The 113,845-nt window shown below is 63.0% G+C and carries 105 protein-coding genes and 2 pseudogenes (1 of these 107 running past the window's edge); 60 read left to right on the top strand and 47 right to left on the bottom strand.

Annotation, left to right across the window (positions count from 1 at the left end; genetic code table 11):
* Positions 1-85 precede the first annotated feature (85 nt).
* Positions 86-424, top strand: coding sequence for a c-type cytochrome (locus ACYPXD_RS07580; protein WP_459709275.1), 339 nt, complete (start codon positions 86-88; stop codon positions 422-424).
* 45 nt (positions 425-469) lie between these two features.
* On the opposite strand, the gene ACYPXD_RS07585 is transcribed toward ACYPXD_RS07580, so the two are convergent.
* The 3 genes from ACYPXD_RS07585 to ACYPXD_RS07595 all read right to left on the bottom strand — a co-directional run bounded on the left by ACYPXD_RS07585 (position 470) and on the right by ACYPXD_RS07595 (position 3,117).
* On the bottom strand, positions 470-1,006 hold the full coding sequence (locus tag ACYPXD_RS07585; RefSeq protein WP_459709277.1) for a DUF2486 family protein: 537 nt from the start codon (positions 1,004-1,006) through the stop codon (positions 470-472).
* 172 nt (positions 1,007-1,178) lie between these two features.
* Positions 1,179-1,595, bottom strand: coding sequence for a DNA polymerase III subunit chi (locus tag ACYPXD_RS07590; RefSeq protein ID WP_459709279.1), 417 nt, complete (start codon positions 1,593-1,595; stop codon positions 1,179-1,181).
* Positions 1,596-1,605: 10 nt separating this feature from the next.
* Positions 1,606-3,117, bottom strand: coding sequence for a leucyl aminopeptidase (locus ACYPXD_RS07595; protein ID WP_459709281.1), 1,512 nt, complete (start codon positions 3,115-3,117; stop codon positions 1,606-1,608).
* A 134-nt stretch (positions 3,118-3,251) separates the two neighbouring features.
* Between ACYPXD_RS07595 and lptF the strand changes: the two genes are divergently transcribed.
* From lptF to ACYPXD_RS07610, 3 genes are all read left to right on the top strand, one after another.
* On the top strand, positions 3,252-4,376 hold the full coding sequence (gene lptF, locus ACYPXD_RS07600; protein ID WP_459709284.1) for an LPS export ABC transporter permease LptF: 1,125 nt from the start codon (positions 3,252-3,254) through the stop codon (positions 4,374-4,376).
* Between the two features lie 3 nt (positions 4,377-4,379).
* Positions 4,380-5,528: an LPS export ABC transporter permease LptG gene (lptG, locus tag ACYPXD_RS07605; RefSeq protein ID WP_459709286.1), complete on the top strand. Its 1,149-nt coding sequence runs from the start codon at positions 4,380-4,382 to the stop codon at positions 5,526-5,528.
* A gap of 62 nt (positions 5,529-5,590) precedes the next feature.
* Entirely contained in the window at positions 5,591-5,974 is a 384-nt protein-coding gene (locus ACYPXD_RS07610; protein ID WP_459709288.1) for a sirohydrochlorin chelatase, read from the top strand.
* Between the two features lie 18 nt (positions 5,975-5,992).
* Here the strand turns inward: ACYPXD_RS07610 and ACYPXD_RS07615 are convergent, their stop codons facing one another.
* A complete protein-coding gene (locus tag ACYPXD_RS07615) occupies positions 5,993-7,744 on the bottom strand; it encodes an NAD(P)-binding domain-containing protein (protein ID WP_459709290.1) in 1,752 nt (583 codons plus the stop codon).
* Positions 7,745-7,868: 124 nt separating this feature from the next.
* Complete coding sequence (locus ACYPXD_RS07620; RefSeq protein WP_459709292.1) at positions 7,869-8,846, bottom strand: AraC family transcriptional regulator; 978 nt, start codon at positions 8,844-8,846, stop codon at positions 7,869-7,871.
* A 68-nt stretch (positions 8,847-8,914) separates the two neighbouring features.
* Here ACYPXD_RS07620 and ACYPXD_RS07625 point away from each other — a divergent pair, with 68 nt between their 5' ends.
* Entirely contained in the window at positions 8,915-9,220 is a 306-nt protein-coding gene (locus ACYPXD_RS07625; RefSeq protein ID WP_459709294.1) for a carboxymuconolactone decarboxylase family protein, read from the top strand.
* Positions 9,221-9,347: 127 nt separating this feature from the next.
* On the opposite strand, the gene cobA is transcribed toward ACYPXD_RS07625, so the two are convergent.
* The 6 genes from cobA to ACYPXD_RS07655 all read right to left on the bottom strand — a co-directional run bounded on the left by cobA (position 9,348) and on the right by ACYPXD_RS07655 (position 15,725).
* Complete coding sequence (gene cobA, locus ACYPXD_RS07630; protein ID WP_459709296.1) at positions 9,348-10,136, bottom strand: uroporphyrinogen-III C-methyltransferase; 789 nt, start codon at positions 10,134-10,136, stop codon at positions 9,348-9,350.
* A gap of 139 nt (positions 10,137-10,275) precedes the next feature.
* Complete coding sequence (locus ACYPXD_RS07635; RefSeq protein WP_459709300.1) at positions 10,276-11,589, bottom strand: sulfate adenylyltransferase subunit 1; 1,314 nt, start codon at positions 11,587-11,589, stop codon at positions 10,276-10,278.
* Between the two features lie 20 nt (positions 11,590-11,609).
* Complete coding sequence (gene cysD / locus ACYPXD_RS07640) at positions 11,610-12,572, bottom strand: sulfate adenylyltransferase subunit CysD (RefSeq protein ID WP_459709303.1); 963 nt, start codon at positions 12,570-12,572, stop codon at positions 11,610-11,612.
* Positions 12,573-12,689: 117 nt separating this feature from the next.
* Positions 12,690-13,430: a phosphoadenylyl-sulfate reductase gene (locus ACYPXD_RS07645; protein ID WP_459709305.1), complete on the bottom strand. Its 741-nt coding sequence runs from the start codon at positions 13,428-13,430 to the stop codon at positions 12,690-12,692.
* A complete protein-coding gene (locus tag ACYPXD_RS07650; RefSeq protein ID WP_459709307.1) occupies positions 13,427-13,987 on the bottom strand; it encodes a DUF934 domain-containing protein in 561 nt (186 codons plus the stop codon). Before ACYPXD_RS07650 ends, ACYPXD_RS07645 begins: the two co-directional genes overlap by 4 nt.
* A 58-nt stretch (positions 13,988-14,045) precedes the next feature.
* The gene (locus tag ACYPXD_RS07655) at positions 14,046-15,725 is read right to left on the bottom strand and encodes a nitrite/sulfite reductase (RefSeq protein ID WP_459709311.1); all 1,680 of its coding nucleotides are present in this window, start codon (positions 15,723-15,725) and stop codon (positions 14,046-14,048) included.
* A gap of 234 nt (positions 15,726-15,959) precedes the next feature.
* On the opposite strand from ACYPXD_RS07655, the gene ACYPXD_RS07660 reads away from it, so the two are divergent.
* The 3 genes from ACYPXD_RS07660 (at position 15,960) to ACYPXD_RS07670 (ending at position 18,447) form a co-directional block, all read left to right on the top strand.
* Positions 15,960-16,901, top strand: coding sequence for a CysB family HTH-type transcriptional regulator (locus ACYPXD_RS07660; protein WP_459709314.1), 942 nt, complete (start codon positions 15,960-15,962; stop codon positions 16,899-16,901).
* A 69-nt stretch (positions 16,902-16,970) separates the two neighbouring features.
* Positions 16,971-18,131, top strand: a complete 1,161-nt coding sequence (locus ACYPXD_RS07665; protein WP_459709316.1) for an ABC transporter substrate-binding protein — start codon at positions 16,971-16,973, stop codon at positions 18,129-18,131.
* A gap of 58 nt (positions 18,132-18,189) precedes the next feature.
* Entirely contained in the window at positions 18,190-18,447 is a 258-nt protein-coding gene (locus tag ACYPXD_RS07670) for a hypothetical protein (protein ID WP_459709318.1), read from the top strand.
* Between the two features lie 45 nt (positions 18,448-18,492).
* Here the strand turns inward: ACYPXD_RS07670 and ACYPXD_RS07675 are convergent, their stop codons facing one another.
* From ACYPXD_RS07675 to ACYPXD_RS07705, 7 genes are all read right to left on the bottom strand, one after another.
* Positions 18,493-19,632 carry a Gfo/Idh/MocA family protein gene (locus tag ACYPXD_RS07675; protein ID WP_459709321.1) on the bottom strand — a complete coding sequence of 380 codons (1,140 nt, stop codon included), beginning with the start codon at positions 19,630-19,632 and terminating at the stop codon, positions 18,493-18,495.
* A 41-nt stretch (positions 19,633-19,673) separates the two neighbouring features.
* Positions 19,674-20,726, bottom strand: coding sequence for a sugar phosphate isomerase/epimerase family protein (locus ACYPXD_RS07680; protein WP_459709323.1), 1,053 nt, complete (start codon positions 20,724-20,726; stop codon positions 19,674-19,676).
* Positions 20,727-20,796: 70 nt separating this feature from the next.
* The gene (locus ACYPXD_RS07685) at positions 20,797-21,762 is read right to left on the bottom strand and encodes a substrate-binding domain-containing protein (RefSeq protein WP_459709326.1); all 966 of its coding nucleotides are present in this window, start codon (positions 21,760-21,762) and stop codon (positions 20,797-20,799) included.
* A 171-nt stretch (positions 21,763-21,933) separates the two neighbouring features.
* Positions 21,934-22,950: an ABC transporter permease gene (locus tag ACYPXD_RS07690; RefSeq protein WP_459709328.1), complete on the bottom strand. Its 1,017-nt coding sequence runs from the start codon at positions 22,948-22,950 to the stop codon at positions 21,934-21,936.
* Positions 22,931-24,418 carry a sugar ABC transporter ATP-binding protein gene (locus ACYPXD_RS07695; RefSeq protein ID WP_459709330.1) on the bottom strand — a complete coding sequence of 496 codons (1,488 nt, stop codon included), beginning with the start codon at positions 24,416-24,418 and terminating at the stop codon, positions 22,931-22,933. Before ACYPXD_RS07695 ends, ACYPXD_RS07690 begins: the two co-directional genes overlap by 20 nt.
* Before the next feature lie 25 nt (positions 24,419-24,443).
* Positions 24,444-25,484: a LacI family DNA-binding transcriptional regulator gene (locus ACYPXD_RS07700; protein ID WP_459709558.1), complete on the bottom strand. Its 1,041-nt coding sequence runs from the start codon at positions 25,482-25,484 to the stop codon at positions 24,444-24,446.
* Positions 25,485-25,766: 282 nt separating this feature from the next.
* Positions 25,767-26,321, bottom strand: a complete 555-nt coding sequence (locus tag ACYPXD_RS07705; RefSeq protein WP_459709332.1) for a hypothetical protein — start codon at positions 26,319-26,321, stop codon at positions 25,767-25,769.
* Between the two features lie 259 nt (positions 26,322-26,580).
* On the opposite strand from ACYPXD_RS07705, the gene ACYPXD_RS07710 reads away from it, so the two are divergent.
* From ACYPXD_RS07710 to ACYPXD_RS07725, 4 genes are all read left to right on the top strand, one after another.
* Positions 26,581-27,234, top strand: a complete 654-nt coding sequence (locus tag ACYPXD_RS07710; protein WP_459709335.1) for a protein-L-isoaspartate O-methyltransferase family protein — start codon at positions 26,581-26,583, stop codon at positions 27,232-27,234.
* Between the two features lie 71 nt (positions 27,235-27,305).
* The gene (locus ACYPXD_RS07715) at positions 27,306-27,629 is read left to right on the top strand and encodes a rhodanese-like domain-containing protein (RefSeq protein WP_459709337.1); all 324 of its coding nucleotides are present in this window, start codon (positions 27,306-27,308) and stop codon (positions 27,627-27,629) included.
* A 1,315-nt stretch (positions 27,630-28,944) separates the two neighbouring features.
* On the top strand, positions 28,945-29,907 hold the full coding sequence (locus ACYPXD_RS07720) for a thiamine pyrophosphate-dependent dehydrogenase E1 component subunit alpha (protein ID WP_459709339.1): 963 nt from the start codon (positions 28,945-28,947) through the stop codon (positions 29,905-29,907).
* A gap of 11 nt (positions 29,908-29,918) precedes the next feature.
* A complete protein-coding gene (locus tag ACYPXD_RS07725; protein WP_459709342.1) occupies positions 29,919-30,917 on the top strand; it encodes an alpha-ketoacid dehydrogenase subunit beta in 999 nt (332 codons plus the stop codon).
* A gap of 586 nt (positions 30,918-31,503) precedes the next feature.
* Here ACYPXD_RS07725 and ACYPXD_RS07730 read toward each other — a convergent pair.
* Positions 31,504-32,460 (bottom strand): IS110 family RNA-guided transposase, encoded by a 957-nt coding sequence (locus tag ACYPXD_RS07730; protein WP_459709344.1) that lies wholly within the window; start codon positions 32,458-32,460, stop codon positions 31,504-31,506.
* Positions 32,461-32,689: 229 nt separating this feature from the next.
* On the opposite strand from ACYPXD_RS07730, the pseudogene ACYPXD_RS07735 reads away from it, so the two are divergent.
* Positions 32,690-33,714: pseudogene (locus ACYPXD_RS07735) on the top strand (IS110 family RNA-guided transposase).
* Between the two features lie 371 nt (positions 33,715-34,085).
* Here ACYPXD_RS07735 and ACYPXD_RS07740 read toward each other — a convergent pair.
* Positions 34,086-35,216, bottom strand: coding sequence for a sensor histidine kinase (locus ACYPXD_RS07740; protein WP_459709346.1), 1,131 nt, complete (start codon positions 35,214-35,216; stop codon positions 34,086-34,088).
* Positions 35,217-35,581: 365 nt separating this feature from the next.
* Here ACYPXD_RS07740 and ACYPXD_RS07745 point away from each other — a divergent pair, with 365 nt between their 5' ends.
* From ACYPXD_RS07745 to ACYPXD_RS07755, 3 genes are all read left to right on the top strand, one after another.
* A complete protein-coding gene (locus ACYPXD_RS07745) occupies positions 35,582-35,782 on the top strand; it encodes a response regulator (protein ID WP_459709348.1) in 201 nt (66 codons plus the stop codon).
* 220 nt (positions 35,783-36,002) lie between these two features.
* Positions 36,003-36,494: an alpha/beta fold hydrolase gene (locus ACYPXD_RS07750; RefSeq protein WP_459709351.1), complete on the top strand. Its 492-nt coding sequence runs from the start codon at positions 36,003-36,005 to the stop codon at positions 36,492-36,494.
* A gap of 90 nt (positions 36,495-36,584) precedes the next feature.
* Positions 36,585-36,920 carry an alpha/beta fold hydrolase gene (locus ACYPXD_RS07755; RefSeq protein WP_459709355.1) on the top strand — a complete coding sequence of 112 codons (336 nt, stop codon included), beginning with the start codon at positions 36,585-36,587 and terminating at the stop codon, positions 36,918-36,920.
* 93 nt (positions 36,921-37,013) lie between these two features.
* Here the strand turns inward: ACYPXD_RS07755 and ACYPXD_RS07760 are convergent, their stop codons facing one another.
* Positions 37,014-37,472 (bottom strand): hypothetical protein, encoded by a 459-nt coding sequence (locus tag ACYPXD_RS07760; RefSeq protein ID WP_459709357.1) that lies wholly within the window; start codon positions 37,470-37,472, stop codon positions 37,014-37,016.
* A gap of 876 nt (positions 37,473-38,348) precedes the next feature.
* On the opposite strand from ACYPXD_RS07760, the gene ACYPXD_RS07765 reads away from it, so the two are divergent.
* Both ACYPXD_RS07765 and ACYPXD_RS07770 read left to right on the top strand, forming a co-directional pair.
* Complete coding sequence (locus ACYPXD_RS07765; RefSeq protein WP_459709359.1) at positions 38,349-38,603, top strand: hypothetical protein; 255 nt, start codon at positions 38,349-38,351, stop codon at positions 38,601-38,603.
* 532 nt (positions 38,604-39,135) lie between these two features.
* Positions 39,136-41,652: a hybrid sensor histidine kinase/response regulator gene (locus ACYPXD_RS07770; protein ID WP_459709362.1), complete on the top strand. Its 2,517-nt coding sequence runs from the start codon at positions 39,136-39,138 to the stop codon at positions 41,650-41,652.
* Between the two features lie 79 nt (positions 41,653-41,731).
* Here ACYPXD_RS07770 and ACYPXD_RS07775 read toward each other — a convergent pair whose 3' ends face one another.
* The 5 genes from ACYPXD_RS07775 to ACYPXD_RS07795 all read right to left on the bottom strand — a co-directional run bounded on the left by ACYPXD_RS07775 (position 41,732) and on the right by ACYPXD_RS07795 (position 44,729).
* Positions 41,732-42,070 carry a hypothetical protein gene (locus tag ACYPXD_RS07775; protein WP_459709365.1) on the bottom strand — a complete coding sequence of 113 codons (339 nt, stop codon included), beginning with the start codon at positions 42,068-42,070 and terminating at the stop codon, positions 41,732-41,734.
* A gap of 911 nt (positions 42,071-42,981) precedes the next feature.
* Positions 42,982-43,314: an H-NS histone family protein gene (locus ACYPXD_RS07780; protein ID WP_459709561.1), complete on the bottom strand. Its 333-nt coding sequence runs from the start codon at positions 43,312-43,314 to the stop codon at positions 42,982-42,984.
* 119 nt (positions 43,315-43,433) lie between these two features.
* Entirely contained in the window at positions 43,434-44,009 is a 576-nt protein-coding gene (locus ACYPXD_RS07785; protein ID WP_459709367.1) for a hypothetical protein, read from the bottom strand.
* Between the two features lie 95 nt (positions 44,010-44,104).
* A complete protein-coding gene (locus ACYPXD_RS07790; RefSeq protein ID WP_459709369.1) occupies positions 44,105-44,332 on the bottom strand; it encodes a hypothetical protein in 228 nt (75 codons plus the stop codon).
* 193 nt (positions 44,333-44,525) lie between these two features.
* On the bottom strand, positions 44,526-44,729 hold the full coding sequence (locus ACYPXD_RS07795) for a cold-shock protein (protein ID WP_007584087.1): 204 nt from the start codon (positions 44,727-44,729) through the stop codon (positions 44,526-44,528).
* A 413-nt stretch (positions 44,730-45,142) separates the two neighbouring features.
* On the opposite strand from ACYPXD_RS07795, the gene ACYPXD_RS07800 reads away from it, so the two are divergent.
* Positions 45,143-45,559: a hypothetical protein gene (locus tag ACYPXD_RS07800; RefSeq protein WP_459709372.1), complete on the top strand. Its 417-nt coding sequence runs from the start codon at positions 45,143-45,145 to the stop codon at positions 45,557-45,559.
* A gap of 454 nt (positions 45,560-46,013) precedes the next feature.
* On the opposite strand, the gene ACYPXD_RS07805 is transcribed toward ACYPXD_RS07800, so the two are convergent.
* Both ACYPXD_RS07805 and ACYPXD_RS07810 read right to left on the bottom strand, forming a co-directional pair.
* Positions 46,014-46,115, bottom strand: a complete 102-nt coding sequence (locus ACYPXD_RS07805; RefSeq protein ID WP_459709563.1) for a four-helix bundle copper-binding protein — start codon at positions 46,113-46,115, stop codon at positions 46,014-46,016.
* Between the two features lie 87 nt (positions 46,116-46,202).
* Positions 46,203-47,339 (bottom strand): glutathione-independent formaldehyde dehydrogenase, encoded by a 1,137-nt coding sequence (locus ACYPXD_RS07810; RefSeq protein ID WP_459709374.1) that lies wholly within the window; start codon positions 47,337-47,339, stop codon positions 46,203-46,205.
* A 189-nt stretch (positions 47,340-47,528) separates the two neighbouring features.
* Between ACYPXD_RS07810 and ACYPXD_RS07815 the strand changes: the two genes are divergently transcribed.
* Positions 47,529-48,296 carry a cupin domain-containing protein gene (locus ACYPXD_RS07815; RefSeq protein WP_459709376.1) on the top strand — a complete coding sequence of 256 codons (768 nt, stop codon included), beginning with the start codon at positions 47,529-47,531 and terminating at the stop codon, positions 48,294-48,296.
* Positions 48,293-49,186: an SDR family NAD(P)-dependent oxidoreductase gene (locus tag ACYPXD_RS07820; RefSeq protein WP_459709379.1), complete on the top strand. Its 894-nt coding sequence runs from the start codon at positions 48,293-48,295 to the stop codon at positions 49,184-49,186. The genes ACYPXD_RS07815 and ACYPXD_RS07820 overlap by 4 nt, the downstream gene beginning before the upstream one ends.
* A 26-nt stretch (positions 49,187-49,212) precedes the next feature.
* Here the strand turns inward: ACYPXD_RS07820 and ACYPXD_RS07825 are convergent, their stop codons facing one another.
* The 3 genes from ACYPXD_RS07825 to ACYPXD_RS07835 all read right to left on the bottom strand — a co-directional run bounded on the left by ACYPXD_RS07825 (position 49,213) and on the right by ACYPXD_RS07835 (position 53,507).
* Complete coding sequence (locus tag ACYPXD_RS07825; RefSeq protein ID WP_459709381.1) at positions 49,213-50,463, bottom strand: phophatidylserine decarboxylase associated domain-containing protein; 1,251 nt, start codon at positions 50,461-50,463, stop codon at positions 49,213-49,215.
* Between the two features lie 125 nt (positions 50,464-50,588).
* Entirely contained in the window at positions 50,589-51,620 is a 1,032-nt protein-coding gene (locus ACYPXD_RS07830; RefSeq protein WP_459709566.1) for a flavodoxin family protein, read from the bottom strand.
* 678 nt (positions 51,621-52,298) lie between these two features.
* Positions 52,299-53,507, bottom strand: coding sequence for a zinc-dependent alcohol dehydrogenase (locus tag ACYPXD_RS07835; protein ID WP_459709383.1), 1,209 nt, complete (start codon positions 53,505-53,507; stop codon positions 52,299-52,301).
* A 196-nt stretch (positions 53,508-53,703) separates the two neighbouring features.
* On the opposite strand from ACYPXD_RS07835, the gene ACYPXD_RS07840 reads away from it, so the two are divergent.
* Entirely contained in the window at positions 53,704-54,630 is a 927-nt protein-coding gene (locus ACYPXD_RS07840; protein WP_459709385.1) for a glycosyltransferase family 2 protein, read from the top strand.
* Here ACYPXD_RS07840 and ACYPXD_RS07845 read toward each other — a convergent pair.
* On the bottom strand, positions 54,563-57,394 hold the full coding sequence (locus tag ACYPXD_RS07845) for an ATP-binding cassette domain-containing protein (protein WP_459709387.1): 2,832 nt from the start codon (positions 57,392-57,394) through the stop codon (positions 54,563-54,565). The two genes, ACYPXD_RS07840 and ACYPXD_RS07845, sit on opposite strands and share 68 nt — an antisense overlap.
* A 371-nt stretch (positions 57,395-57,765) precedes the next feature.
* Here ACYPXD_RS07845 and ACYPXD_RS07850 point away from each other — a divergent pair, with 371 nt between their 5' ends.
* The 8 genes from ACYPXD_RS07850 (at position 57,766) to ACYPXD_RS07885 (ending at position 67,051) form a co-directional block, all read left to right on the top strand.
* Positions 57,766-59,064, top strand: coding sequence for a glycosyltransferase (locus tag ACYPXD_RS07850; protein ID WP_459709390.1), 1,299 nt, complete (start codon positions 57,766-57,768; stop codon positions 59,062-59,064).
* Between the two features lie 138 nt (positions 59,065-59,202).
* Positions 59,203-59,868 (top strand): D-glycero-alpha-D-manno-heptose-1,7-bisphosphate 7-phosphatase, encoded by a 666-nt coding sequence (locus tag ACYPXD_RS07855; protein ID WP_459709392.1) that lies wholly within the window; start codon positions 59,203-59,205, stop codon positions 59,866-59,868.
* The gene (locus tag ACYPXD_RS07860) at positions 59,865-61,067 is read left to right on the top strand and encodes a glycosyltransferase family 9 protein (protein WP_459709394.1); all 1,203 of its coding nucleotides are present in this window, start codon (positions 59,865-59,867) and stop codon (positions 61,065-61,067) included. Before ACYPXD_RS07855 ends, ACYPXD_RS07860 begins: the two co-directional genes overlap by 4 nt.
* A 55-nt stretch (positions 61,068-61,122) precedes the next feature.
* Entirely contained in the window at positions 61,123-62,877 is a 1,755-nt protein-coding gene (locus ACYPXD_RS07865) for a carbamoyltransferase family protein (RefSeq protein WP_459709396.1), read from the top strand.
* A complete protein-coding gene (locus ACYPXD_RS07870; protein ID WP_459709398.1) occupies positions 62,874-63,899 on the top strand; it encodes a glycosyltransferase family 2 protein in 1,026 nt (341 codons plus the stop codon). Before ACYPXD_RS07865 ends, ACYPXD_RS07870 begins: the two co-directional genes overlap by 4 nt.
* The gene (locus ACYPXD_RS07875; RefSeq protein WP_459709400.1) at positions 63,896-65,044 is read left to right on the top strand and encodes a glycosyltransferase family 9 protein; all 1,149 of its coding nucleotides are present in this window, start codon (positions 63,896-63,898) and stop codon (positions 65,042-65,044) included. Before ACYPXD_RS07870 ends, ACYPXD_RS07875 begins: the two co-directional genes overlap by 4 nt.
* Positions 65,034-65,987, top strand: a complete 954-nt coding sequence (locus ACYPXD_RS07880) for a glycosyltransferase (protein WP_459709403.1) — start codon at positions 65,034-65,036, stop codon at positions 65,985-65,987. The genes ACYPXD_RS07875 and ACYPXD_RS07880 overlap by 11 nt, the downstream gene beginning before the upstream one ends.
* Positions 65,988-66,028: 41 nt before the next feature.
* A complete protein-coding gene (locus ACYPXD_RS07885; RefSeq protein ID WP_459709406.1) occupies positions 66,029-67,051 on the top strand; it encodes a UDP-glucuronic acid decarboxylase family protein in 1,023 nt (340 codons plus the stop codon).
* A gap of 57 nt (positions 67,052-67,108) precedes the next feature.
* On the opposite strand, the gene ACYPXD_RS07890 is transcribed toward ACYPXD_RS07885, so the two are convergent.
* Positions 67,109-67,399: a hypothetical protein gene (locus tag ACYPXD_RS07890; protein WP_459709408.1), complete on the bottom strand. Its 291-nt coding sequence runs from the start codon at positions 67,397-67,399 to the stop codon at positions 67,109-67,111.
* A 488-nt stretch (positions 67,400-67,887) separates the two neighbouring features.
* Positions 67,888-68,508: a YhjD/YihY/BrkB family envelope integrity protein gene (locus ACYPXD_RS07895; RefSeq protein WP_459709568.1), complete on the bottom strand. Its 621-nt coding sequence runs from the start codon at positions 68,506-68,508 to the stop codon at positions 67,888-67,890.
* 64 nt (positions 68,509-68,572) lie between these two features.
* Between ACYPXD_RS07895 and ACYPXD_RS07900 the strand changes: the two are divergent.
* A pseudogene (locus ACYPXD_RS07900) lies at positions 68,573-69,195 on the top strand (GlxA family transcriptional regulator); the annotation flags it as partial.
* Positions 69,196-69,410: 215 nt separating this feature from the next.
* Here ACYPXD_RS07900 and aptA read toward each other — a convergent pair.
* Positions 69,411-70,739 (bottom strand): omega-aminotransferase AptA, encoded by a 1,329-nt coding sequence (gene aptA / locus ACYPXD_RS07905; protein WP_459709410.1) that lies wholly within the window; start codon positions 70,737-70,739, stop codon positions 69,411-69,413.
* 503 nt (positions 70,740-71,242) lie between these two features.
* On the opposite strand from aptA, the gene urtA reads away from it, so the two are divergent.
* The 13 genes from urtA (at position 71,243) to ACYPXD_RS07970 (ending at position 84,064) form a co-directional block, all read left to right on the top strand.
* Complete coding sequence (urtA, locus tag ACYPXD_RS07910; protein WP_459709412.1) at positions 71,243-72,541, top strand: urea ABC transporter substrate-binding protein; 1,299 nt, start codon at positions 71,243-71,245, stop codon at positions 72,539-72,541.
* A gap of 135 nt (positions 72,542-72,676) precedes the next feature.
* Positions 72,677-74,338: an urea ABC transporter permease subunit UrtB gene (urtB, locus tag ACYPXD_RS07915; protein WP_459709414.1), complete on the top strand. Its 1,662-nt coding sequence runs from the start codon at positions 72,677-72,679 to the stop codon at positions 74,336-74,338.
* A 4-nt stretch (positions 74,339-74,342) separates the two neighbouring features.
* Positions 74,343-75,536: an urea ABC transporter permease subunit UrtC gene (gene urtC, locus ACYPXD_RS07920; RefSeq protein ID WP_459709416.1), complete on the top strand. Its 1,194-nt coding sequence runs from the start codon at positions 74,343-74,345 to the stop codon at positions 75,534-75,536.
* Between the two features lie 20 nt (positions 75,537-75,556).
* Positions 75,557-76,405, top strand: coding sequence for an urea ABC transporter ATP-binding protein UrtD (gene urtD, locus ACYPXD_RS07925; protein WP_459709418.1), 849 nt, complete (start codon positions 75,557-75,559; stop codon positions 76,403-76,405).
* Positions 76,406-76,423: 18 nt separating this feature from the next.
* Positions 76,424-77,116, top strand: coding sequence for an urea ABC transporter ATP-binding subunit UrtE (gene urtE / locus ACYPXD_RS07930; protein ID WP_459709422.1), 693 nt, complete (start codon positions 76,424-76,426; stop codon positions 77,114-77,116).
* A gap of 17 nt (positions 77,117-77,133) precedes the next feature.
* The gene (locus ACYPXD_RS07935; protein WP_459709425.1) at positions 77,134-78,024 is read left to right on the top strand and encodes an urease accessory protein UreD; all 891 of its coding nucleotides are present in this window, start codon (positions 77,134-77,136) and stop codon (positions 78,022-78,024) included.
* A 187-nt stretch (positions 78,025-78,211) separates the two neighbouring features.
* On the top strand, positions 78,212-78,514 hold the full coding sequence (gene ureA / locus ACYPXD_RS07940) for an urease subunit gamma (RefSeq protein ID WP_075156485.1): 303 nt from the start codon (positions 78,212-78,214) through the stop codon (positions 78,512-78,514).
* A 19-nt stretch (positions 78,515-78,533) separates the two neighbouring features.
* A complete protein-coding gene (locus tag ACYPXD_RS07945; protein ID WP_459709427.1) occupies positions 78,534-78,887 on the top strand; it encodes an urease subunit beta in 354 nt (117 codons plus the stop codon).
* Positions 78,888-78,936: 49 nt separating this feature from the next.
* Complete coding sequence (gene ureC / locus ACYPXD_RS07950) at positions 78,937-80,643, top strand: urease subunit alpha (RefSeq protein ID WP_459709430.1); 1,707 nt, start codon at positions 78,937-78,939, stop codon at positions 80,641-80,643.
* 5 nt (positions 80,644-80,648) lie between these two features.
* Entirely contained in the window at positions 80,649-81,329 is a 681-nt protein-coding gene (gene ureE, locus ACYPXD_RS07955; protein ID WP_459709433.1) for an urease accessory protein UreE, read from the top strand.
* Complete coding sequence (locus ACYPXD_RS07960; protein ID WP_459709435.1) at positions 81,316-81,996, top strand: urease accessory protein UreF; 681 nt, start codon at positions 81,316-81,318, stop codon at positions 81,994-81,996. Before ureE ends, ACYPXD_RS07960 begins: the two co-directional genes overlap by 14 nt.
* 35 nt (positions 81,997-82,031) lie before the next feature.
* Positions 82,032-82,667: an urease accessory protein UreG gene (ureG, locus tag ACYPXD_RS07965; protein ID WP_459709436.1), complete on the top strand. Its 636-nt coding sequence runs from the start codon at positions 82,032-82,034 to the stop codon at positions 82,665-82,667.
* A gap of 149 nt (positions 82,668-82,816) precedes the next feature.
* Entirely contained in the window at positions 82,817-84,064 is a 1,248-nt protein-coding gene (locus ACYPXD_RS07970; RefSeq protein WP_459709438.1) for a glycosyltransferase, read from the top strand.
* 112 nt (positions 84,065-84,176) lie between these two features.
* Here ACYPXD_RS07970 and waaA read toward each other — a convergent pair whose 3' ends face one another.
* The 4 genes from waaA to ACYPXD_RS07990 form a co-directional block, all read right to left on the bottom strand.
* Complete coding sequence (gene waaA, locus ACYPXD_RS07975) at positions 84,177-85,505, bottom strand: lipid IV(A) 3-deoxy-D-manno-octulosonic acid transferase (RefSeq protein WP_459709440.1); 1,329 nt, start codon at positions 85,503-85,505, stop codon at positions 84,177-84,179.
* Positions 85,506-85,571: 66 nt separating this feature from the next.
* Positions 85,572-86,456 carry a Kdo hydroxylase family protein gene (locus ACYPXD_RS07980; RefSeq protein ID WP_459709442.1) on the bottom strand — a complete coding sequence of 295 codons (885 nt, stop codon included), beginning with the start codon at positions 86,454-86,456 and terminating at the stop codon, positions 85,572-85,574.
* Positions 86,457-86,563: 107 nt separating this feature from the next.
* The gene (gene waaC, locus ACYPXD_RS07985) at positions 86,564-87,583 is read right to left on the bottom strand and encodes a lipopolysaccharide heptosyltransferase I (RefSeq protein WP_459709444.1); all 1,020 of its coding nucleotides are present in this window, start codon (positions 87,581-87,583) and stop codon (positions 86,564-86,566) included.
* A gap of 167 nt (positions 87,584-87,750) precedes the next feature.
* Positions 87,751-89,145 (bottom strand): phosphomannomutase/phosphoglucomutase, encoded by a 1,395-nt coding sequence (locus tag ACYPXD_RS07990; protein ID WP_459709447.1) that lies wholly within the window; start codon positions 89,143-89,145, stop codon positions 87,751-87,753.
* A 227-nt stretch (positions 89,146-89,372) separates the two neighbouring features.
* Between ACYPXD_RS07990 and ACYPXD_RS07995 the strand changes: the two genes are divergently transcribed.
* The 4 genes from ACYPXD_RS07995 (at position 89,373) to galE (ending at position 93,728) form a co-directional block, all read left to right on the top strand.
* Positions 89,373-90,647 carry an oligosaccharide flippase family protein gene (locus ACYPXD_RS07995; protein ID WP_459709449.1) on the top strand — a complete coding sequence of 425 codons (1,275 nt, stop codon included), beginning with the start codon at positions 89,373-89,375 and terminating at the stop codon, positions 90,645-90,647.
* A 131-nt stretch (positions 90,648-90,778) separates the two neighbouring features.
* Positions 90,779-91,540 carry a glycosyltransferase gene (locus ACYPXD_RS08000; protein ID WP_459709570.1) on the top strand — a complete coding sequence of 254 codons (762 nt, stop codon included), beginning with the start codon at positions 90,779-90,781 and terminating at the stop codon, positions 91,538-91,540.
* Entirely contained in the window at positions 91,537-92,694 is a 1,158-nt protein-coding gene (locus ACYPXD_RS08005; protein ID WP_459709451.1) for a glycosyltransferase family 4 protein, read from the top strand. The genes ACYPXD_RS08000 and ACYPXD_RS08005 overlap by 4 nt, the downstream gene beginning before the upstream one ends.
* Positions 92,695-92,705: 11 nt before the next feature.
* Complete coding sequence (gene galE, locus ACYPXD_RS08010) at positions 92,706-93,728, top strand: UDP-glucose 4-epimerase GalE (RefSeq protein ID WP_459709453.1); 1,023 nt, start codon at positions 92,706-92,708, stop codon at positions 93,726-93,728.
* Positions 93,729-93,817: 89 nt separating this feature from the next.
* Here the strand turns inward: galE and ACYPXD_RS08015 are convergent, their stop codons facing one another.
* Entirely contained in the window at positions 93,818-95,140 is a 1,323-nt protein-coding gene (locus tag ACYPXD_RS08015; protein WP_459709455.1) for an acyl-CoA dehydrogenase family protein, read from the bottom strand.
* A 291-nt stretch (positions 95,141-95,431) separates the two neighbouring features.
* On the opposite strand from ACYPXD_RS08015, the gene ACYPXD_RS08020 reads away from it, so the two are divergent.
* From ACYPXD_RS08020 to ACYPXD_RS08045, 6 genes are all read left to right on the top strand, one after another.
* Positions 95,432-95,932, top strand: a complete 501-nt coding sequence (locus ACYPXD_RS08020) for a DUF2165 family protein (protein WP_459709458.1) — start codon at positions 95,432-95,434, stop codon at positions 95,930-95,932.
* A 538-nt stretch (positions 95,933-96,470) separates the two neighbouring features.
* Positions 96,471-96,797: an ArsR/SmtB family transcription factor gene (locus tag ACYPXD_RS08025; protein WP_459709460.1), complete on the top strand. Its 327-nt coding sequence runs from the start codon at positions 96,471-96,473 to the stop codon at positions 96,795-96,797.
* A gap of 305 nt (positions 96,798-97,102) precedes the next feature.
* Complete coding sequence (locus tag ACYPXD_RS08030; protein ID WP_459709462.1) at positions 97,103-98,491, top strand: cytochrome ubiquinol oxidase subunit I; 1,389 nt, start codon at positions 97,103-97,105, stop codon at positions 98,489-98,491.
* 91 nt (positions 98,492-98,582) lie between these two features.
* Entirely contained in the window at positions 98,583-99,581 is a 999-nt protein-coding gene (gene cydB / locus ACYPXD_RS08035; RefSeq protein WP_459709464.1) for a cytochrome d ubiquinol oxidase subunit II, read from the top strand.
* Between the two features lie 77 nt (positions 99,582-99,658).
* Positions 99,659-99,934 carry a hypothetical protein gene (locus ACYPXD_RS08040; RefSeq protein WP_459709466.1) on the top strand — a complete coding sequence of 92 codons (276 nt, stop codon included), beginning with the start codon at positions 99,659-99,661 and terminating at the stop codon, positions 99,932-99,934.
* 133 nt (positions 99,935-100,067) lie between these two features.
* Positions 100,068-102,386 carry an FdhF/YdeP family oxidoreductase gene (locus tag ACYPXD_RS08045; RefSeq protein WP_459709468.1) on the top strand — a complete coding sequence of 773 codons (2,319 nt, stop codon included), beginning with the start codon at positions 100,068-100,070 and terminating at the stop codon, positions 102,384-102,386.
* A 66-nt stretch (positions 102,387-102,452) separates the two neighbouring features.
* Here the strand turns inward: ACYPXD_RS08045 and ACYPXD_RS08050 are convergent, their stop codons facing one another.
* The 4 genes from ACYPXD_RS08050 to ACYPXD_RS08065 form a co-directional block, all read right to left on the bottom strand.
* Entirely contained in the window at positions 102,453-103,358 is a 906-nt protein-coding gene (locus tag ACYPXD_RS08050) for an AEC family transporter (protein ID WP_459709470.1), read from the bottom strand.
* Positions 103,355-104,140 (bottom strand): HAD family hydrolase, encoded by a 786-nt coding sequence (locus ACYPXD_RS08055; RefSeq protein ID WP_459709472.1) that lies wholly within the window; start codon positions 104,138-104,140, stop codon positions 103,355-103,357. Before ACYPXD_RS08055 ends, ACYPXD_RS08050 begins: the two co-directional genes overlap by 4 nt.
* Entirely contained in the window at positions 104,133-105,266 is a 1,134-nt protein-coding gene (locus ACYPXD_RS08060; RefSeq protein ID WP_459709474.1) for an FAD-dependent oxidoreductase, read from the bottom strand. The genes ACYPXD_RS08055 and ACYPXD_RS08060 overlap by 8 nt, the downstream gene beginning before the upstream one ends.
* A 316-nt stretch (positions 105,267-105,582) precedes the next feature.
* Positions 105,583-106,014: an HPF/RaiA family ribosome-associated protein gene (locus tag ACYPXD_RS08065; protein WP_459709477.1), complete on the bottom strand. Its 432-nt coding sequence runs from the start codon at positions 106,012-106,014 to the stop codon at positions 105,583-105,585.
* 223 nt (positions 106,015-106,237) lie between these two features.
* Between ACYPXD_RS08065 and ACYPXD_RS08070 the strand changes: the two genes are divergently transcribed.
* The 5 genes from ACYPXD_RS08070 (at position 106,238) to ACYPXD_RS08090 (ending at position 110,332) form a co-directional block, all read left to right on the top strand.
* Positions 106,238-106,522, top strand: coding sequence for a DUF3563 family protein (locus ACYPXD_RS08070; protein WP_459709479.1), 285 nt, complete (start codon positions 106,238-106,240; stop codon positions 106,520-106,522).
* Between the two features lie 80 nt (positions 106,523-106,602).
* The gene (locus ACYPXD_RS08075) at positions 106,603-106,902 is read left to right on the top strand and encodes a hypothetical protein (RefSeq protein WP_459709482.1); all 300 of its coding nucleotides are present in this window, start codon (positions 106,603-106,605) and stop codon (positions 106,900-106,902) included.
* Positions 106,903-106,923: 21 nt separating this feature from the next.
* Positions 106,924-107,241 carry a LysR family transcriptional regulator gene (locus ACYPXD_RS08080; protein WP_459709485.1) on the top strand — a complete coding sequence of 106 codons (318 nt, stop codon included), beginning with the start codon at positions 106,924-106,926 and terminating at the stop codon, positions 107,239-107,241.
* Between the two features lie 345 nt (positions 107,242-107,586).
* Positions 107,587-109,482: an ATP-binding protein gene (locus tag ACYPXD_RS08085; RefSeq protein WP_459709488.1), complete on the top strand. Its 1,896-nt coding sequence runs from the start codon at positions 107,587-107,589 to the stop codon at positions 109,480-109,482.
* Between the two features lie 172 nt (positions 109,483-109,654).
* Positions 109,655-110,332 (top strand): response regulator transcription factor, encoded by a 678-nt coding sequence (locus tag ACYPXD_RS08090; protein WP_459709490.1) that lies wholly within the window; start codon positions 109,655-109,657, stop codon positions 110,330-110,332.
* A 34-nt stretch (positions 110,333-110,366) separates the two neighbouring features.
* Here the strand turns inward: ACYPXD_RS08090 and ACYPXD_RS08095 are convergent, their stop codons facing one another.
* From ACYPXD_RS08095 to ACYPXD_RS08105, 3 genes are all read right to left on the bottom strand, one after another.
* Positions 110,367-110,738 (bottom strand): response regulator transcription factor, encoded by a 372-nt coding sequence (locus tag ACYPXD_RS08095; protein ID WP_459709493.1) that lies wholly within the window; start codon positions 110,736-110,738, stop codon positions 110,367-110,369.
* A 454-nt stretch (positions 110,739-111,192) separates the two neighbouring features.
* On the bottom strand, positions 111,193-111,543 hold the full coding sequence (locus ACYPXD_RS08100; protein WP_459709495.1) for a BON domain-containing protein: 351 nt from the start codon (positions 111,541-111,543) through the stop codon (positions 111,193-111,195).
* A 113-nt stretch (positions 111,544-111,656) separates the two neighbouring features.
* Positions 111,657-112,136 carry a DUF3331 domain-containing protein gene (locus ACYPXD_RS08105; RefSeq protein ID WP_459709498.1) on the bottom strand — a complete coding sequence of 160 codons (480 nt, stop codon included), beginning with the start codon at positions 112,134-112,136 and terminating at the stop codon, positions 111,657-111,659.
* 1,382 nt (positions 112,137-113,518) lie between these two features.
* Here ACYPXD_RS08105 and ACYPXD_RS08110 point away from each other — a divergent pair.
* Positions 113,519-113,845 carry the 5' portion of an integrase domain-containing protein gene (locus ACYPXD_RS08110; protein ID WP_459709500.1) on the top strand. The gene runs 750 nt beyond the window's last position, so only the first 327 of its 1,077 coding nucleotides appear in the window; its start codon is at positions 113,519-113,521; its stop codon lies off the right edge, out of view.

Genomic DNA, 113,845 nt, shown 5'->3' on the forward strand with positions numbered 1-113,845 from the left:
TATAATGCGCCCACCCGGTACGAGCAAAACGATACACACATGTGCGCGCGCACCACGCCGCGCACCGTCACCGGCGGAGACCAGCATGAAATCGAAGTCGTATGCGGCAATGGGGTTGGCAGGCGCACTGGCTTTCGTTCTGATGGGACCGGCCGCCGCGCGCGCGGAAGCGCCGGCGGGCCTCGTGCTCGCGCAACAGGAAAACTGCCTGAGTTGCCATGCGGTCAAGCGGCACGTTCTCGGGCCTTCGTTCGACGATATCGCCGAACGCTATTCGACGCGCAGCGATGCGCGCCAGTACCTGGCCCGCAAGATTCTGGAAGGCAGCGCCGGCGTCTGGGGCGCCGTGCCGATGCCGGCCAATACGCAGGTCACGCCCGACGAAGCGGCGCAGCTGGCGAGCTGGATTCTGACGCTCAAGTAATTCGAATGCGCGTCGGGCGAGCAGCGCAGGCGCGTGAGCGGGCGCTCAGGCTGAGCCTTCGCCGCGCTGCTTCAACTCTTCGCGAATCGCGTCGCGAATCCAGACCGACACTTCCGTTTCCAGCAGCATCGCCACTTCGCGCGTGACCTGGCCCACGAGCCACGTGTTGTGCTCCTGGATCGCATCGCGGCAGCGCGCTTCGATCAGCGTGCGCCCTTCTCCGGTCAGGAAGCTTGCGAAGCGGCCGCGCAGCCGTTCGGCGAGCAGGTTCGCGTCGTAGTCGGGCATCGCAGGCGCGGCCGGCGCAGGCGCGGTTGACTGCGCAGTTGTCTGATCCAACGCTGCGGATTGCGCGTGAGTCTGCTGTTGAGCCTGCGCCTGAGAGGCAGCGGCAGCCGGCTGCGACGCGGCATGCGGCGGCGTAGCGCGCTCCGCGGCCGGGGGCCGGGCAAACGCCGGCTCGTCCGGCAAGATGTCGACGAGCTCCGGCACATCGCGACCCTGCGCAGGGTCGCCGTGCACGATCACGTCGCTCAGGACGGGAATGGCGTCGGCAGAAGACGACTCGTTCGATTGGGACATAGGTGCACTCCGTCAATAAGTCGGACGAACCGATGAGCCAGAACCAGGCCCGGCGGGATGAAGACCACAACGGCCTGTTATTCAGGACTAGGGATCGGCATGCAAGTTCCGCCCGTCTCGCGAGGACGCAACTTGCGGACCCGCCGGCTGCCGGCGGCTGACTGACTGCCGGTTAGCTGCCCTGCTTGTAGTTGTTCAGCGCATAACCGCGATCGCGGTAGAACCGGTAGCGTTCGCGCCCTGCGGCGAGTTCGTCGGGCGCATTGCCGACCACTTCGAGCAGCCGCTCAAAGCGGGCGAACTGCGCGGGAACCGCCGCGCCGAGGTTCAGCAGGATCTGGTGATGCGGCACGTCGTCGAGATTCGCGGCCAGCACGACCGGCGTATCGGCGGCGAGCGCCGCGCCTGCCATGCAGTGCGGCACGAAATCGAGCGGCGAGAAGGTCCACAACTGCTCGTCGAACGCGCGCAGGCGCGGCGGCTCGGCCAGCACGACGAGCGGCTGGCCGGCCTGATACGCCTTGCGCGCAAGGCGGCACGCGTACAGCAGCGAGTCGCCGACGTTCGAATGGAAATCGATGCGCGTCATGCCTGCGACGTTATTGTGCAGCGCGATCGATCAGGAATTGCGACAGCAGCGGCACCGGACGGCCTGTCGCGCCCTTCGCCGCGCCGCTCTTCCACGCGGTGCCGGCGATATCGAGGTGCGCCCACGGATACGCTTCGGTGAAGCGCGCGAGGAAGCACGCCGCCGTGACGCTGCCGGCCGGACGCCCGCCGATGTTCGCGACATCGGCGAAGTTCGACTTCAGCAGATCCTGGTACTCGTCGTCGAGCGGCATGCGCCATGCGGGGTCCGCCGCTTCCTTCGCCGCATCGAGCAGTTCGCCGGCAAGCGCGTCGTCCCTCGCGAAGAGGCCCGAGTTGTGATGGCCGAGCGCGATGATGCACGCGCCCGTCAGCGTCGCGATATCGATCACCGCGGCCGGCTTGAAGCGCTCGGCGTAGGTCAGCGCGTCGGCGAGAATCAGGCGCCCTTCGGCGTCCGTATTCAGAATCTCGATCGTGGTGCCCGACATGCTCGTGACGACGTCGCCCGGCTTGGTCGCCGTGCCCGACGGCATGTTTTCGCAGGTCGGGATAATGCCGACCACGTTGAGCTTCAGGCCCATTTCGGCGACCGCGCGCAGCGTGCCGAGCACCGAGCCCGCACCGCACATGTCGTACTTCATTTCGTCCATCGCGTCGCCCGGCTTCAGCGAGATGCCGCCGGTATCGAACGTGATGCCCTTGCCGACGAGCACGATGGGCGCCGCCTTCGCCGCGCCGCCGTGATACTGCAGCACGATGAACTGCGGCGGCTCGACCGAACCTTTCGCGACCGACAGCAGCGAGCCCATCTTCAGCGCTTCCATCTGCTTCTGGCCGAGCACGTCGACTTTCAGTTTCCAGTCCTTCGCAAGCTTCTTCGCGGTGTTCGCGAGATAGGTCGGTGTGCAGACGTTGCCCGGCAGATTGCCGAGGTCACGCGTCAGGTCCATGCCGTTCGCGAGCGCCGCGCCTTGCCTGGCAGCGAGCTTCGCGAGTTTCTCGTCGGCCGGATCGACGGTGAACACGATGCGCTTCAACGCGCGCGCCGTGGTATCGGGTTTGCTCTTCATCTGCGTGAAGCGGTAGGTCAGTTCGCGCAGTGCGAGGATGGCCGCGCGCACGGCCCAGTCCGACGTGCGCTCCTTGATCGGCGCCTGGGCGAGCGTGAACGTGACCTGCACGATCTTCGTGCCGAGAATCGCGCGCCATGCGGCGCGCACCGCGTCGCCATAGGCCTTCTGCGTGAACGCATCCTGTTTGCCGAGGCCGACGAGCAGCACGCGCGATGCGCCAATGCCGGAGACTTCATGCAGGAACAGCGTGCTGCCGTTCTTGCCGTCCATATCGCCCGCCTTGATGATGCGGGTGAGCAGCCCCTTGGTGGCCGTGTCGATTTCGAGCGCCGCACCGGACAAGGTTTGCGACTCGAACACGCCAATCACGATGCAATCTGATTTTCCCGTCAGGAACCCCTGGGTCGAGCCTTTGCTCCAATCACAGGCTTTTATGCTAAAGTCCATCGCGCTTGTCCTCGGATAAAATCTGGGCTTAGGATGAAAGCCGCAATTATCCGCTATTTTTCCTGTGGCCGTCGCTTTGGAGGCAGGTACTACGCCTACGGTGCCCCGGCAAGCGCGCCCTCCCATCTTCAACCATGATCTTTGAACGCTCCCTCCAGCGCGAACTTGCTTATACGGCTGGCGCCGTGTTCATGGTTCTGCTCACGCTCGTGCTGACGACGATGATGATCCGCATCGTCGGCTTCGCGGCGTCCGGCGAAATCGATCCGCGCGACGTGCTCGTGCTGATCGGCCTGACCGTGATCGGTTACCTCGCAATCATGCTGGTCGCAACGCTGTTCGTGTCGATCCTGTTCGTGCTGACGCGCTGGTACCGCGATTCGGAAATGGTCGTGTGGCTATCGTCGGGCGTGAGTCTCACGCAGTTCATCAAGCCGGTCGGCGTGTTCGCCACGCCGATCATCATCCTGATCGCGTTCTTCGTGTTCGTCGGCTGGCCATGGTCGAACCAGCAGAACAAGCTGATCCGCGCGCGCTTCCAGCAGCGCGACGAAGTCTCGCTGCTGGCGCCCGGGCAGTTCCGCGAATCGACGGTGAGCCACCGCGTGTTCTTCATCGAGAAGATGTCGCCGGACCAGTCGCACGTCGAGAACGTCTTCGTGACGAGCACCGAGAACGGCAAGGTCAATGTGGTCGTGTCGAAGTTCGGCCATACCGAAACGCAAAAGAACGGTGACCGTTTCGTCGTGCTCGAAAACGGCCGGCGCTACGACGGCGAGCCGGGTCACCCGGATTTCCGCATCATGGAATTCGAGCGCTACGGCATCAAGATCCAGAGCCAGCCCGTGATCACCACGCCGACCGCAACCGGCACGCCGACACTCGAACTGCTGCGCAACCCGACGCGCGACAATCTCGCCGAATTCGCGTGGCGCGCGGGACTGCCGCTGATTGCCATCAACCTGATGCTGCTCGCGATTCCACTTGCGTACCAGAACCCGCGCCGCAGCCGCACGATCAACCTCGTGATGGCCGTGCTGATCTATCTGACCTATTCGAACGTGCTGAACGTCGTGCAGTCGTGGATCCAGCAGGGAAAGATGTCGTTCCCGGTCGGGCTGGCCGGATTGCACATCGTGGTCGCGGCCATTGTCGTGTTTATTTTCTGGCTGCGTGTGCGCAACCGGCCGCTGTTTTCACGCGCGAAATTCGGTCGGCGCTCCGACGTCGCGCGCTCGTCGCAGTCGCAAGGAGCCTGACCGATGCGGATCTATGAGCGGTATTTCGCGCGTCAGGTTTATCTGTCGTTCGTTTTTATTCTGTTCGCGTTTTCAGGGCTGTTTTTCTTTTTCGACCTGATCAACGAACTCAATTCGGTTGGACGCGGCAACTACAACTTCAGTTATGCGGTGCTGCGCGTGGCGCTGCAAACGCCGTCGCGCTTCTACGAAATCATTCCGGTCGCGGCGCTGATCAGCGCGATCTATGTGTTCGCGCAAATGGCCGCGAACTCGGAATACACCATTTTCCGCGTGTCCGGGCTCGCGACGAATCAGGCGCTGCGCTCGCTGCTGAAAATCGGCATCCCGCTCGTGCTGCTCACCTATCTGATCGGCGAAGTCATCGGACCTTATACGGACCAGTTGTCCGAGCGTGTGCGACTCGAGGCGCTGGGCTCGTCGGTGTCGAGCAATTTTCAATCGGGCGTCTGGGTCAAGGACACGCTGACCGCGCGCGCCGACGGCGAGCAGGTCACGCGTTTCGTGAACGTCGGCGAACTGAGGCCCGACGCGACGATCAGCAATGTGCGCATCTACGAATTCGACTCGAAGTTCCGGCTCTCGAATGTGCGGATTGCGAAGTCGGGCGTCTATCAGCCGCCGGGCCACTGGAAGCTGACCGACGTCACCGACACCGAGCTGATCGACGTGGTGCCGCCGGGCGTTACGCCGACCGACGCGCTCAATCCCGTCTATCGCGCGAAGCAGATCACGCTGCCCGAGTACTCGCTGCGCTCGGAGCTGACGCCGAATATTCTGTCGGTGCTGCTGGTGTCGCCCGACCGGATGTCGATGTTCAATCTGTTCCGCTACATCCAGCATTTGACGGAAAACCATCAGGACACGCAGCGCTATGAAATCGCGCTGTGGCGCAAGCTGCTGTATCCGTTCGCGGTGTTCGTCATGCTGGTGCTGTCGCTGCCGTTCGCGTATCTGCATACGCGCGCGGGCGTGGTCGGCGTGAAGGTATTCGGCGGGATCATGCTCGGCATGAGCTTCCAGCTGTTCAATACGCTGTTCTCGCACATCGGCAATCTGAACACGTGGCCCGCGCCGTTGACGGCGGCGACACCGGGGCTCGTTTATCTGGTGCTGGGGCTGGTTGGGTTGAAGTGGGTTGACCGGCACTAGCGTATGCGCGGACGGCGCGGTGGGTCGCGGTCGGTGCTGTCGGCCCGTACGGGAGAAATGGAATGGCAACTGCCGAGACAGCCAATACCGGCATCGTTCTCTTCGCCCATGGCGCGCGCGATGCGCGCTGGGCGGAACCGTTCGAGCGGCTCGCCGACAAGTTGCGCAGCTTGCGCGGCAATGCGCCTGTTGCGCTGGCCTTTCTTGAGTTGATGCAACCCGATTTACCGACCGCCGTCGCGCAGCAGGTGGCGGGCGGCTGTACCGCCGTGACGGTCGTGCCCGTGTTCTTCGGCCAAGGCGGCCATATTCGCCAGGACCTGCCCGTTATTGTCGAGCAGTGCCGGGCGGCGCATCCGGACATCGAGATTCGCTGCGCGACGCCCGTCGGCGAGGACGACGCGGTCATCGAAGCGATCGCGCAATATTGCTTGCGCCAGGTCTAGTGGTCCAGGCGGGCGACATCAAACGACCCGCACCGGCAGACCTTCATACCGCGCCTTCAACTGCAACGCCAGATACCGCGAATACACACGTCCCATCTGGAAATTGCCTGCATGAATCCACAGCCCCGGCTGCCGCGTCGGTTTCCACAGGTTGCGCAGTTCGCCCTCCCATGGGCCTTCGTCTCCTTCGAGCCCTGAACCATACCCGAACACGGGCCCTACCCGCTCCGCAACTTCGGGCGAGACGAGTTTCGCCATGCGCTCGTTCATCGGCCGGTAACCGGTCGCATAAACGATAGCGTCCGCATCGAGTCGCGAGCCGTCGCTCAGCACGATGCCATCGCGCTCGATGCGCGTCGCTTCGACGCCGGACTTCACCTTGATACTGCCGTTCGCGATCAGTTCCGACGCACCGGTATCGATGTAAAAACCGCCGCCTCGGCGCAAGGCCTTCCCGACAAGGCCCGTGCCGTCCGGACCGGCATCGACCTTGAACCCCGCCGCGGCAAGCCGTGCATAGAACGCGCTGTCTTCCTGCGCGAACTTCTCCATCATCGGACCGAACACCGCCGGCAACATCCGCATCGGCAATGCCGCCCGCTGCAGATCGGCGCGCTCCACGTCAATGCCGCGCGCGAGCGCCTCCTCCGAATAGAGCGGACGCAACATCTCGAGCAAGCGTTGCTGGCGAAGCACGTGCGTCGACGAGCGCTGGATCATCGTCACCTCCGCGCCATGACGGAACAGGTCTTCGCAGATATCGTGAGCCGAGTTGTTCGAACCGAACACGACCACCTTGCGGCCGCGAAATCCGGCGCCGCCGGAATGCGCGCTCGAATGACATTGTTCGCCGGCAAACGTGTCGGCACCGGCAATCGACGGAATGGACGGATCGCCGTTCAGGCCCGTCGCAAGCACGAGATGGGCGGGCCGCAGCGTCGTTTCGCGTCCGTTGCGCACGACGCGCACCTGCCACTGGCCGCTCGATGCATCGTATTGCGCGCCCGCGCATTCGGCGTTGTGCCAGATGTCGAGTTCCATGATCCGCGCGTAGGACTCGAGCCAGTCGCCGACCCTGTCCTTGGGCGGAAAAATCGGCCAATGGTCCGGATAGTTCAAGTAAGGCAGCGCGTTCCACCACACCGGATCGTGCAGATGCAGCGACGCGTAGCGCGACCGCCAGCTGTCGCCGGTACGCGCATGGCGATCGATAATCAGCGTCGGTACGCGAAGCAGCCTGAGCCTTGCCGCGAGTCCCAGGCCGCAATGGCCGCCGCCGACGATCAGCACATACGGCTCTCGCGCCTCGCCCGCTCCGGCGACGGCCTGCGGCGCCCGCTCGCCGTCCTCGCCCTGTGGTTCAAGGCCCGACACGCGCCGCTGACGCGTCGGCTCCTCGAAGCCCTTCAACTCGCGCAGCGCGGTCAGCAGCGTCAGGCAGCGGCCTTGCGCATCGAGCCGCAGATAGCCGTCGCAACGGCCGAGCGCCGTCTCGAACGATATGAAGCCGTCGGTCGCATCGGGCCGCACCGGTTCCGCAACGGTCCACGCGGACGGTCGAATCGATGCGAGGGTCGCATCGAACATCACGCGAATCGCGTCGCGCCCTTCCATCGTGCGGATGTCCCACGTGAACGCGACCAGATCGCGCCAGAAGCAGGTGTCGCCGAACAGCGCGACGACATCGTCCGTCCGGTTAGCGGCGAGCGCCCGCGAAAATGCGTCGAGCCACGCAGCGAGCGGTGCGCGCCCGGAAAGTTGCTGGGTCATTCGATCGAATCTCCGTCTATGTCAGTTCAGCCAGCCTGCCGCGACGACGCCGCCGCCCGGCACGCGCTGGAGAGAACGCGCGATGCCAAGCGTGTATTCCGCACGTTCTGGAAGCACGAACAGGCTATTTGACGAACCGGTTGGCCGATCGCGACTGAAGCCTGAATCGCGTCGGATCGACGTGGTACATGTGCTGAAACGCGACTGAAAAATTGCTGCGACTCGACAGTCCGACCGCTCGCGCGATTTCGGGAACCGGTAAGGTGGTGGTCGCTAGCAATTCCGCCGCCTTGCGCAAGCGCACGATTTTCAGCATGGCCATTGGCGACTGATCGAATGCTTTCGCAAACTGCGCGGCAAACGCCGATCGGCTCATGCTGGCGACCTCCGCAAGACGCTCGACCGACAGCGGGCTCGCATAGCGTTCGAACATCGTCTGCAGCGCCGCCGCGAGTCGCGCGTCGGCAAGCCCGGCAGCCCACGGAAACTGCACGCCGCCATGGCCGATATGGCGCCTGAGCGCCATCACCAGACATTGCTTGAGCAGCGCTTCGACGAGCACACGCGAACCGGGCCCGGGACGCGCCGATTCCGCAAGCAGCATCACGAACTGATCGCGCAGCCCCGCGCCTGCGTCGAAGCGGGTCACCAGAGGACGGCTCAACGCCCTGAACGGATCGGCCGCAAAGCGGCCATCGACGTTCAGTTCGCCGCAAGCGGTCACGACACCCTGCGCGCCGTCGCCCACCTTGACCGTCGGCGCCGTCTCGCGCGCGAGGCCGCCGCCGACGCGCGCGCGGCTCACCCGGCGCGTGGCCGTCCGGCTTCGCGCATCGATCCGGTAAGCAAGACCCGCCGGCAACAGCACGAAACTGTGCGCATCGAGCGCCAACGATTCCGCATCGTCCATGACCAGCGTGGCATTGCCCGCGAGGCAGTAATGCAGGCTCGCTGTGCTGCACGCATCGAAGCTCACGCCCCAGCCTTTGCGCACATCGCACAGCGAGAAGTTCGCGACGCCAAGATCGAGCGCGGCGAGCAGATGGTCGAGCGCATGCTCGCCCGATGAAGACAATTCGATCACTGGACGATTTGGAACCATAACGAGACCACTTCGAACCCGACCATCACTACCATGATGTGCATCAACCCTTTTTCGAGGAGACTGTGATGTTCGACATGAAGAATCTTACCCGACTCAAGAAGCTGGACGAAAAAGCACCGGACGTGATGAAAACGTTCTGGGCATTCGACAAGGCCGCGTTCGCGCCGGGCGCGTTAAGCGAGCAGACGAAGCAGATTATCGCAGTGGCCGTCGCGCTCACGACACAGTGCCCTTATTGCATCGAACTGCATACGACCGCGGCGCGCAAGGCCGGTGCAACCGACGAGCAGTTGGCGGAAGCGGCAATGGTTGCCGCGGCGATGCGCGCGGGCGCCGCCGTCACGCATTCGACGCATCTGTTCAAGGACTGACCGCGCCGCGCGCAAAGCATGCGCGTGAAGAAGGCAATAAAAAAAGGCGCGAATTGCTCGCGCCTTTCTGCATGTGGGGTTCACCGCCGACACACTGACGCCCCGGCCGGCCCGAAGCGAACACGACTTACGCCACTCTGCGAACTCCGTTCTGCTCGCCGTCTGCATCCGCCTCAGCGGTTGCCTCATCGACCGTGGCCGCCGCGCGCTGCCGCTCGGCAAACGCATCGCCGATCATCAGCAGGCTCGGCTGCGCCGCATCGAGCCATTGCTGCGCGTCGCCGGCCGCGAGGCCTTCGAGCGTCAACGTCAGCGTCCGCTCGCGCGGCGTGCTGCAGGCTTCGACGATCGCCACCGGCGTTGCCGGCGCGCGTCCCGCGTCGATCAGCTGTTGCGCGATTTCAGGCGCGCTGTCGCGGCCCATGTAGAACACGAGCGAATCCGCATTCACCTGCTCGCGAATTGCTTCGGTGTCGGCCGCGCGGCTGTGCGTCGCCAGCGCCACGCTACGCGATACGCCGCGCAGCGTCAGCGAACGCTGCAGCGCGGCCGCGCTCGCGAGCGCCGCGGTGATGCCCGGCACCACCTCGTATTCGATGCCGGCCGCTTCGAGCGCGCGCATTTCCTCGTCGGCGCGGCCGAACAGCATCGGATCGCCGCCCTTTAGCCGCACCACGACGTCATGCTCGCGCGCCGCATCGACAATCTGCTTGTTGATAAAGTGCTGCGCGGTCGAGCGCTTGCCGCAGCGCTTGCCGACCGCGATCTTGCGCGCACGCGGCGCATGCTCGAGCATTTCCGGCTCGATCAGCGCATCGTGCAGCACGACATCGGCGATGCCCAGCAGCCGTGCGCCGCGCACCGTAATCAGGTCCGCCGCGCCAGGCCCTGCACCGATCAGATACACCTTACCCATTTGCTCCCGCTCCGTTCGTCCCATTTGCCCTGAAATGCGGCCTGAAATGCGCCGTGAAATCCGCTCGCTACACATGCACCACCGATCATGCACTGCCGATGCACCGCTCGCGCTATTTCACGTTTGAAGGCGCGAGCCCTCAAGCAGAAAACGCACGAATCATGCCCGCGGCGACCGTATGATGCGTCGCCTCATCGATCAGCACGAATGCGCCCGTGGCCGGATTCGTATCATACCCGTCGGCGACCAGCGGCTTTTGCAACGTCAGCGACACGCGGCCGATGTCGTTCATCGTCAGGTTCTGCCGGTCGGTCGCATGCGACAGCGTATGCACGTCGAGCACCTGACTGATCGCGCCGATGCGCGCAAATACCGTGTTGGTGGTCTGCTTGAGCAGATACTTGCGCTGCGTCGACAGCGGCGCGTCGTCGAACCAGCACAGGTCTGCCTCGAGCTTCTTCGCCGGCTGCGGCTGGTCGCCCGCGAGCACGAACGTATCGCCGCGCGAGACGTCGACATCCTGCTCGAGGCGAATCGTCACGGTCTGGCCCGCGAACGCGCGGTCGACTTGCGCCGTGCCGCCGGGCACCGGCGCGATGATCTCCGCAACCGTCGCCTCACGATTGGCCGGCAGCACGACGATCGCATCGCCGACCTTCACTTCGCCCGACTCGACGCGGCCCATATAGCCGCGGAAGTCGTCGGCCTGGCTGCCGTCCTGGCGCGCCACCCACTGCACCGGAAAACGCAGCGCCGCGTGATCGGCGGTTTCGACCGGCAAGGCTTCGAGCAGGTCGAGCAGCGGTTCGCCCGCATACCACGGCATGCGCTCGCTCGCGCTTACGATGTTGTCGCCCTTCAGCGCCGATACCGGCACGAAGCGCACATTCGCCAACCCGAGCTGGCGCGCCAGTTCGACATACGCGTCGCGAATCTCGTTGAAGCGCGTTTCGCTGAACTCGACGAGGTCCATCTTGTTGATCGCGACGATCACGTGCTGCAAGCCGAGCAGCTTGACGATCGCGCTATGGCGCTTGGTTTGCGGCAGCAGTTGCGTCGCGCCGTTCTCGAACGTGACGCGCGTCGCATCGACCAGAATGATCGCCGCATGCGCGGTCGATGCGCCGGTCACCATATTGCGCGTGTACTGCTCGTGCCCCGGCGTATCGGCGATGATGAACTTGCGCTTGGCGGTGGCGAAATAGCGGTAGGCGACGTCGATCGTGATGCCCTGCTCGCGTTCGGCTTCGAGGCCGTCGGTCAGCAGCGAAAGATCGATCTCGTCGCCAACCGTGCGCTTGTTCTTCGCGCGCGACAGCGCCGACAGCTGGTCGGACAGCACCGCCTTGCTGTCGTACAGCAGGCGGCCGATCAGCGTGCTCTTGCCGTCGTCGACACTGCCCGCCGTGATGAAACGCAGCACGCCGAGGTCTTGCGGTTGATGAATGCTCATGACTGTCTACCTCGTGTGCCTCAGAAATAACCTTGTTTCTTGCGCTGTTCCATTGCCGCTTCGGACGTCTGATCGTCCATCCGCGTGGCGCCGCGTTCCGTGATCTCGGTCACCGCCGTTTCCGCGATGATCTTGTCGACCGTGTCCGCGTCGCTTGCGACAGGGCACGTGCAGCTGATGTCGCCGACCGTACGGAAACGCACGAGCGCCTGTTCGCTCGTCTCGCCCTCGCGCATCGGCGTGAGCGGCGTGACCGGCACGAGCAGGCCGTTGCGGCGCACGATTTCGCGGGTATGCGCGTAGTAGATGGACGGCAGTTCGAGCTGCTCGCGCGCGATGTATTGCCACACATCGAGCTCGGTCCAGTTCGAGATCGGGAACACGCGCAGGTGCTCGCCCGCGTGCAGACGCGCGTTATACAGGCTCCACAGTTCGGGGCGCTGCGCCTTCGGATCCCATTGGCCGAACTCGTCGCGGAACGAGAAGATCCGCTCTTTCGCACGGGCCTTCTCTTCGTCGCGGCGCGCGCCGCCGATCATCGCGGTATAGCCGTACTGCTCGATCGTTTCGAGCAGCGTGACCGCCTGCACGGCGTTGCGCGAATCGGTCTCGCGACGCAAACGCACCGTACCGCGCCGGATCGAATCTTCGACATGGCCGACCACGAGTTCCGCGCCGATTTCCTTCGCGCGGCGATCGCGAAAGTCGATCACTTCCTCGTAGTTGTGGCCGGTATCGATATGCACGAGCGGGAACGGCAGCTTCGTCTGACGGTTCGGGCCGAGGCCGAATGCCTTCAGCGCGAGATGCAGCACCACCACCGAGTCCTTGCCGCCGGAAAACAGCAGCGCGGGCTTGCTGCATTCTGCGACGAGCTCGCGCAGGATATGGATCGACTCGGCCTCGAGCCAGTCGAGATGGTCCATCCGGTTACCCGTGTTCGTAAGCGGTGCGGTCACAGTGGATTCGAGCGTCGTGCTCATGGTTCGGGTCCTTCTTTGATTCATTCGGGCGAGCCGCGTTGCCGGCTCGCGATATCGAAAAGGCTGCTGATGCGTTCGGGGTGGCCTCTTACGCCTGGGGCGCCGATGCGGCGCGCGTCACGCGGATGCGTTTGCGGGGCTCACCGCGATCGGAATGGTCGTGATGTGCAGCCCGCATTCCTTAGTATCGCGCGATTCCCACCACCAGCGCCCGGCCCGGCTGTCCTCGCCCGGCCGGACGGCCCGCGTACAGGGCTCGCAGCCGATGCTCGGATAACCGCGCGCGTGCAGCGGGTTGACCGGCACGTCGAACGCCTTGAGGTACGCCCAGACGTCGGCTTCCGTCCAATCGGCAAGCGGATTGAACTTGGCGATCTGGCGGGCGGCGTCATGCTCTTCCTCGTGCAGTTCCGCGCGCGTCACCGACTGCTCGCGGCGCTGGCCCGTCACCCACGCGCTCACGCCCGCGAGCGCGCGATTCAGCGGCTCGACCTTGCGGATTTCACAGCAGCGCTTGCGCAGGTCGATGCTCTCGTAGAACGCATTCAGGCCATGCGCAGCGACATATTCGTCGACCGCGGCCGTCTGCGGGTGGTACTGCTCGATGTCATAGCCGTAGCGCTCGCGCACGCGGTCGAACATGCCGAGCGTTTCGGCATGCAGCCTGCCTGTATTCAAACTGAATATGCCGATTTTCACGCCGCGCGAAAGAATCGCATGCGTGAGCAGCATGTCTTCCGCGGCGAGGCTGCTCGCGAACTTCACGTTCGCGTGGCGCGCCGCGATCGAATCGAGCAGCGCATCGAGCCGCTCGATCTTCGCGGCCAGCTCCGGCGCGACGTTTTGCACTTCGCTCATGCGGAAACCTTTTGCGCGGCAGCGGCCTGGGCCGCCTTATCGGCTTGCCGGCGGCGGAACAGCGGACGCGGTTCGTCGAACGCACCCTGGTACTGCACCGTGAACTCGGTGAATGCCTTCAGCGCGTCGTTGATGTCCTTGTCGGCGCGCACCGCATACGCGTCGAACCCGCAGCGCTCGTAAAAGCGCAACTGGTCGCGTAGCACGTCGCCGATCGCGCGAATCTCGCCGCTGTAGCCATAACGCTCGCGCAGCAGACGCGCGATGCTGTAGCCGCGGCCGTCGCGGAACACGGGGAAATCGACTGCAATCAGCGCGATCCTGTCGAAATCGCCGGCGATGTCGGCCGGTTCGCTGTCACCGGCGAGCCATACGCCGATGCCGGCGGCGCCGCGCGCGGCCGTCAATGCATCGCGCGCGCTTTGCCACAACGCGAGCGGCACGATGACCTTGCCGGCCGGCAACGCGTCCACCGCGGGCAGCGTGCCGTCTTCAGCGGCGCGCACCACCGTCCAGTCATCGCTCACAACCTTGCGGTTCTTGATAATCGAAGCCATCTGCAAATTCCTTATCTGGCAACTGAGCAGGCAACTGACCTGCCCACTGAGAGCCGGGTTACGCGTGAGCGGGTTGGCGCGATGCGTACACGCGTTCCTTGAACGGCGCGATGCCGATGCGGTTGTACGTGTCGATAAAGCGCTCGCCGTCGAGGCGCTGTTCGATGAACGTATCGATCACTTTCGCGACCACGTCCGGCATTTCCTCGGCCGAGAACGACGGGCCGATCACGCGGCCCAGATGCGCGCCGGTCGCACCGGTGCCCTGCTCGCCGCCTAGCGACACCTGGTACCACTCGGAACCGTCCTTGTCGACGCCGAGCACGCCGATATTGCCGACGTGATGGTGGCCGCACGAGTTCATGCAGCCCGAAATGTTCAGCGACAGTTCGCCGAGATCGTAGACGAAGTCCATATCGTCGAAGCGCTGCTGGATCGCCTTCGCAATCGGGATCGACTTCGCATTCGCGAGCGAGCAGAAATCGCCGCCCGGGCACGCGATGATGTCGGTCAGAAGGCCGATGTTCGGCGTCGCGAAACCGAGCGTCTTCGCCTGTTCCCACAGCGCGTACAGATCGCGCTTCTTTACGTTCGCGAGAATCAGGTTCTGTTCGTGCGACACGCGGATTTCACCGAGCGAATACTGGTCGGCGAGATCGGCGACCGCGTCCATCTGCGCGTCGGTGGCATCGCCGGGCGCCACGCCGTGCGGCTTCAGCGAGAGCGTGACGGCCGCATAGCCCGACACGCGATGCGGACGCACGCTGCGCTCGACCCAGCGCGCAAACGCGCGGCTTTCGAGCAGATGCTTCTCGAAGCTCGGGTCCGTACCCGGCAGCTTGTCGTATTGCGGCGGCGCGAAGTATTGCGACACGCGCTCGAGTTCCGCTTGCGTCAGCGTCGACGGGCCGTCCTTCAGGTGCTGCCACTCTTCCTCGACCTGTTGCGCGAACTTCTCCGGCGACAGCGCCTTTACGAGAATCTTGATGCGCGCCTTGTACAGGTTGTCGCGGCGGCCGTAGCGGTTGTACACGCGCAGCACGGCTTCGCAATACGTGAGCAGATGCTGCCACGGCAGGTTTTCGCGGATGATCGCGCCGATGATCGGCGTACGGCCCAGGCCGCCGCCCGCGAGAATGCTCGCGACGACTTCGCCGTCGGCATTCTTCGACAGATAGACGCCCAGGTCGTGAATCTGCACGGCCGCGCGATCTTCCTTCGAACCGGAGACGGCGATCTTGAACTTGCGCGGCAGCCACGCGAATTCAGGGTGGAACGTCGACCACTGGCGCAGGATTTCAGCCCACGGACGCGGGTCGATCTGCTCGTCGGGCGCGATGCCCGCGAACTGGTCGGCAGTGATGTTGCGGATGCAGTTGCCCGACGTCTGGATGCCGTGCATCTGCACCGACGCGAGCTTGCGCAGAATTTCCGGCGTTTCCTCGAGCTCGACCCAGTTGAACTGGATGTTCGTGCGTGTCGAGAAGTGGCCGTAGCCGCGGTCGTGTTCGCGTGCGATCGTCGCGAGCATGCGCATCTGGTCGCTGCGCAGATTGCCGTATGGAATCGCGATGCGGTGCATATACGCGTGGCGCTGCATGTACAGGCCATTCTGCAGACGCAACGGGCGGAACTCTTCTTCGCTCAATTCGCCCGACAGCCGGCGGCGAACCTGGTCGGCGTACTGCGCGACGCGTTCGTCAACGATGGTCTGGTCGTACTGATCGTATTGATACATTCGGGGACCCCAGTTTGTTTGTCTCAACCCACGCGGCGTTCCGGTTACGCCGCGCGATGGACATCGCTGTCCGTCCTGTTAGCTGAGCAAGTCGGGTGCATGACATAAGACCCGCTTCTGATTTGCTAATGACGAAAAGAGATAACCATATTGGAAAAGTTGGAGAAATCGTAATAAACTCCCTTAATATCTCAAACGACTAAAAAATTCTGTTGATATGCGGAGAGGTTATATATGAACCTGCACCAGTTCCGCTTCGTCCGGGAAGCCGTCCGCCAGAACTTCAACCTCACCGAAGCGGCCAAGGCGCTGTATACGAGTCAGCCGGGCGTCTCGAAGGCGATCATCGAGCTCGAGGACGAACTGGGTGTCGAAATCTTCACGCGGCACGGCAAGCGGGTGCGGTCGCTGACGGAGCCGGGGCGCATCATTCTGGCGTCGATCGAGCGGATCTTGCAGGAAGTCGAAAGCCTGAAACGGATCGGCAAGGACTACGCCGCGCAGGATCAGGGCAACCTCGTGATCGCCGCGACGCACACCCAGGCGCGCTACTCGCTGCCTGCCGCGATCGCGGAATTCAAGAAGCGCTACCCGAAAGTTCACCTTTCAATTCTGCAAGGCAGCCCAAGCCAGGTCGCCGAGATGGTGATTCACGACCAGGCGGACGTCGCGATCGCGACCGAGGGGCTGTCGAACTATAAGGAACTGGTCACGCTGCCGTGCTTCACCTGGCACCACGTCGCGGTGATGCAGGACGACCATCCGCTGCTCGAGCGCAAGCAGCTGTCGCTCGACGATCTGTCGCAATACCCGCTCATTACCTACGAAAACGCGTTTGCCGGCCGCACGAAGATCAACGACGCGTTCCGGCTGCGCGGCCTGCATCCGGACATCGTGCTCGAGGCGATCGACGCGGACGTGATCAAGACTTACGTCGAACTCGGTTTGGGCGTCGGCATCATGGCCGATATCGCGTTCAACGCCGAGCGCGACCGGCACCTGCGCGCGATGCCGGTCGGGCACCTGTTCGGCAGCAACGTCACGCGCGTCGGGCTCAAGCAAGGCGCGTACTTGCGCAGTTACGTCTATACATTGGTCGAACTGCTGTCGCCGAGCATGAACCGCAAGCTGATCGAGCAGGCCTTGAAGGGCGAAAGCGAAACCTACGAGCTTTGACGGACGGTCGCGCAGGCGCTCTGCCGTTCGCACTTTCCGCCCCTTTCGCCTTTTGCCACGGAGTTTTGCATGACGTCATATAAGAAGACCCTGCGCGGGCTCGCCGCGCTCGGCGCATGGATGCTCGTCGCCGCCGCGCACGCGGACCTGAAGGTCGGCATCGACCTGTCGACGACGGGCCCCGCGGCTGCGATCGGCATCACGAGTAAAAACGCCATCCTGATGTGGCCGAAGACGATCGCCGGCCAGCCCGCGCAGACCATCATTCTCGACGACGGCTCCGACCCGGGCGCCGCGGTTCGCAATATCCGCAAGCTCATCAACGAAGACCACGTCGACGTGATCGTCGGTCCGAACGTGACGCCGGCCGCGCTCGCCGCACTCGACCCGGTCGCGGAAAGCCAGACGCCGATGATCGCGCTGATCGGCTCGGCGGCCGTCGTCGAACCGCAGGAAGGCAAGCGCGTCTGGGCGTTCAAGATGGCGCAGACCGACAGTGCGATGGCCGATGTGATGACGCGCTATATGGCGAACCACAACGTGAAGACGGTCGGCTTTATCGGCTTCGCGGACAGCTACGGCGACAGCTGGCTCAGCGAGTTCACGAAGTTCGCGGCGTTGCGGCACATCCAGGTGGTCGCCACCGAGCGCTTCAATCGCACCGATACGAGCGTGACCGGCCAGGTGCTGAAGCTGATCGCGGCAAAACCCGACGCGGTGCTGATCGCGGGCGCCGGCACGCCAAGCGTGCTGCCGCAGCGTACGCTCGTCGAGCGCGGCTACAAGGGCGCCATTTATCAGACGCATGGCATCGCGACGCCGGCGTTCATCAAGCTCGGCGGCAAGGACGTCGAAGGGACGCTGTTCCCGACGCAGCCGGTGGTCGTGGCGCGCACGCTGCCCGCCGACCATCCGGCGAAGCGGGCCGCGCTCGCGTTCGTCAAAGACTACGAAGTGCAGTACGGGCCGAACACGGTTACGCAGTTCGCCGGCGATGCGGCGGGCGTCTATCCGCGGCTGCAGGATGCCGTCGCGCGGGCGCTGAAAACCGCGCAGCCCGGCACACCCGCGTTTCGCGTCGCGCTGCGCGAAGCGCTCGAACAGGCGCATGAGCTCGTGGTGCCGAACGGCGTCGTCAATACGAGCGCGAAAGATCACGTCGGACTCGATCAGCGCGCGAGCGTGATGGGGACGATCAAGGGCGGGCAGTTTGTCTACCTGAGTCAGTGACGCTGTTGTTAAAGTAGACGTCTTTCGTCGCCCTCTTCGCGTTCAGCGTCTCCACACCATGCGCACTACCCGAGCCATCCACGCCGTCGAGCGGCTGAAGACCCGCAGCGGCAACGCCCGCTATGCGGCCATCGCGCTGCAAGGCGGCCTGTTCTACCTTGTCGACCGGTCGGGCGGCACCGATCAGAAAATGTCCGAGCCCTTGCCGCTCGACGACTTCGTCAAATTTGTCGACGAATTCGGTCCGAAAAAACCGCGCAAGGTCAGCAAGCTCGATCTCGCGTTCGAAGAGCAGATCAGGAAGAGCAAAAGCTGACGCGCGTGTTGCGCAGGCGGCAGGCGGCGAGCGGCGAGCGGCAGATCAGATCTCGCGCCACTGGCCGCCGGCCGCGCTGCTGGCGAGCACCGCATCGATAAACCGCAACCCTTCGACACCGTCGTCGACCGTCGTCAGAAGGCGGCTTTCCGGCGGCAGCGGCTGACCGGCATCGAGCGCTTCGATCTGCTGGGCGGCGTCCTTATACAACTGCGCGAACGCTTCGAGATACCCTTCCGGATGCCCCGCCGGCACGCGCGTCGCGTTCGCGGCCGCGTCGCCTTTCACGCGCCCGCGCGTGATTCGCTGCCTCGCGCCGCCCAGCGGCGTGAACCAAAGCTCGTTCGGCTGTTCCTGTTCGAACGCAAGGCTCGCCTTCGTGCCGTACACGCGCAGCCGCAGCCCGTTTTCCTCGCCGCTCGCGACCTGGCTCGCCCATAGCATCCCGCGCGCGCCGTTCGCATAACGCAACATCGCCTGCACGTGATCGTCGAGGCGGCGCCCCGGCACGAACGTGTGCACCTCCGCCGCCAGCGCCTGCGGCAGCATGCCGCTGATAAACCCCGCAAGGTGATACGCGTGCGTGCCGATATCGCCGAGGCACCCGGCCGGCCCCGACAGCTTCGGATCGGTGCGCCACGCGGCCTGCTTGTTCGTGCCGCTCTGTTCGAGCGGCTCGGCGAGCCAGTCCTGCGCATATTCGACCTGCACGACGCGAATCTCGCCGAGCTCGCCCGCTTCGATCATCTCGCGCGCGTGCCGCACCATCGGGTAGCCCGAATACGTATGCGTGAGCGCAAAGAGCCGCTGCCTGTCATGCGCGAGCCGCGCCAGTGCCTCGCCTTCGGCAAGCGATACCGCCAGCGGCTTGTCGCAAATCACATGGATACCGGCTTCGAGAAACGCCGTCGCCACCGGCGCATGCAGATGGTTCGGCGTGACGATCGCGACCGCGTCGATGCCGTCGTCGCGCGCGCTTTCCGCACGCGCCATATCGCGCCAGTCCGCATAGCTGCGCGCGATATTGGCCTCGTCGGCGCTCGCCTGCGCGCGCTTCGGGTCCGACGAAAGCGCGCCCGCGACCACTTCGAAGCGGTCGTCGAGACGCGCGGCGATCCGGTGCACGGCGCCGATAAATGCGCCCTGCCCGCCGCCGACCATGCCCAGTCTCAGTCTTCTTGCCATCGCGTCCTGCTCCTCAGGTTTTCGTTGCGAGTGCAACCCGATCACTCGATACCCAGCACGCGCTGCAACTGCGCACGGTCGACGCCGCTTCCCGCGAAGTCGTCGAACGAGCGCTCGGCCACGCGGATGATGTGCCGCCGGATAAACTCCGCGCCTTCGCGCGCGCCGTCGTGCGGATGCTTCAACGCGCACTCCCATTCGAGCACGGCCCAGCCCGGGTAATCGTACTGCGCCATCTTCGAGAAGATCGCGCCGAAATCGACCTGCCCGTCGCCAAGCGAGCGGAAGCGCCCCGCCCGCTCGACCCAGTCGCTGTAGCCGCCATACACGCCCTGGCGCCCGGTCGGACGAAACTCGGCGTCCTTCACATGGAACGCCTTGATCCGTTCGTGATAGATATCGATGAACTCGAGGTAGTCGAGCTGCTGCAGCACGTAGTGGCTCGGATCGAACAGGATATTCGCGCGCGGATGATCATTCAGCGTCGCGAGAAAGCGCTCGAACGTGACGCCGTCGTGCAGGTCCTCGCCCGGATGCAGTTCGTAGCAGACGTCGACGCCCGCTTCGTCGAACGCATCGAGAATCGGCTTCCAGCGGCGCGCGAGTTCGTCGAAGGCCGTTTCGATCAGGCCCGCCGGACGCTGCGGCCACGGATAGATATACGGCCATGCGAGCGCGCCGGAAAACGTCACATGCGTGTTCAGGCCGAGGCGTTGCGACGCTTTCGCCGCAAGCTTCAGTTGTGCGATCGCCCATTCGGTACGCGCCTGCGGATTACCGCGCACATGCGGCGCGGCGAAGCCGTCGAACAGCACGTCGTAAGCGGGGTGCACGGCGACGAGCTGGCCTTGCAGATGGGTGGCGAGCTCCGTCACGGTCACACCGGCGTCGGCGGCGACGCCAAGCCAATCGTCGCACCAGGTCTGACTCGCGGCCGCCTGTTCGAGATCGATCAGTTGCGCTGCGACCGGCACCTGAATGCCTTTGAAACCGAGTCCCGCCGCCCATTGGGCGAGATGCGCGAAATTGTCGAACGGCGGGTCATCGCCCAGGAACTGCGCGAGGTAGATCGCCGGTCCTTTGATGGTCTTCACATGCGCCTCCGTCAATAGTCGAACACATGCGGCGCAGCATGTCGTATGCCGCGCCGCGCGCTCGCGTCGTTCAGAACGGCGAGTCCGGGAAGTAGAACTGCTGCGCGTTTTCTTTCGTGATCAGCACCGACGGAATGATCGTCGTCGCCGGCAGCTTGTCGCCTTTCAAACGCGCTTCGGCCGTCAGCTTGATCGCGTCGTAGATAAACTTCGGCGAGTACGACACGTCGGCCTTGATCATCGGCGCGCCATCCATCACGTTCTTCACCATGCCTTTCGAGCCCGCGCCGCCGAACACGATCTTGATGTCGGTGCGTTTGGCCTGATCGATCGCCTTGAGCACGCCGACGGCCATGTCGTCGTCGGACGCCCACACCGCGTCGATATGCTTGAAGCGCGTCAGGTAGTCCTGCATCACCTTGAACGCGTCGTCGCGATTCCAGTTCGCGTACTTCGCATCGAGAATCTTGATGTTCGGATACTGTTTGATCACCGATGTGAACGCGGTCCAGCGCTCGTTGTCGAGCGTCGTCGGAATGCCGCGCAGCGCGACGATATCGCCCTTGCCGTCGAGCGCCTTGGCCAGATACTCGGCCGGAATCTTGCCGAACGCGGTGTTGTCGCCGGCGACGTACGCGTCCTGCGCGCTCGTGTCGGTCAGTCCGCGGTCGACCACCGTCACGTACACGCCTTTCTTCTTCACCTGCGCAACCGGTTGCGTCAACGACGCAGACTCCTGCGGGAAAATCACGAGCGCGTTGATCTTGTTCACCGTGACGAGATCCTGCAACTGGTTCGCCTGTTCAGGCGCACTCGCCGCGGTCTTCACGATGATCTTCAGCCCGGGGTGCTCTTTCTCGAGGTCCGTTTTCGCCTTGTTGGCCCACCAGACGATGCCGCCCGTAAACCCGTGGTCCGCCGTCGGAATCGACACACCCAGCGTAACCGGGTCGGCGGCGCGCGCGGCGCCCGTCGTGATCCCCAGCATCGTAAGCGCCAGCATGCCGGCACCGACCGCTCGTATGACGTGTTTCATGATGTTTGTCTCCTTTGTGCGGGCGCGCTCGTGGTTGCGCCCGGATTTCATTGTCGAACGACCGAAACGACTGAAACGACTGAAACGAACCGCAGTGACTCAACTCGCCACGCCCACCCGGCCTACCCGGCCGGCTCCCTTGCGTGATGCCGCTTCCCCTCCACAAACCGCTTAACGCCGCCCGCGCTGCAGGAACGCGACGACGATAATCACGACGCCCTGCACCGCCGCGTTCAGATACACGCTGATGATGCTGGTCAGATTCAGGATGTTCGCGATGACCGACAGCAGGATCGCGCCGATCACCGTGCCGATCACGCGGCCCTCGCCGCCCTTGAGCGCGGTGCCGCCGACCACCACCGCGGCGATCGCTTCGAGTTCCCATAGCAGGCCGGTGGTCGGCGTCGCCGAACCGAGCCGCGGCACATACAGCACCGTCGCCACGCCGACGCACACGCCAAGCAGCATGTACGTGACGATCTTCACCGTATCGACGCGAATCGCCGCATAGCGCGCGACCTGTTCGTTCGAACCGATCGCCTGCACATGGCGGCCGAACGCGGTGCGGTTGAGGATCAGCGCGCCGCCCGCCGCGACGACCAGAAACACCCAGATCGGCACCGGCACGCCGAGCAGACTCGCGTAGTACACAGGCCCGTACAGGTCGGACAGATTGTTATCGAGCGTCAGCGCGCCGCCATCGGCGAGCCAGGTGAGCACCGCGCGAAAAATCCCTAACGTGCCGAGCGTGACGATAAACGGCTCGATACGCCCTTTCGTGATCAGGAGGCCATGCGCGCAGCCGAACAGCGCGCCGAGCACGAGCGCGCAGACAATGCCGATCGCCACGATTGCAAGCGGAGGCAGCGTATGCGCCGACGCGCTGCCGGCCAGTCCGTTCATGAGCCAGATCATGACGCCCGCGATCAGCGCGGCCATCGAACCGACCGACAGATCGATGCCGCCCGAGATGATCACGAAGGTCATGCCGACCGCGATGATGCCGATAAACGATGTGCGCGTCAGCACGTTCATCATGTTGTCGACGGTCGCGAAATCGCGGTTCAACAGCGTTCCCGCGATGCACAGCGCGATCAGACCCGCGAGCGGACCGAAGCCGTACAGCACGTGCGCGACGCGCAGGGCGCGCGGCGTCGGCGCGGAAGTGTCAGTGGGTGCCGGTCGCATGAGCGATCAACTCCTCTTCGGTCAGATGGTCGAGGCCGAGCGTCGCTTGCAAATGGCCCGCGCGCATTACCGCGACACGATGGCACAGGCCGATCAGCTCGATCAGTTCGGACGAGATCACGATCACCGCGCGCCCTTCCGATGCGAGCCGGTGAATCAGGAAATAGATATCGCGTTTCGCGCCGATATCGACACCGCGTGTCGGCTCGTCGAGCACGATCACGTCGGGGTTCGGCTGCAGAAACTTGGCGAGCGCGAGCTTCTGCTGATTGCCGCCCGACAGCATGCGTGCGCGGCTATTGAGGTCGCCCGTGCGGATGCCGAATTCGCGCACCGCTTCGGTCAGCGCGGCGCGGCCCGCTTTGACGTCGAGCAGCGGATGCGTGTAGCGCTCGAGCGTCATCAGCGTCAGGTTGTCCTGCAGGCTCAGGTCCACATGCAGGCCTTTGCCCTTGCGGTCTTCGCTCAGATACGTAAGGCCGTGCCGCATCGCCTCGCGCGGGCTCTTGAGCTCCGCGCGGCGGCCGGCGATCTCGATGCGGCCCGCGCTGCGCTTGCGCAAGCCGATGATCGCCTCGAACGCTTCGGTCCGGCCCGCACCGACCAGCCCCGCAAAACCGAATACTTCGCCCGCGCGCACCTCGAAACTGAGATCGCCCACCCAATCGGGCACGCTCAGCCCTTCGACGCGCAGTGCGACGCGCGCCTGCGCCGCGACGGGCGTCTTGTCCGGGAACATATCGGACAGCTCGCGGCCGACCATCAGGTTCGCCATCTGCTGCCGCGCGAGCGCAGCCGTTTCGCTGCGCGCGACGAAGCGGCCGTCGCGCATCACGATCACTTCATCGGTGATGCGCTCGACTTCGTCGAGCTTGTGCGAGATATAGACGATCGTCACGCCGTCCGCTTTCAGCTTCGCCATCAGCGCGAACAGACGCTCGGTTTCGGACGGCGTGAGCGTTGCGGTCGGCTCGTCCATGATCAGAAGACGCGCGCGCCGCGACAGCGCTTTCGCGATCTCGACCATCTGCTTTTCCGCGACGATCAGATCGCGGACCTTCGTATCCGGATGCTTCGCGAGCCCGACCTGCGCGAGATAGCGCTTTGCGTCGGCGCGCATCGCGGCGTCGTCGAGCAGCAGGCCGCGACGCCTCTCGTGGCCGAGATACATGTTTTGCGCGATCGTCAGATGCTCGGCGAGATTGAACTCCTGGTGTATCAGCACGATGCCCGCCGCCTCCGCCGCGCGCGAGCCGTCGAACTGCCGCGGCGCGCCGTCGACGAGCACCGCGCCCGAGGTCGCGCGCTCGTAGCCGGCGAGTATTTTCATCAGCGTCGACTTGCCCGCGCCGTTCTCGCCGAGCAGCCCGTAGATGCGCCCCGGGGCTAGCTCGAAGCTCACGCCGTGCAGCACGCGCACGGGGCCGAAGTCTTTGCGGACATCGTCGAAGCGGACGGCGAGACTCATCTCGATGGCACTCCTCACGCGCGCATCATGCGCTGCCGCGCACGACGAGCCGATGCGGCAGCAGCACGCCCGGCACAATCGCATTGCGATTCGCGAGACGCTGTAACAGCAGCCGCGCGGCCGTTTCGCCGAGCTCGCGCATCGGCTGCGAAATCGTGGTCAGCGGGGGATCGGTTTGCGCAGCCAGCGAGATATCGTCGAAGCCGACTACCGCGACGTCGTCGGGCACACGCTTGCCGACCTTGCGCAAGCCGTTGATGACCCCGATCGCGAGCGTGTCCGACACCGTGAAGATCGCGGTCGGCGGATCGGGCTGCGCCATCAGGATCGCGGCGGCGGAGGCACCCGCTTCGTAGTCGAGGCTATCCAGATGAATGCGCCAGCGCGGATCGGGAACGAGGCCCGCGTTATGCATCGCGTCCATATAGCCGCGCTCGCGCTGCTGCGCATACAGGTAGCCGTCGCCCGAGTTGATCAGCGCGATGCGCGTGTGGCCGCGCGACAGCAGATGCAGCACCGCGTCGCCGGCCGCGCGGTAGTTGTCGATGCCGACATACGGCACACCGACGTCCGCGTCGAACTCGCAGCACGCGACCCACGGCAGCGTGGTCATCTCTTCGGATAGCGCCTGCTGCGCGGCCGCCGGGTCGAGGCAGATCGCGCCGTCCGCGCGGCGCCGCCGCAGCATGTCGAAGTAGCTGCGCTCGCGGCCCGGGTCCGCGCCCGTATCGCACAGCAACATGAAATAGCCATGCTGGCGCGCGACGCTATCGATGCCGCGCACGATTTCCGCGTAAAACGGATTGCCGAAGTTAGGCACCATCGTCAACAATAAGCGGCTTTCGGCGGTGCGCAGGTTGCGCGCGAGTTCGTTGACGCGATAGCCGCTCTGCTCGATTGCCGCGAGCACGCGCTCGCGCGTCTCGGCGCGCACGTTCGAATGGCCGTTCAGCACGCGCGACACGGTTGCGACCGACACCCCCGCCTGCTCGGCGACGTCGTCGATCGAGATGTCCTTCGGCACACTGAACGAGGCGCGCGCGCGGCTTGCCGCAGGCGTTGACATGGCCTTCGGCCTGGGCTTCTGCACGGACGCCGGCCCGGCGGACGGCCTCGAGGGCAAGCCCGCAGCCGAGCCGTCGTCGGGCTCGCTCGGGTCGTGCGGCGACGGTCTGGACACGAAATAGGTCTCCTGGCGATGTAATCGATTACATTCTATCCATATATTCTTGTTCGAGCAGTGCCAAACCGCAAGGACGACGGTGTAGGGATTTATACCGAGCGTGGCGCGATGTGGACGCCTGGCGGACGGGCCAGGCGCCGCGGCACCCCCGAGACCCAACGCTGCTCATTTGGCGGCATCGGCGGCTGACGGCGCGGGCGCGTCGCCCGGTGGGGCCGTGAAGCGCACTTCCGGATGGCGGCTAGCCTTCGTCCGCTTGTCACGCTCGGCGAGTTCAAACTGAACGCGCGCTTCGTAGTCGCGCGCCTGTTGGACCGGCATATTGGCCGTCGCGGCGCCCCACTCGCCGCCCATGCGGTCGACTGGCGTGTACGGCGCGGCATCTGGCCCGGGCGCCGTCGCGCGCGGGATTACCGTAACGGGCGATTTCGCTCCGTTGCGCGGGCCAGGCGTCGACGTCCAGGTGAAATCGATCGTTGGAGTGATCGCGCGCAAACGCGATTCGTATTCGCGCTGAGCCTGCTTCGAACCATCGAAGCCGAGATTGTTTTGGACATTGCCGAATTGCCGCGACGATTGCCCGGAATGAGCGACACCGGACGCTGGCAGCACGCTGATCGACGGACTTGCGCCAAGGTCGTCCGCCGAGCGGGCGACGAGCGGCATCGCAGCGGTGAGCACAAGCGAGAGAACGAGGGTGGGCCGTACGCGTGGTGTCATGGTCGCAATCTGGAAAGTTCATGAAATGGGGTCACGAGAACGTAAGCTTTCGATGCCAACGGCGTAATCGGACAATTCCGACTTGCTTCTCATCGACGCTTTGGCAGCCCTTGCGCAATCGCACGGACTTGAGCCGTACTGCCCGCTGCGTGCGGCGCCGATGCCTGGTTTGATACAATCGCAGGGTTCTCCCGTAGCGGTCCGCGCGTGGCGCGCGGCCTTCGCCGGCATTCCAACCACACACGCAGAACGAACCATCATGAATATCGAGCAAGCGCGCTTCAACATGATCGAACAGCAGATTCGCCCCTGGGAAGTGCTCGACCAGGACGTGTTGAACCTGCTGTCAATCGTCAAGCGTGAGAACTTCGTCCCCGCCGCGTACCGCGAACTGGCTTTCGCCGATCTGGAAATTCCGCTGCCCGCCGGCCAGCACATGCTGGCGCCGCGCGTCGAAGCGCGCGTGCTGCAGGAACTGGCCGTAAAGAAGCATGAGAGCGTGCTCGAAATCGGCGCCGGCTCCGGCTATATGGCCGCGCTGCTCGCGCATCGCAGCCAGCACGTGCTGACCGTCGAGATCGAACCGGAACTGGCCGAGCTTGCGAAGGCGAACCTCGCCGCGAACGGCGTGCTCAACGCCGAAGTCGTGACTGGCGACGCCGCGCGCGGCTGGTCCGCGGCGGCGCCGTACGACGTGATCTGCGTGTCGGGGGGCCTGCCGGTTCTGCCGCAGGAGATGCTCGAACATCTGAAGGTGGGCGGGCGCCTCGCGGCCTTCGTCGGCTCGTTACCGGTCATGAAGGCGCAAATCATCACGCGTATCGACGAAAAGCAGTTCCGCGTCGCCGATGTGTTCGAGACGTACGTCGAGCCGCTCGCAAACGCGATGCAGCCGCCGCGCTTCAAGTTCTAAACGGCGGCCGGCTTGCCGGTCCGTCCGCACCCGGTCCGTACCCGTTGTAGTTGAACCCACAGGATTCATCGATGCAAAACCTGTCTGCCCCTGCGCTTGCCGAATGGCTCGCCGATCAATCGCGCCCTGCGCCCGTGGTGCTCGACGTGCGCGAACCGTGGGAAATCGAAACGGCAAAGATCGCCGGCAGCGTGTCGATCCCGATGCGCGAGATTCCGGCGCGCAGCGAAGAACTCGATGACGAAGCGCCCGTCGTCTGCGTCTGTCATCACGGTGCGCGCAGCGCGCAGGTCGCGATGTTCCTCGAATCGCGCGGCCATACGAATGTGTTCAATCTGCAAGGCGGCATCGATGCATGGTCGCGGCAGGTGGATCCGTCGGTTCCGACTTATTGAACTGACGGGCTCGTGGATGGGCGAGAAGCGCCGGCGTTGAGCCGGCGTTTTTTTGCTCTTCGTGTTTTGCGTCCGGCTTTGGGCATGCTCCTTTCCGCGTTACGCCGCGCATGCGCTCGCCATGCATCGTCTGATGCCCTTTTCGCGCATCGATTCTGAAATTTCATCAGCCATCCTGATTTGTTCGTCTGGCACCATGCGTCGACCGTTTTTCGGGTATGAACTGTGACCCGACGTTCGTCGCAATTTTCAGTCGAACCCACCCATTCAAATCGGCTCTGACAGCCAATTAGCTGAGGACATCGAGAATGCGTACGATGTCGACCATCCGCACCTTGCACCGGCGAGCAGCTACGTATCGAGCTCCATCTGGACGCGAAGGTCGCGACGTGGCTACGTTGCAAACGTCCCGATTACACGACACGGCTGGAAAATGCTGCGCGCGACGCTGATGACGCGCGCTATACCAAGCGTCAGATAGAAAGGACTTTTCCTGACGATGACCAGACTACAACGTCAAAAAAGCGGCTCCGCCGGCGGGGGGGAGCCGCGGGACGAAATAGATGCGCTCGCATCTTGCGATCCCATTTCAAGTAGTAGTACTGTATTGTTCCGCGGGCAAGGTTTGAGATCGATATTGTTCACGGTGCGCTGCCCTTCCCTTCCCCGCAGCATCGGACGGACGCCGCGATAACACTGGTTATCGTGCTGGACGAATGACCGCTTCCGGGCGACATGACCATCGCCTGGCGGACCCGTTGCGGCCGCTCGACCCAGCGGGATATATAGGGCAGCTTTCAGGCTATAAGGGTCATTCGAATGGTCACGTTCACCGGCGATTGTTGGAGTTCGGAGGCGACCGCATGATTTAAGCCATCCTGAGATACCCCGAGGACCCATCCACATCGCGCAATTATGTTGAGTCGGGTCGGTGACGGTTGTCCCGCATAGGCGAGGTGGCGAAAAGTCGCTCGCACACATCATACATACCGTCACATCGAGTGTGTGGCGCAGGGTGTTACAGCTTCTTGGGGATAGACGGCTACTCGGTTGCGCCATCATCCCTGCGTTCTGCTTGCGACATACATGCTCCTTTGCGTACATGTCATGCCCCGAACGTAAAGTCTCTGACAATCTCTCGTGCGGTGCGAGACGCCGCGGCAGTTTCAGTACGACCCAATGGATGGGAACGCGAAAATACTCGGTCTTCAGGTGTCGTCGTACCCTTTTCCACACTGCTGTTCGAAAGCTATGCAGCCTAGACTTCATCTCCGCACGATATTCGGATATCGCGCGAACAATTGAAAGGATTCCTATGGATGCAAGTAAGAACGGTAATGACATGGTAGCGATGCTTGAAAGCATGATGTTGGTTCGCGCTTATGAGGAAAAAATTGTGGCGCTGCAACGTGCCGGCCACGCCGCAGGCACCTGTACTTCCGTAGGGCAGGAAGCTTCGGCGTTGGGCGTGGTGCGTGCACTCGACGCGCGTGACCGAATTCTTACAAACCACCGCAGCGCAGGACATCTTCTTGCCCGAGGTGCCGACCCGGGTCGCATGCTTGCCGAGGTGATGGGCCGCAGCACCGGTTATTGCAAGGGCAAAAGCGGTTCGCTGCATATCTCGGCCAAGGGTCTTGGCGTGATTCTCACTTCCACTATTGTCGGCGGCGAATTGTCGCTCGTCACGGGCGTAGGCCTGTCGACATCGATGCTAGGGCAAGGCGGTATCGTTGCGTGCTTCTTCGGCGACGGGGCGGCCTGTGAAGGCATCTTCCACGAGTCGCTCAACCTCGCATCAGTCTGGAGGCTGCCAATCCTGTATGTATGCGAAAACAACCAGTGGCAAGCCTACGTTCATCGCAAGGAAACCATGGTCGTCGACCATGTAAGCGACCGGGGCAAGGGATATGGCATCGAAAGCCGCACTGTCGATGGCAACGACGTCGAAGCTGTCCACGCGGCGGCCGTCGAAGCAGTGGCTTACATTCGCGATAGCGGTAGGCCATACTTCCTTGAAACCTATACCTATCGCCTGCGTGGCCATTACGAGCCGGATGATCAGTCGTATGTCGATCCAGCTGAACTAGCATCATGGCAAGAGAAGGATCCGATCGCGATGCTGCGGCAACGCTTACTGGACCGGAAAGCGATCCATGCGGCGGACGTCTTCCAGATGGAGCAGCGCGTCAATGCAGAGATCGAAAGTGCCGCGGCATTTGCCAGCGGGTCGCCGTTCCCGGCATTGGCCGAACTAACTACCGACGTCTACGCGTGAGGAGCCGTCACATGTCCCAAGTTACCGTGAACGAAGCTATTGGCCAGGCACTGGCCGAAGAAATGCGCCGCGATACGCGCGTTGTGATGTTCAGTGAAGGCGCAGCTACCAAACGGGTAGAACTCGTCAGTGAATTCGGCAAGGCGCGCGTGCGTAATACCCCGTTGGCGGAGGGCATTATCGCCGGCACCGCCGCTGGCGCCGCGGCTACCGGCCTGCGCCCGGTCGTAGATCTGCTGTTTGCGCCTTTCCTCTGCTATGCAATGGATGCAATCGTAAATAGCGCCGGCAAACTGCGCTACATGTCCGGGGGGCAGTTTGAATTCCCGATGGTGGTCATTGCCATGACCGGCAGTGGCTGGACCGTCGGTGCACAGCACAATCACAATTTGGAAGCGTGGTTTGTGCACAGTCCTGGCTTGAAAGTCGTGATGCCGTCGAATGCAGCCGATTTCAAGGGGCTGCTGAAATCCGCAATACGCGATGACAACCCGGTGCTGTTCTTCATCGACATGCCGCTGGCATTTGTGCCAGGCGAGGTGCCGGAAGGCGAGCATCTGGTCCCGCTTGGAAAAGCCGCGCTCAAGCGCGAAGGCACGGACCTTACCATCATTTCCTACGCCAAGATGGTTGACACTTGCATGCAGGCGGCTGAACAGCTTGCAGGTAGCGGTATCTCCGCGGAGGTCATCGACCTGCGCTCGCTCAAGCCCTTGGATGAGGAAATGATATTGAGCTCTGCGCGCAAGACCGGTCGCGTTATGGTTGTGCATGAGGCTAGTCGCATGTGCGGTGTTGGCGCCGAAGTTGGCGCGATCGTGGCGGAGCATGCTTTCGCCTCGCTCAAGGCACCGGTGATGCGACTTACCGGGCCGGACGCTCCCGCGCCATCGAGCTATGTGCTGGAACAGGCTTTCGTGCCGCAGGTTGATCAGATCCTCGCTGCTGCAGGCAAACTGACCGGTAACGAGGCATTGCACGCCGCACTATCCGGACAACAGGTCGCCTGAGTTTCGAGGAGGAGAAACACGGGCAAACATATACGCAATCGCAGGCCGTTATCATCTGGCTGACGATGGCCATGATCTACCTGATCGTCGGTAACGGCCTCGGTATCGCAACGGGTGCCACGGGGCAATTCCCGAACCTCACGCCCCGAGATGCCATGAGCGACATGTCCCTTGGCTAGGAGAGATTCGCACGGCTGGTGTCGCGGCGCCGTTCGATATCAATGTCCCGTTAAACAAGCGCTGTGTGCCTGCCGTCCGACTCCCGTGAGAACGTCAGTAGGAACAAGCCGCCAGGTTTGCGGTGCACACGGAAACTGAACCTTTCCGGACGGAGCGGCGCCGTCTCACCGGCGTCATCATGGCGTCCCAGCACCAAACCAACGTGGATGGGTTGTCGACCACTGACGATCTTCCGGGAGAATTCGCGCATCATCGTTATGCGAGTGGCCGCTAACTGATGCGAAGCCGACACCTAAATGTCAGGCCCATGCCCGAGGCGAACGTCGCTTCCTGGCCGCACTCTGCCGCGGATGACGTGGCGACGAGCCGCCTCGCCGGTGACACTAATGAGCAACTGTCTTACCAGTCAAGCCGTGTGGATGGATTCATCCCACGGCTTTCCTGTTTTTGCGATGGCGTTGAGGATAGTCAGCAGCTTTCTCATGCAGGCAACCAGAACAACCTTGTTCGGCTTGCCGGTGGCGACGAGCCGATTATAGAAGGCCCCAATAACCGGGTTGAAGCGTACGGCCGCTAACGTCGCCATGTACAACATGCGCCTGACAGCGGCACGTCCGCCGAAGATCATTCGTTTGCCGCGAAACGCTCCCGAGTCGCGGTTGAAGGGCGCTACTCCGATCAGCGCACTGACCTCACGCCGCGTCAGCTTGCCGAGTTCTGGCACGTCGGCGATCAGCGTGGCGACGGTAGCGGGTCCTACTCCGCGAACACTGGATAGCAGTTCGACCAGACCGGTGTGATGCGCCTTGACGTGCTTCGCCAGGGCAGCTTCAACAGCCTTGAGCTGACCTTGAAGAACCTCAATGACGGCGGTTAGGCTCCCGCGCACGGCTTCGTGGCTGATTCCAAGTCGTTGTCGCTCTGACGTCAACAATGTGACGATCTGGCGACGACGGGCAATGAGGGCTTGAAGCTCCTGCTGCAGCGGCGAAGGCAGGATTTTGACTATCTTGTCCCTGTCGCTTCGCTGCGCAAGCACCTGGGCAAGCTGAGCCAGAGCGCGCGCGTCAATCCGGTCGGTTTTCGCGAGATTTCCCATTGCCTTCGCGAAGTCGCGGGCTTGCCGGGGATTCACGATAGCAACTGCGTAGCCGGCGCTTTGCAACGCACAACCAACCGCCACCTCGTAGCTTCCTGTGGCTTCCAGTACCACAAGATCAACCTGGCATCCAGCAAGGGCGGTGAGCAGCTCTTCGTGGCCTGCTGGCGTGTTGGGATAGGTGGTGACGCTTCCTGCAACTCCGAAGGCGACATCAAGGGTGGCTTTTGCCACATCAATTCCGACAGCGATTTTTTCAGACATGGTTCCCCGGATCCCATTCTTGTGAATGCGAATTTGAATTCAAGCAACTGTTCGGGCTTATCGAAGAACGGTAGCGGTCATGCGCCGAATGCTCATTAACGGGCTTTCAGGCCCATGATGGTTATCAGGCTGCATGACCGCCGTCCGTGAGCAGAAAGATACAAGATGGTCCCTCCCGCCTCTCTCGGAGGCGTAAGCTTCCAGATCCAAAACGGTTCGGAGACCCATCATGGACACGGTGACGCTGATCGGAGTAGATCTCGGCAAACACACTTTCCATTTGCATGGTCAGGATAAGCGTGGGAAGGCTGTGTTCCGCAGAAAGCTAAGCCGAAAGCAGTTGATCGAGTTTTTTGCCACTTTTCACACATGCACGTCGCAATGGAAGCTTGCGCCGGTGCGCATCATATGGCCCGCATGCTTGCGACCTTCGGGCATCGCGTCAAGCTGATCTCGCCGCAGTTCGTGCGACCGTTTGTCAAATCAAACAAGAACGATTTCGTCGACGCCGAAGCAATCTGTGAGGCCGCTTGCCGCCCGGCTATGCGCTTCGTAACACCGAAGACCGAATCCCAGCAGACGCTTTCCACGATGCACCGTGTTCGTGAATCACTGGTACGCGATCGTACCAAGACGGTCAATCAGATACACGGCTTCCTTCTTGAGTTCGGCGTCAGCCTGGCCGTCGGGCCCGCAGCCATCAAGCGCCTACCTGCCGTTCTCGCGGAGCATCAGTTACCCCCTAAGCTTGTGGCCATCATCGAGCGTTTGCATCTTCACGCGAAATACCTCGACGAACAAATTGGCCAGCTTGAGAGAGACATCACCCGCCAGCTCTCGGACGATGAGATTGGCCAACGTCTGTTGACCATTCCTGGCGTCGGTGTAATCACGGCCAGCGTGCTGGCCTCAGAAATGGGAGATGGCAAGCAGTACCGATGTGGTCGTGACTTTGCCGCAGCGATTGGGCTCGTGCCACGGCAGCACAGTACTGGTGGCCGCACTGACCTCCTCGGCATCAGTCGTCGTGGCGATAAAAACATTCGGCGCTTGCTCGTCACGTGTGCTCGCGCCTACATGATTCGCCTTGGCAAACAGACCGGTCGTCTCGCCGACTGGGTGCGCGCAATGATGATACGACGACACTCGAACGTCGTGGTTTGCGCGCTTGCCAACAAACTGGCACGTACGGCCTGGGCGATAGTCACTCATCACACGGTGTTTGACGCGCAGAGTTCCGGCGTTGCAGGCTGATGAACTGAACGTCCTCCCGTAATACCCATTCGGTTTTGCGACGACTGAAAATTGATGACGTGAACGGCATACCGGCCTGACGGACAACCTGGCAAATAAATTGGCTCTCGAAGTCGAGACACTTTTCAGGACCGACAGGCGCGAATCTCATCGTGGCGCGGGGAGCAATCCCCAACGACGCCGAATAGATTTACGCAAGCCAACAACGTTATCGAGGATCAGGGTTGCAAAAATGGGAGGGACCATAGAAATTAATACGTTCTACGCACGTGCGCGCCAGATCACACTTGCAAAGTACAGTCACCTATTGTCAGAGTGGCTTATCTCGTTGGCAGTGAACACGCCGACCAGATGCGGGGAGAGTGCGCCGCTCACTGCGGAGGCGACGGAAAACGCGGAATGTGCACAGTAAAGCACGTCGTGCCTTCCGACGACTCCACCTGTATCGTGCCATTGTGTGCCCGTGCGATACACCGGCAGATGTAAAGACCTAGGCCTATGCTGGACGATGCCTTCGTGCGGTCGATTGCCGAACTCGCCCGCGCCAATGGATCGAAGAGCGTTGGCAGTGCAGCGGCCGGAATGATGTTGCCTTTGTTGGAGACGACGAGCGTCATCTGGCCATCGTCGCCAACGACATCCAGGCCGATTTCGCCCGAGCCGTGCTGGACGCCGTTTGTGAGCAGGTTCACCAGCAACTGGCTGATACGCGCGCCGTCCCACCTGCCCGCAAGCTCTCCGTCCAGGCGTATCTCGATCTTTGCGTCCGGATACAAGGCTCGCACTTCGTCTGCCGCCTCGTTGCACATGCGTCCCATGTCCTGTGGCGTGAAGTCGACCGGAAGCGTATCTCCCAGGCGGGCGCGTGTGAAAACGAGAAGATCGTCCACCATCCGCTTCATGCGAACTGCGCCGCGTTGCGCGATGGCCACCGCTCTTACGCTGGGCGACGACAGACCGCTGTCATGCAGAAGCACCTCTGCCGCGTTCAACATCGTTCCAAGAGGCGAACGCAGATCATGCGCCAGCACGCCGGCAAACAGATCCCGGATGCGCTCGGTGCGTTGCGCATATTGCCGGACTGACTCCGCGAGCATCTGGTCGATCGCCTCGTTGAACCGGATCATCTCCTGAAACGCCGCGGCATTGTTACGCGATGTCTCCGACCATCGCCGCAGTACGCTCGCGCGCAGGGCGCGGTATTCGGCCACTACATCGTTGATTCCGTAGCCCTGCGCAAGGCGATCGTCTGCGTGCTGGTGGGCGACCGCGTCGAAACCCGATTCCGGTTCGTTTCGATCGCCGCGCGACTTGGCCTTTTGCTGCGCAGCCGTCTGCGGTTCCCGCATATCCGCCGCCACGCGAACCAGGATGTCGCGAGCGGAATTGCGCAGTTGCTCCTCGGTCAGGTGGCTTTTTTCGAGACTGATGACGCGCGCATACTTCGCCCAGTCGTCAATCAGGTCAGGCAGATTCGCTTCGATGAAGTCGGACAGGGTCATATGCCCTCCGGTGGGTCATGGCCGCCCGTGCGGCACGCAATTTTCCGGCCATCCGTGCGCTTCGCGTCCGAAGAATGGGAACAGTCAATGCTGCCGTTGGGTTGAGGTTAGCGCGTTGAAAACAAGCCCGACTACATGACACCCTTCCGACCCACCGCCCGCTGGACTTCACGCTCGCTGCCCGAGCGGCAGGAATACGTTCGCCGTCGGCTACTTGTCGTCGATGACAACCGGTCAGGCGCCGAGGCTATCACGGCATTGCTTGGCTCGCGCGGCTACGACGCCCAGTTCGTCCTGAGCGGGCTGGCAGTTTTCCCGGCGCCATCAGCGCCTGGACACCGGAGATCGCCCTGCTGGACATCAATATGCCCGACATCGACGGTTTTGCTCTTGCGGGACGGCTGCGGAATCTCGCGCAGACACGGCACATCGTTATTGTAGCTTTTACTGCCTACGACGAATCCACCATCCGACAGCCGGGGATCGCGGCCGGTTTCGATGGCTACTGCCAGAAAGGCGCCACCCCTGATTCATTGCTGCATCTGCTCAGGCATATCACCGCCTAGCGTGGGCCCGCGGGGACTGTGCATACCGAGCAACAGAACAAAGCCATCGCTTTTCAATGGCCTCCCGAAAGCTGAAAATGGCCGCGGGATCCCCTCTGAGGACGGGTCCCGACCGCAGTATCCGAATCGCGAAAAAGCGCGAAAGAGCAATATAGATAACTAACTCACGTCTTCCAGTGCGTCGAAAGAGCTCGCCATTCGGGTCGATCAGGAGGCGCACATGAAACTTCGGTCACTCGCGCTGGTTGCCGGCATAGCGACGCTGCTGCTTCTCGTTGCTAGTCGCAGCGCTTCCCTGTATCCCCCCGACAAGACCGCTCTGGTTAACGGAACGTCGCTCGCCTACGCCGAGGCAGGCAGCGGGCCGACGGTCGTCTTCGTTCATGGTGCATGGGCGGACACCCGTGCGTGGGCGACCCAGCGCGACGCAATTTCGACGCGATACCGGTTCGTCGCATATAGCATGCGTTATCACAGGCCAAACCCATTGCCGCCAGACCAATTGCAGAAAGACAATCAGTACAGTGTCGCGACGCACGCTACCGATCTCGCCGCATTCATCAAATCCCTGAACGTGGGTCCGGTGCATGTCGTGGCGCACTCGTATGGTGGTCAGGTTGCTGCACAACTCGCAGTGGAACATCCGGAACTTGTGAAGACTTTGATGCTCGAGGAGCCGTCTATCTATACGGTGCTCGACGGCTCGCCCTAGAACCAGGCGGCGCTCGGCGAGTTCTTGAGCAGCAACCCTCAGGCAGAAGAAGCAGTGAAACACGATTCGCTTAAGGCTACGCGAATAAGAATGGACACGGTTCTCGGTGACCCCGAGGGATGGAACAAGTTGCCGGCCCCCGTTATCCAGATGCTGAGTGACAACGCCGGGACGACTGGACCACTCATGCATCAGCCAGATCCGCCGTCGATGGATTGCAAAAAGGTGGAGACGATTGAGGCGCCGACTTTACTCATCGAGGCAGACCATAGCATCACCTTTTTTCACGTCATTGATGATGCGCTCATGCAGTGTCGACCGGGTACTGAGCGGGTGGTCATCGCTCATTCCGATCACATGATACAAGTGCGCAATCCGGAGGCTTTAAACGAGGCCATACTGAATTTTCTCCAGAAGCCCCCCTGAAGCACGCGAATGATCCGTTGCAGTTTGTTTGCCGAAGTCTTTTTGTTGTCTGCCCTGACTGCCGCCCCCGGATAGCGCGATGTCCGCCGCTAATCAGCGTGGATGTCGAACGACGACGCGGATGATAAGACCACGGCGCGTGCCGGCGGACACATCTGTTCCTGCCCGGTAAAACCGGCAACTGTCAGCGGCGATCCGGTCGACTGCGTCGGGTGGGTTCTCCAGCTCCCAGTTGCGCTTCAGACGGTCGAGCACTGTCGCGAGCATATCCCACACTTCGCCGAAGACACGGGAGGCGTGCTCCATCGACTCAAGGACGGCTTTGGCGTCAACGGCATCGATGCCTGTCTGGACAAGATAGCCGACGCGTGCACGTTGCATCTCCAGCGCGGCGACGCTTCGACGTACAGCTGTGCGCACGCGCTGCTCCTTTTCCCAGGCATCTAGCAGTTCGGGGAAATCTGCCGCGTGTTCGTACAGCCAGTAGCTGCACGCTGCTGCGTGGGAGGCAAAATCATCACCCCGCTCACGCAGGACTGTCACCCACTCCATGACATCGATCAAGGGCAGGAAGCTGCCAGATCGGCCCCACAGTGCCGTAACCAGAAATCGATCTGCGTCGCGTGGCGAGCCGTTCAGAAGAACCGGCGGAACACCGGTGGCAAAAGATGCGCAGGCTGCCATAAAAGCGAGGGAGGTGTTTTCGCGTCGTCAATTATAGGCGCCAGTCAACCTGCGCGTGCGCAAGCACACAACCGCGCTGCCGGAAAGCGGGCGCCGGTTACATCCACAATGCTCAGCTCATTTCCATTTGTTTGCCATCAGACAATCAATGAAAGCGTGCGCCCGATCTTCCCCGTATCGGTAGGCCGCCTCGTCGGTGAGGAAGTTGACGCGCTCCGGGAAATTTGCAACCGGGGCAACTGCATCGTTGGCGGAATAGATCGACCATGACACAGCATATCGGCGTTGCAGGCCAGCGAACGAGAGCACGCGGCTGGGGCTTAATTGAACTTCTATTGCGTATCCCCGATACGGTTTGCAGGACTGACGCACGGCCCCTCCTGATTAAGAGCATGTAAGTACGGGTTCAATTTGCATCTGATATGCCCGGCGTAATCCGATCTTTGCTCGTGGGAAGTTCGTTGCATATCCAATGAAGATAGTATGTTCCGCGAGCTGGAAACGATGCTATTACTGGAGAGGCAGGTCCTCCCTCAGAGGCATGACGCATGCGCCGGTGGCGTATAAACGATTCGAGGATTTGGTGGCCAGGGTGAGGTTGACGAAAACGGCACGCCCCGCGAATATATGCTTCGTACTACATATGTCATCATGTCGTCTATTACTGCCGTAGAACGAACAGGTCTGCCGTGTGCGCGCACTCAATGACTCGCCTCCAGGTTGCGCAACAGTCGAGGTTCGTCAATGATAAAGTCTGACGTCTACCAGTTTGTCTATACGCGCTCCACGGGGTTCAAGCGAACCTACGATGTGACTCTCAACGTTGCCAGGCTCGACTCTGGTGTATTTCAATATCAGGCCTGGGTGCATTTCGCTGGCGTCTTCAAAGGCAATGGGCTTGTCTTCCCACTCGCGTCGGGCAATGCAGACGATGCGGCGTCTGAGGCGCGTACCCGCGTCGAAAATGACATTGAGCAGCTGGCAGGCGTGGCCGAATGATCGGGAGCCGCGTCGCATGATATGCGGACGGGCGGGCCGCCAGTCGCTTGCGACGTCGTCGGCTGCCACCTGGCTGCCGCCGGTCCACATGGCTCGTGGCCGGTTTGGCGGAATCCACGAACTGGCCGCACCCTGCTTGTCGCGTTCCCTCGGCGGCTGCGACACAGAGGATTGGAGGCGACCATCCAAGGTCAACAATGAATTATTGGAGATTTATCGCGGCTAATGTAGTCAGTCATTGACAAGGCAGCGATTGAGGCCCAGCCGTAGCTGTATAAAAGGTAAACAAGGGTTCGTGGCGGAAGCTGTGCAGTGTCTTCGCGCTCCAGTTCGGATTCCGAATCGCCTAATGAGGCATGGAACGGCATTCTGGCGTTTTCAGCATATCCTCCGGTCACCGTGTGCGATGGGCCGATCCCTGATAGCTGGATAGAAGAAGGAGATGAACGCGAGCGTTCAGGCACGAATATTGCGCGACCGTACAGTTCTCCACCCTGCACCTGTCCGGGCACCAATCGCACACTGCCAATAAATGAACGATGACATCGCTGAGGCCGGGCTCAGTTCCGCGTGGCTTCGGCTCTGGGCCGAGTCGACCCACGAGTTCTCCATGTTCGCACTTTCGCCTGACGGCATCGTGATGACCTGGAATCCGGGTGGCGAACGCATTCAGGGTTACCAGGCCCATGAAATTATAGGACATCGGTTCTCCGTTTTTTACACGGAGACGGACCGGGACTCCGGCGTGCCCGACGCCGAGCTCCAGTCTGCCATAGCTTCCGGACGCCATGTCACTGAAGGGTGGCGCTTGAGAAAGGACGGCACCAAGTTCTGGGCCAACGTCGTCATGACGGCACTTCGCGCCAGAGACGGCCGGCTTCTCGGCTTCGGCAAGGTCGTTCAGGACGTCAGCGACAAAAGGGCGGCTTATGTTGCGGTGATGGAGAGCGAGCGGAGTTTCCGCCTCCTGATTCAGGGCGTAACCGACTACGCCATCTTCATGCTGTCGTCGGAGGGGCGGGTAACAAGCTGGAACTCGGGCGCACGGCGGATCAAGGGGTACAGAGAAAGCGAGATCATCGGCTCGCATTTCTCCAGGTTTTATACCCCCGAAGATCTCGCCGCAGGAGTGCCCTTCCGTGCGCTCGAGACCGCGAGGCGCGAGGGCCGTTTCGAGGCGGAGGGCTGGCGGGTGCGGCAGGACGGGAGCCGCTTCTGGGCGCACGTCATCATTGACGCGATCCGTGAGAACGGCGAAGTTGTCGGATTTGCGAAGGTTACCCGGGACGTTACCGAGCGTCGGCGTGCTGCGGAAATGCTGGAGCAGACGCAGCGGGCTCTCTTTCAGGCGCAGAAGACGGAGGCGCTGGGAAAACTGACTGGCGGGGTGGCACACGATTTCAATAACGTACTGCAGGTGCTACGGGGAAACCTGGAACTGCTGGAAAACAGACACGGGCGTGACGCCTGGAGCGCCGAGCGTCTGGGCAACGCGATCGATGCCGTGGATCGCGGGGCGAAACTGGCCTCGCAACTGCTCGCCTTCGGCCGTCAGCAACCCCTGGCGCCAGTCGTTATCAACCCAGCACGCCGGCTCCGGGCGCTGGACGACCTGTTGCGCAGGGCGCTGGGCGAGACGATCGAAATCGAGTCGATTGTTGCTGGTGGTCTCTGGAACATCCTTGTCGATCCGCATCAGCTGGAAAACGTGATTCTCAATCTGGCCATCAATGCACGCGACGCCATGCCGGATGGCGGGAAGCTCACGCTCGAACTTGCCAACGCGATGCTGGACGACGAATACGTATCGTCGGTTCCTGACGTCAGTGCCGGACAGTACGTCATGCTGGCCGTTACGGACACGGGAACCGGCATGAGCCCGGAAGTGATGGAGCGGGCCTTTGATCCCTTCTTCAGCACGAAACCCGAGGGCCGGGGCACCGGTCTCGGACTGAGCATGGCGTATGGCTTTGTCAAGCAGAGTGGCGGACACATCAGGCTCTACAGCGAGATTGGCGAGGGAACAACCGTCAGGATCTATCTGCCCCGCTCCACCTGTACGGCAGTCGAATCGGAACCGCGCATCGGGCGCAGCCTGAGGCATGGCGAAGAGACGATCCTCGTCGTGGAGGATGACCTGCAGGTCCAGTCGACGGTAGTCGAACTCCTTACCGGTCTCGGCTATTCAGTGCTGAAAGCAAACGACGCAGAGCAGGCACTGGCTGTCGTCGCGAGCGGCGTGCATATCGATCTGCTGTTCACGGACGTCGTGATGCCGGGAGCGCTGCGTAGCCCCGACATGGCACGACGAGCCGTCAAGATATTGCCGGGACTGAAAGTCCTCTTTACCTCCGGCTATACCCAGAACGCGATCGTGCATGGTGGTCGGCTCGACCCGGGGGTGGAGCTGCTAAGCAAACCGTACAGCCGCCAGCAGCTGGCCATGAAGGTGCGGCGCGTGCTTGGTGACGGCGATAGCGATAGCAAGGCGAGAGAACGGGGGGCGGCTGAATCGGGTCATGAGTCGAATTCCCGGGTACGGCTCGATAGAAAATTGCGCGTTCTCGCGGTAGACGATGACAAGGCGTCGCTCGACGCGCTATGTGAACTTCTTCTGCTGCTGGGAATCAGCGCACAGGGTGCCGAAAATGCAGCGGCGGCTCTCCAGGCCCTGCAGCAAAGCGACTTTGACATACTTCTCGCAGACCTCGTGATGCCCGACATGTCGGGGTTGGAACTCGCACGCCGTGCGGCTGCGATGCACCCAGACCTCCGGGTGATCTTTGCTTCCGGGAACAGCCCGCCGGAGGCGGAGACCTTACCGTTCGACTGGTCGGCGCTACGCAAGCCGTACACGCTTGCGCAGCTAAAGGATGCGCTACAGTCCGCCAGCAACCGGCAGGCGAAGCGGTGGCCAGGCAGTAACAATTCAAACAGAACCCGCGAGGCAAGCGACAAGCCGGACTCCGCTGATGCGGCATCGTCAGGCGAACAGTCAGGAGCCGGAAATGGTGACGTCGCAGGCGATGCCGCCACGACGGGCAAATGAATACGCGAGGGTACGTCGCCCGTCAAGGCACGAGTGGCCGTTGCGGGCCAATGCGTGAGGCATGACAAGTCTGGCCCACTCAGCCGTGTCCCGGGGGCTGCCGCATGATTGAGCGGGGGGGCTCGATGCCTTTGATGCGGAACCCATCCGGACCGGTAAGTCGCGCCCACTGCGCTTCGTCCGTTTCAAATCTTACGACCTCGGGATTGCCGCGACCCTCGTATGCCACATATGTGACGACGAACATCGCGCGGATGGCGGCAGCTTCGCGCTCGAAGTCTTTCCCAGTCAATCCTTCGGCATCGAGATCGCTAGCGATTTCCTCTTCGGTCAAAAGCGCGGTCACCTCCTCGACGAAAATTTTTTCACCGGCGCGGTTTTCCCAGAATGAATGAAGCGGCGGGCGATCGGTAGCCATGTCTCGATCCTTTCCTGTTCCAATTTAATGTCCGGGTGCGTCGAAACGGCGTACGGCGGTGGCGCTGCTTTCTATGCCCGGCTGGGCGAAAGGAAATTATAGGATGGCGAGCTGGAGACGGAAGTGTTCGATGGGCGGCGGTATTGATCCTGACGACGCCACACAATGCTCGCCCATCGCAGCGGTGGAAGAGCGTGACAGCGGTCCGAACTAGACCTGAAAGCGGTCATTTGCCGGTAACGAGCCTACGACCGGACTTGGCCGCGAGCAGAAAATCGAGACCGCTGCTGCGCGCTGATAAACTAACGCGATCAAAGCAACTTTGCACCCGACTATGACCACATCAGCTTCCGCTGCAGCCCGCGGATCGTCTGCGCCTCATTCTCCAGTGATGCAGCAGTACCTCCGCCCCGCCAGATAAGCTTTTGCGCGATGGCCTACGCCATTGCCTACGCCGTCAATTTCCTGTCTGGACACCTCGACCCCGTTGCTGTGTTTCAGGGGAATTCTGTGGACGTCTCTGCCATGTTCGAACGCGGACGATTCGACTCGCTAGCACTAAAGGAGGCACCGCCGAACGGTGATCGGTTGTGTCCACGAGACCAAAGATGGTTCTTTTGTCGGCATAGCCCGGCGGGGCGCTATCCGGCAAGACGCACGGAAGTCCATCGGCCACAGCCGCCCATAAACCAATCGAACCACACAGCGCGAATTCGGCGGCGGCCCACGGAGCTGTAATTAGCTGAGCTCAAGAATTTTTGAACAGATCTCCTTGAGATCTTTTTCACGAAGGGTCCCTGATTGGTCGCGCCGCGGCTGACCCGGTGCCTGGACACGTAGCCCCAAGGTAGCCTGTTCTGGTTAGCGCAGTGCTTTAGAAGTGGCGTCTCGAGATTCCGGATTGCTGGAGGCTACGGCCTGGGATGGCTCGGTCCCGCGAGCGGGCTTCCGGCGAAGGGATCGTTTTTCCAGTCTGCATGAGTCTGGCTTGCCGGCTTGGCGTGTGTTTGGCATGCAAGCTCAAAGTGCCCGATGGACTGTCCCGCGCTAGTGGCCTGTTTGAGCCACTGAGGCATCTCGCCTTCACCGTTCCAGGTATCTCCACCCGCGCTACGGTAGCGACCTGTGTCCGAGCCCGCAGGCGGGGTCGCCAGAAAGGAAGCGAGGTCATCCGAGCTGATCCCGAACTCATCCATGCGGTGGCGGAGATACGCAATCATGCTGTCCCGCTTCCGTTCGTCCATAAGGAATCCTGTAAGGTATTTTGCCAGCGTTTCAACGTAAATCGCGAACCCGCGATAGCTCGCCGTTCTTTGCATGGCCCAGCCTTCTTTACATTTCCATTGCCGCCCTGGATACCGCTTTACAGATGCTGGACAGCAGCCGCGTAGGACTTCGCCGCCTCCCGGAGTTGCCCGGCGGCGGCCTGTACGTGGATCGGCAGCTCGCTCAGCGCGAGCAGGGTGTCCACACCGTCCAGCCGCCTGCGAAGTTCGATCACGAGATCCATGACGCTGGCGTCGCCCACCCGCCGGCGATTGCTCTGTCTGGAACTGACCACGGAGCAGTCGACCAGACGATCGATCTTGCGAAAGTAAGCTTGAGCTGCGGCACGGTGCCTCGCATACAGCGTCGCCACATTGGACCTGGAAAGACAGTCTTTAACGACGTCGGCGTTCATGCCGAAGTGAACCTGCAGCGCGTCGGCGGCATCCGCCCGGTGGAAACAGGCCACCTGGTCAAACAGCGTCTCGCCATCCCGGTCGATCAGATCGATCCAGACCTCACCATCTTCCAGAGTCTGGCCGGCGCGTTGAATCGCCCGGTCATCCTCATTGGCGCAAGCGAGCATCCGGTGTCCGTTGACGTCGTCAACCTGCATCTCGAACACCTCCACCAGTTCCCCACTCACTGCGACCTGCATGACCAGTAACGCCATCTCCGTGCTCCCTGTTATGCGATTGATAGAATACCGCTATGCGGATCAGGCAATCGCAGTTCCTGGCGGCTCTTCGGTCCAGGTCGCGCGACACACTAACCGCGACTGTCGACCCAGCCGCGCGCCCAAGCCGAGGCGTGGCGGACAGCCTGCGTTTCACTATCAAAATAGTCGAGCGCATCAAACTTGTAGGCGACCAGTTCCGTATTTTCGGCATCACCTTTTGTAAGCAGCAGATTGGCGGCAAACCAGCCGTCGGGTAACCGGTGAGCGGACGGGGAAACCGAGTAACCGTTGTAATGGTGAAAATTAATGTTTTGCATAAGCGATAACCGGCCGCACGACCTCAATGCCGTGCAAGCGAAATGAATGGAAAATGAGGCGAGACAGATCGTGTCGAAAAGACAAATGATGCGCACATCGGAACGCGGCGATCAGATCGGGAGCCCATGGCTCCGCGAGGATGCTGGTCAGGCTGAGGAAACAAAGGGCCGGCAGACCGACCCTTGAAAAACGTTACTGCGGCGAGATATTGGCGGCCTGCATACCCTTCGGGCCGCGCTTGGTCTCGTAGCTCACCTTCTGGTTTTCAGCGAGCGTCTTGAAGCCGTCGCCCCGAATTTCCGAGAAGTGAGCAAAGAGATCGTCGCCGCCGGCATCAGGAGTGATGAAGCCAAAACCTTTGCTATCGTTGAACCATTTAACAGTACCGGTATCCATGAGGATTTCCTTGAAATAAAAATAACAGCTCCGATGCGGAGCAACAAAAACTTCAAGGAAGAAGAGAGGACATCGAGTACCGCGCAGGAAAGGCGGAAAATGGTGATCAGCAATCGAGCTTCTTGAATATTTCTAAAGTGACAATATAGCGCCCGGATGGGTCTGTCAACGTCTTTCGTAACAGGTTACATTTCCCCCGATCGTCCCGGGACCAAAGGCAACTTTGCGCTCTACGACCACATCAGCCATCGGTGCAACAACCGGATCGTCCGCGCCCCATTCTCCAGTGACGCGCCAGTACCTCCGGTCCGCCTGACAAGCTTGTGCGCGACGGCCTACGCCGTTGACCTGCCGTGCAGATCAGCCCCTATTGACGAGGCGTTTATTCTAAAATGCATGCTGACGTGCCCAACATGCAGAGACTGATGCTGCCGAACAGCGAACCCGGTTCTGATAATCCGACGCCCCTCGTCGAAGGTACACCGCGGGAAGCAGACCGCTTCCTGACGTCGGCTCTGTGGGACAGGAGTCACGCGTCACCGACGCCACAACAGGTGCGGCGATGGATATCCCTGCTCGCGGCGCGGGGGAATGAATTCACATCTCACGTTTCTGCATGCCAGTACTGGCTCTTCGAACAGCGCGACCGCCCGTCGGTGGTCTCTGCGCTGGATGCAAGGATACAAGAGGCCGAGAGCCGCATCTCGCAGTTCGTGGAGATATTGGGCCGGCAGCGCGCATTAAACATGGACAGCCGCAATACTGAACGCCTGCTACGAACGGCGACTGATTCTTTGAACGCCCTTCGGGCGCTGAAGCGTAATCAGTGACTAGTCGATGTCGTCGAACATCGCGGCGGACAACCACCGGCAAGCCGTGTGCGACCTCGACCAGAAGATCGAGATGGCGCTGGTGCGCGCTGTTAAACTCACGCGACCAAAGCAACTTTGCGCCGGACTATGACCACCCTACCCAACGGTACAGCGACCGGTACGTCTGCGCCCCATTCTCCACTGATGCAGCAGCACCTCCGCCCCGCCAGATAAGCTTTTCAGCGACGACCTACGCCATAGCCTACGCCGTGAATTTCCTGTGTGGCCGCGCTCGACCCGTTACCGCCACTCATGCGGTTCGCCTCGGCGGCCGCTTTCAAAACCGCAACGGCCGACTGTGCGAGACGGTTACCCTGACGGCGACCATCTGGTCTAACGCCTCGCCAAGCTGTCCGCGTCCCCGCTCTGGGTCCTCGCCTTCGCGACGTGCCCACGATCGAGTTCGGGCTCACTACCCCATAGCGCGACATTCTTCTGCGTAGCGCCGACAGGCCTCCGCGCATTGCTTACAGTGTTCGTGCTGGAGGCTTTTCGCGCTCAGAAGCGCATGCATCACATACCGACGCGCATAACGCGCAAAATTCCTTTGCACGACTGCTATCGCGAGCCATGACAGCGGATGGCGAGCAATCCGCGCGGTTCAGGCTGCCGCCTTCAGCACGACCTTCGTCCACCCGTCCTTGCGCTGGTCAAAGTTCTTGTAGCCCTCGGGTGCGTTGTCGAGCGGCAACTCGTGCGAAATGATTTGAGACGGGTTCGCCTTGCCGGCCGCAATCAGGTCGCGCAATTTACGGTTGTACGCCTTCACATTAGCCTGGCCCGTTGCGATTTGTTGCCCTTTCATCCATAACTGCCCGAAGTCGAGCGCAAGCTGGCCTTGCTTCTCGAGCTTGTCTTTGGATTGGGGGTCCTCGGCTACGAACACGCCGACCACGCCGATGCCGCCTGTCGCGCGTACGGCCTTGATCAGGTTGTTCATCGTCAGATTCGGCACTTCGTGGCCCTTGCAACTGCATTGATAGCCGACGCATTCGCATCCACGGTCCGCACCTTCGCCACCGGTCAGTTCGAGGATCTGTTCTGCCGATGATCCGTCGCTGTCGTCGATCGGAATGGCGCCCAGTTTCTCTGCAAGCTTGAGCCGGTCAGGATGCGTATCCACCACCATGATCTTGCTGGCACCTTTTATCGACGCAGACAATGCCGCCATCAGACCGACAGGGCCGGCGCCGTAAATTGCCACGCTATCGCCAGCCTCGACGCCGGCGAGGACCGTCGCGTGATACCCGGTCGGAAAAATATCCGACAGCATGACGTAGTCGTTCTCCTTTTCCTCCGCGTCCGGTGGCAGCAACAGGCAATTGAAGTCGCCGAACGGCACGCGCAAATACTCCGCCTGCCCGCCGCTATAAGGACCCATGCCGGCAAAACCATAAGCCGCGCCCGCCATGCCCGGGTTAGCGGTCAGACAGAAACCGGTAAGGCCTTTTTCGCAGTTCTTGCAGAACCCGCAGCCAATGTTGAACGGCAGGCAGACGCGATCGCCGATCCTGACCCTTTCGACACCCGCTCCTACTTCGACGACAACGCCGAGATTTTCATGGCCGAGAATGCGGCCGGCCTCCATATTCGTACGGCCCTCGTACATGTGAAGGTCAGAACCGCAGATATTGGTCGTGGTGATTTTGACCAGTACATCGGTGGGACGCTCGATTTTCGCGTCTGGCATTTCTTTCATGACGACTTTGCGGGGGCCTTCATATACCAATGCTTTCATGCTGATCTCCCTGGAAGTTTTACGGTGGTGCGGACACGTACGCGTTGAGAGCGCACGAACGTACTTCGCGCAAGCGGCGAACCCGAAGCCGGATATGTGTCGTCGCATCCCCAGGGGCCCGGGAATCAATCGTGCGTCAGCCAAGCTCAGCAACGACCGGAACACACAGACCTTTTCCCGAGGAACTCCATGCTGAACTCCAACACCCCCGCCGACGGCGACCAGCAACCCAACATCGAGGCTTCATCCCGACACGCCGGCGTCGTTGCGGGCGAGCGGAGCGCTCCGGCGACACCGGCTGAGTCACAAGCGGCTGGCAGTGCTCCAACGGCGGTCGAAAGCTCGGCCCGCGACCAACCGGCCGGCGGCTGGAGTGGTCAGCACCCCCACCTGTTCCACCTTTCCGCATGGGCGCCGGACGTCTTTGCGGGCGGTACGCTGCAGGGCGCCACCGGTGACAACTGGAAGATCCTCTCCGGCCAGCAGGCGTCGGTCTATCTCGCACGGCTCGAACCAGGCGGCGTGAGGGAGCCGCACTGGCACCCGAGCGCATGGGAGCTGAACTTCGTCATTGCAGGCTCAGCCCGCTGGAGTTTTGTCGGGCCGGAAGCCACGCACGACATGTTCGAAGTGGCAAAAGGCGATCTCGTCTTCGCGCCACAAGGACATTTCCATTACTTCGAGAATGCCAGCGACACCGAAGACCTCGTCGTCCTCATCATTTTCAATTCGAGTGCGAGCGAGCCGGCGGACGATGTGGGCATCGTGGCGTCGCTGAGCGCGATTCCTGTCGATGTACTTGGCGCGGTCTTTGGTGTTTCGGCTGAACACTTCGGGCTGATTCCCCGCAAGCTGGAACGCGTCACCATTACGCGCAAGCCTGTATCAAAGGCTACGGGGAGGCTTGAGCCAGCAACGGCCAGCACGCGATCCGATAACAACGAGGAGCAAGCATGAGCACATCGACAGCGTCACTCACGAGAAAGGGCGAAGGCCGGCTGCGCGACAAGGTCGCACTGGTAACGGGTGCGGCGCGTGGCATCGGCCGCTCGGTCGCCGTGGCATTCGCACGGGAAGGCGCAAGCGTCGTGGGTCTGGACATCGCCCGACGAGCGAGCACGATTCAGCGCTACGCCATTCCGACCGAGGAGGACCTGATCGAAACCGGACACCTCGTTGAGCAGGCTGGCGGTATCTGGCGGGCGGAACTTGCCGATATCCGCGATTACGCGCGACTGCGGGAAATTGTCTCCACAACCGAGCGGGATTTCGGGCCGATCGGGATCCTTGCGGCGATCGCGGGCATCCAGTCGTTCAAACCGCTGCTGGAACTGGAGGACGCGGATTGGCAGGACCAGCTTGACATCAATCTGACCGGCACGCTGCACTGCATACGCGCTGTGGCGCCCGTAATGGCCGCACGCAGACATGGCAGGATAATCGTCACCTCGTCGACGCAGGGCCGCCACGGCATGCGCGACGGCGCAGGCTATTCGGCATCGAAATGGGCGCTGCTGGGGCTGATGAAATCGGCGGCACTGGAATTTGGCGAATTCGGGATTACCGTCAACGCAGTCATCCCTGGTCTGATCGATACGGAGTTGACGCGCAATGAAAGCCGCTACACACAGGCGCTGAAGGAGGCGAAAGGCGGCAAAGTTCCTGAATCGCCGCTCGCGCCGAAGGTCGTTGAGGCGCTCATGCAAAAAACTCCGCTCGGCGTGCCATGGATCGACCCGGACGATGTGGCGCCAGCGTACGTGTATCTTGCATCAGACGAGGCGCGCATGGTGACGGGTGCCGCGCTCGACGTTACCGGCGGTGACAGCGCGCATAACGCGACATGAAATGGCGGTGAACGGCGGTGACAAGGCTAACGCGCAGTCGCAATCTGCGCGTTCACCTTGACTGGTGGCGCTTCATCGTCAAAGGGTGGAATGGGAGTAAAGCGGCGAATCGCCTCAGGTTCGAAAACCAGACAGCAAGTCGAGCCGCCATACTGGAAAAAACCGAGTTCATCGCCTTTCGCGACACGCTGACCGGGTAACGCCTCGATCAAGCACGACGAAACATCCGCCATCCCGACGAATACGCATCCGACATGGCCGACCGCGGGATCGTCACATTCGATGACGATAATAGCCCGCGTTGCAACGGCCGTGATGTACCCCTGAGAGTCGTTGAGCCCACTTGGGTCTTCGCCTTCCGAATCAGCATTGGAGTAATAGCTGCCCTCGACCAGATACGCGCTTGAGACAACGCCGCTTACCGGCGCGTGCCACCGATGATAGTTAAAGGCGCTCAAAAAGGCCTGGTAAACCGATCCACCGACAAAGCGCTCCGCGATATCGCGTCGGCCGGCCGTGAACATCTCCTGCAGGGAATAGGGCTGCGACTTGATCCAGAAGCGGTCGTGCAGCTTCACGTTGTGCTGGATCTTGTACGGCGCCGCCTCGCAGGCGCTTACGATCGTCTTGCTGTCGTCAGCCCCTTCTACGGGTCTTGCGCCCGGACGGAATTGGCGCGTGAAAAAATGATTCCATGAGGTAAATCCCCAGTAATCCTTTTGTGGATCGCAGATGAACTGCGACATGCCGATGTGCCGGTCGGCCGCATCGCTGAACCAGCCGTTCGGTGCCTGGGTGGTCAGGTGCTCGCGCGAGTGCGGCCCCGTCAGGAACCCACACCAGCAATTGAGCACACGCTTGAGTTGCGCATTGAGCGCTGGGTCGCGAAAGAGCGCATAACCTGACGGCATGCACATCGGCCAGTCAAGTACGGCGTTTAACGGACAATGAATCAGGCTTGTTTCGCTGAAGGGCGGTGCGTATGTCATCACGTAATCGATGATGACCATGAGTTCTTCGATGCATTCGTATCCGAGCACATAGCCAGCGCTTTGGGCTTCTCCGATAGCGCGAGTCATGTCCATCCGTAGTACCGGATCGCCGTTGACAAGCGCCGACAGCTCGTCGACCACGGCCGTTCTGTTCGCTCTCGCCGTGCGTGTTCGCGCCTTTTCAGCGAGTTCCTGACGATATCTGGCCAAGTGTGCTTCGTTACGCGGCAGCCAGCCGCCCAGTCGCCGTCGTTCTGTACGTGGGTTCACGCGCTCGTGTGCCATGTGCTACCTCTCCCGCGATATATTTGCTGGCAACAACTCAGCAAACTGTTCCCTGGCCGTTTCCGTCATCAGACTTCGCCTTCGCGCCGATAAAGGCCGAACGCGCGACGAATGTGCCGTCCTGCTCACTTCGCGCGCGCAGGCGTGATGCCGTCGTCGGGCTCCTTGCGTCCATGGCGGACCTGTTCGATGCACACAGCCACGGCCTCGGCTGCGTTGACCACTTCTTTTTGCATCGCGTCGTCGTGGTCGAGCTTCGCGTGGCTCGTCGCGTACGGTTCGTAATAGCCAATAAACCGGTCCAGCCGGGATTGGGCGCCCGATTCGATGAAACCCATCCAGTTGAGCCAGTCTGTCAGCGCTCGCCGGGATCCCTCTATACCGGCCACGTCGCCATGTACCACCATTCCGTATGCCCTGCCCGCCAGGTGCTTGGGATAGTCCCACCCATCCAGTTCCAGCCGTTTTGCGTCATCGGGCTTTTTTCCATGCGTCGAAGTCGGATCGGGATTTCCGCCGTCCGCGCATACCAGCCGGTCCATCAACAGTTTTAGCGGACTGCTCACCTGATACCAGTAGACGGGCGTCACAAAAAATACGCCGTGACACGCTGCAAATCGCTCGTATATTTCGTTCATCCAGTCGTTGACAAGTCCCAGCGAGTGGTTGGGGTAGCAACTGCACGGCCAATGGCACAGTGGCATGGCTGTCGAAACACAGCCCTTGCAAGGGTGGATATGCAGATCCCTGTCGGACGTCAGGCGCGACAGGTCAAGCAGGTCGACATCGCAGGATTTACGCTCGAGCGCATCCTGCGCGAGCTTCGCAAGCCGGAAGCTTTTGGACATTTCTCCGGGGCATGTGTAGTCGTTTCTCGCCGACGCGTTGACGATCAGCACGCGTGATCGCGTCGTCGCGTCCTGCTGTTTCGCCTGGGCGGCCTTGATCCGATCGCTTGCTGAGCGCCACTCGACCGACAGGTCGTAGTCGGGATCGGCGAATCCAACGCCAGCTTTTTCCGTGATGGGGGATTTTCGCGCGTTCGAATAGGCATCCCACGCTATCGCTTCGAGCCGGTCGAGCGAGTCATCTTCTGCCCGAAACGCTGGATCGTAGAATCGCGCCATGAACCGTTCGCGAAAGGTGTCGCGCGACATTTTCTCGGTGACTTGCCCTTTGCGCACCTCGATTATCCGGGTGACGTCCGGGGGGTATTGTCTTGAGCGCATGGCCTTCTCGCGATTCCTTTCCTGATAGCGCAGTCAAGCAAACCGCGTGCCCCGGTTCAGGAGTCAGTCGCGCTCCGGAATGGCGCAACGAAGCGCAACAAACTTTAGTGAGAACCGCGGGGAACGGCTGCTCAGGTCAGAGCACGTGAGACCGAAAACCGTGGAATCCGCATCGTGAAGATCGCCTCTTTCTGTCGATTCGGCTTGTATGGTGCCGTTGTGCGCACCTTCGATGCGCCGGCAGTCGTAAAGACCCAAGCCCATACTCGAAGACGCTCCGTGTCGCCGGGGCGCGCGTCTGTCCGCGTCAATGGATCAAAGAGCGTGGGCAGGGCGGCTGCGGGTATCAGGCTGCACCCGTTCAACACGAGGAGTCGACTATTCACCGTGACCGAAGCATGGGCACTTACATTCCGAACGTCTCGGGTTCCACTGTTATCTCGTAGCCTCAATATCCATACAGCTTCGTCACTTATGCTTCCTGCCGAGGCCCACGCCAGCACGCACGAGTTACAAAACCGTGGCCCCCTCCCTGCCAGCCTTGGAAAGGGTGCGCATGGTCAAAGGCCAGGAAGTGGTCCATGCGCCCGCTCCTTGACACATCACTCATGGCTCAAGCTTCACCTTGATCCACCCCGGTTCGCGTGCATCGAACGCGTGATACGCGTCGATCGCATTCATGATCGGCTCGCGCTGCGTGAGCACGCTGATTGGATCGAGCGAATCGTTGCGTACGAGTTCGACGAGCTTCGGCGTAATCGACCGGTGGTTGCAGTTGCCCATCTTGACGGACAGGTTACGGTTCATCGCCTCGCCGATCGGAAAGAAGCGATCGCCTTCCGGGTAGACGCCGATAATCGACACGGTGCCGGCCTTCGCGACCGCCTTGACGGCCCAGCGCAGCACCTGCGAAGGGCCGCTGCCGGGCTGCCAGTTGCCGTCGTGCGGATTCTGCCGCGGCACGATCTCCCTGCGTTCCTCGTCGAACTGGCTCTGCGCGTCTTTCTGGCTTTGCGCGGCCGCGCCCTGTTCGGCCCGCACCGCATCGACGCCGACCGCATCGATCGCGCGGTCCACGCCGATACCGCCCGTCAGTTCGAGAATCGCCTGCACCGGATCGTCCTGATCGAAGTCGACGATTTCCGCGCCCTGCTGACGCGCCATCTCGAGACGCGACCCGATGCGGTCGACGACGATCACGCGGCCCGCGCCCATCAGCTTCGCACTCGCAATCGCAAACTGGCCGACCGGGCCCGCGCCGAACACGGCGACCGTGTCGCCGAGCTGGACTTCCGCGAGCTGCGCACCGAAGTAGCCGGTCGGGAAAATATCCGACAGCAGGATCGCGCGATCGTCGTCGACGTTATCGGGCAAGCGGATCAGGCTCGCGTGCGCAAGCGGCGTGCGCGCATATTGCGCCTGCAGCCCGTTGAACGGGCCCGTCGTTTTCGGGCCGCCATAGAACGCCGTGCCGGCCAGCGGCCCGTTCGGGTTCGCCGTATCGCATTGCGCGGTGTAGCCCGCGCGGCAATACGAACAGAACCCGCATGAGATCGTCGACGGCACGAGCACGCGGTCTCCGCGCGCGAGATTGCGCGCGTTGCGTCCCACTTCTTCGACGATGCCGACCGCCTCGTGACCGAGTATCGTGCCGGGCACCATGCCGGGCATCGTGCCGCGAATCATATGCAGATCGGTGCCGCAGATCGCGCTCGACGTGATGCGCACGATCGCATCGGTCGGTTGCTCGATCGTTGGGTCGGGAACCGTATCGAGGCGAATATCGCCAATACCGTGGAATACGACAGCTTTCATCTATGCTCTCCCGTGTCAGGTTCAAGACGGCGCGATGGCCGGACACTGCAGACGAGCAAACCGAAGTCCTGACGCGAGCGCTGACGAGAATCGCGCGCAATGCGGCTGCGGCGCCAGGCACTGCGTTTGCAAAACCGGTGTCATCGCGCGGCCCGGTCGATCGATGCGCCGCGCACTACCGAACCGATGAGAAGACATGTCCGAATCGATAGCCGAATCGCGCATTTCCGTGGTCGTCCTGACCCATAACCGCATGGCGCAGCTGATCGAAACCTTGATGCGGCTGCGCGCATTACCCGAACGTCCGCCGATTGTGATTGCCGACAACGGCTCCACCGATGAAACCGTGCGCATGGCCGGCATGCTCTTCCCCGACATCACGATCGTGCAATGCGGCGCCAATCTCGGCGCGGCCGGCCGCAATCTCGCCGTTGCCTGCGTGCGCACCGACTACGTCGCATTCTGCGACGACGACACGTGGTGGAAGCCCGGTTCGCTCGCCCACGCCGTACGGTTGCTCGACGCGTACCCGCACGTCGGCATTCTGAACGCGCGCATCGAGGTCGGCGTTGCGGGCGAAACCGATGCGGTCTCGACCGTCATGCAGATGAGTCCGCTCGACGCGACCGGTTTGCCGGGGCCGTCGCTGGTCGGCTATATGGCGGGCGCGTCGGTCATGCGCACGAGCGTGTTTCATCAGACAGGCGGCTACGACACGCGCTATTTCATCGGCGGCGAAGAGGAGCGCCTCGCGCTCGACGTGCTCGCCGCAGGGCATGCGATTGTTTACTGTGCGGCATGCACGATCGCGCATCATCCGTCGCCGTTGCGCGATAGCGCGCTGCGTCGACGGATGCTTGCACGCAATGCGGCATGGACCGCGTGGCAAAGGTTGCCGGTGATCCACGCGTTGCGCGCAACCGTTCGCGCCTTCGAATGCTTTCGAAAGGAAGGCTCGCTGCGGCGCGACGGAGTCGATCTGCTGCGTGGCTTGCGCTGGGCGCTGCGCGAACGCCGGTGCGTGCCGGACCGCGTCGCGGCGATGCTCGCAGCGGTCAGACTCGATGCACGCGCGCCACGTCGCGAATCGCCCCGATCAGAACTGCCGCAGCGACAGGTTTAGTCAGATGCGCGGCAAACCCCTCGTGCAATGCGCGGACGGCGGCGCCGGTCGCCGGTTCCATATAGCCGGTCAGCGCGATTGCCGGCAAATGACCGCCGGCGGCAACCGCGTGCTGCGCTTCGAGGTCGCGTATGCGCTCGAGCACCTGATAGCCGTCTTCGTTGCCAAGCACGATGTCGCAGAGAAAGACCTGCGGCCACGCGTGCTTCGGTGTGTCCGCGAGACGTTGCAACGCGTCGTCGCCCGACGCGGCGAGCAGCACGTGCGCCCCGCTCGCGCTGAGGACCGCCTCGAGTGCGTCGCGCGCTTCTTCCTGGTCGTCGAGCGCGAGCACGGTCACGCCGGCAAGCGGTTCGTCGATAAGCCCAGCTCGAGCCGCCTGGGCAGCCGGCGCCGTTGGACGCAAACGGGCATTCGCGCTGGCCTCTGCGTTTGCATCCGCATTTGCTATGTCGGCATCTGACGCCGGTCCGACCTCAGCTTCGGCTCCAGCGCCGCGCATCCGCGCCGCCGTGGCTTCCAGAACCGGCCTCAGCGGAATCACCGCCGCATACGCGACGCGCTGGCCGATCTGCGTCGCGGTAAATCCGCCACCCAATGCTGAGAGTCTTGTCTCGATGCGCCGCGCGGCGTCTTCGGGCATCTCGCCGGGCCGCTCGCGTGCCCCGGATACGCTGAGCCACGCATGATTGGCGCGCCGCTCGACGCGCAGTTCGACAGTCTCGCCCGCGCGCGCGTGCCCGATCTCGTTACGGCACAACGACTCGACAATCTGCTTGAGATCGAGCCAGTCGCCGGTCGCGCAGAGCGCACCGTCGGGCATCGAAACGCGCCAGCGAACCCGGCGGCGCGCCATCTCGTCGCGCAGATCGTCGCCGACCGCCGAGACGAGCGGAGCCAGGTCGACGGCCTGCGCAGAAACCTTGCGCTGCATATGCTCGAGCTCGCCCTGCTGCCATTGCAGCGCCCACATCTTCGCGTAGACGCCATCGCGCGCGAGCAGGTCGGCGTGTGCACCCTGTTCGACGATGCGTCCATGTTCCATCACGAGAATCCAGTCGGCGTCGACAACCGTCGACAGCCGGTGCGCGATCGCCACCGAGGTGCGGCCTTGCGCAAGCCGGTTCAGTTCTGCCTGGATCGCGCGCTCCGAGCGCGTATCGAGTGCCGACGTCGCTTCGTCGAACACGATGATCCGCGGGTTCTTCAGAATCACGCGCGCAATTGCGATGCGCTGACGCTCGCCGCCTGATAGCCGCAGGCCGCGCTCGCCAACACGCGTATCGTAGTGATCGGGCAGACGCTCGATGAATTCGTCGAGCTGCGCGGCGCGCGCGGCCCGCACGATATCGGCGCGCGTCGCGCCGGGCCAGCCGTACGCGATGTTGTACGCGATCGTATCGTTGAACAGCACCGTGTCCTGCGGAACGATGCCGATCGCTTCGCGCACGCTCTTTTGCGTCGCCTCGCGCAAGTCCTGACCGTCGATGCTCACGCGGCCCGCACCGGGCTGATACAGCCGGAACAGCAGCCGCACAAGCGTCGACTTGCCCGACCCGCTGCCGCCGACCACCGCGAGCCGATGCCCCGGATGCACGCGAAAATGCACGTCGCGCAGCACCGGCCGCGACGCATCGTAAGCGAAATCGACATGTGCGAATTCGATCGCCCCGTCGGTGATGACGAGCGGGCGCGCTTGAGGCAAGTCTATATCCTCGCCCTGCACGCCTTGCGCCGCGAGAATCTCGAACATCCGCTCAACGTTCACCTTCGCGTCGTTGGTCTCGCGAAACACAAAACCTAGCATATTGAGCGGCATGCAGACCTGGATGATGTACGCGTTCACCAGCACGAGGTCGCCGACCGTCATGCGCCCGAGCAGCACATACTGCACGGCGATCAGCAGCATCGCGGCAATCCCGCTCGCGATCACGGCACTTTGCCCGACGTGCAAGGTGGTCAACGCGCGCTGGTTCGCGATGCGCGCGTCGATCCATTGTTCGAGCACATCGGTCAGGCGCCGCGATTCGACGTCTTCGGTCGCGAAGAATTTGACCGTGTCGTAATTGAGCATGCTGTCGACGAGCCGCGCATCCGACTGCGCCTCCAGCGCATTGACGCGCCGCTGCACGACGAGCCGCCGCTGCGTGAACGCATACGTATAGATCGCATAGCAAACGAAGGTCGACGCGATCACCGCGGTAAAGCCCCACGAATAGCCGCGCGCGATGATCACGACGATCGTCGCGATCTCGACAAACGTCGGCACGATCGCGAAGATTGCCGTGCCGAGCAGAAAGCCGATGCCATCGGCGCCCTTCTGCACGTCGCGCACGACCTTGCCCGTCTCGCGCTGCGCATGAAAACGCGCGCCGAGCCGATGCAGGTGCGCAAAGGTCCGTTCTGTGAACGAGGCAACCGTGCGCTGCGTGACGATGCTGAACACCACATCGCGCGCTTCGTTGAGCGCATCGGCAAGTAAGCGCAGCAGCGCATACGCAAGCACCAGAAAAACCGGCAGCAGCGCGAGCGACACCGGATGCCCGAGATCGTCGACGATATTCCTCAGCACGAGCGGCATCGCCACCGAAGCGAACTTGCCGGCAATCATCAACGCGAACGACGCAAGCGTGATGCCGCGGTACGCCAGCAGCGCGTGCCAGAGGTCGGCCGCGATGCGCCTGCGCAGGTGCCGGTCGCGTGACTGGCCGCCTGTTCGGCCATGGTCGTGCTGCTGGTCTTGCCGAAAATCGGTTGGCGTCATCTTCACTTTCCGGTCGCGTGATCACAAGACGTTTTCGTAGGCGAGCCAGATTCGGTCCCGCCTCGCCGCATACCCACGCTTCGTATGTTGTATCCGCAATGCAGCCCGATCCCAGGTGAATGGCATCCGCTCTGTGCCCACACATCGCCCGTCTTTTTACATTCGCCGTGTAAATCGGGGAGCGCCACAGCGCTTCGAAAAATACGCGCGCGACGAAAAAAACAGTACGTGCGCCGGCGTTCGTTGGAAATGCCCGCACTCATCGTTGGGCACATCGGATGCTGAAACCACTGCAAGCGCCGCTGCGCCGAAAGCCCCTCAATCCGGCCATCTCCCGTCACCCGCCCGACCACAAACCAAGAGGAACCCCAATGAAGATCGCCATGATCAGCGAACATGCGTCGCCGCTGGCTCTTGCCGGCGGCGTCGACAGCGGCGGACAGAATATCTATGTCGCGAACGTTGCGCGGCAGTTGCACCGGGCGGGTCATGAAATTGACGTATTCACGCGACGCGACCGGTCGCTGTTACCGCTCGTGTCCGAAATGGACGGCATCCGGATCATCAATGTTCCGGCCGGGCCGCCGCGGCAGCTCGCGAAGGAAGGCCTCCTGCCGTATATGAACGAATTCGCGGATTTCCTTGTGTCCTTCTTCAGGCAGGAGTGCCGCGCGTACGACCTGATGCACGCGAATTTCTTCATGTCGGGGATGGCCGCGTTAAGGGTGAAGCGCGCGCTGAACATACCGGTGGTCACGACGTTCCATGCGCTTGGCCGCGTGAGGCGCATCCATCAGGGCGACGACGACGGCTTCCCCGATCAGCGCTTTGACATAGAAGACGACCTCGTGCGCCATTCGGACACCATCGTCGCCGAATGCCCGCAGGACGAAATCGATCTGATCAAACTGTACGATGCGGATCCCGAACGAATCGAGATCGTGCCGTGCGGCTTTGACGTAGACGAATTGAAGCCCGTCGCGAGACCCGAAGCGCGTGCGACGCTCGGCTGGCCGCAGGACGAGTTTATCGTGCTGCAACTGGGCCGGCTCGTGCAGCGCAAGGGCATCGACAATGTGATTCGCGGCATCGGCACGCTAAAGCGCGACCAAGGCGTGAACGCGCGCCTCTATATCGTGGGCGGCAATTCCGAGGCACCGAACGAGATCGCAACGCCTGAAATCGCTCGCTTGCGCGGCATAGCGGCGCATGAGCAGGTTGCGAATCAGATCACCTTCGTCGGCCGGCGTGGCCGCGCGCATCTGAGTCTCTTCTATAGCGCCGCCGACGTGTTCGTGACGACGCCGTGGTACGAGCCATTCGGCATCACCCCTGTCGAAGCGATGGCCTGCGGCACCCCGGTGATCGGCGCCGACGTCGGCGGCATCCGCTACTCGGTCCGCGACGGCGAAACGGGCTGGCTCGTGCCGCCGCGCGATCCGCTTGCGCTGGCGGCGCGGCTCGCGCAACTGCATGCGAACCCGGCGCGCGCGCGACACATGGGCGAGGCCGGGTTGGCGCGCGCGCAGGCGCAGTTCACGTGGCAAGGCGTCGCGCAATCGCTGGAAGGCGTATACCGGCGGGTCGCGAGGCTGCCGAAGCCACGCGAGCGCGACGAAGCAACGGCTGTGCAGAGCGCACGCCCGGCCGCCGGAGGCGCTTACGGCTAGGCCTTCAATCAAGATCGTTTCAGGCGGCAAGCCGTGCGCAAGCGCAGCTGCACGGCGGCTTTCGACCCACCCCTTGCTCGTGTTCCCGTTGATATGGCCTATGCTAACGGTCCGGTTGTGAGGCCGGCGTTAAATCGCGTGTTTGAGCGCTCGCCGCATTGCATACCCGAGTATGCGACTGAGCACGCCGTCTTTCTCGACAAGGACGGCACGCTGCTCGACGATGTGCCGTACAACGTCGATCCCCGCAAGATGCGCTTCGCACCGGGCGCGCGAACGGCGCTCGAACTACTTGCGGCGTCCCGCTGCAAGCTGATCGTCGTCAGCAATCAGGGCGGCGTGGCGCAAGGCCGTTTCGCGGTCGAAGCCCTCGACGCGGTGGAACGACAACTGCGCGCGATGTTCGCCTCGTGCGGCGCGACGCTCCATGCGTTCTACGGGTGTCCGCATGACCCGCGCGGACATGTCGCGCCGTATGCGTGCGCGTGCGAGTGCCGCAAGCCAGCGCCGGGCATGCTGCTGCAGGCCGCGCGCGATCATCGGATCGATCTGCGCGCGTCGTGGCTGGTCGGCGACATTCTCGACGATGTCGAAGCCGGCAATCGCGCCAGGTGCCGAACGATCCTGCTCGATAACGGCAATGAAACCGAATGGCGCGGTGGGCCGCAGCGTTCGCCGTTCGCGTATGCGCGCGATCTTCATATCGCGGCACGGCTCATCGCCGGCGAGTGCGAGCACGCAACCGCGGGCGCGGACGATGCCGCGGCGGCCACGCCCCCCCCCGGTCGGAAAGCCGCTTCATGAAAAGCCTGTCCGCCCTCGCGAAGCCCATCACCGCACACGCGCGCCTCGCCGCCGCGCCGCCGCTCGACGCATGGGGCCCCGACGTCAGGCGCATCCTGTGCGTGCGCACCGACAATCTCGGCGACGTCCTGATGACCACGCCCGCGCTTCACGCCTTGCACAGCGCCGCGCCGGGCCGGCATCTGACCTTGCTGGCCTCGTCGGCCGGCTGCGCGCTCGCACCGTTTCTGCCCGATGTCGACGACGTGATCCGTTACGATGCCCCGTGGGCCGGCCATCACGCGTCGAAAACGGGCGCCTCAGGCGACCTCGCCATGCACGAGCTGCTAAAGAGCCGCCGCTTCGACGCTGCCGCAATCTTCACCGTCTACAGCCAGAATCCGCTCGGTGCGGCGACGCTTTGTTACCTCAGCGGCATCGAACGGCGCCTCGCACGATGCCGCGAAAATCCCTACGCGCTGCTCAACGACTGGGTGCCCGAGCGCGAGCCCGAACACGGCACACAACACGAAGTGCTGCGCCAGCTATCGCTCGTGAACGCCGTCGGCGTCCGTACGAACGACACGCGCATGCGCATGCGCGTCACGGACACCGAACGGATCGCCCTCGACACCGCACTCGGCACGCGCGGCATCGACGCCGCCCAGCCGTTTATCGTCATGCATCCGGGCGCCACGGCAGCCTCGCGCCGCTATCCGCCCGAACGCTTCGGCAGCGTGGCAGGGGAGTTGGTCCGCGCGACGGGCATGAACGTGCTCGTCACCGGCAGCGCCGGCGAGACGGCGCTCGCGCACACGTTGCGCGCGGCGGCGCCGGCCGCGTCGCGCCCATTTATTCACGAGTTGACCGATGCGCTCGATCTCGGCGCGTTTGCCGCGCTGATCGAACGCACGCGTGTGCTGATCTCGAATAACAGCGGCCCGGTGCATGTCGCGTCCGCATTGGGCACACCGGTTGTCGACCTGTACGCGCTGACCAATCCGCAGCATGCGCCGTGGCAAACACCGCATCGCGTGCTGTTTCACGACGTCGAATGCCGCTGGTGCTATCGCAGCGTATGTCCTTACGGACATCACGCCTGCCTGCTTGGCGTCGACGTGCAGGACGTCGTCGACGCGACGCTCGACCTGCTTGAAGAAACCCATTCGCGCGCAGCACCGCTGCCCGAGGACGACGAACCACAGCCACTCGCGCAATAAGGCAATCCGCGTCGCTTGCCGCTTTAGAGACAGTTTCGATACGGAACCACCGATTATGTACACACTCGGAATCAATGCGGTCTACCACGACAGCGCCGCGGCGCTGCTGCAAGACGGTGTCGTGCTGGCAGCCGCCGAAGACGAACGCTTCACGCACGTGAAGCATGCGAAACGGCCCGTGCCGTTTTCCACGTGGCAATTGCCTTTCGACGCGATCGACTATTGCCTGACCGCGGCGGGCATTACACTCAAGGACATCGATCACGTCGCCTATTCGTACGACCCCGCGCTCTTTTCGGGCATGCCGAAAACACCGGGCGCGACCATCGCGCTGCCGTTCGACCCCGCGCAGCAGCCGGCGACGAATCCGGCCGAATCGCCGTGGGACCCGCTTTTTCTCAGCTATATCGCCAATGCGAAGGCGCAATTGCTCGACGGCGCGCCGCATCATCTGGCGAAACGCTTTCGCGGTGTCGACCGCACCAGCTTCAAATGGCATTTTGTCGATCACCATCTATCGCACGAAGCGAGCGCTTTTCTCGCGAGCCCGTTCGACGACTGCGCGGTGCTGACGATGGACGGTCGCGGCGAAGGCGTGACAACGAGCATGGGGCGCTTCGTTGACGGCCACTACGAACGGCTGCGCCAGGTCGAACTGCCGCATTCGCTGGGACTGCTGTACGAGGCAGTGACGGGCTGGCTCGGTTTTCTGCACTCTTCGGACGAGTACAAGGTGATGGCGCTCGCGTCGTTCGGCAAGCCGCTTTACGCGGCGCAGTTCCGCGAGATCGTCAAGGTGAATCAGGACGGCAGCTATACGGTGGACGCGCCGCGGCTCGCCGAGCGTTTCGGTCCGGCACGCGAACGCGGCGGCCCGCTCGAGCAGCGCCACTACGATATCGCGAGTTCGCTGCAATGCGTGCTCGAAGAGACCGTGCTGCAGCTCGCACACTGGCTGCATCGGCAAACGGGGCTGACGCGGCTGTGCATGGCGGGCGGCGTGGCGCTGAACTGCGTGATGAATTCGAAGGTGCGCGACGCGGGCCCGTTCGAAGACATATGGGTGCAACCGGCCGCCGGCGATGCGGGCACCGCGCTCGGCGCCGCCTTGTGGACCGACTATCGGCAGCGCGGCGACCGCGTGCGGCACTGGACGATGGATCACGCGTATCTCGGCCCTGAGTATCTGGACGACGAAGTCGAGCAGTTTCTGAAGTGGTCGAAAATTCCCTATCGCCGCGCGGCCGATATTGCCGGCGAAGCCGCCGATATGCTCGCGGCCGGCAAGGTGCTCGGCTGGTACCAGGGGCGCACCGAGTTCGGCCCGCGTGCGCTCGGCGCGCGGTCGATCCTCGCCTCGCCGATCGACCCCGGCATGCAGGCGCGCCTGAACGAAATCAAGGATCGCGAAGATTTCCGGCCCGTGGCGCCGGTCGTCATGGAAGAGCACGCGGCGGATTGGTTCGTCGGTGGCCAGCGCGCGCCGTTCATGCTGTTTATCTTCGACGTGCGTGAAGAGAAAGCGGACCGTATTCCCGCCGTGCGTCACGTCGACGGCACCGCGCGCGTGCAGACCATCAACCGCGAGCAGCACGCGCTTTACTACGGTCTGCTCGACGCGTTTTATCAGCGGACCGGTGTACCGGTGCTCGTCAATACGTCGTTCAATACGCGCGGCGAGCCGATGGTCAACTCGCCGCGCGATGCGGTGGAGTCGTTCTGGACGTCGCCGCTCGATGCGCTGGTGATCGGGCCGTTTATTGTCGAGAAGGCCGGATCCGCTGCGGCTGGCGCTGGGGCTACGCGATGAGCACGGGTGAGCCGGCTGCTGTCAACGCGCCGCGGTCCACACTGCCCGAGGTGTCGGTCGTCGTGCCGACCCACCGTCGCCCCGCGATGCTCGCGACCTGCCTGAGCTCGCTCGCCGCTCAACAGCTCGACTGCGCGCGCTATGAAATCGTGGTCTGTGACGACGGCCCGGGAGACCGCGCCACACGCGCATACGTCGACCGCTTCTCCGCCGGGCAGGCACCGCGCGGCCTGACCGTTCGCTACGTGCCGGTTACCGCGACGCAAGGCCCCGCGGCCGCGCGCAATGCCGGCTGGCGCGTCGCGCGCGCGCCGCTCGTCGCCTTCACCGACGACGACACGATTCCCGACCCGCGATGGCTCGCAGCAGGTCTCGCGGCGATTGCCGACGCCAACGCCGATGCCGCATCCGGCCGCATCGTGATGCCGTTGCCCGAATACCCGAGCGACTATGAACTCGACGCAAGCGGCCTTGCGCGCGCCGAGTTCGCAACCGCGAACGTCTTCGTGCGCCGCGCCGCGCTCGCGGCGACGGGCGGCTTCGACGAACGCTTCACAGCCGCATGGCGCGAAGACTCCGACCTGCAATTTACGCTGTTGAACGCTGGCTGCCGGATCGTGCGCGCCGACGACGCCATCGTGGTCCATCCGGTGCGTCCCGCGCGCTGGGGGGTAAGCCTGCATCAGCAGAAAAAGAGCTTTTTCGAAGCGCTGCTGTTCAGCAAGCATCCCGCGATGTACCGGCAACGCATCGACGCGCGTCCACCGCTGCGTTACTACGCGATCGTCGCAAGCGCCGCGTGCGCGTTGGTCGCGGGTCTCGCCGGCAGCGGCGCGCTCGCGTCGTGCGCGCTCCTGGCGTGGGTGTTGCTCACCGCGGAATTCTGCGCGCGCCGCCTGCGCCGCACGCGACGTGACTGGCGTCATCTTGCGGAAATGGCATGGACGTCGCTGCTGATTCCGTTTCTGTCGGTCTACTGGCGTCTGTATGGCGCGTTTCGTTTCAAGGTGATGTTCCTATGAGCGCATTGATCGAATCGCCGGGACCGGAGCGCATCGTCATTTTCCGCGCACTGCAGCTCGGCGACATGCTGTGCAGCGTCCCCGCCCTGCGCGCGCTACGCCGCGCGGCGCCGCACGCGCATATCGCGCTGATCGGCTTGCCGTGGGCGAAAAGCTTCGTCGAACGCTATCGCGATCTGCTCGACGAACTGATCGTGTTTCCGGGGGCGCGCGGCTTTCCCGAACAACCCGAAGACGATTCCGCCCTGTCTAGGTTCACCGCTGCGGTACGCGAACGGCGCTTCGATCTGGCAATCCAGTTGCACGGCAGCGGCGGCGTCGCGAACGACATCGTCGGCCGGTTCGGCGCACGCACGTATGCCGGCTTCGTGCAGCCCGGCGAAACGCGCGACGGCTGCTTTATCGCGTGGCCCGATGCGTTGCCGGAGCCGCATCGCTATCTCGCGCTAACCGACGCGCTCGGCGCGCCGGCCGGCAGCGACGCCCTCTCGTTTGACCTGACGCCGCGAGATCTCGCCGAACACGAGGCACTCGTGGCGTTGCACCGCATCGCATCAGAGCGGCTCGTGGTCGTGCATCCAGGCGCGCAGTTGCCGTCGCGGCGCTGGCCCGTCGAGCGCTTTGCCGAAGTGGCCGACGCGCTCGTCGCCCACGGCTGGCGCGTCGCGATCACGGGCACCGCGTCGGAAATCGAACTGTCGGGCCGCCTGCTCGGCACGATGGCGATGCCGGCGTTGCATCTGGTGGGCGCCACTTCTCTCGGCGCGCTCGCTGCGCTCGTGCGCGAGGCACGGCTCGTCGTGTGCAACGACACCAGCATTTCGCACATTGCCGCCGCGATGCGGACCGCGAGCGTCGTCGTCGCGTCGGGCAGTGACACGAGCCGCTGGGCGCCGCTCGATCGTCAGCTGCATCGCGTGCTCGCCGACTATCCGGCGTGCCGGCCGTGCGCGTTCCGCGAATGCCCGTATGGACACGAATGCGCGCTGAACGTCAGCGTCGACAGCGTGGTCGCGGCTGCGCACCAGCAACTCGCGCTGAACGCCGCCGCGATACGCATGGCCGGCCCACACGCCGCGCCAGCGCATGCCGTGGCCGGCTCAAGCGCTTTCAGCGCACGCCGGGAGGCGCCCCATGTCCGCTAACCGGCGCCTGCGCATCCTCACCTGGCATGTTCATGGCAACTATCTGTATTACCTCACGCAAGTCCCGCACGACTTCTACCTCGTCACGCAGCCCGGCCATCCGCCCGGTTACGCGGGCCGGAACGGCACGCTGCCGTGGGGCGGCAATGTGCATGAAGTGCCGCTCGACGCAGTCGCGTCGCAGGCATTCGACATCGTGCTGTATCAGCATCGAGTTCATTGGGAGCACGACCGCGAGCATGTGCTGTCGGAAGCGCAGCGGCAGTTGCCGCGCATCTATATCGAGCACGATCCTCCGCTCGAAAACCCGTACGAGCAGAAGCATTGGGTCGACGACCCGCACACGCTGCTCGTGCATGTCACGCATTTCAACGAACTCGCGTGGGATTGCGGCGCGACGCCGACGCGCGTGATCGAACATGGCGTGGTCGTACCGAAAGACGTGCAGTACAGTGGCGAACTCGAGCGCGGCATCGTCGTCGTCAACTATCTTGCAGAGCGCGGCCGCAGGCTCGGCGCGGACCTGTTCGATGCGATGCGCGAGCGCGTGCCGCTCGACCTCGTCGGCATGGGGGCGGCGCGAAGCGGTGGCATCGGCGAAATACCAAACCTCGAACTCGCCGCATTTTGCGCACGCTACCGCTTCTTTTTCAATCCGATCCGCTGGACGAGCCTCGGCCTCGCCATCGTCGAAGCAATGACGATCGGCATGCCGATCGTCGGCTTCGCGACGACCGAGCTCGCAACCGTCATACGCAACGGCGAAAACGGCTATATGCATACGGACCGCGAAGTGCTCGTCGACGCCATGCACCGCCTGCTGCGCGACCCCGCGCACGCACGCTCGCTCGGCGATGCGGCACGCCGCACCGCGCACGAACGCTTTCATATCGACCGCTTCGTGCGCGACTGGCTCGAAGCGTTCTCACGCGTCAGCGCTTAAGCGCGGCGATGCGGGGAACCGCGAACACAGGGAGCAGCATCATGAAAGAACTGACACGCAAACGCATTCTTGTCACGGGCGGCGCGGGCTTTCTCGGCTCGCACCTGTGCGAACGGCTCGTCACGCAGGGCCACGACGTGCTGTGCGTGGATAACTTTTACACGGGAACCAGGGACAACATTGCACACCTGCTCGACTGCGCGAACTTCGAGATGATGCGCCACGACGTGACCTTCCCGCTGTATGTGGAAGTGGATGAAATCTACAACCTCGCATGCCCCGCGTCGCCCGTTCACTACCAGCACGACCCCGTGCAGACGACGAAAACGAGTGTGCACGGCGCGATCAATATGCTCGGTCTCGCCAAGCGCGTAAAGGCGAAAATCTTCCAGGCGTCGACGAGCGAAGTGTATGGCGACGCGCGCGTGCATCCGCAAACGGAAGACTACTGGGGCAATGTAAACCCGATCGGCCCGCGCTCGTGCTACGACGAAGGCAAGCGCTGCGCGGAGACGCTCTTTATGGACTATCGAAGGCAGCACGGGCTCGAGATCCGCATCGCGCGCATCTTCAATACGTACGGGCCGCGCATGCATCCGGCCGACGGCCGCGTCGTCTCGAACTTCATGATGCAGGCGCTGGAGGACAGGCCGCTGACGGTGTACGGCGACGGCTCGCAAACCCGCTCGTTCTGTTACGTCGACGACCTGATCGATGCGTTCGTGCGTCTGATGAATCTCCCGTCCGATCCCGGCTGTCCTGTCAACCTCGGCAACCCGCATGAAGTGTCGATGCTGGAAATCGCCCAGCGCACCAGAGCGATCACCGGCTCATCGTCTGCGATCGAATTCCGGCCGCTGCCCGTCGACGATCCGTGCCGCCGGCAACCCGATATTTCGCTGGCCACGCGCCTTTTGGGGTGGACGCCGCGCACCTCGCTCGAAGAAGGTCTGCGGCAGACGGCCGACTATTTCACGTCGATCGTCGGCACGGCACATTGCGCCTCGGCGTCGGCCCGAGGGATCAACTTCGTCGACACCATGATCGGGGATGCGCGGGCATAGCCACGCCGCAGCCCGCAGGGCCATAAAAGGCCACCTGCTCTGAACTGACCTCTTGCATCAGTATGCTTTTTTCGTTGCGCCAGCATTAGGTGCGGTAGATTCTGTTCCGCCCTTCTGCATCTGCTTATGCGATGCGCCACCAGATTTTTTCGCGGCTCCGGCACCGGAGGCACCCGACTCGCCGCCGGTCATCGGTGTTCCCGTGCGAGTCTCGTCGTGGCCACCGCCCGCCGGACCCGCACCACCTGCGCCGCCGCCTTGAGCATAGACGGCGCTCGACACGCCCAATATCGTCAACGAAACCAGGATTCCCTTCGCAGCATTTCGCATCATCGTCTCTTCGTGCATAAGCGCGCGACCGCGACCCGCTATGGGCGCGGCCTCGCGATTTTTCGTGTGCCGAAACTCCTCTGCTCGGTCAAACGTCCAACGTCCACGTCCCGATGAAACGACCCGGACAAGCGGCGGTAGTTGCGGCACCTTGTAATGCTCGTTCCGGATAATGCGAGCTACCTCCCCGGCGCGACAGCGGCGGCGGCTTCGGACCCGATCGCCGCAACCCCATTCATTGGCTTGACTAAAGGGAGGCCATGATGATCAGGCTATTTGGAGCCTTGGCACTCTCGGCCGGCGTGGCTGGTTGCGTTGCCGCCCAGCCATATGATGATTACGGCTATCCTGATTAAGGATACGCACCCGGCGGCTACGCCCGGCGCACCAGCATAAGTGTCGGCGTAGGCGGCGGCGTAGGGGCTGGCATCGGCGTGGGGTTTTGAGCTCGACGGCAACACCACTGCAGCTTGACTGTCGGAAACGCGATGCAGCGAGCAGCGGTCCTAACCGGCCTGTCCGTGAGCGTTCCGGCCGGGTCCCGCGGTTGCACCTGCAGGTTCTCGCAGCGCAGCAGTGACCTCGACACCCGGCAGGATAACAACGGCGCAAAAGCAAAGCCCCATCATGAGCACAGCCAGCGGCCCGGCAGCGCCGAACGAGCCGGCCCTTCCGGCGCGTGGAAGGTACAAACAAAACAGATATGTCGGCCCGATAGTGAAAAGGATTGCGTCGACAGGGCCTCCTATCAATGCATGGCGGACCGCCACGTGCGTATCCGGCAGCCATTTGATCAATGCGCTGAGACCGATGGTCAGCACCACGAGCCCAAATACAGATTGCGCGACTTCTGCAATCGCGGTTGCGGCCGTACCCGGTAAGGCGCGGTCCGCCGCCTGAAGGGCGGTCGAGAACCAGGCGATACGACGAGCAGGAACCCGGTTCCCATCAGAAGCTCCAGTGACACGAGACGCGTGCGGACCAGCAGCAATATGAGCGATAGCGCTGCTGCGATGCCCCGCCCTCCATTCGATGCGCGTGCTCCGCGATCGCCCGCATGGCGCTGGCCGCCTCGGGGCCCATGATCGCCTTGACCTGTGCGAAGAAACGGCCTTGCGCGACCTCATCTCCAATGAACCAGCCGAGGACCGCCAGGACAATCAATAGCGTCGGCACCGGTGAGAACGCAGAGAAAAACCGATGCTGGATGGCAGACGCGCGACGTTGCATGGGCTCATGCGTCCGAATTCCGGGCGCGCTTTCCCAGGGCCATCGCCGAGGAAGAGCGGATTTTGTCAACGACGGACCCATCTGGAGCTCGGCTGGAATGACAGCCGGCATCGACCTCGCACTGGCGCTACTCGATTACGACCTCGGCCCCAATGCCGCGAAATCGGTCGCCAGACTTCTTGTCATGAACCAGCGCCGGCTCGGTAGCCAGAAGCAACACTCCGCACTGCTCGACATGACGCCAAATCCGATCGGATCGAATCGATCCTTGCGCAGATTCGACTCAACCTGCGCAATCCACTGACCATCGACGAACTGTCGGATGTGGCCAATCTGAGCCCTCGTCGGTTCAGCCGCGCCTTTGTCGTAGAGACGGGGCAGTCGCCTGCAAAGGCAGAGGAACAACTTCGCGTCGAGGTGGCCCGATTCATGATCGAGCGAGGCCGACACACCACTAACGCGGCGGCGCAGGAAACAGGTTCGCGAACCGGGAACGCATGCGCCGGACGTCCCTCCGCGCGTTCGGCGTACCCGCCGACGTCCTGCGCAGGAACGCCCGGCGAGAACCGGTCACTGGCAGTTGACGTTTGATCGGTTGTCGTACCTTCCCGCAGAGACGAAAGACCAACGACCTGGTCGGGGACTTTCGCTTGTAGCGACGGCGAACGGCTGCAATTGGGTAAGCTGCGTCGCTCGGAACGCAACGACGAACGTCGCTTCATGGCCGTTCAGTAACCGATGCGGCTCACCTCGCCGCCGCGGCCCGCGCCGCCGCATCAACCACCCTGCCCGATCTTCTTCAATCGACTTCGCTCAACGCCTCGCCGACGGTCCTGAAGATCTCCGCAATCTGTTCCTCTTCGGCGATGAACGGCGGCGAAAACTCGAGGATGTCGCCGGCAGGACGCACCAGCACGCCCTTCTGGTAGCACCGCACGAAGGTCTCGTAGCCGCGCGCGCCCGGCGCGCCATCGCGCGGCGCCAGCTCGACGCCGCCGAGCATCCCGAGGTTGCGGATATCGATCACATGCTTCGCGCCGCGCAGCGAGTGAATCGCCTGCTCGAACACCGGCGCCAGTTTCGCGGACCGCGCAAACAGCTGCTCGCGCTCATAGAGATCGATCGTCGCGCACGCGGCGGCCGTCGCAATCGGGTGCCCGGAATACGTGTAGCCGTGAAAGAGCTCGATGCCCGCCGGCGTGCCGTTGATGATCGCATCGTGAATCCGCCTGCTCGCGGCCACCGCGCCGAGCGGCGCCGCCGCATTGTTGGTGCCCTTGGCCATCGTCAACAGGTCCGGCGTCACCTTGAAGTACTGCGCGGCGAACGGCGTGCCGAGACGTCCCCAGCCGGTGATCACTTCATCGAAAATCAGCAGGATGCCGTGCTTGTCGCAGATCTCGCGCAGCCGCTCCAGATAGCCTTGCGGCGGAATCAGCACGCCGGTCGAACCGGCCACGGGCTCGACGATGACCGCGGCGATCGTCGATGCATCGTGCAGCGTGACGAGGCGCTCGAGTTCGTCGGCCAGGTGCGCGCCCCACTTGGGCTGCCCTTTCGAAAACGCCGCTTCCTTGATGTTCAGCGTGTGCGGCAGAAAGTCGACGGCCGGCATGACCGCGCCCGAATACGCTTTACGGTTCGCCGGAATGCCGCCCACCGACGTGCCGCCGAAGTTCACGCCGTGGTACCCGCGCTCGCGGCTGATAAAACGCGTGCGCTGCCCTTCGCCGCGCGCACGATGGTAGGCCAGCGCGATCTTGAGCGCCGTATCGACGGCCTCCGAACCTGAGTTTCCAAAGAAGATGTGCTTGAGGTCGCCGGGCGTGTGCTTCGCAATCTTCGTCGCGGCTTCGAACACTTTGGGGTGGCCCATCTGGAAGGTCGGCGCGAAGTCCATCTCGGCCGCCTGCTCCTGCACCGCGGCGACGATCTCGTCGCGGCAATGGCCCGCGTTCACGCACCACAGGCCGGCCGTGCCGTCGAGAATGCGCCGCCCGTCATGCGACGTGTAGTACATCCCTTTCGCCTTCGAAAGCAGCCGCGGCGCGCTCTTGTACTGGCGGTTCGCGGTGAACGGCATCCAGAACGCGGACAGGTCGAGCATGTTGGCAGCGCGGTCATTCATCTTGCGTCTCCAGGTCTTCGGTTGATTGATAAGTGATGGATGGCTAGGTCGATCGCTGATGAGCCGATCGCGGTTTTTTCGGTCGCAGTCTTTCAGTGTATGCAGCCGCGCGCCGGTGCACAACCAGTGCGCAAGCGGCGGTCGCGGCTGCACCGATCGTGCGCGTCCGCCTGACGGTCAGGCGCGCGTGATCGCGTGTGTGCTTCGTTGCAGCGCGGCACGCACCGCGATGAGGCATGCCCCGCGTCGATGCACCGCTTTAGCCCTTGATACTCATGGGAAGCTCACGCGGCCGCCAGGCGGCAAGCCGCCTCACAGCGCGCATGGTAGCCGTTCAGTGCTGCTTTGCAACGATTGGCATATGCCTTGCAGTAAAGAGTACGGCCAGTCATGCACTACGCAACCATCAGCCGGCCCGCAGCTTCGGCCGGCCGCCGCAAGACCCACGCGGCGCGAGCCGCAACAACTAACAACACACTCAACATCAAGGCAAGGGGTAGCACATGAAACGTCGCAGTCTTCTGAAGCTCGGCTCGATGTCGGGCGCGCTCGCGCTCGCGGGCAAGGTGCCGTTCGCCAACGCACAGTCGAATAGCGGGCCGATCAAGGTCGGCATTCTGCATTCGCTGTCGGGCACGATGGCGATTTCGGAGACCTCGCTCAAGGACACCGCGTTGATGACGATCTCCGACATCAACAAGAGCGGCGGCGTGATGGGCCGCCAGATCCAGCCGGTGGTGGTCGACCCGGCGTCGAACTGGCCGCTCTTCGCCGAGAAAGCGCGCCAGTTGCTGACGCAGGACAAGGTGGCCTGCGTGTTCGGATGCTGGACATCGGTGTCGCGCAAATCGGTGCTGCCGGTGTTCGAGGAGCTGAACGGGCTGCTCTACTACCCGGTGCAGTACGAAGGCGAAGAGATGTCGCGCAACGTGTTCTATACGGGCGCCGCGCCGAACCAGCAGGCGATTCCGGCCGTCGAGTACCTGATGAGCAGCGAAGGCGGCGGTGCGAAGCGCTTCTTCCTGCTCGGCACCGACTACGTCTACCCGCGCACGACCAACAAGATCCTGCGCGCGTTCCTGCATTCGAAGGGCGTGCAGGATGCCGATATCCAGGAGGTCTACACGCCGTTCGGCCATAGCGACTATCAAACCATCGTCGCCAACATCAAGACCTTCTCGCAAGGCGGCAAGACCACGGTCGTCTCGACCATCAACGGCGATTCGAACGTGCCGTTCTACAAGGAGCTCGGCAACCAGGGCATCAAGGCGACCGACGTGCCTGTCGTGGCGTTTTCGGTTGGCGAGGAGGAGTTGCGCGGCATCGATACGAAGCCGCTGGTCGGGCATCTGGCCGCATGGAACTACTTCATGTCCGTGAAGGGCCCGAACAACACGGCGTTCAAGGAAGAGTTCGCCTCGTATGTGAAGGCGCAGAGCCTGCCGGGCGGCGCGAAACGCGTGACGAACGATCCGATGGAAGCGACCTTCGTCGGCATTCATATGTGGAAGCAGGCGGTCGAGAAAGCGAAGAGCACGGACGTCGACAAGGTGCGCGTCGCGATGATCGGCCAGAAGTTTGCCGCGCCCTCGGGCTTCACGCTTGAAATGGACGGCAACCACCATCTGCACAAGCCCGTGATGATCGGCGAGATTCGCGGCGACGGGCAGTTCAATGTGGTCTGGAAGACGAAGACCGCGATTCGCGCGCAGCCGTGGAGCCCGTTTATCGCCGGTAACGAAAACAAGCCCGATGTGGTGAGCTCGATTCCGTCGTTCCTGCGGCGCTCGCGCGTGGCGTAAGCGAAGGCGGGCCCTGCCCGAGGTTTTAACCCGGTCTCATCCGGTTTTTATCCGCGTTTTACCTGCAACAAGCGGCAGCGGACTCATCATCCGCTGCCGCCGACCTGCCTGCCGCTTCTCTCTTCAAAGGCCATCATGGCGTTCCCATTCTCCAGACTGGCACGGCGCGGCATCAATGCCGCACGCTTGTTCTCCGCTACGGTGGCGTGCGCGCTGTTCGTGGCCCTGCTCGCGCCACAACCGGCATTCGCGCTCACCGCCGCCGATGTCGCCCCGCTTGCCGGCGACGACTTCGATGCGAAGTCCGCCGCGATCGACAAGCTCATTGCGATGCACGACGCGCCATCGCTCGCGCTATTGAAGGCGCTGTCCGAAGACAACGCACTCGCCACCGACGCCGGCGCCGTGCTGATCCAGTCGGCCGATGGCGGCGACCACGCCTACGACGCGGTAACCGGAAAAACCGTCGCAGCAGGCGACGCGCAACCGGTCACACTGAACAACCTCTTGCGCTCCAAAGTAGCGGGCGCGCTATCGGGCCTGCAACTCGCCTCGCCCGACCTCGACACGCGGCGCGCCGCGATCGGCGAACTGCTGAAAAACCCCGACATCGCGATGAAGCCGATGATCGACGCGGCGCGCGCCAAGGAAACCGACCCGGCGCTCAAACGCCGACTCGACGTGTTGTGGGCCATGACCGCGCTGCACGACACCGACGCCGCGAAGCGGCTCGAAGCCGTGCAACTCGTCGCCGCGCGCCACGATCTCGAGATGAACGAACTGCTGCGCCCGATCGTCGCGAAGAAGCCCGACGGCGGCTTCGCCGAACCCGACGCAAGCGTGCGCGCGGCCGCGCAGCAAGGCATCGATGCGCTCGATGCGATCCAGCGCCGCAGCGAGATTGCCGGCACTATCTTCGCGGGGCTGTCGCTTGGCAGCGTACTGCTGCTCGCGGCGCTCGGTCTCGCGATCACCTATGGCCTGATCGGCGTGATCAATATGGCGCACGGCGAATTTCTGATGATCGGCGCGTATGCCACCTATGTCGTGCAGAACCTGATGCAGCACTACGCACCGGGCGCATTCGACTGGTATCCGCTGTTTGCCATTCCCGCCTCGTTTGTCGCGGCGGCGGTGGTCGGCATCGTGCTCGAACGGCTCGTGCTCAAGCACCTGTACGGCCGTCCGCTCGAAACCCTCCTGACGACATTCGGTATCAGCCTGATCCTGATCCAGGCGACGCGCATGATCTTCGGCGCGCAGAACGTGCAAGTGGTGAACCCGTCGTGGATGAGCGGCGGCGTCACCGTGATGCAGAACCTGATCCTGCCGTACAACCGGCTCGCGATTCTCGCGTTCTCGCTGATCGTGGTCGGCATCGCGTGGGCCGTGTTGACAAAGACGCGCCTCGGCCTCTTCGTGCGCGCCGTCACGCAGAACCGCCGGATGGCCGCGTGCGTCGGCGTGAAGACCGCCCTCGTCGACTCCTACGCGTTCGCATTCGGCGCGGGCATCGCGGGCCTCGGCGGCTGTGCGCTCTCGCAGATCGGCAATGTCGGCCCGGACCTCGGCCAGAGCTACATCATCGATTCGTTTATGGCGGTCGTGTTGGGCGGCGTTGGACAGATTGCGGGCACCGTCCTCGGCGGCTTTGGCCTCGGCCTCGTCAGCAAGGCGATCGAGCCGTTCTGGGGCGCGGTGCTCGCGAAGATCGCGGTGCTCGTGCTGATCGTGCTGTTTATCCAGAAGCGTCCGCAGGGCATGTTCGCCCTGAAGGGCCGCAGCGCGGAGGCGTAACGACATGACTTCCGTTACCACTTCTTCCCCCTCCACCGCCGATGCGCGCGCGACGACAGGCGATACGGAACGCGCCAGACTGTCCGGCTTCGCGCTCGGCTTGCCGCCGCGCCCTGCGCTTCTGTCGCGCCGTGCATGGCAGGCGTTGATTGCGCTGATAATCGTGATCGGCCTCGGCGTGCCGCTTTCCGCACTCGTGCTGCCTGAATCCAGCGCATTCCATCTGTCGGCTTATGCGATGACAATTGCCGGCAAGTTCATGTGCTACGCGATCGCCGCGCTCGCGCTCGATCTCGTGTGGGGCTACTGCGGCATTCTGAGCCTTGGGCATGGCCTCTTTTTTGCGCTCGGCGGCTACGCGATCGGCATGTACCTGATGCGCGCGATCGGCCACGACGGTAAATACGGCAGCGACCTGCCCGACTTCATGGTGTTTCTCGACTGGCATCAGCTGCCCTGGTACTGGCAAGGCACGCAGCATCTCGCGTACGCGTTGCTGCTCGTCGTGCTCGTGCCCGCGATCGTTGCCTGGGTGTTCGGCTTCTTCACGTTCCGTTCGCGCGTGAAAGGCGTCTACCTGTCGATCATCACGCAGGCGATGACCTTTGCCGCGATGCTGCTCTTCTATCGCAATGAAACCGGCTTCGGCGGCAATAACGGTTTCACCGACTTCAAGCGCATTGCCGGCTTTCCGATCACGCATCCGGGCACGCGCACCGTGCTGTTTTTGATGACGTTCGCCGTGCTCGTGCTGACCTTTATCGGCGCGCGCGCGATCGTCACGTCGAAGCTCGGCCGCGTGGTGACCGCGGTGCGCGACGGCGAGACGCGGCTGATGTTCCTCGGTTACAGCCCGCTTGCGTACAAGCTCTTCGTCTGGACCGTCTCCGCGGTGCTGTGCGGCATCGCGGGCGCGCTGTATGTGCCGCAGGTCGGCATCATCAATCCGGGCGAGATGTCGCCGGGCAATTCGATCGAAATGGCGATCTGGGTGGCGGTCGGCGGACGCGGCACGCTTATCGGGCCGATCATCGGCGCGTTTGCGGTGAACGGCGCGAAGAGCTTTTTTACCGCGCACTTCGCCGAATACTGGCTGTTCTTTCTCGGCGCGATTTTCGTGCTGGTGCCGCTGTTTCTGCCGAACGGCATCATGGGGCTGATCGAAATGCTCACGATGCGCAACAAGAACCGCCAATAAGCACCCGATAAGGACCGCATATGAGCGACTATGCATACGACGCAAACGCGATCGACGAGCGTGCCTACAGCGGCGTCGCCGGGATGGGCCATGCCGTGACGCCTGGCGAGATCGACATCTCGCACGGCACGATTCTCTATCTCGACGACGTGACGGTGAGCTTCGACGGCTTTCGCGCGCTGAACAAGCTGTCGCTGTCGATCGACGCCGGCGAGCTGCGCTGCATCATCGGCCCGAACGGCGCCGGCAAGACGACGATGATGGATGTGATCACCGGCAAAACCGAACCCGACTCGGGCAAGGTCTTCCTTGGCCAGACGATCGACCTCACGCGCATGAACGAGCCCGAAATCGCGCGCATCGGGATCGGCCGTAAATTCCAGAAGCCGACCGTATTCGAGCAGCACCCGGTGTGGGAGAACCTCGAACTCGCGATGAAAACCGACAAGGGCTGGTTCGCCTCGCTGCGCGCGCGGCTCGATCGCGCGGCGCAGGCGCGCATCGAGGAAACGCTGGCGCTGATCCGCCTCGAAGGCGAAGCGCGGCGGCCGGCCGGCGAGCTGTCGCACGGACAGAAACAGCGGCTCGAAATCGGCATGCTGCTGATGCAACGGCCTGCCCTGCTGCTGCTCGACGAACCGGCGGCCGGCATGACCGACGACGAGACGATGCAGCTCGCCGAGCTGCTCAACCATTTGCGCGGCACGTGTTCGATGATGGTCGTCGAACACGACATGGAATTCGTCGCCGCGCTCGCCGGCGAGGCAGGCATGGTCACCGTGATGGCCGAAGGCAGCGTGCTCGCGCACGGCACGCTCGACACCGTGAAAAACGACCCGAACGTGATCGAGTCGTATCTCGGACGCTGATACGGAGCCCTGAACACTATGCTCGAAGTTACGAACCTCAATCAGTTCTACGGCGGCAGCCATATTCTGCGCAACGTGAAGCTCGACGTGCCCGACGGCAAGCTGACCGTGCTGCTCGGCCGCAATGGCGTCGGCAAGACCACGCTGCTGCGCTGCCTGATGGGCGTGGTGCCGACGAAGAACGGGTCGATCACATGGCGCGGCACGCCGCTGACGAAATTGCCGCCGCATGCGCGTGTCACGCAAGGGCTCGCCTATGTGCCGCAGGGCCGCGATATTTTCCCGCGGCTGACCGTCGAGGAAAATCTGCTGGTCGGCGCGGCAAGCCGCAAGGCGCCAAAGGGCATTCCCGACCGCATCTACGAACTCTTTCCCGTGCTGAAGGACATGCGCGCGCGTCGCGGCGGCGATCTCTCCGGCGGCCAGCAGCAACAGCTCGCCATTGGCCGCGCGCTGATGAGCGAACCGCAACTGCTGATTCTCGACGAACCGACCGAAGGCATTCAGCCGTCGATCATTCAGGACATCGGTCGCACGTTGCGGCAACTGGTCGAAGAAATGGGGCTGACGGTGCTGCTCGTCGAGCAGTATTACGACTTCGCGAAGGCGATTGCGGACCGCTACTGGGTGATGAGCCGCGGCGAAATCATCGCGGGCGGCGCCGGCGCGGATATGGACAAGGATGGCGTGCGCGCGTTGATTGCCGTTTGACGTGATACCTTTGCCGCATGTCGCTTCATGAAAACCACGCGGCCCTCGCCGCCGCCGACCCCACTTCGCATGCGCACTGGCGCGCGCGGCTCGAACTCGGCTTTGAAAAGCACGGGCAGCGCGGGCAGCGCACTACGCTCGCGCACCGGCTGCATGAAGGACCGTTGCGCGTGCAACGTCCGCTCTACCCGGAAGGCGACGCGATCTGCCATGCGGTGATCGTGCACCCGCCGGGCGGTATCGCGGGCGGCGATGCGCTCGACATCGATATCGCGCTCGCCGCCGAAACGCACGCTGTGCTGACGACGCCCGGCGCCACGAAGTGGTACAAGTCGAACGGCCGCGCGGCGCGGCAACGGATCGGCATTCGTGTCGAGCCGCGCGCGAAGCTCGACTGGCTGCCGCAAAACAATATCGTGTTCGACAACGCGCATGCGTCGCTCGATTTCACGCTGACGCTTGCCGAAGGCGCGAGCGCCATCGGCTGGGATGCAATGCAGCTGGGCAGGCAGGCGGCCGGAGAGCGTTGGAGCGCGGGTCATGTGCGTTCGGTGTCGCGCATCATCGGGCCCGATGGCCAACCGCTGTGGTTCGAGCGCGCGCTAATGGCGGCCGACGCCGCATTGCGCGACGCGCCGCAAGGGCTCGCCGGCTTTCCCGCATTCGGCACGCTTTGGGCGGTCGGCGCCGCTTGCGACGAGACGCTTGCCGAAGCGCTGACGGCGACACTGCCGTTCGATGCGACGCTGCGTGCGGCGGCGTCCTGCGTGTCGCCGGGCGTGCTGCTGGTCCGCGCGGTCGCACGCTCGATGGAGCCGCTGCAGCGCGCCCTTGCGCGATGCTGGCTGGATCTGCGGCCGCGCGTGCATGGCGTCGCTGCGGTGCCGTTACGATTGTGGTCGACGTGAGCGCTCATGCGATTCGCAAAGCGCACCATGACGGCGCGCCCGTTTGCGCGATCGCGGTGCACGCGTTCTTCCACTTGACCGCAACACGCCCATGCACCACGATGGCATAGCCTTTGCTCTTTGAATGCTCGTCCACCGGGACGGCGTCGCCGTTCGCCTTCCACTCTCCGCCTCAAAACAACATTCGATGAAGCTGACACCACGCGAGCGAGACAAACTGCTGATCTTCACCGCGGCACTGCTTGCGGAACGCCGCCGCGCACGCGGCCTGAAACTGAACTATCCGGAAGCGGTCGCCTACATCACCGCCGCCCTGATGGAAGCCGCGCGCGACGGCCGCACGGTCGCCGAGGTCATGCACTACGGCACCACCCTGCTTACGCGCGACGACGTGATGGAAGGCGTGCCCGAGATGATTCCCGATATCCAGGTCGAAGCGACGTTCCCGGACGGCACGAAGCTCGTGACGGTCCACCACCCTATTCCGTGAAGCTTTGAAGGAGCACGCGATGATTCCCGGCGAACTGATCACCGACGATGGCGAGCACGAACTCAACGCCGGCCGCACAACGATCACGCTAACCGTAGCGAACACCGGCGACCGCCCGGTGCAGGTCGGCTCGCATTACCACTTCCACGAAGCGAACGCGTCGCTTGCGTTCGATCGCGCGGCCGCGCGCGGCTTCCGGCTCAATATCGCGGCAAGCACCGCCGTACGTTTCGAGCCGGGCCAGGAACGCACGGTCGAGCTCGTCGAACTGGCCGGCGATCGCATCGTGTACGGCTTTAACGGCAAGGTGATGGGCAAGCTCGACGCGCCGGTCGAAGTTCCGGCATCGAGCGCGACGAACGTCAAAGCCTGACTCATCGACCAGCACCCGATTCCGCACCGCATCCTTTCGGATTCCAGACATGACATTACGCATTGGCCGCCGCGCCTACGCCGAGATGTACGGCCCCACCACGGGCGACCGCGTTCGACTCGCCGACACCGACCTCGTGATCGAAGTCGAACGCGACTTCACGGTCTACGGCGAAGAAGTGAAGTTCGGCGGCGGCAAGGTGATTCGCGACGGCATGGGCCAGTCGCAGCGTCTCGCGGCCGACGTCGTCGATACGGTCATCACGAACGCGGTGATACTCGACCATTGGGGCATCGTGAAGGCCGATATCGGCCTGAAAGACGGCCGCATCGCGGCGATCGGCAAGGCCGGCAATCCCGATATCCAGCCGGGCGTGACGATTCCGCTGGGCGCCGCGACGGAGGTGATTGCCGGCGAAGGGATGATCGTTACCGCGGGCGGCATCGATACGCATATTCACTTCATCAGCCCGCAGCAGATCGACGAGGCGCTCGCCAGCGGCGTGACGACGATGCTCGGCGGCGGCACGGGCCCCGCCACCGGCACGAACGCGACGACCGTGACGCCGGGCCCGTGGCATATGGAGCGCATGCTGCAGGCCGCCGACGGCTATCCGATGAATCTCGGCTTTCTCGGCAAGGGCAATGTGAGCCAGCCGGCCCCCGCGCTCGAGCAGATCGCCGCGGGCGCGATCGGCCTCAAGCTGCACGAAGACTGGGGCACGACGCCGGCCGCCATCGACAACGCACTTTCCGTGGCCGACGACACCGACACCCAGGTCGCGATCCACACCGATACGCTGAACGAAGCGGGCTTCGTCGAAGCGACCGTCGCCGCCTTCAAGGGCCGCACGATCCACACGTATCACACCGAAGGCGCGGGCGGCGGCCACGCGCCGGACATCATCAAGGTATGCGGCGAAGCGAACGTGCTGCCGTCGTCGACGAATCCGACGCGGCCATACACGGTCAACACGCTTGACGAGCATCTCGACATGCTGATGGTGTGCCACCACCTCGACCCGTCGATTGCCGAAGACATCGCGTTTGCCGAATCGCGGATACGCCGCGAAACGATCGCCGCCGAAGACATCCTGCACGACCTCGGCGCGCTGTCGATGCTGTCGTCGGATTCGCAGGCGATGGGACGGGTCGGCGAAGTGATCATCCGCACGTGGCAGACCGCGCACAAGATGAAGGCGCAGCGCGGCGCGCTGCCCGAAGACAACGCGCGCAACGACAATTTCCGCGCCAAGCGCTATGTCGCGAAGTACACGATCAATCCGGCGCTCACGCATGGCATCGCGCATGAGGTCGGCTCGATCGAGCCGGGCAAGTGGGCGGACCTCGTGCTGTGGGAGCCGGCGTTTTTCGGCATCAAGCCGTCGCTGATCCTGAAAGGCGGGATGATCGCGCTTGCGCAGATGGGCGATCCGAATGCGTCGATTCCGACGCCGCAACCGGTTCATTATCGCGAGATGTTCGCGACGCGCGGCGGTGCGTTGGGACGCACGTCTTTGACATTTGTGTCGCAATTGGCGGCCGAGGCCGGGGTGGCGGAACGCTACGGGCTCTCGAAGCGGATCGTAGCGGTGAAAGGCTGCCGCAGCGTGACCAAAGCCGACATGATTCACAACGCGTGGCAGCCTGCCATCAGCGTCGATCCGGAGACATATCAGGTGATCGCGAACGGCGAACTGCTGACCTGCGAGCCCGCGAAGGTGCTGCCGATGGCGCAACGGTATTTTCTTTTTTGACGTGTATGAGAACGATCGACAAACGCCTTGATGCGCATGTGAAACTCGCGCGTGTGCTGGTTGCGCGCGCACCCGGTTTGACGCTGCCGTTCGAGGCCCGCTGCAAGAGCCGTCTGGCCGCGACGCTCGATACGGGCGAAGAAGTCGCGCTTGTGCTGCCGCGCGGCACCGTGCTGCGCGACGGCGATGTGCTCGTTGCCGACGACGGCGGCCTCGTGCGTGTTGCTGCCGCCGCGGAAGCCGTGCTGCTGGTTCGTGCGCCCGATGTGCTGACGCTGACGCGCGCGGCGTATCACCTCGGCAACCGGCATACGCCGGTTGAAGTGGGCGTCGATTATCTGAAGCTCGAATACGATTCCGTGCTGGCGGACATGTTGACGCGGCTCGGGGCGGCGGTCGAACAGGTGTCGCTGCCGTTTCAGCCCGAGACCGGCGCTTATGGCGGCGGGCACCGGCATGGGCACGACGCGACTTTTGCCGAAGACTACGCGGTCGCGCAGAAGGTGTTCGACGAGCATCATGGACATTCGCATGGTCATGATCATGGGCACGCTCATGCGGGCAGCGGTCATTCGCATGCGCATTCGCACGGACATAGCCACGATCATTCGCACGACCACGGCGACGACCACGATCATTGCGATGCATCGTGCTCGCACGACTCTCACCACCATGCGCATCGCTGAGCTGACCGCACTGCTGCATCTCGCGTCGCCTGCGCTGCCGATCGGCGCGTTCAGCTATTCGCAAGGGCTTGAAGCGGCCATCGAAGCGCAGTTGATCACCGATGCCGATAGCGCACGCGACTGGATTGCGAGCGGCCTCACGAGCGTGCTCGCGGTTGGCGAACTGCCGTTCCTCGCCCATCAGTTCGAACGTTGGCGCACGCATGATGCGACGGCGCTCGCCGAAGCGAACAGCGAATTCCTCGCGAGCCGCGAATCTTCGGAACTGCGCCGCGAGACCGAGCAAATGGGCTGGTCGCTGCGGCAGCTCTGTGCTTCGCTCGAATGGGGCGACGCCGCGCGGCGCGCGACGCTCGATACGATGACGCCGATCGCGCAACCCACCGCATTCGCATTCGCCGCGTATGCTCACGACGCTCCCGCCGACGCGGCGCTTGCCGCCTACGCGTTCAGCTGGGTCGAAAACCAGGCGGCGGCGGCGTTGAAAGCGGTGCCGCTCGGCCAGCTCGCGGGACAGCGGATTATCGTCGCGCTGCGCGGCGCGATCGATGCCGCGGTCACGCACGCTTTGGCGACATCGCCCGACGACATCAATACCTTCGCGCCGCAGCTTGGCATTCTGTCGGCGCGCCACGAGTCGCAGTATTCGCGGCTCTTCCGCTCATAGCTTTGGCTTCTTTGGCCTAGTAGGCTCCGCACATCATGAACGCACGCACACCACGCACGAAGAAACTGCCGCCGCTGCGCGTCGGCGTCGGCGGTCCGGTCGGTTCCGGCAAAACAACGCTGCTCGAAATGCTCTGCAAGGCGATGCGCGACCGCTACGACCTCGTCGCGATTACCAACGATATCTACACGAAGGAAGACCAGCGACTGCTGACCGTCGCAGGCGCACTGCCCGCGGAGCGGATCATGGGCGTCGAGACCGGCGGCTGCCCGCACACGGCGATTCGCGAGGACGCGTCGATCAATCTCGAAGCAGTCGACCGGATGCTGACGCGCTTTCCCGATGCGGATATCGTGTTTATCGAATCGGGCGGCGACAATCTGGCGGCGACATTTAGTCCGGAGCTTTCCGATCTGACGATATACGTGATCGATGTGGCCGGCGGGGAGAAGATTCCGCGTAAAGGCGGACCGGGGATTACGAAGTCGGATCTGCTGGTGATCAACAAGACGGATCTCGCGCCATTGGTGGGCGCAAATCTCGATGTAATGGCGTCGGATGCGAAGAAGATGCGCGGCGAGCGGCCATTTGTGATGTGTAATCTGAAGGCACCCGATGGGCTGGATCAGGTGATTGGGTTTATCGAGAAGAAGGGGTTGCTGGTGGTTTGAGCGGTCGGCGTCCAGCAGGCCGCCGGTCTCAGGTTGCACGCGCATGAGCCACGGGGCGGGCTCACCGCCGGTGCTAAAATCTCAAAAACGATTACAAACCGCTGCACACATCGGCTCGCAACCGGCACCGACTCACGCTCCCCACACCCATGCCCCAAACGGCCCCGCGAACTTCCGTCCTGTTCAACGTCGTCGACTTCAACGACGGCGGCATCGAGTCCTCGCTGATGCAATGGCTGAGCATCCTCGATCGCAGCCGCTTCGAGATCACACTCGCGGTGATGTACGCGTCGCCGGCCTTCGTGAGTCGCTTTCGCGCGCTGATTCCACCGGATGTGAAGGTCGAGATTCTCGTCGACCGTCCGTGGCTCAACTACTTCCAGTCGCGCCGCTACGCGCGCAAGCTCAGCAAGCTCGGCCGCATCGGCCGCGATGTGTTCAATACGCTCGCCGTGCGCCCGCACATCCGCAAGCGCATCGCCGCGCTCGCGAAGCGCCACGATGTGATCGTCGACTTCGATATGTCGCTGCGGCGCTGGGCATCGCAATTCGACATCGCGTGGCTCGGCGTCAATCACTTCAGCTTCGACGCGCGTCTCGGCGGCCGTCCGCGCAGGGCGCGGCGCCTCGCGCTCCAGTACGCGCGCTACGACGCCGTGATCGCGCTGAACCAGCATATGGCCGACGAAGCGAAGCAGATGTTCGGCGATACGCTGCGCCGGCTCGTCGTGCTGCCGAATGCGATCGATATCGATGCGATTCGCGCATCGGCCGGCGCGCCGAACGCAACGAAAGCGCCGACCTCGGCGCCGTATATCGTGTCCGTCGCACGGCTCGACGAGATCCAGAAGGACCATCGCACGCTGTTGAGCGCGTACGCGAAGATGATCGAGGACAGCGGTGTCAAAGACGATCTCGTGATCGTCGGCAACGGTGCGTTCAGGCAGGAACTCGAGGAACGCGCAGTGCAGCTTGGCATCGCGCAGCGTGTGCATTTCGTCGGCCATCAGGACAATCCGCATGCGCTGATCGCCAACGCTCGCGCGCAAGTGCTGAGCTCGCGCTACGAAGGCATGCCGATGGTGTTACTCGAAGCGCTCGCGCACGGCAAGCCGATCGTTGCGACCGACTGTCCGACGGGACCGCGCGAAATTCTCGACAACGGCCGGGCCGGCCTACTGGTGCCGATCGGCGATGTCGATGCGATGGCCGATGCATTCGCCCGCATCGTGACCGATGCCGCATTGCGCGGCACGATGACCGCAAACGCACTAGCGCGCGCGCAGCATTACGGTATCGATAAATCCAACCAGCGCTTTGCCGCATGTGTCAGTGACATTCTCTCTGCGCGGCGTGGAGCTCAAAAGGTAACGAAGCCAGCGCAGCGCCCGGTTTGACGCCGAGGAGCCGGCCCGCCCTACTATCGCTTTTGGCCACCGTGCTCAACCGAAGCATCTAACCAGAAGATTGGCGCGCCAACTGCACGAAACCGGCGCGCCCCCCCGTACTTCACTCCCCCGCCAACACCGGCGCCGGATCCTCCGGCAACCACGTCGTCAGCACATCCACCGTGCGCACCGTCGCCCCGCGATGACGCGCGGCAAACGCGGACGCTGCCGCCCCCATGGCCGTGCGGCGCGGTCTGTCGTCGAACAGTTCGCGCAGCACGCGCGCAAGGTCCGCGGGGTCTTTCACCTGGATCGCCGCGCCGGCCGCGACCGCATCGGCCGTCGCCTGCGTGAAATTGAACACGTGCGGGCCGATCAGCACCGGCACGCCGACCGCGCACGCCTCGATCAGATTCTGGCCGCCGAGCGGCAACAGGCTGCCCCCGATAAACGCCACATCGGACGCCGCATAGTAAGCACCGAGCTCGCCCATCGAATCGCCAAGCAGCACCTTCACGTCGCGCGCGAGTGGCGGCACCGCATGAGGCGCCGCCGCTGCGGCGCCGGCCGGCGCCCACGCGGAGCGACGCTCGGCACGCAGGCCTTGACGCTCGACGAGCGCCGCGACTTCATCGAAACGCTGCGGATGGCGCGGCACGAGCACGAGCAACGCGTTGTCGAGCGCCAGCGCGGCGAACGCCTGCAGCACGAGCTCTTCTTCGCCTTCGCGCGTACTGGCCGCGACCCATACGGGACGCTCGCCGATCGCCGCGCGCCACGCATGGCCGCGCGCGACGAGCTCCGGCGGCGTATGCATATCGAACTTCAGATTGCCGAGCACCGTCACGTTACGCGCGCCGAGCGCGGTGAGCCGCTGCGCGTCGGATGGACTTTGCGCGAGCACGCGCGCAAAGCCGCCGAACACGTCGCGCGTCGCACGGCCGAAGCGCGCGGCGCGCCGGAACGAGCGCTCCGACATGCGCGCATTGGTCAGCACGAGCGGCACGTCGGCGCGCCGGCATTCGTCGATCAGCGTCGGCCATACTTCGGTCTCCATCACAAGACCGAGCGAGGGCCGCCATGCGCGCAGAAAGCGCCGCACGGCGTGCGGGATGTCGTAAGGCAGGTAGCAGCGCAGTACGCGGTCGCCGAAAATCTGCTCGCCGGTGGCGCGCCCGCTGGGCGTCATGTGAGTCAGCAGAATGCGCGCGTCGGGGCGCGCCTTGATCAGCGCATCGATCAGCGGCTGCGCGGCCCGCGTCTCGCCGACCGACACCGCATGCACCCAGATCAGCGGCGCGTCGTCTTCGGGCAGACGGCTGCGCACATGGCCGAAGCGCTCACCGATATGCCGCCGGTAACCGGCCTCCTTGCGCGAGCGCCACAGCAGGCGCGCCACCGCGACCGGCGCGGCGATCCACCAGAGCGCGTTATAGATCGCTCTTAGCATTGCGCCTCCGCATCAGCGCGGCCCGATGGGCACGGCCGCCACGCCGCATTCCACGCGCGCCGAACTTCAAACCAGCGCACGGCCCTGCAGCCGCTCGAGAATGCCAAGCGGCGCGCACTCGGGCTGCACCATCGACTTGACGGGCAGGAAGAACGTCTGCTCGAGCATGAACTGCCCGGACATCACCGCATGCGACGTCTGGTCCGAAAAGCACACCCAGACGCTGCCCGGCGGAAACGGCATCGTCTCCTGCGGCGACGACTTCTGGTAATCGAGGTCGGCCTTCATGCCGTCGTGCAATTGCAGCATCAGATGGTCGTATTCGCTGCGCGGCGATTTGGTGACGTGCAGCAGGTTCAACAGCCACGCGGCGCCCGGCATCTGCGGCTTGATGCGCGGCAAAAAGCGCTTCGCCATATCTTCGAACGGTTCGCCGACGCGCCATACGCGCGGCGTGCCGTTCGGATTCACATTGGTGAACACGCGCAAGATGCGCTCGCCGTAATTCGGCCGCGACGGAAACGCATCGACGTGCAGCCGGCTGTCGTCCTTGCGCCATGACGTCTGGCGCGTTTCGACCTGATGCAGACGCAGGCTCGTCGGCGCGACGCGCAGCTTGTTGCGGTATTCGGGAAACAGGCCGTCGACGAGCGTGCGCGCATTCGCCTGATAGCGCGCGATCAACGCGCGCACGGCCGATTGCATGACCGTGTCGCCGAGCACGCCATGGAGCGCGCCGCCGTTCGGTTCGAGGCTGATGTTCTTGCGGTTCGGATCGGCGATCGCGGGATCGAGCAGCGCGCTTTCGCCGCCTTCGATCGCAAAACGCAGGTTCGGAAAGTACAGCACCTTGCCGCGCTCGACGCCCGCGAGCAGCGTTTCGCGCGCCACCGACAGGTTCTGCGCCTGCCAGTCGCCGCTTGTCACTTCGATGATCTGGGATTCGTTCATGGTCGCCCTTCTTTTGCAGCGGATGAAGCGTAGGTAGCGTGTGCGGCGCGCATCGCGTGGTCTAGCGTGGTCGATCGCGAATCGCGAACTATCGCAAACAAAGCCACTTACAACAGACCAAACCCCGCCAACGCGCTCTTCACCGCCTGCAGCGTCGGCGGCTGACCGGCCGTGCCGAGATTGATCACATTCGGCGACCAGTAGCCGCCCGTACGCCATGCGGTCGCGAAATTGTACAACTCGACCGTCGGCCGCTTGAGCGCTGCGGCAATATGCACAAGGCCCGTGTCGACGCCGACCGTCGCGTCGGCGCCTTCGATCAGGCCCACCACCGCCGGCAGCGACAGCTTCGGCGGCACGATCGCGGCCGCGCCGAACTCTTTTGCCAGACGCTCGCTCGTCTCGCGCTCGGCGTCGCTGCCCCACGGCAGCACGAGCGACGCGCCGCGCCGCACGAGCGACTGGCCGAGCTCGATCCACGCGGTGTCGGGCCACTGCTTGTCCGCGCGCGACGTCGCGTGCACGAACACGACATACGGCACCGGCAGATTCAGCTGCGCCTGAGAAACCGCAAGCGACGCGCGGCCCGCGTCGAGGCCGAAGTCGATTTCGTCTGTGGGTTGCGGCGGCGGGTCGTTGAGCGCGGCGGCCACGAGCTGGCGCGTGCGCTCGACCACATGCGTGCGCGGCTCGATCGGCACCCGCTTGTTGTAGAAAAAGCGCACCGGCCATTCATAGCCGGCGCCGTCGGTGCGGTTGCCGAGGCCGACGACCGGCCCGCGCGCCATGCGCGCCAGCCACGCCGTTTTGATCAGCCCCTGGCAGTCGATCACGAGGTCGTAGTGCTCGGCCGCCAGTGCGCGGCGAAACGCGCGGATTTCGGCCCAGTTGGCCGGCGAGAACAGCTTTTTGCGCCAGCGCCTCAACGACACTGGAATCGCGCGGTGCACGCCCTGCACGAGCTCGACAAGCCCCACGAAGCTCTCTTCGACCAGCCAATCGATTTGCGCGTCCGGATGGCGGCGGCGGATATCGGCAATTGCCGGCATGTTATGCACGACGTCGCCCAGCGAGGACACCCGTACGATCAGTATCTTTTGCGCGCTCAAGGAGGGGGTGCCGGTCATTCCGGCATCACGGTACGTTGAAAGGACGCAATTCTATCGCGCCGCGCGAAAAAACCACGAAAAAACGCGGCGCGGCCGGTGTGGGCTCGCGCCGCGTCGGTGCGGCGTTTCAACGTCGGAAGGGGAGACGGAACGGGAATGATCCGCGCCCGCCGCGCCCGGCAGCGTCAGAACGGCAGCTTCGCGTCTGCCTTTTCCGCCATGATCACGCGGCGGAAGTCTTCCTGAATACGCTTGAGCGCCGCATCGTTATCGGCTTCGAAGCGCATCACGACCACGGGCGTCGTATTCGAGGAACGCGCAAGGCCGAAACCGTCCGGATACTCGACGCGCAGCCCGTCGATCGTTACGACCTGGTCGGCCTGCGGGAACTTCGCGTTCTTCTGCAGACGCGCGATCAGTTCGAAGTTTTCGCCTTCCTGCAGCTTCAACTGCAGCTCCGGCGTCGAATGCGAGTTCGGCAGACTGTTGAGCAGCGCGCTCGGATCCTTCACGCGCGCGAGAATTTCAAGCAGCCGCGCGCCCGTGTACAGGCCATCGTCGAAGCCATACCAGCGGTCCTTGAAAAACACGTGGCCGCTCATTTCGCCCGCAAGAGGCGCGCCGGTTTCGCGCAGCTTCGCCTTGACCAGCGAGTGGCCGGTCTTCCACATCAGCGGCTCGCCGCCCTTCTCCTTCACCCACGTCGCGAGGTTGCGCGTGCACTTCACGTCGTAAATGATCTGCGCGCCCTTGTTGCGCGACAGCACTTCCTCGGCGAACAGCATCAGCTGACGGTCCGGATAGATGATCTGGCCGTCCTTCGTGACGACGCCGAGACGGTCGCCGTCGCCATCGAACGCGAAGCCGATTTCGGCGTCGGTTTCCTTCAGCGCGCGAATCACGTCCTGCAGGTTCTCGGGGTGCGCCGGGTCCGGATGATGGTTCGGGAAGTTGCCGTCGATCTCGGTAAAGAGTTCGACGAGTTCGCAGCCAAGCGCCTTGAAAAGCCGCGGCGCGAGACCGCCTGCGACGCCGTTGCCGGTATCGACCACGATCTTCAGCGGCCGCGCAAGCTTGATATCGCTGACGATGCGATCGACGTAGGCGTCGGCGATATCGTAGTCGGCATAGCTGCCGTTGCCCGATTCGAATTTGTTGTCGACGATGCGCTTATACAGCGCCTGGATCTGGTCGCCGTAAATGGCTGCGCCGCGCAACACCATCTTGAAGCCGTTGTAGTCGGGCGGATTGTGGCTGCCCGTCACGACGATGCACGAATCGACGCGCCGCTCGCCGCTCGCGAGCTTCAACGGCACGCTTGCCGCGAAGTAGCCGACCGGCGTCGGCACCATACCGACGTTGACCACGTCGACGCCGGCCGAACGCAAGCCCTCGGACAGCGCTGCGATCAGTTCCGGGCCCGACAGGCGGCCATCCCGGGCCACGACGACCGCGTCGCCGCCCTGCGCGCGCACTTCGCTGCCGAACGCGCGGCCGATCGAACGCGCCGCGTCGGCATCGAGCGTCTTGCCGATCACACCGCGGATGTCATACGCCTTGAAAATCGATTGGGAGATCATGGATAGGCTCACTTACGTGCAATGGAAATTTTGTCCGGCGCATGACGAGGTCGCGTCTTGCGCAATGCCGGAAGCGGTCCGGTTCCAACTTATAATTGCGTTTTTTAGAGAACGCCTGCTCGTCCTATTCTAATGCCTAGACGCGTCCCGATTGTAAAGTTGCGGTTGCAAATGGCGCGCCTGACCGTGCTGATGGCGGATTCGGCCGGTGCACAGGCGGGCGCCGGATGCTGACATGGAAGCGCTACGCGAATCCGGACGTCACACGCGCATTCGCCAATATCGTCTGGCTCGGGCTTGAGCGGCTGACGCAGATCGCCGTCGCGATCGCGATCAGCGGCCTGCTGGCCCGCTACTTCGGGCCCGACGTTTTCGGCAAATGGCAGTATGCGAACACGCTGCTGCTCGTGCTCGCGCCGCTCACGTGGGTCTGCGGCGCCGAGATTCTGGTGCCGACCATCGTGCGCCGCCCGGCTGCCGAGCTCGGCACCGTGCTCGGCAGCGCGTTCGTCTTGCGGCTAGCGGTGTCCGTCGCCGCGCTACTCGTCACGTGGGCCGCGATCGCGGCGAACCGCGGCATCCACTTCACCGATCCGCTCGTCGGCACGATGCTCGCCGGACTCGCCGTCACGATGCTGTTCCGCGAGCCGCTGACCGGCGTGATCAACGCGTGGCTGCAAAGCATGACGTACAGCAAGCCGCAGTTGCTGACGAGCATGTCGACCGCGATCGTCAAGGCGCTGCTCGTCTGGCTGCTGGTGCGCGCGGCGGCGCCGGCCGGCAGCTTCGGCTGGCTGTGGGCGCTCGAGGCGGCGGCCATCGGCGCGGTGCTGCTCGCGTATTACATGAAGCGGCACGGCGGCGCGCTCGGCTGGCATGTCGAGCGGCCTCTGGTGCGCCACTTCGCGAGCGCCGGCACGGTCTTCTGGATCGGGCTGATCTGCATGTACCTGTTCCTGAAGCTGGACCGTCTGATGCTCGAGCGCGCGATTTCGTTCGCCGATCTCGGCCGCTATTCGGCGGCGCAGCAGCTCAACGAAAACTGGATCACGCTTGCACTGATGCTCGCGCAAACCATCGCGCCGGCCTTCGTCTATCGCGTCGACGAAGCCGCGCGGCTGCGCCGCAACATGTGGCGCCTCGCCGCGCTCACCTGCGCCGTGATGGCGGGCGGCGCGCTGGTGCTCGATCTGCTCGCGGGCTTCATCATCCGCCATGTGTTCGGGCCGGATTACGAAGGCGCGATCGGCATTTTCCGCTGGGCCGTGTGGCTTTCCGTGCCGGCCGGCATCGAGGCGATCGGCAATCTCGTCGTGCTCAAATACCAGGCGAAGTTCGTGCTGCTGGCGAAATGGCTGCTCGCGCTGGCGGTTGCGTTTGCGGTCAATCTGCTGGCCATACCCCGCATGGGCGCGTACGGCGCGCTGGTCGGGCTCGCCGCCGGGTATCTGGCGGCCACGGCGGTCAATCTTTACTACATCCGTTTGAAACTCGGCTCATGACGTCTTCTTCCGCATCCGCACGCTCGCCGCAACACGCGGACCCGCACGCGCCGCAGCGCGCGCCGGAGACCGGTGCGCCGGCCGGTTCGGCTGCGCCGCACCGCGCTTCGCTTGCCGACGTCGCGGTGCTGATGCCCGCCTATAACGGGCAGGCCGATGTCGAACGCACGCTCGCGTCGTTCAGCGAAAGCGAGCCCGTGCAGGTGCTGATCGTCGACGACGGCAGCACGCCGCCGCTGGTCGCGCCATCGCTGCCGAACCTGACGGTCGAGATTCTGCGGATGCCGCAAAACGTCGGCATCGAGCGCGCCTTGCAGGCGGGCATCGAAGCGCTCGCGGCGCGCGGCTTTCGTTATGCGGCGCGAATCGATGCCGGCGACGTGACCGTGCCGCAGCGGCTCGCGAAACAGCGCGCGTATCTCGACGCGCATCCGAACATGGCGGGTCTCGGCATGTGGGCACAGGTGGTCGCGCTGGACGGCACGCCGCTTTTCATGCTCGCGCCGCCGGCCGATCCGCAGGCGATCCGCCGCATCCGCTTTCTGCGCGCCTGCTTCGTGCACCCTTCGATGATGCTGCGTATCGACGCCGTGCTCGCGGTCGGCAACTATCGCGCCGCCTACCGTTCCGCCGAAGACCTCGACCTGTTCCTGCGCCTGATGGAACGCTACGACTGTGCGAATTTGCCCGAGCTTGGCCTGTACTACGAACTGAACGAGAACGGCATCAGCGCGACGAAGCGGCGCCGCCAGATCGTGTCGACGCTCAAGCTGCAATTGCACTACTTCAATGCCGCGAACCTGTACGACTGGCTCGGCCTCGCGAAGAACCTGTTGCACTTCGTCACGCCATACGGCACGCTGCGGCGGATCAAACGCCTCGTCTATTCATGAAACCACGCATCGAGCGCCCCGCCGACCTTCGCGTCGTCCTCGTCTGCAATACGTCGTTTGCGATATACACGTACCGGCAAGGGCTGATCCGCACGCTCGTCGCGCGCGGCGTCGAGGTCAGCGTGATCGCGCCGCGCGACCGCACCACCGACCTGCTGACCGGCATGGGCTGCCGCTTTATCGAACTCGCGGTCGCCTCGAAAAGCACGAACCCGCTCGACGATCTGCGCACCCTGTTGCAGCTCTACCGGCTTTATCGCCGCATTCGCCCGCACGTCGTGTTCCACTACACGATCAAGCCGAATATCTATGGCTCGGTCGCCGCGCGGCTCGCGGGGGTCGCGTCGGTGGCGGTCACGACCGGTCTCGGCTATGTTTTTATCCAGCACAGCCGGGCCGCGCAGGTCGCGAAACGCCTCTATCGCTTCGCGTTCCGCTTTCCGCGCGAAGTCTGGTTTCTGAATCGCGATGATGAAGCCGCGTTTATCGAGCAGAAGCTGCTCGTGTACCCTAAGCGGGCACGTCTGCTGCATGGCGAGGGCGTCGACCTCGAACAGTTCGCGCCGGCGCCGCCTGCCAGGCGCGCATCGCCCGAACGGTTCGCCTTCGTACTGATCGGCCGGCTGTTGTGGGATAAAGGTATCGGCGAATACGTCGAAGCGGCGCGCACGCTGCGCGCACGTTTTCCGCAGGCGCGTTTTCAGCTGCTCGGGCCGCTCAATGTGGAAAACCCGAGTGCGATTTCGCGCGCCGATGTCGATGCGTGGCAGCGGGAAGGCGTCGTCGAGTATCTGGGCGAAGCGCACGACGTGCGGCCCGTGATCGCCGCGGCCGATTGCGTCGTGCTGCCGTCGTATCGCGAAGGCGTGCCGCGCACGCTGCTCGAAGCGGCCGCGATGGAACGGCCGATCGTCGCGACCGACGTGCCCGGCTGCCGCGAAGTGGTCGAGCATGGTGTCAACGGCTTGTTATGTGAAGTGCGTAATGTGGAGAGCCTGGCCGACGCACTCGCGCGCATGCTCGAAATGACTGAAACGGAACGGCGCGCCATGGCACAACGCGGCCGGCAGAAAGTCGCGAACGAATTCGATGAGCGGCTCGTCATCGAACGCTATAAAGATCTGCTAAACAACCTGACGGGCGTCACACTTTAACGGAGCAAAGCATGGCGATGAAGGGCACGATTCTGGTAACGGGCGGCGCGGGCTATATCGGCTCGCATACATGCGTGGCCCTGCTCGACGACGGCTACGACGTCGTCGTCATCGACAACCTCGTGAACAGCAATCGCAAATCGCTCGAACGCGTCGAGCAGATTACCGGCAAGCGCGTCGCGTTCTACGAGGCCGACGTGCGCAATGCCGCGGCCCTCGAGCAGATTTTCGACCGCCATCGGGTAAGCGGCGCGATTCACTTCGCGGCATTGAAGGCAGTGGGCGAATCGGTGGCCAAGCCGATCGAGTATTACCAGAACAACATCGGCAGCCTGCTCACGCTGCTCGACGTGATGCGTCAGCGCAACGTGAAGCAGTTCGTGTTCAGTTCGTCGGCGACCGTCTATGGCGTGCCGGAAAGCTCGCCGATCGACGAATCGTTTCCGCTTTCCGCGACGAACCCGTACGGCCAGTCGAAGCTGATCGCCGAGCAGATTCTGCGCGACGTCGAAGTGTCGGACGCGTCGTGGCGCATCGCGACGCTACGCTACTTCAATCCGGTCGGCGCGCATGAAAGCGGTTTGATCGGCGAGGCGCCCGGCGGCATTCCGAACAACCTGATGCCGTATGTCGCGCAGGTCGCGGTCGGCAAGCGCGACAAGCTCAATGTGTTCGGCGGCGATTACGACACGCCCGACGGCACCGGCGTGCGCGATTACATTCATGTGGTCGATCTCGCGCAAGGGCATATCAAGGCGCTCGACGCGCTCGCGAAACTCGACAGGAGCTTTGTCGTGAATCTCGGCACGGGCCAGGGCTATAGCGTGCTCGACGTGGTGCACTCGTTCGAGAAGGCGTCGGGCCGCAAGGTGCCGTATGAAATCGCCCCGCGGCGACCCGGCGATATCGCGCAGTGCTTCGCGAATCCGGCGGCGGCCGAACGCCTGCTTGGCTGGCGCGCGCAGCATGGCATCGAGCGCATGTGCGTCGACCACTGGCGCTGGCAGGAACGCAACCCGAACGGGTTCGAATAACGGGTTCGAATAACGCATTCGTCGCGCGCCGGCATCGGTCGCGCATCGCAAATCGAGTGATCGGATCGAGCCGGCGCACGCAGCGTGAATTACGTCAGGCTCGGCAGCAACATCGTATTGGGCGCCTTGCCCGCCGCCACGCGGCCAAAGATCTCAAAACAGGTATCGGCGTAAAGCGCGCCGTGCATGGTCGCGACCCGCACGTCGTGCCAGATCCGGTTCATCGGGCCATTGCGGTTGACGAACGCGGTCCCCGAGGCACCGGCCAACCGGTCCACCCCTTCCCATATCAACTGGCTCGCATAAGCGGCATCGCGCCAGATACGCGCGCGCTGCTCCAAGCTGATGCGCTCGCGGCGCTCCGTGCCCGACTCCATCACGCGGATCGCCTGGCGGATCACCGCTTCGGCCGCATCGATCTTCGCTGTCGCCTCGCCAATCTGCAAGTGGGTGACCGCCGCCTCGTCCTGCTTTTCGTACGTCGTGAAGGCGATGCCGCGCGTGCCGATCCTTTCCAACAGCAGTTCGACGGCGGCCTTTGCCATGCCGACCATCGGGCAGACGAGACGCAGGGCAAGCGTCGGCACCATGGGCGTCCGGTAGGCCGGCACGTCGCGCAGATGAGTCGCCCCGTAATCGTCCTGCAGGTTGCGGCCCATCGACGCGATCCGCTCGTCGGGCACGAACACGTCCTTGACGATCACCGACGTGCTGCCGGTGCCGCGCAGGCCGATCGTGTCCCAGTCGTTGAGCGGCGTCACATCCGAGGCCGGCAACAGCGCGGCGCCGCGGCCGATGATTTGGCCCGCTTCATCGACGAGCGGAATACCGAGCTGATCCCATTGCGCGTGATAAAAGCCGGTGTTGTACGTCCACAACCCGTCCTCGATCACATAGCCGCCCGCTACGCGCCGCGTCTTCGCCTTGCGCGGCCCGATCGACCCGCAGATGCGCACGCTCGCGCCCGGCGTAAGCACCTTGTCGGTGACATGCTGCGGGTACGACACGGACGTGAGCCACATGAAGGTTGTCATCAGCGCGAGCGTCCATGCGGTCGAGCCGTCGCCGCGCGCAAGCTCGATCATCGTATCGAGGTACGTTCCGTAAGAAACCTGAAGCCCGCCGTACATTTTCGGACGTACCAGGTCGAACAGGCGCGCGCTCTCCAGATCGGCGAGCGTCGCGTCGGGCAGCTTCGACAATGCGTCGGTTTCCGCCGCGCGCGACCGCAGTGTGGGAGCCAGTGCAGCGGCCGCGGCGACGACGTCAAACTCGCCGCTTGCGGGCTGGTCGCTTCCGCCGGCAAAGCCTCGTTGAGCCGGGCCGCGCTCGGCCGGGCGGCGCTCCGCTGGCGCGCCGTTATTGGCGGCGTGCGCGCCGCCGGTCCGCTTCGCCGAATCGATCGTACTCATGAAACCTCCTGGTGGGGCGCGCCGCGTGTTCGTACGAATCCCGCGACGGCGCGCACAACTGGCCGAAAGCGCGCGGCCGTCGCGGCAGGCGTTCGGATGCATTCGCGTCATACCTCACCCTGCTCTGACTTAACATCCCAGGTCCGGCGAATATTCCTGTGCATACACCCAATCTCCGTGTGAAGAGGCATAACGCGCGACTAGCGTGGGAACAGCGCGAGGAACAGCGCGGGGAATAGCGCGGCGAGTCAAACTGTTTCAGAGGGACTGACAAACTCGCCCACTACACCGATGACCGTTCGCCTCGTCAAAATCGCCTTGTCCGTCATGCTCGCCGCGTTCGCGGGCATCGTCGCGTTCGACAATCTGATCGACTATGGCTCGAACTACCTGTTCGTCCAGCACGTGCTCAGCATGGACACCACGTTTCCGCACAATGCGCTGCTGGGCCGCGCGACGAGCAACCCCGCCTGGTGGCAACTCAGTTACTGGATGATCATCGCCGGAGAGGCCGTCACGTGTGTGCTACTCGTCGTCGGCGCGCTCGCGCTATGGCGCAATCGTTATGAAAGCGGCGCGGTCTTCAACCATTCGAAAGGTTGCGTCATCGCCGGCCTTGCGGTCGGCTTTCTGATCTGGTTCTTCGGCTTTATGGTGGTCGGCGGCGAATGGTTCGCGATGTGGCAATCGAAGATCTGGAATGGACAGGAAGCCGCATTCCGCTTTTACGTTGCGATCGCAGCCGTGCTGATTTTCGTCAACCAGCGCGACGACGATCTTGTCTCCGGCTGAAGCCTGATTCATCGCGCCTCGATTCCATTCGGAATCCAAATTCATATTCCTGCGTTCGTGCGGCGCTTCACATCCCGCTTCATATCCCGCTGCATAGCTCGCTTCATAGCTCGCCTCGCACTTCGCGTCATACCTCGCTTCGCGCCCGCAGTTCCTCACATTTTAGCCGGCACCGCTTGACTGTATCGTGCACGGTCTGTCCTGCAACGTTCGTTGTCGGCCACCGCTTCCTCACCGCGCACGAAAAGCGGAATAAAGCGAAAACGAAGCGTGTTTAACAGTGCAAGGGCAGTACATCACTGCAACACACGACAGGCACTCGACAAAGGCCGACCATGCAGACAGCCAGCTACACGAACGGCGGCGGCATCATACCCGTCGAGCCGATGCGCGCCTTGATCGCCTGCTTCGACGATACGACGCCGACGATCGTGCTTCGCATCCCGAAGCAATCGCCACGCACGCCCACAACCTACGCATAAACAACAGCGACGGCACGGCGCCCCACACCGCCGCCACCGCGCAGAGATATATCACCATGGAAACGACCGACGCTCTCACCGCGCTCCACGCGCTTGCGCAGGAGTCGCGGCTCACGGTATTCCGCACGCTGGTCCAGTTCGGACCCGCAGGGCTCTCCGCCGACATGCTCGCGTCGTTCGTCGACTCGCCCGCGGCTTCGTTATCGCCGCATCTGCAGCGGCTGCTCGAGGCGAAGCTCGTCTCGCAGCATCGGCAGGGCCGCTCGGTGATCTATGCCGCACGCTATGAAGAAATCAATGCGCTGCTTGCCTACCTGATGGGCGACTGCTGCGATGGCGACGGCTGCCGGCCCGTTACACCGAAGTCCGGAAAATTTCTATAACGCACGTTCCGCACGGCCGCCGACGGCACCGGCGTAAGCCGTCGGGATGACTCGCCCAAACTTCGCGCCCCGCCTTGACTGGCGCGGACCCGTGAACGCCACGCCATTGTCCGTGCGGGTGTACCCTAAACCTTCGTTTGTCCTTGCGCTACGCCCGTAGACTATCGTCGTGGGAGCTGCGCATATATCGTGCGGGAATCCGTGGGAAACGCGTTTTACCCGCGATGTGCGCATGCGCCGGCATGGCCATCCGCATCGCAGCGTATCCCGTCTCAAGAACGCCATAGACACGGCAGGGTACGACGATGAATCCGAGCGCACTTGAACTTTCCCGCATCCAGTTTGGGTTTACCGTCTCGATGCACATTATTTTTCCTGCATTGAGTATCGGGCTCGCCAGCTTTCTCGCGGTGCTCGAATTCGCGTGGCTCAAGACAGGCAAACCGCATTACAAGGAGCTGTGTCACTACTGGGCGAAGATCTTCGCCATCGGCTTCGGCATGGGTGTCGTATCGGGTGTCGTGATGGCCTACGAATTCGGCACGAACTGGTCCGGTTTCGCGCATTTCGCTGGCCCGATCACGGGACCGCTCCTCACCTATGAAGTGATGACCGCCTTCTTTCTCGAAGCGGGCTTTCTCGGCGTCATGCTGTTCGGCTGGGAGAAGGTCGGACCGAAGCTGCATTTCGGTGCAACGCTGCTCGTGGCCATCGGCACGCTGATCTCGACCTTCTGGATTCTCTCGTCGAACAGCTGGATGCAAACGCCGCAGGGCTTCATCATCGAGAACGGGCACGTCGTGCCGGTCGACTGGTGGAAGGTGATCTTCAACCCATCGTTTCCGTATCGCCTCGTGCATATGACGCTGGCCGCGTTTATCGTGGCGGCGCTCGTGGTGGCGGCGACAGGCGGCTGGCATCTGCTGAAAGGCCGGCGCGACGCGGCCGTCAAAACCACGTATTCGATGGCGCTGTGGCTGCTGCTGATTCTCGCGCCGATTCAGGCCTTCGTCGGCGACCAGCACGGGCTCAATACGCGCAAATACCAGCCGGCGAAAATCGCCGCGATCGAAGGCCTGTGGGAAACCGAGCACGGCGGCACGGCGCTGAACCTGATCGGGTTTCCCGACATGAATGCCGAAGTGACGCGCTATGCGATCCAGATTCCGCACCTCGGCAGCCTGATCCTCACGCATTCGTGGGATGGCGAGATCAAGGGCCTCAAGGAGTTTCCGAAAGAAGACCGGCCGAATTCGTCGGTCATCTTCTGGACCTTTCGCATCATGGCGGGCCTCGGCATGCTGATGATCCTGACGGCGCTGATCGGCGCCGCGCTACGGCGCGGCGGGCGACTGTTCGAAACACGCTGGTTCAACTGGCTGACGGTGCTGATGGGACCGACGGGCTTTATCTCGCTTGTCGCCGGCTGGATCACGACCGAGGTCGGGCGTCAGCCGTGGGTGGTCTATGGGCAATTGCGCACGGCCGACGCGGTGTCGCCGATCACGCCGCAAGCGGCGGGCATTTCGCTGCTGATCTTCGTGATGGTCTATTTCCTCGTGTTCGGCACCGGCATCTTCTACATCGTCAAACTGATCCGTCTCGGACCGTCGGCGGACAGCGAGCGCAATCCCGCCGAGCAGACGAGCTACGACTCGGCAACCGGCCGGCGGCCGCTGGCCGTTGCCGAATAGCGGCGGCCCGCTCAAGTTCCGCTTTACACGCACGCTTTACGGGCCCGCTCTCGGCCTGACCCGCACACTGAAGCCACGCACGGAGGCACGCATGGTCATCACCACAATCTGGGCTGCAATCATTGCGCTCGGCATCTTCATGTATATCGCGCTCGACGGCTTCGATCTCGGCATCGGCATCATCTTTCCGTTCTTTCCCGACGACGCCGAACGCGACATGATGATGCATACCATCGCACCGGTCTGGGACGGCAACGAGACCTGGCTCGTACTCGGCGGCGCCGCCTTGCTTGCGGCCTTTCCGACGGTTTACTCGATCGTGCTGTCGGCACTGTATCTGCCGATCGTGTTCATGCTGATCTGCCTGATTTTTCGCGGCGTCTCGTTCGAGATTCGCGGCAAGGCGACGCGTTCGAAAAACCTCTGGAACCTCGCTTTCATCTGCGGTTCGGCCGGCGCCACCTTCTTTCAGGGCGTGATACTCGGCACCTATCTGCACGGCATCCCGACCACCAATGACGTATTCTCCGGCGACCCGTTCTTCTGGGTCACGCCGTTCAGCGTCTTTACCGGCATGGGGCTGATGGCCACTTACGCGCTGCTCGGCTGCGGCTATCTCGTGCTCAAGACAAGCGGCGATCTGCAACAGCGCATGCACGGCCTGATCGGTCCGCTCACCATCGTATTGCTAGGCTTTATCGCGGCCGTATCGATCTGGACGCCGCTGACCGATCCGCATATCGCCGAGCGCTGGTTCGAGTCGCCGTTCCGCTACCGGCTCTATCCGGTGCCGATTCTCGTGCTGCTCGTCGCGGCGTGGATGTATTCGGCGGTGAAGCGGCGCAGCGACGCCATGCCGTTCGTGCTAGCGCTCGCGCTGATCCTGCTCGGCTATATCGGGCTGCTCGTCAGCATCTGGCCGTACGCGATTCCAAACACCATCACCCTCGCCGATGCGGCCGCACCGCATTCGAGCCAGGTGTTCACACTGGTGGGCGCGGTCATCATCATTCCGATCATCACCGTCTATACGACTGCCGGCTATTGGGTATTCCGCGGCAAGGTCGAACCCGGTGCGCGTTACGAATAGCTCACGCGCCGGTGTCGCATTGAAGGGGTACTGCAGTAACGCGCATGAATCCGCACGCGCGCCGAAGGAGATTGAAGATGTCGCAACCCACCGTTGAACACACGGCTGACGACGCTGCCGAGCCGCCGCGCACGCAAGCGGCACAAGCGGCTCAAGCGGCTCAAGCGGCTCAAGGGCCCCAAGCCGCGGTCAGACAGATCGCAAGGCACGCCGCCGCGCACCCGACGGCACGCCCGCGCAGCCTCGTCAACAAGATCATGTGGCTCGTCGTTCTGTGGTGCGCGGGCTTCGGCGCGACTTTTATCGTCGTGCTGCCGTTTCATCTGCTCGTGCAGTGGGCATCGCATCACTAAGCTTGCGCAGCCGCATGCTTGCAGTCGCCGTGCGTACGTGTGTTTCGAAAAGCCATTAGCAATCTTGAAAGACCGTCTGCCGGCCTCTGCATAACATGGCTTGGTTCAACATCGTTTTGTACTTGGGGGCACCATGGCAGAAAGAAAATCGATCCGCATCTATCGCGAACCGGCCGGCGGCTGGGGCGCACTGAAGGCAACCGGCAAGGCGCTCGCCGAACAGGGCATTCCGGTATTCGGCGCTCGCACGCTGTTGCGGATGAATCAGCCCGAAGGCTTCGATTGCCCCGGCTGCGCGTGGCCCGACCCGAAGCACACGTCGTCGTTCGAGTTCTGCGAAAACGGTGCAAAAGCCGTGGCCTGGGAAGCGACCGCGGACCGCTGCACACCGGATTTCTTCGCGAACCACACGGTAACGGAGTTGAGCGCGTGGGAAGACTTCGACCTCGAGATGGCCGGCCGCATCACGCATCCGATGGTTTACGACAGCACGTCGGACCGCTATGTGCCGATCGGCTGGGACGACGCGTTTGCGCTGATCGCCGAGCATCTGAACGCGCTCGATTCGCCGAACCAGGCCGACTTCTATACGTCGGGCCGCGCATCGAACGAAGCCGCCTTTCTCTATCAGCTGTTCGCGCGCGAATACGGCAGCGGTAATTTCCCCGATTGCTCGAACATGTGTCACGAAGCGACGAGCGTCGGCTTGCCGGAGTCGATTGGCGTCGGTAAAGGCACCGTGCTGCTCGAAGACTTCGATCACGCGGACGCGATTTTCATTTTCGGCCAGAACCCCGGTACGAACAGCCCGCGCATGATGACGAGCCTGCACGACGCATCGCGGCGCGGTGCACGCATCATCTCGTTCAACCCGTTTCGCGAGCGCGCGCTCGAGCGTTTTCAGGCGCCGCAAAACCCGATCGAGATGGTCACGCTGACATGGACGGCGATCAGCAATCCGCTGTATCAGGTGCGCGTGGGCGGCGACGTCGCCGCGCTGAAAGGCATCATGAAAGCGATTATCGAAGCCGACGACGAAGCGATTGCGCAGGACCAGCCGCGCAAGATCGACGTCGACTTTATTCGCGGCCACACGGTGGGCTTCGAGAAGCTGGTCGACGACCTGCGCGCGACGAGCTGGGGTGCGATCGAGCACACGTCCGGCTTGCGGCGCTCGGACCTGACGGCCGTCGCAAACGTCTATATGGAAGCGGAGAATGTGATCCTCGTCTACGGCATGGGGCTCACGCAACATCATCGCGGCACCGAAAACGTGCAACAGATGGCGAACCTTGCGCTGCTGCGCGGCAATATCGGCCGGCCCGGCGCGGGCCTGTGCCCCGTGCGCGGCCATTCGAACGTGCAGGGCAATCGCACCGTCGGCATCACCGAAAAGCCCGCGAAAGAATGGCTCGATCGCATCGAGCAGACGTTCGACTTCAAGCCCTCGCCGCAGCATGGACGCGACACCGTCGCGACGCTCGAAGCGATGCTTTCCGGCGACTGCAAGGTATTTATCGCGCTCGGTGGTAATTTCGCGGCGGCGATTCCCGACTGGCCGCGCCTGCAGGACGCGATGCGCAAGCTCGACCTGACCGTCCATATCTCGACGAAACTCAACCGCAGCCACCTCGTGCATGCGAAGGAAGCGCTGATTTTGCCGTGCCTCGGGCGCACCGAAGTCGACATTCAGGAAACGGGACCGCAGTCGATCACGGTCGAAGATTCGATGTCGATGGTGCATGCGTCGGCCGGCATCAACGAGCCCGCGTCCGAGCATCTGAAGAGCGAGCCGGCCATCGTGGCAGGCATCGCGCGCGCGACGCTCGGCGAGCAATCGAAGGTGCCGTGGGAAGCGCTTGTCGCCGACTACGACTGCATTCGCGATGTAATCGAAAAAGTGTTCCCCGCGTTCGAGGCTTACAACGCGCGCATTCGCGTGCCGGGCGGCTTTCATCTCGGGTCGACCGCGCGCGAGCGGATCTGGGCGACGGCGAGCGGCAAGGCGAACTTCGCCGTGTTCGAAGGCCTCGACGAAGACCCGTGGCATGGCGACGACGAAGGCCTGATGCTCACCACGATGCGCAGCCACGATCAGTACAACACGACGCTCTATTCGTTGTCGGACCGCTATCGCGGCGTGTTCGGCCAGCGCGCCGTCGTGTTCGTCAATTCGCAGGAACTCAGAAAGCGCGATCTGCATCCTGGCGATCTGGTCGATCTCGTTGCCTTGTCGAACGACGGCATCGAGCGCATCGTGCGCAACATGAAGGTGGTCGAGTATCAACTGCCCGATGGCTGCTGCGGCGCGTATTACCCCGAGGCCAATCCGCTGGTGCCGCTCTATGCGTACGACAAGCGCAGCCGCACGCCATCGTACAAGTCGGTACCCGTGAAGATGGTGAAATCGGCGCGCAATATCGTGTCGGGGGCGTGGGCGCCGCAGTCCTAGTGTTGAGGTGAGAAAACCGCACGCGCGTCGCAAGCCCGTCCGGGCCGCGATGCGCGTGTGTGCGCGTTACAGCAGCGCCGGAAACAGCTGGAACGTCGCGTACAGCACCGTAAAGCTGAGTAACGCCGAAACGGGCAGGAACGTCGCGAGGAAACCCGAATCGAGCTTGCGTTCCTGCGCAAAGATCAGCGTCAGAAAACTCGGCGGCAAACAGCTGGACAGCAGAATCACCGCGCGCGCCGCCGCTGACGGCTCGAACAGCAGCACGAACGCAAGCGCAATCAGGTAACCGAGCACGATCTTCGCGACAGTCAGCGCCAGCGATATCGCCAGATATTCCTTGCGGAACGTGAAGCGCAAGCCGAGGATGGCGAGCACCGCGGGCAGGATCAGATAGCCGGCCGCATTGAGCACCGCGCCGACCGCCGGGTTCAGATGCACGCCCGCAACGTTGAGCGCGAGGCCCACGATCACCGCCAGCGGAATTGGTCCGAGCAGAAAATCGCGAATCAGCTTGCCCGACAGCTTCCCTTCCGCGCCATACAGACACGCCACCAGATACGTGACCGTGAACAGCAGCAGCGCGTGCACGATGTCGAACACGAAGAACTGCGGCAACAGCTTCGTGCCGAACAGCGCCAGCACGAGCGCGAGTCCGATACTGCCGCCTTCGAGCGTGCCGAACGCGATCACCGCCGCGCCGGCCGTTTGCCGCTTCACGCCGAGAAAGCGCGCGGCCAGCGCTGCGATGGCGAGCAGCGCGCCGACCACGAACACGTTCGCCGCCGGCAGCAGCATCACGTCTTTCGACAGACGCAACTGACTCATCGCGGCGACGATCACCGCCGGCAGCAACACCCACGAGATCAGCGACGACAGGACCGACACCGCTTTCTCGCCCGCGACCTGCAGTTTCTGACTCCCGAAGCCGGCCGCGAAACACATCAACGAGAGAATGAATTGGGCAGTCATGGATTCCTCGCACGCAGTTCGTAACGGATACCGCCGATGCACAAGCCCGGCAGCGCCTGGCCGCAGGCACGCTCGGCAAGCCACTCGGCACGCAGTTGCGCGAGCACGCTGCATACGCCGTAGCCGGCCGGCTCGTCGGCGATATGGCCGCCCTTTTCGGCAACGCACTGCTTGACCGCCCGCTTGCCGTTCGCGACGGTATGCGGCACGACGCCCGCGGAACGCATGATGCCGAGGTCGTTTTCGCCGTCACCGAAGAAGTGCACGACTGCGTCGCCGGGCAGCAGCGGCAGCAGGTTCGACTTGTCGATGCCGTCGGGCACGACATCGAGTCCGCCGTCGCCGTCCGGGTAGGCGAACACACTGAGCCGCAACGCGTGACGCGTGACAAACTCGTCGATCACGCGCTTCGCGACGAGCGATTCGCTGCCGAACTTCTTCGACCAGATCGAGCGCTTCGGTTCGTCGCGGTACGGCGGCAACGCGAGTTCGCCGACGTGTTCGATAAAGAACTGCAGGTCCGTGCCTTCGGAGAACACATATTCGCGGCCCGTGTGCGGAATCACGATATGCCCGCCGTTCTCGCAGCAATACATCCACGGTTCGAGACCGAGCCCCGCGCAGACCTCCTGCAATACGTCGTAGCTCTTGCCGGACGCGATAAACACCTGCGCGCCATCCTGCTGCATGCGGCGCAGCTGTTCGACGAGCCGCGCGGGGGCGGGCAATCCAGGCATATCGATCGTGCCGTCGCGATCGAGGCCGATAAAGAGTTTAGACATGGCTCACCTCGCTCATAAAGCGCATCTCCGCCGCGGCGTTAAGCAGATGCGTCCGCACGCCAACCAGCGGTTCCGCATGCAGCGGCACGTGTTCGGGTTCGATCAGCGCGAGTGCGCTTTCCGATGCGTTGATCGCGAGCGACAGCTTGGTCGGCAACACGCAGACCACGCCGTCGGCAATGCGCTCGACGAAAGCGCCGTTCGGCCGCTTGCCGACGCCAAGCTCCGCGCTTTCGGTCTTTTGCGCGAGATACAGCGTGCGTTCGCACGCTGCCGCGTGAAGACCCGGCAACACCGACTTCAGCGCATTCAGTTGCGCATGCAACCGGTTGGCGTCGACGGTGGCCGGCTGACCGTTTTCGAGCACCGGGTCCGTGCCGTGTGTGTACAGCAGCACGGGCGAACCGTCCGCTTCGTACTGCGGCGCGATAAACATCTGCGCGTCCGGTATGACGATGCTCGAATCGGGCACCGGGCCGCGCATCGCGAGCACCTGACAGCTGCGCGTCTGCACGGGCACGTCCTTGCGCACATGCGGCAGCATGCCGATCAGCTCCGGCGTGCCGGCTCCCGCGCACAGCACGATATGGCTGGTGTCGATCGTGTCGTCGCCGACGCGCATCCTGTAGCCGCTGCCGAATTCGTCGATCGAGTCGATCGAGCCGAACTTCAGGCAGGAGCGATTGCGCTGCACGAGCTTCGCGAGCATTTCGCGGCCGTCGAACATCATGTGCGGGAAGCGGTAGATATGCGCGAGGCGGCTCCCGTCGAGAATCGGCGGGCGGCTCGTGACCGACGCGTACGGCACTTCGCACAGCGTCCACATCTTGACCCACGCGCTCGGGTCGCCGACGAAGCCGACATACGAGTCGGTCGAACGCACGTTGATGCGCAAACGGCTCACGAGCTCGCGCCACTTCGGATACGCTTCGTGCAGCTGGTCGATCAGGTCGCGCTCGGTATAGAAATGACCCCGATGAATGTAGAACTGCGAACGCAACGTCTGACCGTCGCCGACCCGCGGCTGCCGGTCGATGCAGCACGCGTTCAGTCCGTGCGCCAGCGCCTGGTCGAGAAGAACGAGGCCTTGAATTCCCGCTCCGATAATCACGCAATCGTATTTCACAGTAGTTCCCCTTTCCGATAGAGCCACAGGCCTTGGGCATTCGCCGCGGTGAACGACACACTCGGTGCGTGTCCGCCGCGAATACGCCGACGTAAGGCCTGGACAGTGACAATGCTGTTGCCGGTTTCACCTGAACTCGGCGTACGACGTCGACGCAACGCATCGTAGAAGGCGACAATGATCTGAAAATGAGGACCGCGAGCCGGGATGCGATTGCCGCTGCACGCAAAAGGAAAAAAGGGTGATGCAGCGCTCGCTGCATCACCCTCAATGGACTTGCTTTACGTTTGTCTAAGATCCGCTTGAACCTCGAATGTCAGGGGAAGCTGATGGGGATCGGCACGGCGGGCACGGTCGGCTCATTCGGCTTCGGGTCTTTCTCCGCGGGCTCGTCATCCGGAGGTCCATTCTTCCTTCTGAGCGCAGCGATATCGATGCGCCGTTTCAGGCGCTTTAACGCATTGCCCGCCGCGCACGCCGCTACGCGATTCACGAGCGCGAACAGATTCCGGTCGCGCCCTTGCGCGAGCGCCGCGGTCGCACCGCCGATCCCCACCTTCACGAGGCAGTGCATCGCGTGGCCGCCGCCGCGCGGTCCGTCGACATCTTCGAGATGCACGCTCACGTGCGAGATGCGCCGCGCGATGCGTGCAAACGATTCCTTGATCCGATTGTGCACATGCTCGCGCAGCGCGTCCGATTCGCGACGCGATAAATGAAGGCCTGAGGTTTGGATGCTGATTTCCATGGTGTCGTCTCCTACGAGATCACGTTCCGGGCATTGGCCCGTTCCATAAGCTGGCAGCCACCAATCTACGGGCACGCGCGCGCCGCGAACAGTCGAATTTTTCTGATGGACGGTTCGGTTGATTCGAAGTGATACGCCTGCGGACCCACAGGAAACGCTTCATACACGCGCGTCGCGCCGATTCTTCGCGATGCTCACTTTCGCCTCATTCTCGCTCTCTACGATGCAAGCCATCGACGGGCCACGCCTCATCCAGCCTCACCGGACAGCGGCAAATCGATCGGTTTCTGAGCACGTCGACGGGATCGCGGCCGCATTTCCGCCGGGCCGCGAACGTTTCACGAGTGATTGGAGAGACATCATGTTTGCGTATTTCCTCGAAAAGCTGGGCGAATGGATCGAACGCGCTGAAGAGCGGCGCCGCCACGACTACCTCGCTCAGGCAACCGACCTCGCCGACGTCGAGCAGCGCATGCGCCACATCGAACGTAACGGCTATTCCGCCTGAACCTCGCGCGGGCTGTCACATCGATGCATGGGCCCGCGCCATGCGACCCGCGAAACCTGACGGGTCAAGAGAAGATCGCCATGAAATTCGAACCGCTTTCGCACTGCCCCGCCCGGGCCAACACAGCGGTACTGCGTGCCGACTTCGGCACGCGTACGCGTAGCTCGACGGTCAACGGACCGGCTCAAATCACGGGTTCGCCGACGGCAGCAGCGCCAGACTTCCTTGCGCGCATGCGCAGCGCGCTCGCGCGTCTTTTCCGGCGCAATCGCGATGCAAAGACGCGCGATCATGGATGCCGTTGCGACGTCGAAACGCATTTGCTCGAACTCGAAATGTGCAAGCTGAACGCACAGATGCTCGGCAATCCGCGCGACTAGCACCGTTGCGGAGTCAACGTCATGAACTTCAAACACCTGTACTACTTCTGGATGGCCGCGCGCACCGGCGGCATCATCCACGCCGGACAGCGGATTCACATCACACCGCAAACGCTGAGCGGGCAGATCAAGGTGCTCGAAGCGCGCCTCGGCTGCCGGCTGCTCGAGCGCGCCGGACGCAATGTGCAGCTCACCGAAGCAGGCCGCGTCGCGGCGGGCTACGCAGAGGAAATCTTTCTGCTCGGCGAAGAACTCGAAGGCGCACTAAAAAGCTACGCGGACCAGAGTAAAGGCGGGGACGTGCGCTCAAGCCGTGCTCAAGGCTTACCCACGCGCTAAACTGGTATTCACTGCGCCTGCCCCGCCACGTTATCCATACGTGCCGTCAAAACCGCCGCAGTCCATTCCGCCTTCCGCGCTTTCTACAGACGATTTCCTTACGAAATCGCACGGTTTTTCGTTTTCGACAGAATAGCTTTCCGCTTCGATATATGCGAAGCGCGTGCGCGGGTAAGATCGACTTGACCGCCTGTCTCGAACCGACGCGTCGCTTCATGCGACACGGCCGCCCTGTGATGACGCCTCATGTCCGCGCGTTGTGATCACATCAAGGCCGCAAAGAATTCGGCAACGGCCAGCACGTGCATCGACGATCGAGTGACTTTGTGACCTTGTCCGGAAGCCATGACCTCGCTCTTTGAAGCGACACCACGCAACAACCGCTGGCGGGACGCATGGATGCGCTGGGTGCGCGCCGATCTCGCCCATCCATCCGACGCGCTGCGCCGGCTCGTATTCGGTTGGGCCGGCGGATTCGTCGCGCTCGGCGGGCTCGGTTGGGTGTGCTACAAGTTCGGGCTCAATCCGGTCGCCGCCGAATCGATTTTTCTGATTGCGGTCGTGCTGATTTCGCTGGTGGGCAGCTTCATGATGTCGGTCGGGCTCTCCATCATGGCCGTGCTCGTTATCGACTACTTCTTTATCCCGCCCATCTTTTCCTTCGAAATCCAGTACAAACAGGACTTTCCCGCTTTAGTGACGTTTCTGATCGCGGCGTTCGCGATCACGGGACTCGTGCGGCATGCACGCGCACTCGGCGCGACGCAGCTCGAGCAGGCGCGTCTGCTCGATCTCACGCACGATACGATCATCGTGCGCGATATGGACGGGACGATCCTGTTCTGGAATTACGGCGCCGAGGAGATGTACGGCTGGAAAAAGCGCGATGCGGTGGGCGAGTGCATTCATCTGCTGCTCAAGACGCGCTTTCCGACCTCGCTCGAGGAAGTCACCGCGACGGTGCTGCGTACGGGCCGCTGGGACGGCGAGCTGGTCCACACACGGCGCGACGGCACGGAACTCGTGATCGCGAGCCGCTGGTCGGTGCAGCGTAACGGCGCCGGACGCGCTGTCGCCATTCTCGAAACCGGCAACGACATCACCGCGCGCAAACAGGCCGAAGAGGCGCTGCGGCGCGCCCAGGCCACCTATCTTGCGGAAGCGCAGCGCCTGAGCCGCACGGGCAGCTTCGGATGGAACGTCTGGAGCGGCGAAGTGCTCTGGTCCGAACAGACGTTCCGGATTTTCGAGTTCGACCCGGGCGTCGTGCCGACACTCGAACTCGTGATGCAACGCGTGCATACCGACGATGTCGACCGGTTTCGCGATACCATCGGCCGCGCGTCGACGCACAAGCACGATTTCGACTTCGAGTTTCGTCTCGTCATGCCGGACGGCGCCGTGAAGTACCTGCACGTCGTCGCACATGTCATGAAAGACGAGCCCGAACGGCTTCATTACGCCGGCGCGGTCATGGATGTGACGCAGGCGCGGCAATCGGAGCAGCAGCTGCATCACGCGCAAGCGGAACTCGCGCGCGTGACGCGTGTGACGACGCTCGGCGAGCTGTCCGCGTCGATCGCGCATGAAGTCGGCCAACCGCTCGCGGCAATCGTCACGAACGGCGAAGCCTGCTTGCGCTGGCTCGACCATCGCACGCCGCAGCCCGACGAGGTGCGCGCGGGCGTCACGCGAATGATCGGCGAAGGAAGGCGCGCCACCGAAATCGTGCGGCGCATTCGCACGCTCGCAAAGAAAGACACCGGGCAGAAGACGCCGCTCGAGCTCAACGATGTGGTCAACGACGTCGTATCGCTCACGCAGCGCGAGGTGCTGAGCCACCAGGTGCCGTTGCGCGTGCGACTCGCGCCGCTCCTGCCGCCGGTGCTCGGCGACCGCGTCCAGCTGCAGCAGGTACTGATCAATCTCGTGATGAATGGGATTCAGTCGATGGAAGGCGTAACCGCATGGTCACGCGAACTGTCGATCGAGACGATGCTCACGGCCGACGGCGATGTGCAGCTTACGGTGCGCGATTGCGGCACCGGCATCGACCCTGGGCACGCGGAGCGCCTCTTCGATGCATTCTTCAGTACGAAGGCGCACGGGATGGGCATGGGTCTGTCGATTTGCCGCTCGATCATCGATGCGCACGGCGGCAAGATTTCAGCTTTCAATAACGAAACGCACGGTGCGACATTCGAATGCATCCTGCCCCCGCTTGCAAAAAAAGCCGCTTAACCGGCGACGACATCCTTGCATAGGCGCATCAACGGGAATATTTTTTCCGCTGTACCGCTTTAACAGCAAAAGCGAAACAACTAGTATCTATACTGCATGCAAACTTGACATCGATAAACCGGCAGCGGCTAACGGGGCGCGGTAGGGTCTCCCGCTGCAGTTGGAGGGACACATGAATTCCCAGCAGTTCGTTTCAGCTTCGACTGGCGTAACGGCGCAAGCGGCGCCGTCGGTCGTCTATGTGGTCGACGATGACGAAGCGATGCGCACCGCGCTTGGCGCCCTGCTGCGCTCGGTCGGCCTGCGCGTGGAAACCTTCGCGTCTTCGCGCGCATTTCTCGATTACCCCAAGTCCGGTGCGCCGAGCTGCCTTGTGCTCGATGTCCGGTTGCGCGGCGAAAGCGGCCTCGCGTTCCAGGAAGAAGCCGCGAAGTCCGATATGCGCATTCCCATCGTCTTCATGACAGGGCATGGCGACATCGCAATGTCGGTCAAGGCCATGAAAGCAGGCGCGCTCGATTTTTTTACCAAACCCTTTCGCGATCAGGACATGCTCGATGCGGTTGCGCATGCGCTCGCGCAGGACGCGAAGCGCATCGATGCCGAGCAGGCCATCGCATCGGTACGCTCGTGCTACAACACGCTGACGCCGCGCGAACAGCAGGTCATGGAGTATGTGGTGATCGGGCTGATGAACAAGCAGATCGCTGCGGAAATGAAGCTCTCCGAGATCACCGTGAAAATTCACCGCGGCCAGGTGATGAAGAAGATGGAAGCGCGCTCGGTGGCGGATCTCGTCAGAAAGGCGGAAGCCATCGGCATCGGCACGCGCGGCGAACGTGCGTCGTGATGCCCGCTGATGCTCGCGTCACGCGGCCGATGCGTTACGGACTACCGAGCGCGGTGGTCAGCCAGTGCGCAATCACGTTCGCGTCGACCGGTTTTTCCAGCAGCGCCAATGCGCCTTGCGCCTGAGTCTGCGCGTGCAGAACGGCGGTCGGAAACGCGGTAATGAAAATGGTCGGCGGCGCGCAGCCCTGTTTTAACAGGCAATCGTGCAATTCAATGCCCGACATTCCCGGCATACGAATATCGGAAATCAGAAATGAAGTTTGATTGACGCGGCCGGAATTGAGGTAGGCCTCTGCGGAGGCAAAATCGTTGACATCCCAACCAAATGAACGGACGAGGCTCGCGGTGGCAAGACGCACTGCGTCGTCGTCGTCGATAATGCTAACAATGTGGGACGTGTCCACGCGGCGGACCCTGAGTTTCGACAGTAACTCCGCATATCTACGGATCCAGGCCGTGCCTTTTTCTCTTTGCTTTCAAGAGAATAGATCGCGGGATGCGGCCCGCAAATCATACAAACGTATAGCAGAACCGCCCATTGGCGGGGGTACGTCGATGACTCGCATCATGCAGTGGACCTCCGGCGCGAAGCAGTCGTCAAACTATTCCAATTGCATAACCCTGCAAAGCGGCGTTCATGCGCTTCTTTCAACCGCTATATAAACAGGCCGAATTCGATCGATTAATACGCGCACAAATGCGAGTCTGTCGTAAATAAGAATCGCAGCGATTTTGCGGCATTGAACAGGCAAAATCGCCGCAGCGGATACGACAACACCTACACGCTGCGAGGCCAGCCGCCGGCTCTGTCGAAGCAGCGCTGATCGACAGAAGCGGCCGGCCGGACTTCGCACGAAATCAGTTGCCTGCTTCGTGCATGCTGAGGTTGTTCTTCACCGACTTCACGCCCGTCACGCTTTGCGCGACGGTCGCGGCTTGCGCGATCTGCGACTGATCCTGGACCGTGCCGTCGAGCGTGACGACGCCACCGCGCGCCACGATGCGAATGTCGGACGACTCGATCTTGTGCGTCGTCAGCGCGTGCCGCACCTGCCCTTCGAGCTTGTGATCGGCATGCCACTTCTGCTTATGGGTCGGCTTGGCCATCGGCGCGGACGCCGTGTCGTCCTGCGCATGCGCGGCCTGGAAACCGAACGAGAACATCAGAGCAATACTGGTACCGACCAACATCTTCAACGGCTTGTTCACTTGAACCTCCATCGTTGCCAAGGGTGATTAGTTTTCCGGGCACCGGCGGCGCCCGTTTCTTTGCTGCCGATCTACTTTCTTCGTTTGCTTCTTTTCTTCAACCCGCTTTGCTTTCAACCTGTGGCTTCAACTTCAAGCTCTGGCTCTCCGGCTTCTCCACCGATCGGCGCGAGGAGCACACATGCCGCGAGCATCATCGAGCCGGCGTTGGCCGGCGCAAGCCGATAGTGCGACGGACGATAGACCACATCCCCTCGACGGATCTGCTGTCCGCTCAATGCACACAAGCCGTCGCTCGATGCTCGCGCGACGCGCCAGACCTGGTCGCCATAATGGCACGAAGTCGGATCGCCCCATGTGACGATCGCCGTTCTGCTGGTCGGCCGCTCGAGCACCCTGATATGCGCATCGCGTTTGCCCACCGCGCAGGCAACCGCCGCAGAGCGCCTTTGCGCGCTGCGGCGTGCGGAAAACCTGTCGCCTGCTGCTGAGGCCAGGCTATGGCTCGATGGTAATTCTTCCGGCCGCGATAGTGAATTGAGCAAACACAAAGTCTGCGACCACGGATCGGTCCGGCTGGGTTTCGCGTGCATCGAGCAGTCCCTCCATCGTCGCTCGTGGAGGTCCTCGCGCGCTGCCAATCCGCGAAGGCCACTTCAGTCAGGCGGTGCCGCTACGTTAGCGCGATATCCGGACACGGGCCATTCCACTAACGTGTTACATCGCGCAACACGAAAGTTGTGCCGGATGATACGAAAGTTTATTCAGACACGCCGTTGTGTTATGTGGCGCCTCGCAGGAATGCAAGGTTCGCGCCGCTGGCTTCACGCGATGCTGCAACGGCCAATGCCAGACGGCCGATCTAGCCATGACTGGATGACCCTTGTGCCAGGACCAGTGTATGCGTCATGGGCAACATAGTCACGACCTAGAGTCACATCCGCCACCGTTTTGCACAGTAGCAGGTCACAGGAACCTGACCGGCCCCGACCGGGCACCGATCCACACCGTACAGCGCCGGTCAAGCATGGGACTGCTGCCGTTACAGGGATCGCCCCGAGCCGACCCTGGATCGCAATACGCAACTGCTGATAGCGCCATCGCCACGGATATGGTTTAATGCCCGACAGTGGTCCGAAGCTTGAACACCGTGCGCTCTCGTTACGAGCATCGAAACTTAAACCCGACTTCTTTTCGGGTAAGGGTGTCTTTTTTCCAAAAGTTAGCTTTCCGGTTGTGAAGCAGCCTCTGTACCGGCCCAAGGTATCTGTTGAGCGCCAGTGCGCGGCTCGGTATCCCTGCCCGACTTCTATGCCACCTCCTGGCACACAGCTTTCCTCTTTATTGAAATAGCCGCCACTGCTTGTTCGGATCGGCTATGCGCCTCGTCGGCTCGCGCGCTCGATGCGAGCGGCACTCCTTCACGTTGTTTATCTCACTCATCTTCCCCACATGCAGCTGGTTGTCTGAGCATTTCTTGTAGCGACACAAGTCGCGACGACATCCTCCTGCAACCTCCACCGGCAAATCAGCGCTTCACCTGATCCTTGCATCTCCTTTTCCGCGCTGTGCCTGCAACACGCACCACTTCCTGCGGCCTTTCACTTCAATCCACTTGAACGTAATCCGATCGCGTCAAACCCCTCTGCCATTTGCAGGCTTCTGCCCCGCTACCGAGTCGGATGTCGCGCCGGCGAGCAAGCTCATTCCATCCAGTATCACTAGTCAACTACCACAACTGGTCAGCCCGAGACGCTATCCCTAGCGGATCCCTAGCTCAACGCACTTCAAGTCGCGGGCTAACCATCATCTGTCAATCCGTGCGCCCACCTTCCCCTACGGCACACGGGTACTCGACTGCAGCAGCATCGCAACGACGCACGCGGGCCAGGCGTGCACTGGGGAAATTCAACGGCAACCTCCGAAAAACGGGTAAGTGGGCGACCGGCCGCCCAGCGCATCAAAGGAAAAGCAAATGAGCGTAATGACGCAGGCAATCCACAAGGCTGCAGTCAGCAGCAAACGGGCAGGCGGGAGCCTTGCCACGCAAAGAAACCGCAGACTTGATTCAGCAGGCCTATTGCGATTCACACGCGAGATAGGCGAGTTGTACCCATCGCTTGAAGATGTCCCCGACTGGGTAGTCCATCTATATGCACAGTACTGCGCCGCACAGGGGAAAGCGCCCGGAACGCTCGCGAACATTTTCTCTGCCATACGGGTTCTCAATGCCGTCGCAACGAAGAGCGCCCACCCCGCCCCCACCAATAGAGCCTTGGGGATTGAGCGCAGGGAGCGTAAA

The sequence above is a fragment of the Paraburkholderia sp. 2C genome, assembly GCF_054589215.1.

Excerpts from the sequence above, each read along its gene's own strand:
- ACYPXD_RS08045 (WP_459709468.1), top strand. The coding sequence starts at position 100,068 with ATGGCAGAAAGAAAATCGATCCGCATCTATCGCGAACCGGCCGGCGGC.
- ACYPXD_RS07790 (WP_459709369.1), bottom strand. The coding sequence starts at position 44,332 with ATGCAAAACATTAATTTTCACCATTACAACGGTTACTCGGTTTCCCCG.
- ACYPXD_RS07730 (WP_459709344.1), bottom strand. The coding sequence starts at position 32,460 with ATGTCTGAAAAAATCGCTGTCGGAATTGATGTGGCAAAAGCCACCCTT.
- ACYPXD_RS07660 (WP_459709314.1), top strand. The coding sequence starts at position 15,960 with ATGAACCTGCACCAGTTCCGCTTCGTCCGGGAAGCCGTCCGCCAGAAC.
- ACYPXD_RS07785 (WP_459709367.1), bottom strand. The coding sequence starts at position 44,009 with ATGGCGTTACTGGTCATGCAGGTCGCAGTGAGTGGGGAACTGGTGGAG.
- galE (WP_459709453.1), top strand. The coding sequence starts at position 92,706 with ATGGCGATGAAGGGCACGATTCTGGTAACGGGCGGCGCGGGCTATATC.
- lptG (WP_459709286.1), top strand. The coding sequence starts at position 4,380 with ATGCGGATCTATGAGCGGTATTTCGCGCGTCAGGTTTATCTGTCGTTC.
- ACYPXD_RS07690 (WP_459709328.1), bottom strand. The coding sequence starts at position 22,950 with ATGCGACCGGCACCCACTGACACTTCCGCGCCGACGCCGCGCGCCCTG.
- ureG (WP_459709436.1), top strand. The coding sequence starts at position 82,032 with ATGAACGCACGCACACCACGCACGAAGAAACTGCCGCCGCTGCGCGTC.
- ACYPXD_RS07990 (WP_459709447.1), bottom strand. The coding sequence starts at position 89,145 with ATGATCTCCCAATCGATTTTCAAGGCGTATGACATCCGCGGTGTGATC.
- ACYPXD_RS07710 (WP_459709335.1), top strand. The coding sequence starts at position 26,581 with ATGAATATCGAGCAAGCGCGCTTCAACATGATCGAACAGCAGATTCGC.
- ACYPXD_RS08030 (WP_459709462.1), top strand. The coding sequence starts at position 97,103 with ATGAATCCGAGCGCACTTGAACTTTCCCGCATCCAGTTTGGGTTTACC.
- ACYPXD_RS07870 (WP_459709398.1), top strand. The coding sequence starts at position 62,874 with ATGAGCACGGGTGAGCCGGCTGCTGTCAACGCGCCGCGGTCCACACTG.
- ACYPXD_RS07615 (WP_459709290.1), bottom strand. The coding sequence starts at position 7,744 with ATGACCCAGCAACTTTCCGGGCGCGCACCGCTCGCTGCGTGGCTCGAC.
- ACYPXD_RS07815 (WP_459709376.1), top strand. The coding sequence starts at position 47,529 with ATGCTGAACTCCAACACCCCCGCCGACGGCGACCAGCAACCCAACATC.
- ACYPXD_RS08050 (WP_459709470.1), bottom strand. The coding sequence starts at position 103,358 with ATGACTGCCCAATTCATTCTCTCGTTGATGTGTTTCGCGGCCGGCTTC.
- ACYPXD_RS07650 (WP_459709307.1), bottom strand. The coding sequence starts at position 13,987 with ATGGCTTCGATTATCAAGAACCGCAAGGTTGTGAGCGATGACTGGACG.
- waaC (WP_459709444.1), bottom strand. The coding sequence starts at position 87,583 with ATGACCGGCACCCCCTCCTTGAGCGCGCAAAAGATACTGATCGTACGG.
- ACYPXD_RS07880 (WP_459709403.1), top strand. The coding sequence starts at position 65,034 with ATGTCCGCTAACCGGCGCCTGCGCATCCTCACCTGGCATGTTCATGGC.
- ACYPXD_RS07645 (WP_459709305.1), bottom strand. The coding sequence starts at position 13,430 with ATGAGCGAAGTGCAAAACGTCGCGCCGGAGCTGGCCGCGAAGATCGAG.
- ACYPXD_RS07840 (WP_459709385.1), top strand. The coding sequence starts at position 53,704 with ATGTCCGAATCGATAGCCGAATCGCGCATTTCCGTGGTCGTCCTGACC.
- ACYPXD_RS07850 (WP_459709390.1), top strand. The coding sequence starts at position 57,766 with ATGAAGATCGCCATGATCAGCGAACATGCGTCGCCGCTGGCTCTTGCC.
- cydB (WP_459709464.1), top strand. The coding sequence starts at position 98,583 with ATGGTCATCACCACAATCTGGGCTGCAATCATTGCGCTCGGCATCTTC.
- ureE (WP_459709433.1), top strand. The coding sequence starts at position 80,649 with ATGAGAACGATCGACAAACGCCTTGATGCGCATGTGAAACTCGCGCGT.
- ACYPXD_RS08055 (WP_459709472.1), bottom strand. The coding sequence starts at position 104,140 with ATGTCTAAACTCTTTATCGGCCTCGATCGCGACGGCACGATCGATATG.
- ACYPXD_RS08005 (WP_459709451.1), top strand. The coding sequence starts at position 91,537 with ATGAAACCACGCATCGAGCGCCCCGCCGACCTTCGCGTCGTCCTCGTC.
- ureC (WP_459709430.1), top strand. The coding sequence starts at position 78,937 with ATGACATTACGCATTGGCCGCCGCGCCTACGCCGAGATGTACGGCCCC.
- ACYPXD_RS07585 (WP_459709277.1), bottom strand. The coding sequence starts at position 1,006 with ATGTCCCAATCGAACGAGTCGTCTTCTGCCGACGCCATTCCCGTCCTG.
- ACYPXD_RS07895 (WP_459709568.1), bottom strand. The coding sequence starts at position 68,508 with ATGAGGTCGCGCAAGGCCGTTTCTTCGCACAGGTCAAGGCGATCATGG.
- ACYPXD_RS07780 (WP_459709561.1), bottom strand. The coding sequence starts at position 43,314 with ATGGACGAACGGAAGCGGGACAGCATGATTGCGTATCTCCGCCACCGC.
- ACYPXD_RS07670 (WP_459709318.1), top strand. The coding sequence starts at position 18,190 with ATGCGCACTACCCGAGCCATCCACGCCGTCGAGCGGCTGAAGACCCGC.
- ACYPXD_RS07800 (WP_459709372.1), top strand. The coding sequence starts at position 45,143 with ATGCAGAGACTGATGCTGCCGAACAGCGAACCCGGTTCTGATAATCCG.
- ACYPXD_RS07590 (WP_459709279.1), bottom strand. The coding sequence starts at position 1,595 with ATGACGCGCATCGATTTCCATTCGAACGTCGGCGACTCGCTGCTGTAC.
- ACYPXD_RS07765 (WP_459709359.1), top strand. The coding sequence starts at position 38,349 with ATGATAAAGTCTGACGTCTACCAGTTTGTCTATACGCGCTCCACGGGG.
- ACYPXD_RS07885 (WP_459709406.1), top strand. The coding sequence starts at position 66,029 with ATGAAAGAACTGACACGCAAACGCATTCTTGTCACGGGCGGCGCGGGC.
- ACYPXD_RS07635 (WP_459709300.1), bottom strand. The coding sequence starts at position 11,589 with ATGAGCATTCATCAACCGCAAGACCTCGGCGTGCTGCGTTTCATCACG.
- ACYPXD_RS07720 (WP_459709339.1), top strand. The coding sequence starts at position 28,945 with ATGGATGCAAGTAAGAACGGTAATGACATGGTAGCGATGCTTGAAAGC.
- ACYPXD_RS07760 (WP_459709357.1), bottom strand. The coding sequence starts at position 37,472 with ATGGAGTGGGTGACAGTCCTGCGTGAGCGGGGTGATGATTTTGCCTCC.
- ACYPXD_RS07675 (WP_459709321.1), bottom strand. The coding sequence starts at position 19,632 with ATGGCAAGAAGACTGAGACTGGGCATGGTCGGCGGCGGGCAGGGCGCA.
- ACYPXD_RS08025 (WP_459709460.1), top strand. The coding sequence starts at position 96,471 with ATGGAAACGACCGACGCTCTCACCGCGCTCCACGCGCTTGCGCAGGAG.
- ACYPXD_RS07865 (WP_459709396.1), top strand. The coding sequence starts at position 61,123 with ATGTACACACTCGGAATCAATGCGGTCTACCACGACAGCGCCGCGGCG.
- ACYPXD_RS07715 (WP_459709337.1), top strand. The coding sequence starts at position 27,306 with ATGCAAAACCTGTCTGCCCCTGCGCTTGCCGAATGGCTCGCCGATCAA.
- ACYPXD_RS07935 (WP_459709425.1), top strand. The coding sequence starts at position 77,134 with ATGTCGCTTCATGAAAACCACGCGGCCCTCGCCGCCGCCGACCCCACT.
- ureA (WP_075156485.1), top strand. The coding sequence starts at position 78,212 with ATGAAGCTGACACCACGCGAGCGAGACAAACTGCTGATCTTCACCGCG.
- ACYPXD_RS07700 (WP_459709558.1), bottom strand. The coding sequence starts at position 25,484 with ATGTCAACGCCTGCGGCAAGCCGCGCGCGCGCCTCGTTCAGTGTGCCG.
- ACYPXD_RS07795 (WP_007584087.1), bottom strand. The coding sequence starts at position 44,729 with ATGGATACCGGTACTGTTAAATGGTTCAACGATAGCAAAGGTTTTGGC.
- ACYPXD_RS08075 (WP_459709482.1), top strand. The coding sequence starts at position 106,603 with ATGAAATTCGAACCGCTTTCGCACTGCCCCGCCCGGGCCAACACAGCG.
- urtD (WP_459709418.1), top strand. The coding sequence starts at position 75,557 with ATGAGCGACTATGCATACGACGCAAACGCGATCGACGAGCGTGCCTAC.
- ACYPXD_RS08085 (WP_459709488.1), top strand. The coding sequence starts at position 107,587 with ATGACCTCGCTCTTTGAAGCGACACCACGCAACAACCGCTGGCGGGAC.
- ACYPXD_RS08065 (WP_459709477.1), bottom strand. The coding sequence starts at position 106,014 with ATGGAAATCAGCATCCAAACCTCAGGCCTTCATTTATCGCGTCGCGAA.
- ACYPXD_RS07620 (WP_459709292.1), bottom strand. The coding sequence starts at position 8,846 with ATGGTTCCAAATCGTCCAGTGATCGAATTGTCTTCATCGGGCGAGCAT.
- ACYPXD_RS08090 (WP_459709490.1), top strand. The coding sequence starts at position 109,655 with ATGAATTCCCAGCAGTTCGTTTCAGCTTCGACTGGCGTAACGGCGCAA.
- waaA (WP_459709440.1), bottom strand. The coding sequence starts at position 85,505 with ATGCTAAGAGCGATCTATAACGCGCTCTGGTGGATCGCCGCGCCGGTC.
- lptF (WP_459709284.1), top strand. The coding sequence starts at position 3,252 with ATGATCTTTGAACGCTCCCTCCAGCGCGAACTTGCTTATACGGCTGGC.
- ACYPXD_RS07685 (WP_459709326.1), bottom strand. The coding sequence starts at position 21,762 with ATGAAACACGTCATACGAGCGGTCGGTGCCGGCATGCTGGCGCTTACG.
- ACYPXD_RS07665 (WP_459709316.1), top strand. The coding sequence starts at position 16,971 with ATGACGTCATATAAGAAGACCCTGCGCGGGCTCGCCGCGCTCGGCGCA.
- ACYPXD_RS08000 (WP_459709570.1), top strand. The coding sequence starts at position 90,779 with ATGCCCGCCTATAACGGGCAGGCCGATGTCGAACGCACGCTCGCGTCG.
- ACYPXD_RS07610 (WP_459709288.1), top strand. The coding sequence starts at position 5,591 with ATGGCAACTGCCGAGACAGCCAATACCGGCATCGTTCTCTTCGCCCAT.
- ACYPXD_RS07740 (WP_459709346.1), bottom strand. The coding sequence starts at position 35,216 with ATGACCCTGTCCGACTTCATCGAAGCGAATCTGCCTGACCTGATTGAC.
- ACYPXD_RS08080 (WP_459709485.1), top strand. The coding sequence starts at position 106,924 with ATGAACTTCAAACACCTGTACTACTTCTGGATGGCCGCGCGCACCGGC.
- ACYPXD_RS07725 (WP_459709342.1), top strand. The coding sequence starts at position 29,919 with ATGTCCCAAGTTACCGTGAACGAAGCTATTGGCCAGGCACTGGCCGAA.
- urtE (WP_459709422.1), top strand. The coding sequence starts at position 76,424 with ATGCTCGAAGTTACGAACCTCAATCAGTTCTACGGCGGCAGCCATATT.
- ACYPXD_RS07810 (WP_459709374.1), bottom strand. The coding sequence starts at position 47,339 with ATGAAAGCATTGGTATATGAAGGCCCCCGCAAAGTCGTCATGAAAGAA.
- ACYPXD_RS07875 (WP_459709400.1), top strand. The coding sequence starts at position 63,896 with ATGAGCGCATTGATCGAATCGCCGGGACCGGAGCGCATCGTCATTTTC.
- ACYPXD_RS07580 (WP_459709275.1), top strand. The coding sequence starts at position 86 with ATGAAATCGAAGTCGTATGCGGCAATGGGGTTGGCAGGCGCACTGGCT.
- ACYPXD_RS07595 (WP_459709281.1), bottom strand. The coding sequence starts at position 3,117 with ATGGACTTTAGCATAAAAGCCTGTGATTGGAGCAAAGGCTCGACCCAG.
- ACYPXD_RS08105 (WP_459709498.1), bottom strand. The coding sequence starts at position 112,136 with ATGCACGCGAAACCCAGCCGGACCGATCCGTGGTCGCAGACTTTGTGT.
- ACYPXD_RS07805 (WP_459709563.1), bottom strand. The coding sequence starts at position 46,115 with ATGCATGCGCTTCTGAGCGCGAAAAGCCTCCAGCACGAACACTGTAAG.
- urtB (WP_459709414.1), top strand. The coding sequence starts at position 72,677 with ATGGCGTTCCCATTCTCCAGACTGGCACGGCGCGGCATCAATGCCGCA.
- urtC (WP_459709416.1), top strand. The coding sequence starts at position 74,343 with ATGACTTCCGTTACCACTTCTTCCCCCTCCACCGCCGATGCGCGCGCG.
- ACYPXD_RS07820 (WP_459709379.1), top strand. The coding sequence starts at position 48,293 with ATGAGCACATCGACAGCGTCACTCACGAGAAAGGGCGAAGGCCGGCTG.
- ACYPXD_RS07625 (WP_459709294.1), top strand. The coding sequence starts at position 8,915 with ATGTTCGACATGAAGAATCTTACCCGACTCAAGAAGCTGGACGAAAAA.
- ACYPXD_RS07705 (WP_459709332.1), bottom strand. The coding sequence starts at position 26,321 with ATGACACCACGCGTACGGCCCACCCTCGTTCTCTCGCTTGTGCTCACC.
- ACYPXD_RS07830 (WP_459709566.1), bottom strand. The coding sequence starts at position 51,620 with ATGTCGCGCGACACCTTTCGCGAACGGTTCATGGCGCGATTCTACGAT.
- ACYPXD_RS07775 (WP_459709365.1), bottom strand. The coding sequence starts at position 42,070 with ATGGCTACCGATCGCCCGCCGCTTCATTCATTCTGGGAAAACCGCGCC.
- ACYPXD_RS07980 (WP_459709442.1), bottom strand. The coding sequence starts at position 86,456 with ATGAACGAATCCCAGATCATCGAAGTGACAAGCGGCGACTGGCAGGCG.
- cobA (WP_459709296.1), bottom strand. The coding sequence starts at position 10,136 with ATGGGTAAGGTGTATCTGATCGGTGCAGGGCCTGGCGCGGCGGACCTG.
- ACYPXD_RS07845 (WP_459709387.1), bottom strand. The coding sequence starts at position 57,394 with ATGACGCCAACCGATTTTCGGCAAGACCAGCAGCACGACCATGGCCGA.
- ACYPXD_RS07755 (WP_459709355.1), top strand. The coding sequence starts at position 36,585 with ATGGACACGGTTCTCGGTGACCCCGAGGGATGGAACAAGTTGCCGGCC.
- urtA (WP_459709412.1), top strand. The coding sequence starts at position 71,243 with ATGAAACGTCGCAGTCTTCTGAAGCTCGGCTCGATGTCGGGCGCGCTC.
- ACYPXD_RS07860 (WP_459709394.1), top strand. The coding sequence starts at position 59,865 with ATGAAAAGCCTGTCCGCCCTCGCGAAGCCCATCACCGCACACGCGCGC.
- ACYPXD_RS08015 (WP_459709455.1), bottom strand. The coding sequence starts at position 95,140 with ATGAGTACGATCGATTCGGCGAAGCGGACCGGCGGCGCGCACGCCGCC.
- ACYPXD_RS08070 (WP_459709479.1), top strand. The coding sequence starts at position 106,238 with ATGCAAGCCATCGACGGGCCACGCCTCATCCAGCCTCACCGGACAGCG.
- cysD (WP_459709303.1), bottom strand. The coding sequence starts at position 12,572 with ATGAGCACGACGCTCGAATCCACTGTGACCGCACCGCTTACGAACACG.
- ACYPXD_RS08040 (WP_459709466.1), top strand. The coding sequence starts at position 99,659 with ATGTCGCAACCCACCGTTGAACACACGGCTGACGACGCTGCCGAGCCG.
- ACYPXD_RS07960 (WP_459709435.1), top strand. The coding sequence starts at position 81,316 with ATGCGCATCGCTGAGCTGACCGCACTGCTGCATCTCGCGTCGCCTGCG.
- ACYPXD_RS07770 (WP_459709362.1), top strand. The coding sequence starts at position 39,136 with ATGAACGATGACATCGCTGAGGCCGGGCTCAGTTCCGCGTGGCTTCGG.
- ACYPXD_RS07970 (WP_459709438.1), top strand. The coding sequence starts at position 82,817 with ATGCCCCAAACGGCCCCGCGAACTTCCGTCCTGTTCAACGTCGTCGAC.
- ACYPXD_RS07695 (WP_459709330.1), bottom strand. The coding sequence starts at position 24,418 with ATGAGTCTCGCCGTCCGCTTCGACGATGTCCGCAAAGACTTCGGCCCC.
- ACYPXD_RS07745 (WP_459709348.1), top strand. The coding sequence starts at position 35,582 with ATGCCCGACATCGACGGTTTTGCTCTTGCGGGACGGCTGCGGAATCTC.
- ACYPXD_RS07825 (WP_459709381.1), bottom strand. The coding sequence starts at position 50,463 with ATGGCACACGAGCGCGTGAACCCACGTACAGAACGACGGCGACTGGGC.
- ACYPXD_RS07945 (WP_459709427.1), top strand. The coding sequence starts at position 78,534 with ATGATTCCCGGCGAACTGATCACCGACGATGGCGAGCACGAACTCAAC.
- ACYPXD_RS07835 (WP_459709383.1), bottom strand. The coding sequence starts at position 53,507 with ATGAAAGCTGTCGTATTCCACGGTATTGGCGATATTCGCCTCGATACG.
- ACYPXD_RS08020 (WP_459709458.1), top strand. The coding sequence starts at position 95,432 with ATGACCGTTCGCCTCGTCAAAATCGCCTTGTCCGTCATGCTCGCCGCG.
- ACYPXD_RS07750 (WP_459709351.1), top strand. The coding sequence starts at position 36,003 with ATGAAACTTCGGTCACTCGCGCTGGTTGCCGGCATAGCGACGCTGCTG.
- aptA (WP_459709410.1), bottom strand. The coding sequence starts at position 70,739 with ATGAATGACCGCGCTGCCAACATGCTCGACCTGTCCGCGTTCTGGATG.
- ACYPXD_RS07655 (WP_459709311.1), bottom strand. The coding sequence starts at position 15,725 with ATGTATCAATACGATCAGTACGACCAGACCATCGTTGACGAACGCGTC.
- ACYPXD_RS07890 (WP_459709408.1), bottom strand. The coding sequence starts at position 67,399 with ATGCACGAAGAGACGATGATGCGAAATGCTGCGAAGGGAATCCTGGTT.
- ACYPXD_RS07995 (WP_459709449.1), top strand. The coding sequence starts at position 89,373 with ATGCTGACATGGAAGCGCTACGCGAATCCGGACGTCACACGCGCATTC.